Raw genomic sequence first — 115,343 nt, 5'->3', positions numbered from 1 at the left:
CTTGCCCCCAGCCGCTGTCACGCCGAGTGACAGGCCATCGCTATCGCCGAGAGTGTAGTCCTTGCCGGTGGCCTTGGCCTGGCGAACCGTTGCATCCGAGAGTGCCATGTACGAGCTCCTGAACATGAGTTCAGGGCTAAATGCTCGTTACGCTCGACGCTCCTCTCCAGCAACAAACCGGGACTAGGGATGCCCGGATTTCATGGACTAATTTCTGGACTAAAAAAGTCCGGATGCCCATGGATCCCAATGGATCTGACTGGAACGAAAAAAGACGCCGAAGCGTCTATTTTCAACGACTTACAGACTTCCTTGGAACTCTGTAGATCTATAATTGGAGCGGGAAACGAGACTCGAACTCGCGACCCCGACCTTGGCAAGGTCGTGCTCTACCAACTGAGCTATTCCCGCGTCGTGATGGGTGCCATTCTAGCGATATCTAAAACGGCGTCAACCCCTTGATTCAAAAAAGTTTTATTTTTGTTCCGAGCCTTCGCGCAAGTGCGGCCAGGCGGCCAGCAGGTAATGCGCCATCGACCACAGCGTCAGCCCTGCCGCTACCAGCAGCAGGCCGTAACCCAGAATCACCCACATCGTCACCGCAGGTGGGTTGCCCAACAGAATGACCAGCGCCAGCATCTGTGCCGCAGTCTTCCACTTGCCGAGGTTGGACACCGCCACGTGCGCCCTCGCCCCCAGTTCGGCCATCCACTCGCGCAGCGCCGAAACGACGATCTCGCGGCCGATGATCACCGCTGCGGGCAAGGTCAGCCAGAAGTTGGCATGTACCTGCACCAGCAGCACCAGCGCCACGGCGACCATCAGTTTGTCGGCCACTGGGTCCAGGAAGGCACCGAACGGCGTGCTCTGCTGCAGGCGACGCGCCAGGTAGCCGTCCAGCCAGTCGGTGGCGGCGGCAACGGCAAACACACTGCTGGCGGCCATATAGCTCCAGTGATAGGGCATATAGAACAGCAGGATGAAGATCGGGATGAGCAGGACGCGTAGAACGGTGAGCAGGTTTGGAATATTCATCGGTACGACTGGCTGCGGGTTGAGCCCGGCATTCTACTCGCTATGCAGGCTGGCATAAATCGACTCGGCAAGCTTTTTACTGATGCCGGGGGCTTTGGCGATCTCATCGATACTGGCGCGGTTGAGCTCTTGCAGGCCGCCGAAGTGCTTCAGCAGGTCGCGCCGGCGCTTGGGGCCGACCCCGGCCACGTCTTCCAGGCTGGACACGCGACGGGCCTTGCCGCGGCGGGCACGGTGGCCGGTGATGGCGAAGCGGTGGGCTTCGTCGCGGATCTGCTGGATAAGGTGCAGCGCCGGTGAGTCGCCCTTGAGGGTGAACTCGTGGTGCACGTCGTTGAGGTACAGGGTTTCGAAACCGGCCTTGCGGGTCACGCCTTTGGCCACGCCGAGCAGGGTCAGGTCGGTGAAGGCCAGCTCCTGCATCACGTCGCGGGCCATGTTCAACTGGCCTTTGCCGCCGTCCACCAGCAAGACGTCGGGCAACTTGCCCTCGCCGTCCTTGATGCGGCCGTAGCGGCGGGTCAGGGCCTGGTGCATGGCGGCGTAGTCGTCACCGGCGGTGACGCCTTCGATGTTGAAGCGGCGGTAGTCGGACTTGATCGGGCCTTCGGGGCCGAACACCACGCAGCTGGCCACGGTGGCTTCGCCGCTGGAGTGGCTGATGTCGTAGCACTCCAGGCGCTGCGGCACTTCGTCCAGGCCCAGCACCTGGGCCAGGGCCTCGAAGCGCGCGGCCATGTGCTGGCGATTGGCCAGGCGGGCGTTGAGGGCCTGTTCGGCGTTGGTCACGGCCAATTGCTGCCAGCGGGCCCGAGTGCCGCGCACCCGGTGGGTGATGGTCAGCTCGCGGCCGCGTAGGGTCTGCAGTGCTTCGCTGATGGCTTCGAAGTCTTCGTGCACCACGTTGACGATGAGTTCGCCAGGCAGCTCACGCTCAGCGTTGCCCACGTAGTACTGGGACAGGAACGCGGCCATGACTTCAGCCACCTCCTCCTCGATGCCCACCTGTGGGAAGAAGTTTTTGCTGCCCAGCACCCGCCCGCCACGCACGCTGATCAGGTGCACGCAGGCGCCACCGGGGTTGACGAAGGCCGCGATGACGTCGACGTCGCCGGTACCGCCTTCGATGTACTGCTGGTCCTGCACGCGGCGCAACAGGGCGATCTGGTCGCGCAGTTCGGCGGCCTTCTCGAAATTGAGGGCCATGGCGGCCTTCTCCATTTCGGCATTGAGCTCGTTGCCCAACTGTTGGCTGCGGCCTTCGAGGAACATCACCGAGTGGCGGATATCGTCGGCGTACTCGTCTTTATCCACCAGGCCGACACACGGCCCTTTGCAGCGTTTGATCTGGTACTGCAGGCACGGCCGGGTGCGGTTGGCGTAGTAGCTGTCTTCGCACTGGCGCACCGAAAAGGCCTTTTGCAACAGGCTAAGGCTTTCGCGAATGGCGCCGGCGCTGGGGTACGGGCCGAAGTAACGGCCCTTGGCTTTTTTTGCACCGCGGTGGATGCCCAGGCGCGGGAAGTCGCCGTCAGACAGGAAGACATAAGGGTAAGACTTGTCGTCGCGCAACAGGATGTTGTACGGCGGTCGCCATTCCTTGATCAGGTTCTGCTCCAGCAGCAGTGCCTCGGTCTCGTTGGCGGTGATGGTGGTCTCGACCTGGGCGATACGGCCCACCAGCGCGGCGGTCTTGGGGGCCAGTCCGGTTTTACGGAAATAGCTGGCCAGACGCTTCTTGAGGTTTTTGGCCTTGCCCACGTAGAGCAGCCGCGCCTCGGCGTCGAACATACGGTAGACGCCCGGGCGACCGCTGCAGGTCGCCAGGAACGCGCTGGCATCAAAAGCTTGGGACATGAGGTTTACAGGCTTGCGTCAACCATACCGTGGCGAACGGCCAGCAAGGTCAGTTCGACGTCGCTGGTGACCGAGAGTTTTTCAAAGATCCGATAACGGTAAGTATTGACGGTCTTGGGCGAGAGGCACAACTTGTCCGAGATGATCTGCACCTTCTGGCAGCCGACGATCATCAAGGCGATCTGGATTTCCCGCTCGGACAAAGCATCAAACGGCGAGCCTTGCGGCTGGAACGACTTCAGCGCCAATTGCTGGGCGATTTGCGGGCTGATGTAGCGCTGGCCGGCAAAGGCCAGGCGAATGGCCTGGACCATTTCGTCGAGCCCGGCGCCCTTGGTCAGGTAACCGGCTGCGCCGGCTTGCAGCAGGCGCGTGGGGAATGGGTCTTCCTCGCACACGGTGACCGCGACCACTTTGATGTCGGGGTGGCTGCGCAACAGTTTACGGGTAGCCTCCAGGCCACCGATGCCCGGCATTTTCACGTCCATCAGGACGACGTCCGGCTTCAGTTCCCGGGCCAGCTTCAGCGCCGCCTCCCCTGAATCCCCCTCACCCACCACCTGCAAGCCGTCGATGTCGGCCAGCATGCGTGTAATACCGGTTCGTACCAGATCGTGATCATCGACCACTAAGACCCTAATCAAGCACACACCTCGTCTACAGGGCGATTGGATCCCGCCACCTTAACAAAATTTTTCATGGCGGGCCTAACGCAAAACTTCTGTCAGATAGGCCTGACGGCCAAGTGTGAAAGGCCTCACTGTTTCGCGGCTTTTAACCTCACCTGACAAACGCCCCAGCAAGTGCCAGAGCGCTGCTTGATCGGCGAGCGGCAATTGCCGAAAGGCCCCCAGCAATTCGGCCTCATCCTGGGTCATGTTTTCCAGCGGCGCCGGGGTGCGCACACCGCTGAGCACGTAGAGGGCATCCACGCCATGGGCGGCCACTGCGGCCAGGTAATCGGCACGCGGCGTGCGTTCGCCACTTTCGTATTTACCCTGGGCATTGGGCTCGACTCCGCCAATGTCACCAAACACCCGCTGGGTCATCCCCAACCGCTCACGTTCCTCCCGCAGTCGCGGACCGAATCCATTCATAGGGTGCATCTCCTTAGTCCCTAGACATCATCCAACGCCGCTCACCTTCCTGTAAGCAGCTGTAAATTCCTGGGTCCACTATGCCCATGGTCACCGGCCACGACAAGCCATCACTGAGCTATCAGTCGATTGTGCGCTGCATGCGCACGAAGCACTCATCCTCGCCCATTTCGACAAAGCCCCTGCGCTGATACAACTGCCTGGCCGGGTTGCTGCGGAACACCATCAAACGCAGCAGTGGCAGGCGCCGCTGCTGCGCCCAACCGGCGAGCGCCTCCAACACCCCACTGCCGATACCGCGCCCGCGGTGCTCGGGCAGCAGGTGCAACTCGCGAATGAACAGTGCCTGGCGGTCTTGGCTGAGGCTGCAGTAGCCCAGCACCGTGTCACCGTCCATCACCAGCCATTGCTCACGCCAGCCCCAGGCCTGATCGAAGGCATCTTCGAGCCACAACAGGTCGAACTCTCGGTAGTACGGCAGCATGGCCCGGCGCGTAAGGTCGCGGGCAAAGCTGCGGTGGGCGTCGGTGGCAGGTACAAGGTTCATGGCCATTATTGTGCACTGCTCAGGTGGCGTAGCACACCGGCGAGCTGCCTGGGCCACGCCGTTCCAGCTCATCCTCCAGCCACTCGGCGAGCACCTGGGCATTGTTGTGCTCGGTGTTTTTGGCGGCATACAGCAAGGTCAGCGGCCCTTTGGCCGCCAGGTCCAGCAGTGGGTACCAGTGCTCGGGGTGGGCGGCCAGCTGTTGCTGATAGCGCTGGGTGAAACCGGCGAAATCCACCTCCCCCTGGTGAAACGCCCTCCGCAATTCGTCCGAAGGTGCCACCTCGCGCAACCATTGGCCCTGCAGGTCTTCCTTGCGTTTGTTGCGCGGCCACAGGCGGTCGACCAGCACGCGCCGGCCATCCTCGTCGGCGGCCGCTTCGTAGACACGTTTGCAGCGGATCATGGCTTTCTCCCGCATTTACCGTCTGTCTTGAGCCTAGTGAATTCATTGACCGAGGTCACGGACCGGTCACGAATTGCTCCTAAGCTCACAGCCTTCGGCACCTTCGCCCGACGCCAACCGGAGCCCCCATGGCAACCCCGTCCCTGGCCAGCCAGCCGCCACTGGCCCAACGCGATTCCCGCCCGCAGCTGTCCCACAAGCCCGGGCGTGCCACCCTGGTTTTGTTCTTCGGCCTGCTACTGGCAGGCATCGCCTACACAGCCTGGAGCCTGAAACAGGACGTCAGCGCCAGCGGCACGGTGATCACCACCGTTACCCCCTTCCTGTTGTTGGGCCTGGCGCTGCTGATTGCCCTGGGCTTCGAGTTCGTCAACGGCTTCCATGACACCGCCAACGCCGTCGCCACGGTTATTTACACCCACTCTTTGCCGGCACCGGTGGCCGTGGTTTGGTCGGGGTTGTGCAACTTCCTGGGGGTGCTGCTTTCCAGCGGCGCGGTGGCCTTTGGCATCATTGCCTTGTTGCCGGTAGAGCTGATTTTGCAGGTAGGTTCTTCGGCCGGTTTCGCCATGGTCTTCGCCCTGCTGCTGGCCGCGATCATCTGGAACCTGGGCACTTGGTGGCTGGGCTTGCCGGCGTCCTCCTCGCACACGCTGATTGGCTCGATCATCGGCGTAGGCGTGGCCAATGCGCTGATGCATGGGCGGGACGGCACCAGCGGCGTGGATTGGACCCAAGCCAGCAAGGTGGGGTATGCCCTGCTGTTTTCGCCACTGATCGGCTTTGCCTGCGCGGCCCTGTTGCTGCTGGCGCTGCGCGCGCTGGTCAAGCGCAAAGAGCTGTACCAGGCACCGGAAGGCCAGAAGCCGCCACCGTGGTGGATCCGTGGCGTACTGATCCTGACCTGCACCGGGGTATCGTTTGCCCATGGCTCCAACGATGGACAAAAAGGCATGGGGCTGATCATGCTGATTCTGGTCGGCACGCTGCCGATGGCGTATGCGCTGAACAAGACCATGCCCAGCGAGCAGGCCCTGCAGTTTTCGGCCGTGGCCGAAGTGACGCGCCAGGCCCTGGTGCGCCATGACCCGCAAGCGGCGCCCGCAGACCCGCGCCAAACCCTGACCGCGTTCATCGCCGAACCCAAGCCCAACCCGCAACTGGTACCAGCCCTGGCCGCCCTCACCGGCATGATCGGCGAAGAGGTGAAGGGTTACGGTTCGCTCAAGCGCGTGCCGGCCGAAGCCATGGCCAACGTGCGCAATGACATGTACCTGACCAGCGAAGCCATCCGCCTGCTCGACAAGCACCAGCTGACAAACTTCGATGCCGACACCCGCAGCCATGTGCAACTGTTCAAGACACAGCTGGACGACGCCACGCGCTACATTCCTCTGTGGGTCAAGGTAGCTGTGGCCATCGCGCTGGGGCTGGGGACCATGGTCGGCTGGCGGCGCATCGTAGTGACAGTGGGCGAGAAGATCGGCAAGACCCACCTGAGCTATGCCCAAGGCGCATCGGCGGAGGTAGTTGCGATGTGCACCATCGGGGCGGCCGACATGTTCGGGCTGCCGGTCTCGACTACCCACGTGCTGAGCTCGGGTGTGGCCGGGACCATGGTCGCCAATGGCTCGGGGATTCAGCAGCGTACGTTGATCAACTTACTGATGGCCTGGGTGCTGACCCTGCCCGCGGCAATGCTGCTGGCAGGTAGCCTGTACTGGCTTCTTAACCAGATTTTCTAGGCTGCAATAAAGAACCTGTGGGAGCGAGCTTGCCCGCGAATGTGATGATGGACCTACCACAGCATTCGCGGGCAAGCCCGCTCCCACAGGTTCAGGGATGCTCGATCATCCCGGGATTTTCAGGCCACGCTGAACCGCCGGCCGCTCCAAAAACGTCGCCAGCACCCGCTGCACTTCCTTGAACGCATCGAACCCGACCAGCTCACGGGCGTTGTAGCGCTCCACAAGGTTGCGTACCCAAGGGAAAATGGCGATGTCAGCGATGCTGTATTCGTCGACCATCCACTCGCGGCCTTGCAGGTGGCGGTCCAGCACACCCAGCAAGCGCTTCGATTCGTTGACGTAGCGATCCCGCGGGCGTTTGTCTTCGTATTCCTTGCCCGCAAAGAAATGGAAGAACCCGACCTGGCCGAACATCGGCCCGATGCCGCCCATCTGGAACATCAACCACTGCAGAGTCTGGTAACGGGTGGCGGGGTCCTGGCTGAGCAACTGCCCGCTCTTTTCCGCGAGGTACTGCAGGATCGCGCCCGACTCGAACAACGGAAGCGGCTGGCCGCCAGGGCCGTTCGGGTCGAGGATGGCGGGGATCTTGTTGTTGGCGCTGAGGGAGATGAACTCCGGGCTCAACTGGTCATCGTTGTCGAAGCTGACTTTGTGCGGCTCGTACGCCAGGCCGATCTCTTCGAGCATGATCGACACCTTGACCCCATTCGGCGTCGGCAACGAATACAGCTGCAAGCGCTCGGGGTGCTGGGCGGGCCATTTGCGGGTGATGGGGAATGCGCTCAGATCGGTCATGGTCAACCTTGACTGGGGAATGGAGCTGTTACTTTAGTGACATCCCGCGTGGCTGGCCATCACCGGCCATTCGCCAAGCCACTTTACATGTGCGCTTTCCAAGGTGGCTACCTCGCATATCTACGAGTAGTTCATACCCGGCCATCGCTCATATATTCGCCTGGCAGATCCAATCTCCACTACAACAGGCATAAACCATGATCGATATAAAAGAAATCGCTGCAAAATCATTGGCAAAAGAGACCCGCGACGGGCGCATCAAACTTGAAGTAGTAAACGTTGATACCGGCCGTACTCTCTGCTTTGAAAACTATTCTACCTTATGGCTGACCAGGTATTATTTTGGGGGCATCATCACGGACCCAGAAAACCAACTCGCCCATCAATTCTTTGTAGTACTGCAAGGCCAATACCTCGAAAAAGGCGAATTCATAATCGCACCGGGGACCTCGCACACTGCCGAGCACTTTGATGCCTCGATCCCCCTCTATGATCGAAACGGGACAGGCAAGCTAATTGTTACAGCACTGGAAAACTCGCCAAACCCGGAACGGCCACCCACCTACTTGAAAGCAACTACCGAATTGCTGTTGTCATCACAAACAGAACGCTTCAGGGCGTTTGCAGAAATCGAGTTTGGCACCCCCGCTCACCAATAACCATCGCCAACCTTCGCTTAAACCTGGCCGTGGGCCTTGCGCTTGAGCTTTTCGGTGTCGACCCGTACGAACACCGAGTCCGCCGTCACCGTGAGTACGTCGTCTGCCCAGACCTCGCAGATAACCCGGCTCTTGCGCCCGACCTCGCCTTCTACGCGTGCCTTGAGCAGCAACTCAACACCCATGGGGGTCGGTTTCAGGTAACTGAGGTTGAGTGTGCCCGTGACGCAGTCGATACGCGGCAGGCTGCCCGGTTCGCGGCCTTCGTTGCGGTAGTGGTAGGCCATGGCGGTCCAGTTGGAGTGGCAATCGACCAGCATGGCCAGTAAGCCGCCATAAACCAGGCCGGGCCAGCCGATGAAGGTGCTGTCCGGCGCGTGGCGGCACAGCAGGTGGATGCCGTCGGCGTCCCAATGGCTTTGCAGGTGCAGGCCGCTAGGGTGGGAGCAGCCGCAGCCGTAGCAGGTGCCTTCCGGTGCAGCCAACTGCTGGAGGGAAAGGGTGTGCTCGTTCATACGCTTCCTGTGCTTGTTGGAATGGGAAGTGAGGCAAGCGTCGATGGTAGCGCCGCGCTGGGCCAGCGCCAATGAGAAAGGGGCGCCAAGCGCCCCCTCTGGATCAAGCAGTCTGTGCGACCACCTTGCCGCGCCGCTGGGTCAGCGACACCAGCAGGATGAACAGCGTCACCCCGGCAGTCATCAGCGTCTCGTAGCGGTAGGCATCGCTGAACAGCATGTAGCCCAGGACCATGACGATGGTGCCGATCACCAGCCAGGTCAGATAAGGGAACAGCCACATCTTAAGCTCCAGCGGCGTGCCCTCACGGTCTGCACGGGCTCGCATGCGCAGCTGAGACACGGCGATCACCAGGTACACCAGCAAGGCAATGGCGCCGGTGGTGGACAGCAGGAAACCGAACACCTTGCCGGGGAACACGTAGTTGACGAAGCAACCGGCAAAGCCTGCCAGGGTCGAGAAGATGACCGCTACCGTTGGCACGCCAGCACCCGAAATGCGCTTGGTCATGCTCAGCGCCTGGCCACGGGCACCCAGGGAGTAGAGCATCCGCGAGGCCGTGTACAGGCCGGAGTTCATGCAACTGGTGACCGCCACCAGCACCACCAGGTCGACCAGCAGCTTGGCGCCCGGCACATTGAGCACTTCCAGCACCCGCTGGAACGAGCCCACGGCTTTCAGGGCCGGGTCGTTCCAGGCCACCAGCGACACCACCAGGAAGATCGAGGCCAGGTAGAAGATGGCGATGCGGTACACCACCAGGTTGGTGGCACGGCGGATCTTGTCTTTCGGGTTGGCTGTTTCGTCAGCGGCAATGGTGACGATCTCGGCGCCGAAGAACGAGAAGATGGTGATCAGCACGCCACCCAGCACAGTGCCAAAGCCATTGGGCATGAAGCCGCCATTGTCCCACAGCCGGCTCACGCCCGAGACCTCGGCCAACGGCCAGAAGCCGAACACGGCCAGGCTGCAGACGATGATGAAGGCAACGATGGCAACCACCTTGACCAGCGCGAACCAGTACTCGAAGGCACCGAAGTTCTTCACGCTGATCAGGTTGGTACCCGACAGCACGACCATGATCAGGAAGGCGAACAACCACGAGGGCACGCCGGGGAAGTAGGCATGCAGGATGTCTGCGCCAGCAATCGCCTCGACCGGGATGATCAGCACCCAGAACCACCAGTACAACCAACCGATGGTGAAGCCTGCCCAAGGGCCGATGGCCTCGGAGGCGTACGTGGAGAACGAGCCGCTGTTGGGGTTGGCGATGGCCATTTCGCCCAGCATACGCATCACCAGCAGCACCAGCAGGCCGGTCATGGCGTAGGAGATGAGGATGGCCGGGCCGGCGGTGGCAATGGCGTTGGAGGAACCGATGAACAGGCCGGCGCCGATGATGCCGGCGATGGAGATCATGGAAACCTGACGGGACGTCAGGCCGTGCTGCAAGGACCGCTGTTTCTTGTTTTCTAGCGAAGCCATGGAGAACCCTCGAATGGGTCGCCGTCGTGGGACGGCTAAAAAATGGAGCAGAATTCTTATTAATTTCTGGTGTGCGTTTTTTGTTGTTTTGTAGATGCCGGCGGTGGCTACTTCCCTCCTCTTCGCACGACCGGTTGTAATCGTTGATCCAGGTCAGTATTAATCTATAGGCCTGGGTCAACAAACGACCTTTTCGAAGCACATGATTCCAATTCGGAATGAACTTTTTCCTTTTTTGCTCGGTACGCGCCTGTCATGTCCAAACGCCTGATGCCCTCGACCACCGCCCTCCAGTGCTTCGAAGCGGCTGCCCGCCACCTGAGCTTCACCCGCGCGGCGCAAGAGCTGCACCTGACCCAGAGCGCGGTCAGCAAACAGGTCGCGCAACTGGAGGACATGCTGTCGCACTCGCTGTTCCAGCGCATTCGCCGGCGCCTGCACCTGACCCCGGCGGGTGCGCTGTACCTGACCGAGGTGAACAAGATCCTCACCCAGATCGACATCTCCAGCCGCTACATCCTCAGCTATGGCGATGAGACCGAAGTGCTGCGCATCGCCACCCAGCCGACCTTCGGCGCGCGCTGGCTGGTGCCCAGGCTAAAGGGGTTTGGTGATCGCTATCCGCGTATTCACCTGGATATCCGTAACGAGCTGGAACCCTTCGACCTGGTGCAGTCCAAGGCCGACATCGCCTTCTTCTTCGGCCAGGGCACCTGGCCTGGGGCGACGTGTATCGAGCTGTTCAGCGAAGAAGTGGTGCCGGTGTGCGCCCCAGAGCTGCTCGCCAACCACCGTTTCACCAGCGCCGAGGCGCTGACCGAGCACCGCCTGCTGCAGTGTGTATCGCGCCCGGAGGCCTGGCATGAATGGTTTTTGGGGCTGGGGTTGCACAGCCAGAACAGCTACCACGGGCCGCGCTTCGACACGTTCTACCTGTGCATCCGGGCTGCAATCGCCGGCTGTGGCATTGCCCTGATTCCGCGGTACCTGGTGGCGGAGGAGTTGAACGAAGGCAAGCTGGTGGTGGCCTGGGACCACCCGGTGCCGAGCAATGGAAGGCACTTCATCGCCCATGCCGAGCATGCGGCGGAGGTGCCGAAGGTCAGGGCCTTCGTGCAGTGGATTCGCGAGCGGGTGGCTGAAGGGGATTGAAGCCAGTGCAGGTAACACAAAATCTTACAAGATCACGAATCCAAGGAATGATCGCAATCAAATAATTCGTTTGCGCAATACAGCCCCGGCACGCTTCGATAGTGGGAAACTCGAACAAGGTCCGCGTGCACCATGAATCAGGAAAGTATCAGCCAGTCCATTGCCATCGTTCACCCAATTACACTTTCCCACGGCAAGAATGCGGAAGTCTGGGACACCGACGGCAAACGTTATATCGACTTCGTCGGCGGTATCGGCGTACTCAACCTGGGCCATTGCAACCCAGCCGTGGTCGAGGCAATTCAGGCCCAGGCCACCCGCCTCACCCACTATGCCTTCAACGCCGCCCCCCACGGCCCGTACCTTGCCCTGATGGAGCGCCTCAGCGAGTTTGTCCCGGTCAGCTACCCGCTGGCCGGCATGCTCACCAACAGTGGCGCGGAAGCGGCGGAAAACGCCCTGAAAGTGGCCCGTGGCGCCACCGGCAAGCGCGCGATGATTGCTTTCGACGGTGGCTTCCATGGCCGCACCCTGGCAACCCTGAACCTCAATGGCAAGGTCGCCCCGTACAAGCAACGCGTCGGCGACCTGCCAGGCCCGGTCTACCACCTGCCCTACCCCAGTGCCGACACCGGCGTCACCTGCGAACAGGCACTCAAGGCCATGGACCGGCTGTTCAGCGTCGAACTGGCGGTTGAAGACGTGGCGGCTTTCATCCTCGAACCGGTCCAGGGTGAAGGCGGCTTCCTCGCCCTCGACCCGGCATTCGCCCAGGCACTGCGCCGCTTCTGCGACGAGCACGGCATTTTGATCATCATCGACGAGATCCAGTCGGGCTTTGGCCGTACCGGCCAGCGCTTTGCCTTCCCGCGCCTGGGCATCGAGCCCGACCTGCTGCTGCTGGCCAAAAGCATCGCGGGCGGCATGCCACTGGGTGCGGTCGTGGGCCGTAAAGAATTGATGGCATCGCTGCCCAAGGGTGGCCTGGGCGGGACCTATTCGGGCAACCCGATTGCCTGCGCAGCGGCGCTGGCGAGCCTGGCGCAGATGACCGACGAGAACGTCGCCACCTGGGGCGAACGCCAGGAACAGGCGATTGTCAGCCGCGTCGAGCGCTGGAAAGCCCAGTACCCGTTCATCGGGCGGCTGACCGGTGTCGGCGCGATGCGCGGCATCGAGTTCGTCAACGCCGATGGCAGCCCGGCACCGGCCCAGCTGGCCAAGGTCATGGAAGCAGCGCGGGCCAAAGGCCTGTTGCTGATGCCCAGCGGAAAGGCGCGGCATATCATCCGCCTGCTCGCACCACTGACCATCGAAGCCGAGGTGCTCGAAGAAGGCTTGGATATCCTCGAGCAGTGCCTGGCAGAGTTGAACTGAGGCTTACAGGCCCAGCTCTTCAGGGGTGAGCATGTCGGACTCGAAGGCAATCCAGCCCCCTTCGAGTTCGGCGTGGCCGTTGACGATCGGGCCGTAGTAGGTCAGGCCGTTTTCCAGGGTAACGCAGATGTGCGTGGCCGGCTTTTCGGGAGCTGCGAGCGTACCGACGAAATGCACCTTCTTCAGGGTTTCGGTCACCGCTTCAAGGCCCACGCGCATGCTGGGGTTTTCCGAGGCCTCGATGTCGCCCCCGCGGTCTTCAGCGCTGATGGTCACGGTGGCGGTGTACGGGAACTTGCTGCTCAAGCGGGGTTACCTCAATTAGATGTGTAGGCGTTTTGGCGCGTAGAGTACGGCAGCCTTTGTCTATTGTCTCTACTGGCCTCTTCGCGGGTGAACCCGCTCCCACAGGTACAGCGTCATGCCTGGCACCTGGGTGGCCGCCATCAACAGATCAAAATGGCCTCCCCCGCCCCGATCTGTTAGGGTGCCCGCCGATGCACGCCACACCACACGAGGATCCCGAGTGAGCGCCGAAGAACCCCTGATCGCCGACCTGTTCGAGGTCGACAAACGCCTGTCCCTCAAGCCCGTCGTGGACTTCAACACCTACCTGCGCAACGCGTTCGCCGAAGGCCCGTGCCAGTGCCATCGCTGCCGTGACGGTGGCGACCAGAGCAGCTACAGCCACGCGCACAACTTCACCCTCGAAGGTCGCCCGCTCAACCGCCGCTTCGCCAACACCGCAGGCAGTGACGTGCTGCTGGTGCTGAAAAAAGCCTGGCTGTCGTACCACAAAGAAGACCTCAACCTGGTCGGCGCGCTGGACATGGCCAAGCTCAAGACCTTCACCGACGGCGCCCTGCACGAGCGCTTGCTGGCCCTGCTGCCTGCTAGCGGCCTGGCCCGTGAAGTGGACGGCCAATGGCTGCTGCAGGCTCAGGCCGACTGACGGCCCGGCGGTAAAGCAGGATTCTTCCGGTCTGCTAACGTGGGAGAATCCGCCCATCCGCAGGTAGTCCGCCATGGCCCGTACAACGCCCATCGAGCTGTATCGCAATATCGGCATCGTCGCCCACGTGGATGCCGGCAAGACCACCACCACCGAGCGCATCCTGTTTTACACCGGGGTCAATCACAAGATGGGCGAGGTGCACGATGGCGCCGCGACCATGGACTGGATGGCCCAAGAACAGGAGCGAGGCATCACCATCACCTCGGCAGCCACCACGGCCTTCTGGCAGGGCTCGACCAAGCAGTTCCCCGACAAGTACCGCTTCAACATCATCGATACCCCTGGCCACGTCGACTTCACCATCGAGGTAGAACGCTCGCTGCGTGTGCTCGACGGCGCGGTGGTGGTGTTCAGCGGCGCCGACGGGGTCGAACCGCAATCGGAAACCGTGTGGCGCCAGGCCAACAAGTACCACGTACCGCGCCTGGCCTACATCAACAAGATGGACCGCCAGGGTGCCGACTTCCTGCGCGTGGTCAAGCAGATCGACAAGCGCCTGGGGCATCACCCGGTGCCGATCCAGCTGGCCATCGGCAGCGAAGAGCACTTTATCGGCCAGATCGACCTGGTGAAGATGAAGGCCATCTACTGGAACGATGCCGACAACGGCACCACCTACCGCGAAGAAGCGATCCCCACCGAGCTCCAGGCGCTCGCCGACGAATGGCGCGCGCACATGATCGAAGCCGCGGCAGAGGCCAACGATGAGCTGACCACGAAGTTTCTCGAAGGCGAGGAACTCAGCATCGACGAGATCAAGGCCGCCCTGCGCCAGCGCACCATTGCTAACGAAATTGTGCCGACCATCCTTGGCTCGTCGTTCAAGAACAAGGGCGTGCCGCTGATGCTCGATGCGGTCATCGACTACCTGCCCGCACCGTCGGAAATCCCGGCAATCAAGGGCACCCACCCGGACGATGAAGAACAGCACCTTGAGCGCCACGCCGACGACAAAGAGCCCTTCTCGGCCCTGGCCTTCAAGATTGCCACTGATCCGTTTGTCGGCACCCTCACCTTTGCCCGAGTGTATTCCGGGGTGCTCAGCTCCGGTAATGCCGTGCTCAACTCGGTCAAGGGCAAGAAGGAACGCATCGGCCGCATGGTGCAGATGCACGCCAACCAACGCGCCGAAATCAAGGACGTGTGCGCCGGCGATATTGCTGCCTTGATCGGCATGAAGGACGTGACCACGGGCGATACCCTGTGCGACATCAACAACCCCATCATTCTCGAACGCATGGACTTCCCAGACCCGGTGATCTCCGTGGCCGTGGAGCCTAAGACCAAGGCCGACCAGGAAAAAATGGGCATAGCCCTGGGCAAGCTGGCCCAGGAGGACCCGTCGTTCCGCGTGCGCACCGATGAGGAAACCGGCCAGACCATCATCTCCGGCATGGGCGAGTTGCACCTGGACATCATCGTCGATCGCATGCGCCGCGAGTTCAACGTCGAGGCCAATATCGGCAAGCCGCAGGTGGCCTATCGCGAGAAGATCCGCAACACCTGCGAGATTGAAGGCCGCTTCGTTCGCCAATCCGGCGGGCGCGGCCAATACGGCCACTGCTGGATCCGCTTCGCCCCGGGCGACGAAGGCAAGGAAGGCCTGGAATTCATCAACGAGATCGTCGGTGGCGTGGTACCCCGCGAGTACATCCCGGCCATCCAGAAAGGTATCGAAGAACAGATGAAGAATGGCGTGCTCGCCGGCTACCCACTGATCAACTTGAAGGCTGCCGTGTTCGACGGCTCCTACCACGACGTCGACTCCAACGAAATGGCCTACAAGATAGCCGCGTCCATGGCCACCAAGCAGCTCTCGCAAAAAGGCGGGGCAGTGCTGCTAGAGCCGGTGATGAAGGTTGAGGTGGTGACCCCCGAGGAATACCAGGGCGACATCATGGGCGACCTGAGCCGGCGCCGCGGGATGATCCAGGATGGCGACGAGACGCCAGCCGGCAAGGTGATACGCGCCGAAGTGCCGCTGGGCGAAATGTTCGGCTATGCCACTTCCATGCGCTCGATGACCCAGGGCCGCGCCAGCTACACGATGGAGTTCATCCGCTATGCCGAGGCACCGGCCAGCATTGCTGAAGGGATCGTGAGGAAGAACCGCGGGGAATAATTCATTCACCTGTACCGGCCCCTTCGCGGGCAAGCCCGCTCCCACAGGAACTCCATTCGCCTTGAATCCGGTGGCATACCTGTGGGATCAGTGCAGGCAGTAACCCTTCTCAGAGCTCACAGGGCCTCCATCCGCCTTGAATCCGGCCCATACCTGTGGGAGCGGGCTTGCCCGCGAAGGGGCCGGTGCAGGCAATAACCCTTCTCAGAGCTGCTCGCCAGCCCGCTTCAACAGCTTCTTGCACCGCTCCGACAAGTGCACCACGCGTAGATGCTTGCCCGCCTTGGTATACCGCTCACGCAAGGTTTTTAGCGCCGCAACTGCCGAATAATCGACAAAGCTCAAATGCTGGCAGTCCAGCGTAACCTGCGCCGGATCCTTCGCCGTATCGAACTGGTTGAGGAACGAGGCGGTCGAGGCAAAGAACAACGTGCCATGTACCTGATAACGCTTGCCGCCGCCCGCTTCCTCATGGCTGTCGGCATACAGCTCCCGCGCATGCTGCCAGGCAAAGTTCACCGCCGCGATGACAATACCAAACAGTACCGCTACGGCCAGGTCGGTGAACACCGTGACGATGGTCACCGCAATAATCGCCAGCACATCGTTCACCGGCACCTTGTGCAACACGCGCAACGAAGCCCAGGCGAAGGTCTGCTGGGCAACCACGAACATCACCCCCACCAGGGCTGCCAGCGGAATACGCTCGATCAGCGGCGACAAGAACAACACGAACAGCAGGATCATCACCCCGGCAACCACGCCCGATAGCCGGCCGCGGCCATTGGAGCTGAGGTTGATCACCGTCTGCCCGATCATCGCGCAGCCGCCCATGCCACCGCACAGGCCCGAAACCATATTGGCGGCGCCCAGGGCCACGCACTCACGGTCTGGGAAGCCACGGCTTTCGGTGATTTCGTCGGTGAGGTTGAGCGTCAGCAGGGTCTCCAGCAGGCCGACCATGGCCATCAGCACCGCGTAGGGGGCGATGATTTTGAGCGTTTCAAGGTTCCACGGCACATCTGGCAGCGTCACTTGCGGCAGGCCACCGGCGATGTGCGCCATGTCGCCGAGGGTGCGGGTCGGCAAACCCAGCAGGTACACCAATAGGCCTACCCCCAGGATGGCCACCAGCGCGGGCGGTACGGCGCGGGTCAGCTTGGGCAGTATGTAGACCACCAGCATGGTCAGCGCCACCAGGCCGACCATCAGGTACAGCGGCGAACCGCTGAGCCACTGACCGCCCTGCTTGAAGTGCTCCAACTGAGCCAGGGCGATGACGATCGCCAGGCCGTTGACGAAGCCCAGCATCACTGGGTAAGGCACCAGGCGCACCAGCTTGCCCAGGCGCAGCAGGCCAAACAAGATCATCACCACCCCGCCAAGCAGCACCGTGGCCAGCAAGTACTGCACCCCGTGTTGCACCACCAACGCGATGATCACCACCGCCATCGATCCGGCAGCACCAGAAATCATGCCCGGACGGCCGCCAAACAGTGCAGTCAGGGTACAGATGATGAAAGCGCCATACAGGCCCATCAGCGGGTTGAGGTGCGCCACTAAGGCGAAGGCGATGCACTCAGGCACCAGGGCGAACGAAGTGGTCAGGCCGGCGAGCAGGTCGGCGCGCAGTCGTACGGGTTTCATGAAGTTCCTGTGAGGCGGTCCAGGCGGAGGGGCTGGCAATCGAGGGGCGCGATGTTACGGAATTTGTCTGACAGCGGCCACCGCTCAAAAGTGCAGGATGCCGCCCCTTGATGCATAACCTGCACAACCTGGGCAAATTTGCCATCATGTTGATACCCACTGCGGAGATCATGGACATGCCGCTACGCCCGCTTTTCACATCCTTGCTGCTGGCTGCCACCCTCAGCGCTCACGCCGCCACCGAAGTCCTCCCCTTGCAGTACCGCAGCAGCGCCGAACTGCTGCCCGCTGCACAATCGTTCATCGGCAAGGACGGCACCGTCAACGCCTTCGAGAACAAGCTGATCGTCAATGCCAGCCCGGAGCGCATCGACGACCTGCGCAGCCTGCTGCAACAGTTGGACACCGCGCCCAAGCGCCTGCTGATCAGCGTCGACAACAACGACAGCAACTTCCAGGACACCCGCGGCAACGCTCACGTCATCCGCTACGGCACCAGCAACCGCGAAGGCGGCATGCAGCAGGTTCAGGCCAGCGAAGGCCAGGCCGCGCTGATCCAGGTTGGCCAGAGCATCCCGGTCACCAGCACCAGTACCGACGGTTATGGGCGTATTCAAAGCAACACCGAATACCGCAATGTGACCCAAGGTTTCTACGTTACCCCCAGCCTGAGCGGCGAAACGGTTCGTCTGCAAATAAGCACCAATAATGACCGCATCAGCCAGGAACGAGCAGATGTAGTGAAAGTGCAAAGCACCGACACGACAGTCACCGGCAAGCTCGGGGAATGGATCACCTTGGCGGGGTTCAACCAGCAGAGCCAGTCCGATCGTAGCGCGTCAAGCCACACTTACAGTACCCAGCGCGGTGAAAACATGACTTTACGTGTAAAAGTCGACCTTCTGGACTGATCCCAGGCAATTCAAGGCCTCGACCAATGGCCTAGAAACTGACTGCCGAGTCGTATTAGACCAAAGATGTAGTAAGCGAAAAAAGTCACTACAAAACATTTGACAGGTACTTTTTCTCAAGGGCATGATGGCCTCGCTCCCGCTAATCAGGGGCCCTGGCAAGGGCCTTCGAGGCGTGCTCCTCCCACCCCTGGAGGCGCCTCGTGTCTATACGGCCCACAAGGCGGTTCGACGGGATTGCGACTGCAACGAAGAAGTTGTCCCGAGGGACGGAAGCGCATCACCGCAGTTCTGGCAATCGCGTAGCACCGCAGCAAGGCAACCACGAGCCGACCTGCAGCGCACACCTTCGCCTGGCCTGCACCCCCTTCCCCTTCGAGCCTTCGCGTTCGCCGCCGCACGCCCCCGAACAGGACAGCCGCCAGGCCTCTGATCTGCACCCGAGCATCAGCACAATTACCCCAAGATCGATGCGACGAGGTTTATTTCCATGGCACTGACACGCGAACAGCAAATTGCAGCCCTCGAGAAAGACTGGGCCGAAAACCCGCGCTGGAAAGGCGTGACCCGTACCTATACCGCCGCTGATGTCGTTCGCCTGCGTGGCTCCCTGCAGCCGGAGCACACCCTGGCCCGTCAGGGCGCAGAAAAACTGTGGAAGCTGGTCACCCAGGGTGCCCACCCGTCCTTCCGCCCAGAAAAAGATTTCGTCAACTGCATGGGCGCCCTGACCGGCGGCCAGGCAGTACAACAGGTCAAAGCCGGCATCCAGGCTATCTACCTGTCCGGCTGGCAAGTTGCCGCCGACAACAACTCGGCCGAGTCCATGTACCCCGACCAGTCGCTGTACCCAGTCGACTCGGTACCGACCGTGGTCAAGCGCATCAACAACTCGTTCCGCCGCGCCGACCAGATCCAGTGGAAAGCCGGCAAGAACCCGGGCGACGAAGGTTACATCGACTACTTCGCGCCAATCGTAGCTGACGCCGAAGCCGGTTTCGGCGGCGTACTGAACGCCTACGAGCTGATGAAGAACATGATCGAAGCAGGCGCCGCCGGCGTGCACTTCGAAGACCAGCTGGCCTCGGTGAAAAAATGCGGTCACATGGGTGGCAAGGTACTGGTACCCACCCAGGAAGCTGTACAGAAGCTGGTTGCCGCGCGCCTGGCAGCTGACGTTTCGGGCGTGCCGACCATCATTCTGGCCCGTACCGACGCCAACGCCGCCGACCTGCTGACCAGCGACTGCGACCCGTACGACCAACCGTTCGTGATCGGCGAGCGCACCCGTGAAGGCTTCTACAAAGTGCGTGCAGGCCTCGACCAGGCAATCTCCCGCGGCCTGGCCTACGCACCGTATGCCGACCTGATCTGGTGCGAAACTGCCAAGCCGGACCTGGACGAAGCCCGCCGCTTCGCCGAAGCGATCAAGAAGGAATACCCGGACCAGATCCTGTCGTACAACTGCTCGCCTTCCTTCAACTGGAAGAAAAACCTGGACGACGCGACCATCGCCAAGTTCCAGCGCGAGCTGTCGGCCATGGGCTACAAACACCAGTTCATCACCCTGGCTGGCATTCACAACATGTGGCACGGCATGTTCAACCTGGCGCACGACTACGCCCGCAACGACATGACTGCCTACGTGAAGCTGCAGGAGCAGGAATTCGCTGATGCCAGCAAAGGCTACACCTTCGTTGCACACCAGCAGGAAGTGGGCACTGGCTACTTCGATGACATGACCACCGTGATTCAAGGTGGGGCTTCGTCGGTGACTGCGCTGACCGGTTCGACTGAGGAAGAGCAGTTCCACTGATAACAGTGAACTGTTGAAGGAAGGCCCAGGGTTCGTGAGGACCCTGGGCTTTTTTTTTGAAGTGATAGTCACGAAAAATTCAGCGCGTATGAGATCGAGCGCCGCCCGCGCGGCGCTTCGCAGCACAAGGCTGCTCCTACATCTGTTTCGGGCCAATCAATCCTGTGGAATGCGCGCCCCCTCTTTGCGCATGGCACGATATTGTGTCGGGCAAACAAGGCGGTCGCGCGCAAATGCCACATGCCCACTGGCCCGAAACAAATGCAGGAGCAGCCTTGTGCTGCGAAGCGCCGCGCGGGCGGCGCTCGATTTGCGCATCACCAATAATCTCAAGACCTGCGCTTGGCAACCTCACTCACTTTCCGCTGGAGGCAAAGCAGGCCCCAGTATCCGGTCTATGCTTGTGGCAACCCAACAGCAACCCACCCTCCACAACCTGAGCGACATCCACCGCTTCATCGGCCCGCCACGGCTTAACCGATAAAGTATTGATCCAGAGCGGTGCGCAAGGCGCTGGAAGCTGTTAGAACGAGCCTTTTTCGCATTTGCAAGTAGCCAACCCGCCCGGGCAACTTTGCAAGGCTCACAAGAGGAGAATTTCACCGCACCAAGCTCAATGCGATTAATTATCATTACATAACTAGGAATTCGTTACATCGCGCAAGAAACATAATTAACAAAAACGCGCGCAATGCCCGAAATTCAAGGCTTTCAGCCAGTTACGAAAGATTTTTGTTCTTAATCCTACGAATAAATTGCCACAGAAATTTTACTTGCACCGGGTTTACCCATAAAATCAGCGCGATTGATTCAGCTGCGACATTTGGTCACTGCATGTGCGACACCAGGTCGCCGCTCTACTTATTTCAGACTGCAGAGCTGGGTCTCTGTATAAGGATCTCTAGCATGTCCGATTCGGCAGGACTCATCGCCCACAACTGGGGCTTTGCCATCTTCCTTTTGGGTGTCGTCGGCCTGTGTGCCTTCATGCTCGGCCTGTCCAGCCTGCTCGGTAGCAAGGCCTGGGGCCGCGCCAAGAACGAACCCTTCGAATCCGGCATGCTGCCCGTCGGCAGCGCCCGCCTGCGCCTGTCCGCCAAATTCTATCTGGTCGCGATGCTGTTCGTGATCTTCGATATCGAAGCCCTCTTCCTCTTTGCATGGTCTGTGTCCGTCCGCGAAAGCGGCTGGACCGGGTTCGTCGAAGCACTCGTTTTCATAGCAATTCTGTTGGCAGGTCTTGTCTACCTTTGGCGCGTCGGTGCTCTTGATTGGGCTCCCGAAGGTCGCCGCAAGCGGCAAGCGAAGCTGAAACAATGAGGCTTTGGCAATGCAATACAATCTCACCAGAATCGATCCGGATGCGCCCAACGAGCAGTACCCGGTAGGTGAACGGGAAACCGTCACCGACCAACTGCTCGAGGACCAGGTCCACAAGAACATCTACATGGGGAAACTCGAAGATGTGCTGCGTGGCGCGGTCAACTGGGGTCGCAAGAACTCCCTCTGGCCGTATAACTTCGGCCTGTCCTGCTGCTACGTGGAAATGACCACGGCCTTCACGGCGCCCCACGACATCGCCCGCTTCGGCGCCGAAGTCATCCGGGCCTCGCCGCGTCAGGCCGACTTCATGGTCATCGCCGGTACCTGCTTCATCAAGATGGCGCCGATCATTCAGCGCCTGTACGAGCAGATGCTCGAGCCGAAGTGGGTCATCTCCATGGGTTCGTGCGCCAACTCCGGTGGCATGTACGACATTTACTCGGTCGTTCAGGGGGTCGACAAGTTCCTCCCCGTGGATGTTTACGTGCCTGGCTGCCCGCCTCGCCCTGAAGCGTTCCTGCAAGGCTTGATGCTGCTGCAGGAGTCGATTGGCCAGGAGCGACGCCCGCTTTCCTGGGTTGTTGGTGATCAAGGCATTTACCGTGCCGAGATGCCTGCCCAGAAAGACCTGCGTCGTGAACAGCGTATCGCGGTAACCAACCTGCGCAGCCCCGACGAAGTCTGATCCAGCGACCTGCCGCCCGCTCCCCAAGGAGCCGGCGGCCTGGCTTCATTCTCTACGTTGACTCAAAGCGACCGAGACCATGACAGCGGACACCGCTATTTATATTCCGCCTTACAAGGCTGACGACCAGGATGTGGTCGTCGAATTGCACAACCGTTTTGGTGCCGACGCATTCGTCGCCCAGGAAACCCGCACCGGCATGCCGGTGCTGTGGGTAAAACGTGCACAGCTCAAAGAAGTACTCAGCTTCCTGCGCAACGTCGCCAAGCCGTACAGCATGCTGTACGACCTGCATGGCGTCGACGAGCGCCTGCGCACCCAGCGCCGCGGCCTGCCCGCCGCCGATTTCAGCGTGTTCTACCACCTGCTGTCGGTCGAGCGTAACAGCGACGTGATGATCAAGGTGTCGCTCAGCGAAGGCGACCTGAACCTGCCGACCGTGACTGGCATCTGGCCAAACGCCAACTGGTACGAGCGCGAAGTCTGGGACATGTTCGGCATCGACTTTGCCGGCCACCCGCACCTTAGCCGCATCATGATGCCGCCCACCTGGGAAGGCCACCCGCTGCGCAAGGACTACCCTGCCCGCGCCACCGAGTTCGACCCCTACAGCCTGACCCTGGCCAAGCAGCAGCTTGAAGAGGAATCGGCACGTTTCAACCCGGAAGCCTGGGGTATGAAGCGCCAGGGCGCCAACGAGGACTACATGTTCCTCAACCTCGGCCCCAACCACCCCTCTGCCCACGGTGCGTTCCGTATCGTCCTGCAGCTGGACGGTGAAGAGATCGTCGACTGCGTCCCGGACATCGGCTACCACCACCGTGGCGCCGAGAAGATGGCCGAGCGCCAGTCCTGGCACAGCTTCATCCCCTACACCGACCGTATCGACTACCTCGGCGGGGTGATGAACAACCTGCCGTACGTACTGGCGGTAGAGAAGCTGGCCGGCATCAAGGTGCCGCAGAAGGTCGACGTGATTCGCATCATGCTCGCCGAGTTCTTCCGCATCACCAGCCACCTGCTGTTCCTGGGTACCTACATCCAGGACGTCGGCGCCATGACCCCGGTGTTCTTCACCTTCACCGACCGCCAGCGCGCCTACACCGTGATCGAAGCAATCACCGGTTTCCGCCTGCACCCGGCCTGGTACCGCATCGGTGGCGTCGCCCACGACCTGCCGCGCGGCTGGGACAAGCTGGTCAAGGACTTCGTCGACTGGCTGCCTAAGCGCCTGGACGAATACACCAAGGCCGCCCTGCAGAACAGCATCCTCAAGGGCCGTACCGTCGGCGTCGCCGCGTACAACACCAAGGAAGCGCTGGAATGGGGCACCACCGGTGCCGGCCTGCGTTCCACTGGTTGCGACTTCGACCTGCGTAAAGCGCGCCCGTATTCTGGCTACGAAAACTTCGAGTTCGAAGTACCGCTGGCCCACAACGGCGATGCCTACGATCGCTGCATGGTCCGTGTCGAGGAGATGCGTCAGAGTATCCGCATCATCGACCAGTGCCTGCGCAACATGCCGGAAGGCCCGTACAAGGCGGATCACCCGCTGACCACGCCGCCGCCGAAAGAGCGCACCCTGCAGCACATCGAAACCTTGATCACGCACTTCCTGCAAGTCTCGTGGGGCCCGGTCATGCCGGCCAACGAGTCGTTCCAGATGATCGAAGCGACCAAGGGCATCAACAGTTACTACCTGACGAGCGATGGCGGCACCATGAGCTACCGCACCCGGATCCGTACCCCGAGCTACCCGCACCTGCAGCAGATCCCTTCGGTGATCAAAGGCAGCATGGTCGCCGACCTCATTGCGTACCTGGGCAGTATCGACTTCGTTATGGCTGACGTGGACCGCTAAGCATGAACAGCACGCTTATCCAGACAGACCGTTTCGCCCTGAGCGAAACCGAGCGCTCGGCCATCGAGCACGAGATGCATCACTACGAGGACCCGCGCGCGGCGTCCATCGAAGCCTTGAAGATCGTCCAGAAGGAACGTGGCTGGGTGCCGGACGGCGCCATTCACGCCATCGGCGAAGTGCTGGGCATCCCGGCCAGTGACGTCGAGGGCGTGGCTACGTTCTACAGCCAGATCTTCCGTCAGCCGGTCGGCCGCCACATCATCCGTGTGTGCGACAGCATGGTCTGCTACATCGGTGGCCACGAGTCGGTGGTCAGCCAGATCCAAAGCGAACTGGGCATCGGCCTCGGCCAGACCACCGCCGACGGGCGCTTCACCCTGCTGCCGGTCTGCTGCCTGGGCAACTGCGACAAGGCCCCGGCGCTGATGATCGACGATGACACCTTTGGCGACGTGCAGCCTGCTGGCGTTTCCAAACTGCTGGAGGGTTACGTATGACCATTACTTCCTTCGGCCCGGCCAACCGCATCGCGCGTTCGGCCGAAACCCACCCACTGACCTGGCGTCTGCGTGACGACGGCGAGCCGGTCTGGCTTGCCGAGTACCAGGCCAAGAACGGCTACGCTGCTGCCCGCAAGGCACTGAGCGAGATGTCGCAAGACGATATCGTGCAGAACGTCAAAGACTCCGGCCTCAAGGGCCGCGGCGGCGCAGGCTTCCCCACGGGTGTGAAGTGGGGCCTGATGCCTAAAGACGAATCCATGAACATCCGCTACCTGCTGTGCAACGCGGACGAAATGGAGCCGAACACCTGGAAGGACCGCATGCTGATGGAGCAACAGCCCCATCTGCTGGTCGAGGGCATGCTGATCAGCGCCCGCGCCCTGAAGGCCTACCGCGGCTACATCTTCCTGCGTGGCGAGTACACCACCGCAGCGAAAAACCTAAACCGCGCCATCGACGAAGCCAAGGCCGCTGGCCTCCTGGGCAAGAACATCCTGGGCTCGGGCTTTGACTTCGAGCTGTTCGTGCACACCGGTGCCGGCCGCTACATCTGCGGTGAAGAAACCGCACTGATCAACTCGCTGGAAGGCCGTCGCGCCAACCCACGCTCCAAGCCGCCCTTCCCTGCCGCCGTTGGCGTATGGGGCAAGCCGACCTGCGTGAACAACGTCGAGACCCTGTGCAACGTGCCGGCCATCGTCGCCAACGGCAACGACTGGTACAAGTCGCTGGCCCGCGAAGGCAGCGAAGACCACGGCACCAAGCTGATGGGCTTCTCCGGCAAGGTGAAAAACCCTGGCCTGTGGGAACTGCCATTCGGCGTCACCGCCCGTGAGCTGTTCGAAGACTACGCCGGCGGCATGCGCGATGGCTTCAAGCTCAAGTGCTGGCAGCCAGGTGGCGCCGGTACCGGCTTCCTGCTGCCCGAGCACCTCGACGCCCAGATGTACGCCGGCGGCATCGCCAAGGTTGGCACCCGGATGGGTACTGGCCTGGCCATGGCGGTCGACGACAGCATCAACATGGTCTCGCTGCTGCGCAACATGGAAGAGTTCTTCGCCCGCGAATCGTGCGGCTGGTGCACCCCATGCCGTGACGGCCTGCCGTGGAGCGTGAAAATGCTGCGCTCGCTGGAGCAAGGCCAAGGCCGCGCCGAAGACATCGAGACCCTGCTGGGCCTGGTCAACTTCCTCGGCCCAGGCCGTACCTTCTGTGCTCACGCACCGGGTGCCGTCGAGCCGTTGGGCAGTGCCATCAAATACTTCCGCTCCGAATTCGAGGCCGGTGTCGCCCCAGCCAGTGCTGCCGATGCCCTGCGCCCGAACCTGGCCAAGCCAGTACCGAGCGGGCCGATCGTGGTCGGCGCATAACAAGATGAGCTGCGGGTGGTCCGTGCCACCCGCCAGCCTGCAGGCCGGCCCGAACGATTCGCGGCGGGCCGCAGGCGTACAGATTTCCATTAGCCACGCCCGCTCACGCGGGCCAACGAAGAACTTTGAACAATGGCCACTATCCACGTAGACGGCAAAGCGCTCGAAGTCAACGGTGCAGACAACCTGTTACAGGCGTGTCTGTCGCTCGGCCTCGACATCCCTTATTTCTGCTGGCACCCCGCGCTTGGTAGCGTTGGCGCCTGCCGGCAGTGCGCGGTCAAGCAGTACACCGACGAAAACGACACCCGTGGTCGTATCGTCATGTCCTGCATGACCCCTGCCTCCGACGGCACCTGGATCTCCATCGAAGATGAAGAATCCAAGGCGTTTCGCGCCAGCGTCGTCGAATGGCTGATGACCAACCACCCGCACGACTGCCCAGTGTGCGAGGAAGGCGGTCACTGCCACCTGCAGGACATGACGGTAATGACCGGCCACAACGAGCGCCGCTACCGTTTCACCAAGCGTACCCACCAGAACCAGGACCTCGGCCCGTTCATCGCACACGAGATGAACCGCTGCATCGCCTGCTACCGCTGCGTGCGCTACTACAAGGACTACGCAGGGGGTACCGACCTGGGTGTCTATGGCGCCCACGACAACGTGTACTTCGGCCGCGTTGAAGACGGCGTGCTGGAAAGCGAGTTCTCCGGCAACCTGACCGAGGTCTGCCCGACCGGCGTGTTCACCGACAAGACCCACTCCGAGCGCTACAACCGTAAGTGGGACATGCAGTTCGCACCGAGCATCTGCCACGGCTGCTCCAGTGGCTGCAACATCAGCCCCGGCGAGCGCTACGGTGAACTGCGTCGCATCGAAAACCGCTTCAACGGCTCGGTCAACCAGTACTTCCTGTGCGACCGCGGCCGCTTCGGTTATGGCTACGTCAACCGCACCGACCGCCCACGCCAGCCACGCCTGGCCGATGGCACCAAGCTGAGCCTGGACGCCGCACTGGACAAAGCCGCCGACCTGCTGCGCGGCCGCACCATCGTCGGTATCGGCTCGCCGCGCGCCAGCCTCGAAAGCAACTACGGCCTGCGTGAGCTGGTCGGCGCCGACTACTTCTATTCGGGCATGGAAGCGGGCGAACTGGCCCGCGTGCGCTTGGCCCTGAACGTGCTGAACAACAGCCCGCTGCCGGTGCCGACCCTGCGCGACATCGAAGACCACGACGCTGTGTTCGTGCTTGGCGAAGACCTGACCCAGACCGCCGCCCGCGTTGCCCTGTCCGTACGCCAGGCCACCAAAGGCAAGGCCGAAGCCATGGCCGAGGCGATGAAAGTGCAGCCTTGGCTGGACGCCGCGGTGAAAAACATCGGCCAGCACGCGCTGTACCCGCTGTTCATCGCCAGCCTGGCTGAAACCAAGCTGGATGACGTCGCTGAAGAATGCGTACACGCAGCCCCGGCTGACCTGGCCCGCATCGGCTTCGCCGTGGCCCACGCCATCGACCCGAGCGCCCCGGCCGTTGCAGGCCTGGACGAAGAAGCCAAGGCCCTGGCCCAGCGCATCGCCGATGCCCTGGTCGCGGCCAAGCGCCCATTGGTGGTTGCCGGTACCTCGCTGGCCGACCCAGCGCTGATCGAAGCCGCCGCCAACATCGCCAAGGCCCTGAAGCTGCGCGAGAAAAACGGTTCGCTGAGCCTGGTCGTGCCTGAAGCCAACAGCTTCGGCCTGGCGATGCTGGGCGGTGAATCCGTCGATGCCGCGCTGGACGCGGTCATCAGCGGCAAAGCCGACGCCATCGTGGTCCTGGAAAACGACCTGTACACCCGCGTCTCGGCCGCCAAGGTCGATGCCGCCCTGGCTGCAGCCAAGGTCGTGATCGTTGCCGACCACTCCAACACCGCCACCCTGGAACGCGCTCACCTGGTACTGCCGGCAGCCTCGTTCGCCGAAGGCGACGGCACCCTGGTCAGCCAGGAAGGCCGCGCCCAGCGCTTCTTCCAGGTGTTCGACCCGCAATACCTGGACAGCAGCATCCTGGTCCACGAAGGCTGGCGCTGGATGCACGCCCTGCGTGCGACCCTGCTGAACAAGCCGGTCGACTGGACCCAACTGGACCACGTCACCAGCGCCTGCGCCGAGGCAGCCCCGCAACTGGCTGGCATCGTCAACGCAGCGCCTTCCGCCGCGTTCCGCATCAAGGGCATGAAACTGGCCCGTGAGCCGCTGCGCTATTCCGGCCGTACCGCCATGCGCGCCAACATCAGCGTGCACGAGCCGCGTACCCCGCAAGACAAGGACACCGCGTTCGCCTTCTCGATGGAAGGTTACTCGGGCTCCGTCGAACCGCGCCAACAAGTGCCGTTCGCCTGGTCGCCGGGCTGGAACTCGCCGCAAGCCTGGAACAAGTTCCAGGACGAGGTCGGTGGCCATCTGCGTGCCGGTGACCCGGGCGTGCGCCTGATCGAATCGCAAGGCGACCGCCTGAACTGGTTCAACGCCATTCCGGGCGCGTTCAACCCGGCCCGTGGCACCTGGACCGCCGTGCCGTTCTTCCACCTGTTCGGCAGCGAAGAGAACTCCTCGCGCGCCGCTCCGGTACAAGAGCGCATCCCTGCTGCCTACGTTGGCCTGGCCAAGTCCGAAGCGGACCGCCTGGGCGTCAACGAAGGTGCGCTGCTCAGCCTCAACGTGGCGGGCGTGGCACTGCGTCTGCCGCTGCGCATCAATGAAGAGCTGGGCGCTGGCCTGGTCGCGCTGCCGAAAGGCCTGGCCGGTATTCCGCCTGCCATCTTCGGTGCATCCGTCGAAGGCCTGCAGGAGGCAGCACAATGAGCTGGTTCACCCCCGAAGTGATCGATGTGATCATCCAGGTCGTCAAGGCTATCGTGGTGCTGCTGGCCGTAGTCGTCTGCGGTGCGCTGCTCAGCTTCGTCGAGCGCCGCCTGCTGGGCTGGTGGCAGGACCGCTACGGTCCGAACCGGGTCGGCCCGTTCGGCATGTTCCAGATCGCCGCCGACATGCTGAAGATGTTCTTCAAGGAAGACTGGAACCCGCCCTTCGTCGACAAGATGATCTTCACCCTGGCGCCGGTCGTGGCCATGAGCGCCCTGCTGATCGGCTTCTCGATCATCCCGATCACACCGGGCTGGGGCGTCGCCGACCTGAACATCGGCTTGCTGTTCTTCTTCGCCATGGCCGGCCTGTCGGTGTACGCCGTGCTGTTCGCCGGTTGGTCGTCGAACAACAAGTACGCGTTGCTGGGCAGCTTGCGGGCATCGGCACAGACCGTCTCGTACGAGGTGTTCCTGGGCCTGGCGCTGATGGGCGTGGTGGTGCAGGTGGGTTCGTTCAACATGCGCGACATCGTTGAATACCAGGCCCAGAACCTGTGGTTCATCATTCCGCAGTTCTTCGGCTTCTGCACCTTCTTCATCGCTGGCGTCGCCGTGACTCACCGTCACCCGTTCGACCAGCCGGAAGCGGAACAGGAACTGGCCGACGGCTACCACATCGAGTATGCCGGCATGAAATGGGGCATGTTCTTCGTCGGTGAGTACATCGGCATCATCCTCATCTCGGCGCTGCTGGTGACCCTGTTCTTCGGCGGCTGGCACGGTCCGTTCGACCTGCTGCCTCAGGTGCCGTTCCTGTGGTTCGCGCTGAAAACCGCGTTCTTCATCATGCTGTTCATCCTGCTGCGCGCCTCGATCCCGCGCCCACGCTATGACCAGGTGATGGACTTCAGCTGGAAGTTCTGCCTGCCGCTGACCCTGATCAATTTGCTGGTGACCGCTGCGATCGTGCTTTACAACACGCCAGCCGTCGCGGCCCAGTGAGGATTTGACCCATGTTCAAGTATATCGGCGACATCGTTAAGGGCACCGGCACTCAGCTGCGCAGCCTGGCCATGGTGTTCTCCCACGGGTTCCGCAAGCGCGACACCCTGCAGTACCCCGAAGAAGCGGTGTACCTGCCGCCGCGCTACCGCGGCCGCATCGTCCTCACCCGTGACCCCGATGGCGAGGAGCGCTGCGTAGCGTGCAACCTCTGCGCGGTGGCCTGCCCGGTCGGCTGCATTTCGCTGCAGAAGGCCGAGACCGAGGACGGTCGTTGGTACCCCGAGTTCTTCCGCATCAACTTCTCGCGCTGCATCTTCTGCGGCCTGTGCGAAGAGGCGTGCCCGACCACCGCGATCCAGCTGACTCCGGATTTCGAAATGGCCGAGTTCAAGCGTCAGGACCTGGTGTACGAGAAAGAAGATCTGCTGATCTCCGGCCCCGGCAAGAACCCTGACTACAACTTCTACCGTGTTGCGGGTATGGCGATCGCTGGCAAGCCGAAAGGCTCTGCACAGAACGAAGCCGAGCCGATCAACGTGAAGAGCTTGCTCCCATAAGGACAGAAAGATGGAATTCGCTTTCTACTTCGCATCCGGGATCGCCGTGGTCTCCACCCTTCGGGTGGTGACCGGCACCAACCCCGTGCACGCCCTGCTCTACCTGATCATTTCGCTGATTTCCGTGGCAATGATCTTCTTCGCCCTGGGTGCGCCGTTCGCCGGCGCCCTGGAAGTGATCGCCTACGCCGGCGCCATCATGGTGCTGTTCGTCTTCGTGGTGATGATGCTCAACCTGGGGCCGGCGTCGGTTGCCCAGGAGCGCGGCTGGCTCAAGCCTGGCATATGGGCCGGGCCGGTGATCCTCGCCGCCCTGCTGCTGCTCGAGCTGCTGTACGTGCTGTTCGTCACCCCAAGCGGCGCAGCCATCAGCGGTACCACCGTGGACGCCAAGGCCGTGGGCATCAGCCTGTTCGGCCCGTACCTGCTGGTGGTCGAACTGGCCTCGATGCTGCTGCTCGCCGCAGCCGTCACCGCCTTCCACCTGGGCCGCAACGAGGCGAAGGAGTAAATCATGGGTGCTATCCCTCTCGAGCATGGTCTGGCGGTCGCCGGCATCCTGTTCTGCTTAGGTCTGGTTGGCCTGATGGTCCGCCGCAACATCCTCTTCGTGCTCATGAGCCTGGAAGTCATGATGAACGCCTCTGCCCTGGCGTTCATCGTCGCCGGTGCCCGTTGGGTCCAACCCGACGGCCAGGTGATGTTCATTCTGGTGATCAGCCTGGCAGCCGCCGAGGCCAGTATTGGCCTGGCTATCCTGCTGCAGCTGTATCGCCGCTTCCACACTCTCGACATCGATGCTGCCAGTGAGATGCGCGGATGAACCTTATCTTCCTGACTTTCGTCTTCCCCCTGATCGGCTTCTTGCTGCTGTCGTTCTCGCGCGGGCGGTTCTCGGAGAACCTGTCCGCCCTGATCGGCGTCGGCTCGGTGGGCCTCTCGGCCGCGACAGCCGCCTACGTGATCTGGCAGTTCAACGTCGCCCCGCCTGAAGGCGGTGCGTACAGCCAGCTGCTGTGGCAGTGGATGTCGGTGGACGGCTTTGCGCCGAACTTCACCCTGTACGTGGACGGCCTGTCGGTCACCATGCTCGGCGTGGTAACCGGTGTAGGCTTCCTGATCCACCTGTTCGCGTCCTGGTACATGCGTGGCGAAGCCGGTTACTCGCGCTTCTTCTCGTACACCAACCTGTTCATCGCCAGCATGCTGTTCCTGGTGCTGGGCGATAACCTGCTGTTCATCTACTTCGGCTGGGAAGGCGTGGGCCTGTGCTCGTACCTGTTGATCGGTTTCTACTACAGCAACCGCAACAACGGTAACGCAGCACTCAAGGCCTTCATCGTCACCCGTATCGGCGACGTGTTCATGGCCATCGGCCTGTTCATCCTGTTCGCCCAGCTGGGTACCCTGAACGTGCAGGAACTGCTGGTGCTGGCACCGCAGAAGTTCCAGGCGGGTGACACCTGGATGGTCCTGGCTACCCTGATGCTGCTGGGTGGCGCGGTCGGTAAATCGGCCCAGCTGCCGCTGCAGACCTGGCTGGCCGACGCAATGGCGGGCCCGACCCCGGTTTCGGCACTGATCCACGCCGCAACCATGGTGACCGCGGGCGTATACCTGATCGCCCGTACCAACGGCCTGTTCCTGCTGGCGCCGGACGTCCTGCACCTGGTCGGCGTAGTCGGCGGTGTGACCCTGGTACTGGCCGGCTTCGCCGCGCTGGTTCAGACCGACATCAAGCGTATCCTCGCCTACTCGACCATGAGCCAGATCGGCTACATGTTCCTGGCCCTGGGCGTTGGCGCCTGGGACGCGGCGATCTTCCACCTGATGACCCACGCCTTCTTCAAGGCCCTGCTGTTCCTTGCCTCTGGTGCGGTGATCGTTGCCTGCCACCACGAGCAGAACATCTTCAAGATGGGCGGCCTGTGGAAGAAACTGCCGCTGGCCTACGCCAGCTTCGTGGTCGGTGGTGCTGCCTTGGCTGCCCTGCCAATCGTCACCGTGGGCTTCTATTCCAAGGACGAGATCCTCTGGGAAGCCTTCGCCAGCGGCAACACCGGTTTGCTGTACGCCGGCCTGGTCGGTGCGTTCATGACCTCGCTGTACACCTTCCGCCTGATCTTCATCGCCTTCCACGGCGAAGCCAAGACCGAAGCCCACGCGGGCCACGGCATCAGCCACTGGTTGCCGCTGGGCGTGCTGATCGTGCTGTCGACCTTCGTCGGCGCCTGGATCACCCCGCCACTGGCCGGTGTACTGCCTGAAAGCGCCGGCCATGCCGGTGGCGACGCCAAGCACTCGCTTGAGATCGCCTCGGGTGCCATCGCCATCGCCGGTATCCTGCTGTCGGCCCTGCTGTTCCTGGGCAAGCGTCGTTTCGTCAGCGCCGTCGCCAACAGCAGCATCGGCCGCGTCCTGTCGGCCTGGTGGTTCGCTGCCTGGGGCTTCGACTGGATCTACGACAAGCTCTTCGTCAAACCTTACCTGCTGATCAGCCACATCCTGCGCAAGGACCCGGTTGACCGCAGCATTGGCCTGATCCCTCGGATGGCCCGTGGCGGCCACGTCGCCATGAGCAAGACCGAGACCGGCCAGCTGCGTTGGTACACCGCCTCGATCGCCGTCGGCGCCGTGCTGGTACTCGGCGCTGTGGTAGTGGCCGCGGTATGACTATGAATCTTGCGACTTTGCCAAAGGAAACCAACCCGTCATGATTTTGCCTTGGCTGATCCTGATCCCCTTCATCGGCGGCTTCCTGTGCTGGCTGGGTGAGCGCTTCGGCGCCACCCTGCCGCGCTGGATAGCGCTGCTGACCATGTCCCTGCTGCTCGGCATCGGCCTGTACCTGTGGGGTACCGGCGACTACACCCTGGCCCCTGCTCCGGGCGCCGAACCTGCCTGGGCACTCGAATACAAAGTCGAGTGGATCAAGCGCTTCGGCATCAGCATCCACCTGGCCCTCGACGGCCTGTCGCTGCTGATGATCCTGCTGACCGGCCTGCTCGGTGTGCTGTCGGTACTGTGCTCCTGGAAAGAGATCCAGCGCCACGTCGGCTTCTTCCACCTCAACCTGATGTGGATTCTGGGCGGTGTGGTCGGTGTGTTCCTGGCCCTGGACCTGTTCCTGTTCTTCTTCTTCTGGGAAATGATGCTGGTGCCGATGTATTTCCTCATCGCGCTCTGGGGTCACAGCTCTGCAGACGGCAAGAAGACCCGGATCTACGCAGCAACCAAGTTCTTCATCTTCACCCAGGCCAGCGGCCTGATCATGTTGGTGGCGATCCTTGGCCTGGTGCTGGTCAACTACAACACCACCGGCGTACTGACCTTCAACTACAGCGACCTGCTCAAGGCCGAATTGCCGGCCGGTGTCGAGTACGTGCTGATGCTGGGCTTCTTCATCGCCTTCGCGGTCAAGCTGCCGGTGGTGCCGTTCCACTCCTGGCTGCCTGATGCGCACGCCCAGGCACCGACTGCAGGCTCCGTGGACCTGGCAGGTATCTTGCTGAAGACGGCGGCCTACGGCCTGCTGCGCTTCGCCCTGCCGCTGTTCCCGAACGCCTCGGCCGAGTTTGCACCGATCGCCATGACCCTGGGCCTGATCGGTATCTTCTACGGTGCCTTCCTGGCCTTCGCGCAAACCGACATCAAGCGCCTGATCGCTTTCTCCAGCGTTTCGCACATGGGCTTCGTACTGATCGGTATCTACTCCGGCAGCCAGCAAGCCCTGCAAGGCGCGGTGATCCAGATGCTGGCCCACGGCCTGTCGGCTGCTGCGCTGTTCATCCTGTCCGGCCAGCTGTACGAGCGCCTGCACACCCGTGACATGCGTCAAATGGGTGGCCTGTGGCACCGCATCGCCTACCTGCCTGCAATCAGCTTGTTCTTCGCCGCCGCATCGCTGGGCCTGCCAGGCACCGGCAACTTCGTCGGCGAGTTCCTGATCCTGATCGGCAGCTTCGCCAGCGTGCCGTGGATCACCGTGATCGCCACCACCGGCCTGGTCTTCGGCTCGGTCTACTCGCTGATCATGATCCACCGCGCCTACTTCGGCCCAAGCAAAAGCGACACCGTGCTGGCCGGCATGGACGGCCGCGAGCTGATCATGGTGCTGGGCCTGGCAGTGCTGCTGATCGTGCTTGGTGTGTACCCGCAGCCGTTCCTCGACACTTCTGCCGCCACCATGAGCGGTGTGCAGCAGTGGCTTGGTTCCGCTTTCACTCAACTCGCTTCGGCCCGGTAAGAGCGCTATGGAATTCACCACTCAACACTTCATCGCATTGGCGCCGATGCTGATCACCACCATCACCACGGTGGTGGTGATGCTGGCGATCGCCTGGAAGCGCAACCACTCGCAGACCTTCCTGCTGTCCACCGTGGGCCTGAACCTGGCCTTGCTGTCGATCTTGCCAGCACTGAAGGTCGCGCCCCTGGCGGTCACCTCGCTGATCACCATCGACAAGTTCGCCTGCCTGTACATGGCGATCATCCTGGTGGCCACGCTGGCCTGCGTCACGCTGGCCCACGCTTACCTGGGCGAAGGCGCCAAAGGCTTCCCGGGCAACCGTGAAGAACTCTACCTGCTGCTGCTGATGTCGGCACTGGGTGGCCTGGTGCTGGTCAGTGCCAACCACTTGGCCGGCCTGTTCATCGGCCTGGAGCTGCTGTCGGTGCCGGTTTATGGCCTGGTGGCGTATGCCTTCTTCAACAAGCGTTCGCTGGAAGCCGGTATCAAGTACATGGTGCTGTCGGCTGCAGGTTCTGCCTTCCTGCTGTTCGGCATGGCATTGCTTTACGCTGATGCCGGTAGCCTGAGCTTCGACCAGATCGGTAAAGCCCTGGCAGCCACCAACATGCCAAGCCTGGTCGCACAACTGGGCCTGGGCATGATGCTGGTCGGCCTGGCCTTCAAGTTGTCGCTGGTGCCGTTCCACCTGTGGACCCCGGACGTGTACGAAGGTGCTCCGGCGCCGGTCGCTGCGTTCCTGGCCACCGCCAGCAAGGTTGCGGTATTCGCCGTGGTCGTGCGCCTGTTCATGCTCTCCCCTGCTGCCAGCAGCGGCGTGCTGAGCACCGTTCTGGCGGTGATCGCGGTGGCCTCGATCCTGGTCGGGAACCTGTTGGCACTGACCCAGAGCAACCTCAAGCGTCTGCTGGGTTACTCGTCGATCGCCCACTTCGGTTACCTGGTCATCGCCCTGGTCGCCAGCAAGGGTCTGGCCCTGGAAGCCATGGGCGTGTACCTGGTCACCTACGTGATCACCAGCCTGGGTGCCTTCGGCGTCATCACGTTGATGTCCTCGCCTTACGGCGGCCGTGATGCGGATGCCCTGTACGAGTACCGTGGCCTGTTCTGGCGCCGTCCGTACCTGACTGCCGTGCTGACCGTGATGATGCTGTCGCTGGCCGGCATCCCGCTGACTGCAGGCTTCATCGGCAAGTTCTACATCATCGCCACCGGCGTCGAGTCGCACCTGTGGTGGCTGGTCGGCGCCTTGGTGATCGGTAGCGCCATCGGCGTTTACTACTACCTGCGCGTCATGGTCACCCTGTACCTGGTCGAGCCAAACCTGCGTCGTCACGATGCCCCGCTGAAGTGGGAACAGCGCACCGGCGGCGTCATGCTGCTGGCCATCGCTATCCTGGCCTTCGTGCTCGGTGTCTACCCGCAACCGCTGCTGGAAATGGTTCAGCAGGCCGGCCTGCAACTGATCGGCTGATCAGCCCTGCAATACAAAACACCCCGCTCATGCGGGGTGTTTTTTTTTCTGCGCCAATGGGCTGCCTACTCGACCGCTTCAGGCAATGCGGCCCTGCGCAGGTCGCCATTGGCCGATGGCAAGTGGACTTCAGGGTTGGGCATCCCGCTGGGAGAAAGTTCATGGGTCATTTCAAACTCGGCTCGCACTGACCAGCCACAGGCCTCGGTGGTGCATTGCAGGTAGGCGACCCGAAGAAATATATGGCGCCCCTCACTGGTACGTATGCGCATACGGCTGTTGCAATGCGGGCAGACCAGCTTATACGTACTCACGGTAGGCACCTGCTGGCATTACACACGCTGTTGATCTGTGAGAATGATCGTTTAGTTTTGTCAGTATTTACTGCATAAGTGACTGTATTCTTCGGCTTGATGCTTCTCATTGCAGAAATGCTCCTTAAAAACGCAGGGCTGTATTCATAGCGATTAGTTTAAGCCCATGGAATATCATTAAACCAGACATGGATATTTGTTATGAGTACTAACTTGCTCTCGCCTGTACTTACGCGCCTGAAGCTTTTGATGGGGTGCGAGACCGATGCTGAGCTATCCAGAGCGCTGGCCATCAGCCCACAGACGTTGAGCAGCTGGAAGGTACGCGACAGCATTCCATACTCAATATGCATAGCAATCGCCAGGCAGCATGCGTGCTCCCTCGACTGGCTGCTGCTGGGTGAACCCGTACAACATCGCAACGCTGACAAGGATGACTGGGAGCGGGACATGCTCGAGCGGCTACGCACGCTTTCTGCAGACGACCGCCAGGCGGTGCTGCTGCTCATCCAGGACAAACAACGTATCCAACAACTGGAACAGCAACTGAGCGCGCTTGCCAAACACCTGCCTGACACCATCAGCCGTTAACCTCTGCGTCGCCAACGCTGGATGATTTCCTTCGGGTCCAGCGCATCCAGCGAAACCATGACCTTTAGGCTGATCGGGATTACCACCACTGCTGCCACGAAGGCAGCCATGCCACGGGTAAGCATGGGTGCCAGGGACGTCACCAAGGGCTCGAACAGGTGGCCCACACCTACGGTCACGAACACCAGCAGCCCTTTCTTGCAGATCGTCAGGCGCGTGGATGTATTGGTGATCAAGCGGTCTCGGGCCGCGCTGACCAACAGGGCCCCCAGCAACGCGCTGAACAGGACCGTGCCATCCATGCCCACGAGCTCCAGAGCAGCCACGAACAGGCCCTCGAACACTGTGCATTCACGCATAAGCACCTCCCCTGCGCGACGCCTTCCGCTGGGGAACTGCGCGCAGATCTCGCAGGATCGAGGCCTCTACAAAGCGCGTGTAACAAACCAGCAGTGCCCGCCCATGATCGTGCCCGGACACATCCTCCAGACGCTTATAGCCCCGCTCACGCAGTGCCGCGCGCCAACGTGCGAACTCTCGCGCTGCATCGATAGCGGCGCATTGTGCTGCAACCTCGAAATGCGCCTGGCTGGTATCGGGCCGAAGCTGCAAGCGCTCACGCAATGCCGCCAGCTCCAGGCGCGGCCAGAACGGGTCATGGCAGTCCGGGAACCGGGGCCCTACGGCAGCAGCTTCAAGATGAGTTGCTGTACGTTGATTCATGTTCATCCCCCCTCACTGCTCGGCCAGCATGCCGTAGCGAATTGCCCTGATGACGGCCGCCACACGTGTAGGCACATCGAACTTGCGCAAGATATTGGCAACGTGAAAGTTCACCGTTGACTCCTTGCACTCCAGTATCTGGCCAATTTCCCACGAGCTCTTGCCGTAGGCACACCACAGCAATACCTGCCGCTCACGCGGCGTCAGGTGGATGGGTGAATCCGAGAGGGATTCGGACGAGTGTCGTGCGTTGTCATTCATCGTTGAACTCCACGAGTGTTTGAGAGAGGCATCACTGCCGATCTACAAACACCTTACGAAGCCCCCCGCACCCTCTCCAGCCAAGCAACTTGTAAAGAACTTGCCTACAAAACCGTCTGACGAAGGTTGCGCAAGATTTACTGCAGTTCTTCGTGCTCCAAGCGCCGTTTCGCTCGTCTCAACGCCGTTGTCCATTCGCCTTTCGCCTGGAGTCGTACGATGCGTTCCGTTTTACCCCTCTCGTCTTGCCTTGGCCTGCTGGCTGCCATCACCGCCACGCCACCGGCCCTGGCCGCACAATCGGTCGAGTTGGGCCAGGTGCTGATCACCGACGAGGAGCAAAGCGAACTGACGGCCGCCAGCGAGCGTTTGCGCGAAATCCCAGGCGCCAGCAACCTGGTGGACATGCAGCGTGTGGGGCAAGGCCGGGTCGCCAGTAACCAGGATGTACTCGCCTACCAGCCTGGCGTGTTCGCCCAGTCGGCGGGCAATGACGGTATCAAGCTGTCGATCCGTGGGTCGGGCATCAACCGGGCACCCGGGGCGCACGGTTCCGGTGTCTACACGATGTTCGACGGTTTGCCGCTCACCGGCCCAGGCGGTACCCCATACGAGCTGTTCGAGCCGCTGTGGCTGAGCCGTGCCGAGGTTTTGCGCGGGGCCAATGGCTTCGATCAAGGCGCCTTGGCCCTGGGGGGCGCCATCAACTACGTCACCCATACCGGCTACGATGCCGCGCCCTTGCAGGTGCGATACGAGGTCGGCAGCCGCGGCTATCAGCATCGGCACATCAGCTCTGGGCAGGTGCTGGGGAACCTCGATTACTACGTGGCGCTGACCGACTCGGAATACGACGGCTATCAGGCGCACAGCAGTGGCAGTGCCAAAGGTATTGCCGCGAACGTCGGCTACCGTTTCAACCCGAACCTGGAAACGCGTTTCTACCTGCGTTACCGGGAAACCGAGAACGACCTGGCCGGGCGCCTGACCAAGGACCAGATCAAGCATGACCCGCGTGCCGCCAACGCGGCCTACCTGGCGCGCGACGACAGCCGCCCGCAACCGGGCAGCACCTGGGTGGCCAACAAGACCACCTTCTACCTCGAGGACGATGCCCGGGTGGAAGCCGGGCTGGTCTATCACGACTTCCCAATGGACCTGCGCGAAGGCCCGATGCGCCTGAAGGTCGCTTACACCGATGTCAGCGGCACCCTGAACTACTTCCGCCGCGACACCCTGCTGGGTCGCGAGAGCAAAACCACCCTAGGCTGGCGAACCACCAAACACCTGCCCAACAGTGGTGCTTCGCAATTTGCCCGCACCAGCGGCGATAACTTCGGCGAACGCAGCCGCGACTTCAGCTACCAGGGCTCGGACACCGTGTTACATGCAGGCAACGATCTGGAGCTGATCCCGGACCTGTGGCTGACCACCGGCCTGGCGATGATCTATACCCGCCGCGAAAGCGACGTCAGCTACCCGCTCACGGGTGGCAAGGTCAGCCAGCATGACTGGGACTACGCGCCGCGCCTGGGCCTGCGCTACGACATCAGCCCGCAACTGCAGGTTTACGGCAACCTGAGCCGCTCGGTCGAGCCGCCACACCCCTGGTCGCTGATCTGGAGCTCACCGGTAGCGACGCAGCCGATCGACCTGCAAAATCAGACAGCCACCACGCTGGAGCTCGGCGCGCGCGGCGACTCGGCGTTGGGGCGCTGGGACCTGGCCTGGTATTACTCGCAAGTGCGCCACGAACTGTTGGCCGTGGAAATCGTGCCAGGCCTGCCGGCCAAAGAGATCAATGCCAGCGACACCGTGCACCAGGGTGTCGAGGCAGGCCTGGACACTACGCTGTGGGAGCAAGCAGGCACAGGCAAGCTGAGCCTGCGCCAGGCCTACACCTTCAGTGACTTCCACTACCGTGACGACGAGCAGTTCGGTGACAACCGCCTGCCAGGCATCCCCATGCACTACTACCAGGGTGAGCTGCGTTATGACTGGCCCAGCGGCTTCTATGCCGGGGTCAACACGCAGATGGCGTCGAAGGTGCAGGTGGATTATGCCAACAGCTATCACGCCGACGCCTATGCCTTGCTCGGCGCGCGCCTGGGCTGGGACTCACCGAAACAGGACTGGCAGACCTGGCTGGACCTGCGCAACCTGACCAACAAACGCTACGCCGCGACAGTAACGCCAGGCTACAACGACGCCGGGCAGGACACTGCCCGCTCGACGCCGGGTGAAGGGTTTGGGGTTTATGCGGGGGTTTCCTACAGCTTCCGATAAACGCCGGGGCCGCCATGCGCCCCCGCACCTGAACAGGGCTTCAGACCGCCCTGTTCAACTTCACCCACGCCGCGAACTTGTCGACAAACCCCTGCAGAAACGGCCGCGTCTTATCATTGAGTTTGCCGGATTCCTCGAACAGGTTCGCCGCGCCCCCCAGGTACGCCTCAGGCATCTGCATGCAAGGCATATCGAGAAACACCAGCGACTGGCGCACGGCATGGTTGGCACCAAAGCCGCCAATGGCCCCCGGCGACACACTCACCACTGCCGTCGGCTTGCCGCTCCAAGCGCTTTCGCCATAAGGCCGTGAGCCAACATCGATTGCGTTCTTCAGGCAACCCGGCACCGAACGGTTGTACTCCGGCGTGACGAACAGCACTGCGTCACTGCGGCTAATCTCGTCACGAAAGCGCTTCCAGGACGCTGGCGCGGTGGCCTCGACGTCTTCGTTATACAGGGGCAGATCGCCAATCTCGACAATCTTCAAGGCAAGGCTGGACGGCGCCAGCTCTGAAAGTGCGCGGGCTACCTTGCGGTTGTAGGAATCCTTGCGCAAGCTGCCGACGACGACCGCTACCGAATACACCTGGCTCATGGCGATTTCCAACCTTTGCTGGCTAAGAGGACGTTGTAGTTATAGATGACCGTTTCTCGGCGCTTTGGTTTTTTTTCCACCCGGCGAAAACTTCCGGGTATCTTGTACGGTCTATGTTTCCAGACATTTCTTACGTAATTCAGAGGTTTTCACCCAAATGGCAGCAGTAATGGTCGGCCAATTCCACGCCCGTGACGCCGAAGGCCGCATCTACCCCGTCCACGAGTTCCAAGAGTCGACCCTCCAAGTCGACGGCAGCACATTGGGCGCGCCAATCACCACCTATCGCCTGGCCATCGGCGATCGGGTCAACCACCTGGGCGAAAACCGTTTCGAGCTGGCACAGACCGGCGTCGAGATCATTCGTATTCCTTGATGCAATCCACGGTGTAGCGACCGTTTTCGTTCTGCAGGCCATGCACGTCGGCGACGAATCCGGGGAAGCCATCGTTGAACGCCCGGGCAAATGCCAGGTAGTCGAGTATCGAGCGGGTCGCTTCGGTGAACCGCTCTCCCGGCATGATCAACGGAATGCCCGGCGGATACGGCACCAGCATCACCGCCGCTACCCGTCCCAGCAGGGCCTCGATCGGGACGGCCTCCACTTCGCCGCGCACCATCTGGTCATACGCCCGGGCCGGGCTGACAGCCACCTCCGGCAAACGCGTGAACAGCCGCTTGAGCTGCTTGGCCGTGGCATTGGCGCGGTAGCATTCGTGCAACTGGTCACACAGGTCGCGCAGCCCTATCCCCTGATAACGTGAGGCATCGGCTGCCACCACACTGGGCAGGCAGGCGCTCAACCGCGTGTTGCCATCGTAGTGGCGCTTGAACTCCAGCAACTCGGTCAGCAAGGTGCTCCATTTGCCCTTGGTGATGCCCATGGAGAACAGCACCAGGAAGCTGTACAGGCCGGTCTTTTCTACCACCAGCCCACGCTCCCAGAGAAACTTGCTGACCACCGCTGCCGGAATACCCTGCTCGCCCAGCACACCGCCTGCGCTCAAACCGGGCATGACCAAGGTCACCTTCAGCGGGTCGAGCAGCACGTAGTTGCCCGCCACCTCCCCAAAACCATGCCACTCTGCCCCTGGCTGCAGCAGCCAGTCCTGCGCGGCCAGGTGCTGGATGCCTTCTGCCGTCGGTGGCTGCCAGATGCTGAACCACCAGTCGGCGGCAGCGATGTGCGTGCGCAAATTGGCCAGCGCGCGGCGAAAGCTCAGCGCCTCGTCGAACATTTCTTGCAACAGCGAGCGCCCGGCCGGCCCTTCCATCATGGTCGAGGCTACGTCCAGCGACGCCAGGATGCTGTACTGCGGCGAGGTCGAGATGTGCATCATGAACGCTTCATTGAAGCGGTCCCGGTCCAGCTGGCGCCTGGCGCCGTCCTGCACATGAATCATCGACGCCTGGCTGAACGCCGCCAGCAACTTGTGCGTGGAATGGGTGCTGAACACCAGCGGGCTGTCGGCCGCGCAAGCCGTGCCCATGGCGTAGCGCCCCTCGAAGAACTCATGAAACGCCGCATAAGCGAACCAGGCCTCGTCAAAGTGCAGCACCTCGACGCTGGCACCGAGCGTCTGCTTGATCAGCCCGGCGTGATAGCACAGGCCGTCGTAGGTGGAATTGGTCACCACCGCCAGCTTGATGCGCTGCCCGCGGTCACGGGCCAGGGGGTTGGCCTGGATCTTTGCCTGGATCGAAGCTGGGCTGAATTCACTGAGCGGGATCGGGCCGATGATGCCCAACTCATTGCGTTCCGGGCAAAGATAGATCGGGATGGCCCCGGTCATGATGATCGCGTGGACCACCGACTTGTGGCAGTTGCGGTCCACCAGCACCAGGTCATCACGGCCGACCATGGCGTGCCAGACGATCTTGTTGGCGGTGGAGGTGCCGTTGATCACGAAGAAGGTGTGGTCGGCACCAAAATTACGCGCGGCCCTGGCTTCTGCCTGGGCCAGCGGGCCGGTGTGATCAAGCAACGAACCCAGCTCTGGCACCGAGACTGACAAGTCCGAGCGCAGGGTGTTTTCCCCAAAAAACTGATGGAAGGCTTGGCCAACAGGGCTCTTGTGATAGGCCACGCCGCCGCCGTGGCCCGGTGTATGCCAGGAGTAATTGGATTGCGCGGTGTGCTGCACCAGGGCTTTGAAAAAGGGCGGCAGCAGGCCGTCGAGGTAGCTGTGGGCAGCGCGGGCCACCTGGCGTGCGAGAAACGGCACGGTGTCTTCGAACAGATACAGAATGCCGCGCAACTGGTTCAGCTCGCTCATGACCTCGGCGGGGGCGTTTTCCAGGGTGACCTGTTCGCCCAAGGCGAAAATCGGCAGGTCTGGCGCGCGCAAGCGGGCCAGGCGAATCAGCTCGGCCATGTTCTGCAGCAGGTGGGTATTTTCGCCCACGCCTTCGGCTGCGATCAGCATGCAGGCAAGGCCGTGGTGGGTGGCGGCGACCAGTCGCGCTTCGGCGTGGTCCGCTGCGGCCAAAATGGCGAAGCCATCTTGGCTCAACTCTTCGGCAATCCCGCGTATGCGGTCACCGGCGACGCTGTCGGCCTTGATCGCACGGTGGACGATGAGGATGGGGAACTTGAGGTCCTTGTACATCAGGCAACTACCTCTGAAGGACGGGCTGTCCTTTTCAGGGTAGTTGCAGGTGCGGCCTTGTGTGCTGGGGTTTAGCCCGCAGAGGCCTCGGTCAACGCCTGCCACATCGAAGGCGCCCCGGCCGACTTGGCAATTGCCGCCAACCGCTCGGCATGCGCCTCGAGCTCTTCGGCACTGGCCATGATCACCCGCCCGGGCGCACGGCCGGTAATGCGGCGAATCTCGCTGCCGCCACTGCCCTGCCCTTCGTTATCACCTTCAGCGCCATTGCCAGCCAGCGACAGGCTGGTCTGGCCACCGGTCATCGCCAGGTAGACGTCGGCCAGCAGTTCCGAGTCGAGCAAAGCGCCGTGCAGCTCACGGCCCGAGTTGTCGATGTCGTAGCGTTTGCACAGGGCGTCGAGGCTGTTGCGCTGCCCCGGGTGCCGGGAACGCGCCAGCAGCAGGGTATCGAGGATGGTGCAATGCTGCGAAAGGTCGGCGCGGTCGTGCTGGCCCAGCAGGGCGAACTCGTTGTTGATGAAGCCGACGTCGAACGCCGCGTTGTGGATGACCAGCGTGGCGCCCTGGATGAATTCGAAGAACTCCTCGGCGACCTCGGCGAACCGCGGCTTGCCGATCAGGAAGGTGTCGGTGATGCCGTGAACACCAATGGCGCCTTCGTCACTCTCGCGATCGGGTTGCAGGTAGACGTGGAAATGGCGCCCGGTCAGGCGACGGCCAATGACCTCGACACAACCGATCTCGATGATGCGATGGCCTTCACTGACCGGCATACCGGTGGTTTCGGTATCGAGAATGACCAGGCGTTTATCTTGCTGCTGCTCCACGCGGGGGCTCCCACTTGCTTCAGTGACAAAAGTGACAAAGCCGGGGATTGTACCCCAGCTCAGCGCGCGGCGCGCACCTCATCCACCCCACGGTTGGCCAGCTGGTCGGCGCGTTCGTTGCCCGGGTGGCCGATGTGGCCGCGCACCCACTTCCAGCTCACCTTGTGCCGGTTGACCTGTTCGTCGAGCAGTTGCCAAAGGTCGGCGTTTTTCACCGGCTCCTTGGCGGCGGTCTTCCAGCCGCGCTTCTTCCAGTTGACCATCCATTCGTTGATGCCCTTCATCACGTACTGCGAGTCGGTGGTCAGCACCACCTCGCATTCACGCTTGAGCGACATCAGGCCCTGGATCGCGGCCATCAGCTCCATGCGGTTGTTGGTGGTCTCGCGTTCGCCGCCCCACAGTTCCTTCTCGACGCCCTTGTAGATCATCAGCACGCCCCAGCCGCCAGGGCCCGGGTTGCCCTTGCAGGCGCCATCGGTAAACATTTCGACGCTATCGCTCATGTACCACTCTTGTTCAGTGCTTTTCAGAATCAGGATTGGCCGCCGTACGGTTGACCTTGGCCAGCGGCAGCGGCAGCAGTTTGCCCATGGGTTCGCGGCGCTCCAGGCGCAACGGCCGCAGGCCGACCACCATCTTGCGCGCCACCAGCAGGTAGACGCCGCCGCCCGAGGTTTGCCAGTTGCCTGCCGCGCGTTCCCAGCCCGCCAGGCGTTGCTGCCAGGCCGGCGAGGCAAGCGGCGGACGATAGCACCCGAAGCGGCGTTTCTCCAGCGCGAAGCCCAGCAGGTTGAGCCAGTCGCCCACCCGCGAAGCCGAGATACAGCGCGCCTTGCGCAGGGCGCCATGGCTGAACAGGTGGCGCATGCCCCAACCGCTCCAAGGGTTGATACCGACGATCAGCAGATGCCCACCCGGGCGAACGGCGCTGGCGGCCTCGCGCAACAGGCCATGGGGTGACAGGCTGAAGTCCAGGCCATGCTGCAGCACCACCACGTCGGCGGCGTGCTCGCTCAACGGCCAGGCTTGCTCCTCACAGACGATCTCCACCCCCGGCAGCGGTGCCCCAAGGCGTACGTTGCGTTGCACCTGAGGGGCGCTGGGCGGTGCTTCGGCGCAGGGCCCATAGTGCACAAGGTAACCGCCGAAGAAGCGCCCGAGCTCTTCTTCCAGCAGTTTTTCTTCTTCCTTGAGCATCAGTTGCCCGAGCGGGCCGTTGAACCACTCACGGGCCAGGCTGATCAGCTCGACCCAGTCGGGGTCGGCCTGGGCAAAGGCTTGGTCGGTCATTGCGTTCTCCCTCGAAGGTTCTCGCGCCACGCCATCGCGGCTAAGATGCCCTCATGTCCCACGCTTGGCGATACGGATCCGCACCATGATACAGATCGATGCTCTCCCCGCTTTCTCCGACAACTACATCTGGTTGTTACAGGATACTGCCAAACGCCGCTGTGCGGTGGTCGACCCTGGCGATGCCGGCCCAGTGGAAGGATGGCTGGCGGCCCACCCCGACTGGGTGTTGACCGATATTCTGGTCACCCACCACCACAACGACCATGTCGGCGGTGTCGAACGGCTCAAGCAACTGACCGATGCCAAGGTCTACGGCCCGGCCAACGAGCGCATCCCCGCCCGCGATGTAGCGCTGGCGGACGGCGATGAAATCACGGTACTGGGCCTGCCCTTCCAGGTCATCGGCGTGCCCGGGCACACCCTTGGCCATATCGCCTTCTATTCGGCGCAACCGGCAACGCCCCTGCTGTTCAGTGGCGACACCCTGTTCGCGGCCGGCTGTGGGCGCATGTTCGAGGGCACCGCCGAACAGATGCACCCGTCGCTGCAGCGCCTGGCCGCCCTGCCCGAGCACACCGAGGTGTATTGCGCCCACGAATACACGCTGAGCAACCTGCGTTTTGCCAAAGCCGTCGAACCACAAAACCTGCACGTTCTGCAACGCTTCGACGAGGTTACCCAGCTGCGCGCCGAAAATCGCATCACATTGCCATCAACCATCGGCTTGGAACGCCTGACGAACCCCTTTATTCGCACGACTGAAACATCCGTTAAACAAAAAGCAGACGAATGGAAGGGACATTCAAACACCACGCATGTCGCTGTTTTTGCTGCCTTGAGGTCTTGGAAGGACACCTTCTGATAACCTCAAGATATATCGCATGTGCGGCACAACGGTTGACCCGGCGGGTAGCGGTTTCTAGAATCGCCGAAATTTTTCGCCCGGAAACCTGTCCCAGCCGATGCCTTCCCGTAGCCGCAGAACCTCTCATTCCGTCGCCCTGACGCGCCTGGCCCAGATCAGTGCGCTGGCCCTGGCCGCCACCTTGGTGGGCTGCCAGAGCACCCGTCAGCTCGACGAATCCGATAGCGTTCGCGCGCACAACTACCAAGCGCGGATCAAGCACAAACCGGCACCGCTGCTGGTCAAACCGGCCGAGCAGGCGCCGCAGGACGTGTGGGAACGCATGCGCCAAGGCTTCGCCCTGCAGGACAGCATCGACGTCAACCCGCGCATCGAACAGCAGCGCCTGTGGTTTGCCAGCAACCCACGCTTCATCGAAAGCGCGGGCGAGCGTGGCAGCCTCTACCTGCATTACATCGTTGAACGCCTCGAAGAGCGCGACATGCCGCTGGAACTGGCCCTGCTGCCAGCCATCGAAAGCGCCTACAACCCGATGGCTTACTCGCGTGCCCATGCAGCGGGCATGTGGCAGTTCATCCCGTCCACCGGGCGCCACTTCAACCTGCGCCAGACCAATTTCTACGACGGCCGCCGCGACGTGACCGCGTCGACCAACGCCGCACTGGACTACCTGAGCCGCCTGCACGACATGTTCAACGGTGACTGGCTGCTGGCCCTGGCGGCCTACAATGCCGGTGAAGGCACCGTCAGCCGTGCAATCGAACGCAACGAACGGCTCGGCCTGCCGACCGACTACTGGAACCTGCCACTGCCGCAGGAAACCCGCGACTACGTGCCCAAGCTTTTGGCCCTGTCGCAGGTGGTGTCCACGCCTGACGCCTATGGCGTCAACCTGAACCCGATCGCCAACGAACCCTACTTCGAGGCGGTGGCCATCAATGATCGCCTCGACCTGTCGCGCGTTGCCGCCTTTGCCGACATCGACGAAGACGAGCTGATCCAGCTCAACCCGGCCTTCAAGAAGCGCATGACCGTGGACGGCCCCCAGCAGCTGCTGGTACCGACTGCCAAGGCGCAATTGCTGTCCGCCAGCCTGTCCAACCTCAAGCCTGAGCAATTGGTCAGCCTGCAACCGAACAAGGCCGTGTTCGCCCGCGCCGTGGCCGAAGCCAAGGCACCCGCGACGGCCGCGCGCAGCTACCGGGTAAAACGGGGCGACAACCTGGGCAGCATCGCCAAGGCCAACCGCGTGTCGGTCCGGGACATCAAGCGCTGGAACCGCATGTCGGGCAACAGCCTGAAGGCAGGCCAGGTATTGGCACTGCGCGGTGGTAATGCGCCGAGCGCCGCTGGCAACCGGGTAGCGGCGTCTTCGCAGCGTTCAACCCAATACAAGGTGCGCAAGGGCGACTCGCTGTACCTCGTGGCCAAGCGCTTCAATGTCGAGATGAAGCACCTCAAGCGCTGGAACCCGCGCAGCGGGCATGCGCTCAAACCCGGTCAGACGCTGACTGTTTACCTGTCGCATTGATGTAACGCCAGGGGCCGCGCTGCGGCCCTTATACGACGCAAGGCCGCTCCTACAGGTACAGCGTTACCTGCACTGGGCTTTCCCGCCAATACCGCCTTCAAAACCTCTCTTTTTCCAACCCCACCAAGCTGTTACTGTACTCGATCAAAGCCCAACGCCTCTGGATCGGATGCCGACTTGATACGTCCCCTCCTGCTGTCAATCAGCCTGGCCTTGAGCTTTCCCGCCGTCGCGATGGTGAGCGAAAGCCACGGATACGCGCAGTTCGGCACGCTCAAGTACCCAGCCACATTCACCCACTTCGACTGGGTCAACCCGCAAGCGCCTAAAGGCGGCACCTTGCGGGCCATGGCATTCGGTACCTTCGACACGCTCAACCCTTACACTTTCAAGGGATCGAGCCCGATTACCACGCCAAACTTCCAGCAATATGGCATCAGCGAGCTGAACGAGCCGTTGATGATCGGCACCGGGCAATACGACCCCTCGGGCGACGAACCGACCTCAAGCTACGGCCTGATCGCGCGCTCGGTGGAGTACAGCGAGGACCGCAGCTGGGTCGTGTTCAACCTGCGCCCGCAGGCACGGTTCCATGACGGCCACCCGATCACCTCGGCGGACGTCGCGTTCTCCTATCGCACGCTGCTCAAGGATGGCCACCCCCTCTACCGCACCAACCTGCAGGAAGTGCAGCGGGTAGACATACTTGGCCCCTTGCGCATCCGCTTCGTCTTCAAGCGCGCCGGCAACCCGCTGCTGATCCTGCGCCTGGGCGAAATGCCGGTGCTGCCCAAGCACTACTGGCAGGGCCGCGATTTCAAGGCCACCACCTTCGAGCCGCCGCTGGGCAGTGGCCCCTACCGCATTACCCAGGTTGAGCCTGGCCGGCGGCTGGTGTTCGAGCGGGTGAAGAACTACTGGGGCAAGGACCTCGCCGTCAACCGTGGCAAGTACAACTTCAAGCGGGTCGAATACGAGTTCTACCGTGACGCCACCGTGGCGTTCGAAGCGTTCAAGGCCGGCGAATTCGATATCTATATCGAACACCAGGCCAAAAACTGGGCCAATGGCTACAACTTCCCGGCGGTGCGCCGCGGCGATGTGATCAAGGCACAGATCCCGCACCGTATTCCGACCCAGACCCAAGGCCTGTTCATGAACAGCCGCAGGGCCACGTTCAGCGACCCGCGCGTGCGCCAGGCACTGGGCCTGATGCTCGACTTCGAGTGGACCAACCGCGCCCTGTTCAGCAGCGCCTACCGCCGTTCGACCAGCTACTACCCCAACAGCGAATTCGCCGCCAGCGGCCTGCCCACCGGCAAGGAATGGCTGCTGCTGGCACCGTTCCGCGACCAACTGCCCGAAAAGCTCTTCAGCGAGCCCTACAAGGTCAGCCAGACCGATGGCCGCGGCATCAACCGCCAAACCCTGCGCCAAGCCCTGGCCCTGCTCGGCGAAGCGGGCTGGAAGCTCAGCGGCCAGCGCCTGGTGGACAGCAAAGGCCAGCAGTTGCGCCTGGAGCTGCTGCTGGTAAACCCGAACCTCGAACGTATCCTGCAACCTTATGTCGAAAATCTGTCCAGCATCGGTATCGACGCACGCTTGCGCACCGTGGACCGCGCCCAGTACAAACAACGCCTGGACCAGTTCGATTTCGACATGATTCTGATGACCCTGAACCAGACCTTGAGCCCAGGCCTAGAACAGTGGCTGTACTTTCACTCAAGCCAAGCCGCGACCAAGGGCAGCAAGAACTATGCTGGGGTCAAGGACCCGGTGGTCGACCACTTGCTCGACACCTTGCTCGCCGCGCGCACCCGCGACGACCAGGTCGCCGCCGCCCGCGCCTTGGACCGCGTGCTTTCATGGCAGTACTACATGATCCCCAACTGGTATCTCGACAATCACCGCCTGGCCTACCGCAACCGGTTCGCCTTTGTCACCACGCCGCCCTACACCCTCGGGCTGAACAGCTGGTGGATCAAGCCTTCGGAGAAAGCCAAATGATGCCAACGCACCGCCTGCGCCAGCTGGCCGGCAGCCTGCTGCTCGCGTGCCTAAGCCTGCCCACGCTGGCCGCCCCCCAACACGCACTGACGCTCTACGACGAGGCGCCGAAATACCCCGCCGACTTCAAGCATTTCGACTACGTGAACCCCGATGCGCCCAAGGGCGGCACGTTCCGCCAGTCCAGCTTCGGTGGCTTCGACAGCCTCAACCCCTTCATCAACAAGGGTGTGGCCGCCGAAAACATCAGCGTCATCTACGACACCCTGATGCGCCAGAGCCAGGACGAGCCGTTCACCGAATACGGCCTGGTTGCCGGCAAAATCGAAAAAGCCCCGGACAACAGCTGGGTACGCTTCTACCTGCGCCCCGAAGCCCGCTTCCATGACGGCCACCCGATGCGTGCCGACGACGTGGTCTTCACCTTCAATGCCCTGATCAAGGACGGCGCGCCGCTGTACCGCCAGTACTACGCCGACGTTGCCGAAGTGGTCGCCGAAGACCCGCTGCGCGTACTGTTCAAGTTCAAGCACCAGAACAACCGCGAGCTGCCGCTGATTCTCGGCCAGCTGCCTGTGCTACCCAAACACTGGTACGAAAACCGCGACTTCAACCGCGGCAACCTGGAAATCCCCCTGGGCAGCGGCCCGTACAAGGTCGCCGAGGTCAAGGCCGGGCGTACCATCCGCTACGAGCGGGTCAAGGACTACTGGGCCAAGGACCTGCCGATCAACCGTGGTCAGTTCAACTTCGATGCCATGACCTTCGACGCTTACCGCGACACGGCCGTAGCGCTGGAGGCATTGAAGGCTGGGGCGTTCGACTACGCGCTCGAGGTAAGCGCAAAAAACTGGGCCACCGCCTACAACGTCCCGGCGGTCCGCGATGGCCGCTTGATCAAGGAAGAGCTGCCCAACGGCAACCCCACCGGCATGCAGGGTTTCATCTTCAACCTGCGCAAACCGGTCTTCCAGGACATCCGCGTGCGCCAGGCGCTGAGCCTGCTGCTGGACTTCGAGTGGACCAACAAGCAGCTGTTCAACGGTGCCTACACCCGCACCGGCAGCTACTTCGAAAACTCCGACATGGCCGCCAGGGGCGTGCCCTCCCCTGACGAGCTGAAAATACTCGAACCGCTGCGCGGCAAGGTGCCCGAGCAGGTCTATAGCGAGGCGTTCCACAACCCGGTCACCGACGCCAGCGGCATGATCCGTGAACAGCAGCGCCAGGCCTACAAGCTTCTGCAGGATGCCGGCTGGAAAATCGTCGACGACAAGATGGTCGATAAGGACGGCAAGCCGGTGTCCATCGAGTTTCTGCTGGCCCAGACCGAATTCGAGCGCATTCTGCTGCCGTTCAAACGCAACCTTGCCGACTTGGGCATTGACCTGAACATCCGCCGGGTCGACGTTTCGCAATACATCAACCGCCTGCGCTCACGCGACTACGACATGATCGTCGGCGGTTACCCGCAATCCAATTCGCCGGGCAACGAACAGCGCGAGTTCTGGTCCAGCGCCGCCGCCGACAACCCCGGCAGCCGCAACTTCATCGGCCTGCGTGACCCGGCCATCGACCAACTGGTGGAACAGTTGATCAACGCCGACTCACGCCAGAGCCTGATCAACCACGCACGGGCGCTGGACCGCGTACTGCTGTGGGGCTACTACGTGATCCCCAACTGGCACATCAAGACCTGGCGCGTGGCCTACTGGAACCACATCGGCCACCCGAGCGTCTCGCCCAAGTACGACATCGGCATCGACACCTGGTGGATCAAGCCTGGCGTGACCCCAGCCGTCACCGATGCCTCCGCGGGCGAGGCCAACTGAGATGCTGGCCTATATCCTGCGCCGCCTGCTGCTGATCATCCCGACCCTGTTCGGCATCCTGATCATCAACTTCATCATCGTCCAGGCCGCGCCCGGCGGCCCGGTCGAGCAAATGATCGCCAAGCTCGAAGGCTTCGAAGGCGCTACCAGCCGCATCGCCGGGGGCGGCGCCGAAGTCTCGGTGGCCGGTTCCAGCTACCGCGGCGCGCAGGGCCTGGACCCGGCGCTGATTGCCGAGATCGAGCGTATGTACGGCTTCGACAAGTCACCGCCCGAACGCCTCTGGATCATGATCAAGAACTACGCCCAGCTGGATTTTGGCGACAGCTTCTTCCGCGATGCCAAGGTCATCGACCTGATCATCGAGAAGATGCCGGTGTCGATCTCGCTAGGGTTATGGAGCACCCTGATCATGTACCTGGTGTCCATCCCCCTGGGCATCGCCAAGGCCGTGCGCCACGGCAGCCACTTCGACGTCTGGACCAGTTCGGCGATCATCGTCGGCTACGCCATCCCGGCGTTCCTGTTCGCCATCCTGCTGATTGTATTGTTCGCCGGTGGCAGCTACTTCGACTGGTTCCCGCTGCGGGGGCTGACCTCGAACAACTTCGATGAACTGTCCACCACCGGCAAGGTGCTCGACTACTTCTGGCACCTGGTGCTGCCGATCACCGCACTGGTCATCGGCAACTTCGCCACCATGACCCTGCTGACCAAAAACAGCTTCCTCGACGAGATCAACAAGCAGTACGTGGTCACCGCCAAGGCCAAAGGCCTGAGCCGCTCGCGGGTGCTGTACGGGCATGTGTTCCGTAACGCCATGCTGCTGGTGATCGCCGGCTTCCCCTCGGCCTTCATCGGCATCTTCTTTACAGGCTCGCTGCTGATCGAGGTGATTTTCTCGCTCGACGGCCTGGGCCTGATGAGCTTCGAGGCGGCCATCAACCGCGACTACCCGGTGGTCTTCGGCACCCTGTTCATCTTCACCCTGCTGGGGCTGGTGGTGAAACTGATCGGCGACCTGACCTACACCCTGGTCGATCCACGCATCGACTTCGCCAGCCGGGAGCACTGACATGGCACTGTCCCCTCTCAACCGCCGGCGCTTCGAGCGCTTCAAGGCCAACCGCCGCGGCTGGTGGTCGTTGTGGCTGTTCCTCATCCTGTTCGGCCTGAGCCTGGGCGCCGAGCTGATCGCCAACGACAAACCGATTGCCGTGCGTTACGACGGCGAGTGGTACTTCCCTGCGTTCAAGCGCTACCCGGAGACCACCTTTGGCGGCGAGTTCCCGCTGGAGGCCAACTACAAGAGCCCGTACATCCGCGAACTGCTGGCCAAGAAAGACAGCTTCGTGCTGTGGGCGCCAATCCCCTTCAGTTACCAAAGCATCAACTACGACCTCAAGGTCCCGGCCCCCGCCCCGCCTTCGGCGGACAACTGGCTGGGCACCGATGACCAGGGCCGTGATGTGATGGCGCGGGTGATCTACGGCTTCCGCGTGTCGGTGCTGTTCGCCCTGACCCTGACCATCCTCAGTTCCATCGTCGGCGTCATCGCCGGGGCCTTGCAGGGCTTTTATGGCGGCTGGGTCGACCTGGCCGGTCAGCGCTTTCTGGAGATTTGGTCGGGCTTGCCGGTGCTGTACCTGCTGATCATCCTCGCAAGCTTCGTGCAGCCCAACTTCTGGTGGCTGCTGGGGATCATGCTGCTGTTCTCGTGGATGAGCCTGGTGGACGTGGTGCGCGCCGAGTTCCTGCGTGGCCGCAACCTTGAATACGTGCGCGCCGCCCGCGCCCTGGGCATGCGCAATGGCGCGATCATGTACCGGCACATTCTGCCCAACGCGATGATCTCGACCATGACCTTCATGCCGTTCATCCTCACCGGCGCCATCGGCACGCTGACCGCCCTGGACTTCCTCGGCTTCGGCCTGCCCGCTGGCTCGCCGTCGCTGGGCGAACTGGTCGCCCAAGGCAAATCCAACCTGCAGGCGCCATGGCTGGGCATCAGCGCCTTCGCCGTGCTGGCGGTGATGCTGAGCTTGCTGGTGTTCATCGGCGAATCCGCCCGCGATGCCTTCGACCCAAGGAAATGACATGAGCGAACATAACCTGATCGAAGTGCGTGATCTCGCGGTGGAGTTCGTCACCGGCGAGCAGGTCAACCGGGTGGTCGACGGCATCAGTTTCGACATCCGCAAGGGCGAGACCCTGGCCCTGGTCGGCGAGAGCGGCTCGGGCAAATCGGTGACCGCCCACTCGATCCTGCGCCTGCTGCCCTACCCCCTCGCCCGCCACCCCAGCGGCAGCATCCGCTACGAGGGCAAAGACTTGCTGCAGCAGAGCGAGAAGGCCTTGCGGCATATCCGTGGCAACCGCATTGCCATGATCTTCCAGGAGCCGATGACCTCGCTGAACCCGCTGCACTGCATCGAGAAGCAGATCAACGAAATCCTGCTGCTGCACAAAGGCCTGACCGGCAAGGAAGCCACCGCACGCACGCTGGAGCTGTTGGAACTGGTCGGGATTCCCGAACCGCGCAAGCGCCTCAAGGCCCTGCCCCACGAGCTGTCGGGTGGGCAGCGGCAGCGGGTAATGATCGCCATGGCGCTGGCCAACGAGCCAGAACTGCTCATTGCCGACGAACCCACCACCGCGCTGGACGTGACCGTGCAGTTGAAGATTCTCGACCTGCTCAAGGAGCTGCAGGCGCGGTTGGGCATGGCGCTGCTGTTGATCAGCCATGACCTGAACCTGGTGCGGCGCATTGCCCACCGCGTGTGCGTGATGCAGCGCGGGCAGATTGTCGAGCAGGCGGATTGCGCGACGCTGTTCAGTGCACCGCAGCATCACTACACGCAGATGCTGATCAATGCCGAACCCAGCGGCCAGCCTGCCCACAACCCAGTCGGCGCGCCGTTGCTGGAGGTGGATGACCTCAAGGTCTGGTTCCCCATCAAAAAGGGCTTCTTGCGGCGCACCGTGGACCATGTGAAGGCGGTAGACGGCATCAACTTCAGCTTGCCCCAAGGGCAGACGCTGGGGATTGTCGGCGAGAGTGGCTCGGGTAAGTCGACGCTCGGGCTGGCCATCTTGCGCTTGATTTCAAGCCAGGGCGGCATTCGCTTTCACGGCCAGGACCTCGCAGGGTTGAACCAGAAGGCAGTACGCCCGCTGCGGCGAGAAATGCAGGTGGTGTTCCAAGACCCGTTTGGCAGCCTCAGCCCACGCATGTGCGTGGCAGACATCGTGGGTGAAGGGTTGCGAATTCACCGCATCGGCACCGCTGAAGAGCAGGAAGCGGCGATCATTGCTGCGCTGGAAGAAGTGGGGCTCGACCCGCGGACACGCCACCGCTACCCGCATGAGTTCTCGGGCGGGCAGCGCCAGCGCATTGCAATTGCCCGGGCGCTGGTGTTGAAACCGGCGTTGATCCTGCTGGATGAACCCACCTCGGCGCTGGACCGCACGGTGCAGCGCCAGGTGGTGGAGTTGCTGCGCAGCTTGCAGCAGAAGTACAACCTGACCTACCTGTTCATCAGCCATGACCTGGCAGTGGTCAAGGCGCTGAGCCATCAGTTGATGGTGATCAAGCAGGGGCAGGTGGTGGAGCAAGGGGATGCGCAGGCGATCTTCCACGCGCCGCAGCATGCGTATACGCGGCAGTTGTTGGAGGCGGCGTTTTTGGAAGTTGAGACGGCGGGCTAGGGTGCGTAGCGTTGCTTGATCCTCAAGGCATACGCCTTCCACTGTAGGAGCAGCCTTGTGCTGCGAAGAGGCCCGTGACCCCACCGGGAATCTTCAGCGCTGCCACCGGCCTCTTCGCAGCACAAGGCTGCTCCTACACAGATCGCGCATGACCGGAGGGGCACCATTGCGACCTCCCTCCCTACCGATCTCGGCACACGCTATATATTTTTGTATACATCGTTGTAACCCCCCGTAAACAACGCTAGGATTCCCCGCGGTTGGCCATCTGCCATCTTGCTATCCCTTTTCGCGATCGCTGACTGATCACGCCCTGGGGAGGTCGTGGTCAGTTAGATTCGCCTATCGCTATATACAATAATATATAACGTCGCCAGGCCCGCCACTGCCATGGCCGACCCAGGAGCAGTAATGAAGCCGCTAACACCGCGCACCGTGATGGTTGCCGTCGCAGCCCTCGGTGCTCAACCCGCTGTCGCCGAACAGAACAACACCTTCAACCTCGGCGAAATCCAAATCTCCGCACCACGGGACGAAACGCTGTCCACGGGTGGTAGCGTCATCGACTTGAAAGACATTCGGCTGCACGACCGCGAGACCGTCGGCAGCGCGCTCACATTAGCCCCTGGGGTCAACCTCGGTTACATCGGCGGTCGCGCCGAGCAGGTGGTATTCGTGCGCGGTTTCGATCGCTTGCAGGTGCCGGTGTTCATCGACGGCATTCCCACCTACGTGCCTTACGACGGCAACATCGACCTGGGGCGTTTCACCACCTACGACCTGTCACGCATCCAGGTGGACAAGGGCTTCGCCTCGCTGCTGTACGGCCCCAACACCCTGGGCGGGGCGATCAACCTGGTGACCCGCCGCCCCACGCAAGCGTTCGAGGGCGAAGTGGGTGGGGGGCTGGAGCTGACCGATCACGGTAACGTGAATGCCTACCGCAGTTACGCCAACGTGGGTTCCAACCAGGGCCTGTGGTGGGTTCAGGGCGGCGTGTCGTATGTCGATTACGACTACACCCTGCTGCCCGATGACTTCAAGCCGACCAACAACCAGCAGGGCACGGGGCGGCGCGAGAACAGCAACCACCGTGACAGCAAATTCAGCTTCAAAGTCGGCTTCACCCCCAGTGAAACCGATGAGTACGTGCTCGGCTACGTTCAGCAGGAAGGCAGCAAGGGCCAACCGCCGTATGCCGGCGACCTGCCGACCACCGGCCAACGTGCGCGCTGGTGGGAGTGGCCGCGGTCGGACAATACCAGTGTCTTCATCGCCACCAAGACCGGCTTTGGCGAGCACGCCCTTAAAACGCGCGTGTACCACGACACCTTCAAAAACTCGCTGGAAAGCTTCACCTATCGCAATGGCGTGGTCGGCGCTTTGCAGCCGGGCTTCCCCAGCAAATACGATGACGAGAGCAGCGGCTTTTCGGTGGAAGGCGACTTGGCCTTGAGCGAGGCCAACCGCCTGGGCATTGCCTATCACTTCAAAGACGATGTGCATCGCTCGCGTGATGGCGCCAACCCCCAGACCCACTTCCGCGACCAGACTCAATCGATTGCCCTGGAAGACACCCTGCGCCTGAACGACATCTTCAGCGTGGTGGGCGGCGTCTCGTACAACTACCGCAAGAGCCTGGACGCACAGAACTACGGCACCAATGCCAGCTCGCCATCGCAGGCCACGCTCTACGACGAACCCACCGGCAGCAACGACGCCGTCAACGCGCAACTGGGCCTGTTCGCCAATACCAACCCGCTGCTGGGCACCCACGACGACGGCCAACTGCGCCTGACCGTGGCACGCAAAAGCCGCTTCGCGACCATCAAGGACCGCTACTCGACGCGCTTCGGCACGGTGATCCCCAGCCCCGACTTGAAGTCTGAGCGGGCGACACACTATGAGTTCGGCTACAGCGGCCAGATCGCCCCGCAATGGAAGCTGGACGCCGCGCTGTTCGTGGCCAACATCGAGGACTCCATTCAAAACGTCACGGTACCGGCGCAGCCTAACTGCGCCGCGCCCTGTGGCCAGTACCAGAACATTGCCAAAGCGCGAAACCAGGGTGTGGAGCTGGGTATCAACGGCGACCTGGGCAACTGGGAGTTGGCGGCAAACTACACCTGGCTCGACCGCGAGAACCTCAGCGACCACGACCTGCACCCTACCGACACCCCACGCCACAGCGCGTTCGGCTCGGCCTCGTGGCATCTGGGCGACTGGCAACACACCGCCAGCGTGGAGGCCGCATCGCGTCGCTACAACACCTCGGACGGCAACCAGATGGCGCCCGGCTACGCGGTGTACAACCTCAAGAGCGGCTACCGCTTCAGCAACGATGTGCTGATCGAGGGCGGCATTCGCAACCTGTTCGACCGGCTGTATGAATACAGCGAGGGCTACCCTGAAATGGGCCGTCAATACTTCGTGCAATTCAATGTGCCGCTGTAACCGCTGGCTGGCGAGCCTGCTGCTGACGGTCAGCACGCTGCTGAACGCCGCCCCGCAAACCGTGGTGGTCATGACCAGCTACCCCGAGGAGGTGATGACGCGGATCGAGGATGGCTTTGCTCAAGCCCACCCGGGCTATCGCCTGCACATCCTCTGGCGCCAGGGCTTCGATGCCCTGCCCTATCTGCTGCAAGCACAACAGGGCGGTGTCGATGTCTATTGGGCACCGTCGCCGGGCAACTTCGCCCGGCTGGCGAAAGCCGGTAGCTGGCAACCCCTGGGGATCAGCCTGAAGGGCCTGCCGGCACAGATCGGTGGTTTGTCATTGCGTGACCAAGGCCCGCTGTACCAGGCAACCGAGCTCGCGGGCTATGGCTTTGCCATCAACGCCACGTCACTGGGCGAACTGGGGGTTCCGGTACCAAGGGATTGGCCAGACTTGCTCGACCCACGACTGCGCGGGCGCATTGCGCTGCCAGACCCAGGCCGGGTCGGCTTTGCACCGGTCCTGCTGGATATCGTCTTGCGCGCCTATGGCTGGGAACGTGGCTGGGCCCTCTGGAGTGAACTGGCCGGCCAGGCGCGCCTGGTAACGCGGGGTGGCACCCTGGTCAGTGATGAAGTGACCAGCGGGCGTGCAGCAGTCGGGTTGTCGATCGATTTCTTTGTCGCCTCGGCCAAAGCCAATGGCGAGCCGGTGGATTTCATCTATCCGGCCCATGGCGGCCTTAACCCCGCATTCATCGCCATTACAGCCCACAGCCAGGCATTGGCGGGTGCCCGAGCGTTTGCGCAGTTCGTGCTGTCGGAAGCAGGCCAAGGGCTGCTGGCCGATGCCGATATCCGCAAACTGCCCGTTCGTCCCAGTGTTTATCGGCAGTTGCCAGCGGACTACCATGACCCGTTCGTAGCTGCGGGCCTGGGTGCCTATGACTACGGCAACGGCAGCTCACGCGAACGCCTGGCCTTGATCAGCTCATTGTTCACCCACTGGCTCGGCATGCCCCATGAAGCCTTGGGCGAGCTCTGGGCTCGGCTGCACGCGGCCGAAGACGCTGGGCTGGACGTCACCGCCATACGCCAACAGTTGACCGCACCGCCCCTGGATGCCGAACACGCCGAGGCGAAGCCCTTACTGGCACTGTTCGCGGCGCGCCAGGACCAGGGCATGACGCAAGCGCCGGCCAGCGACGCGGACGAACTCGGCCGCCGGGAAATCAACTGGCAGTTCCAGGCCGCGCTTCACCGGGCAGAGGCCGCCCGTTTGCTCGATGGTTTGGGGCAGTGACTGCCGTGCGCGCCGCTTGGTTAACGATGGGTGTGCTGACGAGCCTGCTCGCCAGCGCCGCGACCACGCACACCGCGGCCAACCGTGAAGCCTACTCCCAGCCGTTCACCGGGCTGGACGAAGGCCAACTGGAACGTTTCTTCCGCGGGCGCAGCCTGTTCCGCCAGGCCTGGGTGGTTGCACCGTCCCGAGACGAGGCGGTGGATGGCCTTGGGCCGCTGTACAACCGGGTGTCGTGCATCGCCTGCCACCCCAAGAACGGCCGCGGCCAGGCGCCTGAACACGGGCAGCCGATGCGCAGCATGTTGCTGCGCTTGGCCCTGCCAGGGCACGACGGCCATGGCGGGCCAAAGCCGCACCCCATATACGGCGATCAGCTGAACGACCAGGGTGTGCCTGGCGTGCCGGGTGAAGGGCGCGCCCATGTGCACTGGGAGGAGCAGGCGGTGTCGCTGGGCGATGGCGAAACCGTCATGCTGCGCAAGCCGCGTGTCGAGCTGCGTGAGCTGGCTTATGGGCCATTGGACGCGGAGTTAACGTCGGCACGCGTGGGTTCGCCGGTCATTGGCCTTGGTTTGCTGGAGGCTATCGATGAGCGCACCCTGCACGCCATGGCCTCTGAAGCCAAACCAGATGGCGTGACGGGGCAGGTCAATCAGGTGTGGAGTGTCGAGCGACAACGCACCGAGGCAGGCCGCTTTGGCCTCAAGGCCAACCAGCCGGACCTGCGCCAACAAATCGCCCACGCCATGCTAGGTGATCTTGGCATCACCTCCCCGCTCGCCCCGGTGCGGAACTGCACGCCCAGTCAACAGGCCTGTGCCCACGCGGCGCACGGCGGCGAGCCGGAGCTGGACGCCCTGCAACTCGGCGACCTGCATTTCTACCTCGCTCACCTGGCCGCACCGGCCCGTCGACAACAGGCCGAACCTGCGGTCATTGAGGGCGAAAAACTGTTCGCTGCCAGTGGCTGCACCGCCTGTCACCGCCCCGAGCTGATCACCGGCACACACCCGCTTTATCCCGCCCTGACACAGCAACGCATCGCGCCGTATACCGACCTGTTACTGCACGACATGGGCCCCGGCCTGGCCGATGGCCGTGAAGACTATCTCGCTAACGGCCGGCAGTGGCGCACGGCGGCGCTGTGGGGGCTTGGCCTGAGCGAACGGATTACCCCCGGCAGCGGCTATCTGCACGACGGCCGAGCGCGCACCCTGGAAGAAGCGATTGTCTGGCATGGCGGTGAAGCAGAAGTGGCCCGGCAACGCTATGCGGCGCTGAGCAAGGGCGAGCGGCAGGCGATACGTGCGTTTCTTGAATCTTTGTAGCGCTTGCAAAAAAACCACAGCCCGCACGACAATAAGATTCATTACCACTCGCGAACCATTCCATCACCATGCCCGCCAACGATCTATCCCTGCGTAGCGCCGTCAATGATCTGTACTGCGAACATCACGGCTGGCTCAATGGCTGGCTGCGCAAACGCCTGGGCAATGCGTTCGATGCCGCCGACCTGACGCAGGACACCTTCGTGCGGGTGATAAAGGCACGCAGTGCGCTGGATATTCGCGAGCCACGCCCCTATCTGTCGCGAATTGCCAAGGGCCTGCTGATCGACCTGATTCGTCGACGCTCACTGGAGCAGGCCTACCTGGAGGCCTTGGCTAGCCTGCCGGAGGCGTTGCAGCCTTCACTGGAGGAACAGGCGATCCTGTTGCAGGCACTGGTAGAAATCGACCGCCTGCTGCAAGGGCTTGGCCCGAAGGTGAAGCAGGTGTTCATGCTGTCGCAGTTCGACGGCCTGACCTACCCGCAGATTGCCGAGCACATGAACATCAGCGTGCGCAGCGTCAACAACTACATGGCCAAAGCCATGGAACATTGCTGTTTGATGCAGTTGCAACTGGCATGAGCCTGTCGCCCGCCGAGTTGAACGCCATCAGTGTCGCCGCCCGCTGGTACGCGCGGCTGCACTCCGGCATCGCCACCGACGCCGACCGCAGCGCCTGGAACGACTGGCTGGTTGCCGACCCGGCCCACCGTCAGGCCTGGCAACGCATGGCCGCCGTGGGCGAGCAGATGACCCGCGTGCCCGGCGCCCTGGCGGCCCCTGCCTTGCGCGGCGCCGAGCGCTCTCGGCGCCAGCTGTTGCGCAGTGTCGTGATACTGGTGCCGGCCACTTCGCTGGGCTGGCTGGGTTGGCGCAGCGACACCTCGCAGCAGCTGCTGGCCGACTACCGCACCGCTGTGGGTGAACGCCGCGCGTTTCGCTTGCCCGATGGCGGCTCGCTGCTGCTGAACACCGACACGTCGGTGAACCTCAAGTACGACGGCCAGCAACGGGTGCTGGAACTGTTGCGCGGCGAAATTCTGGTCACCACGGCGGCCGACCCCGCGCACCGGCCGTTCAGTGTGCGCACCCGGCATGGCCAGGTACGGGCGCTGGGCACGCGATTTCTGGTTCGCTCCCAAGCCTTGGAGGGTGACGTGGCCGTGCTCGAGAAGGCGGTGGAAGTGAGGGCGTCCAGCGGTGCGTTGGCAGTGCGTGTGGAAGCTGGGCAATCCATCGCGTTCTCTGACCGTTCGGTGGGGGCAATACGGCGCAATGACGCCTCTGTAGGGGCCTGGCAACAAGGCAGCATCATCGCCCTGGACCGTCCCTTGGGCGAACTGCTGGCGGACCTCTCGCGCTATCGCACCGGGGTGCTGCGCTGTGATCCCCGCATTGCCCAGTTGAAGGTTTCTGGCGCGTTCCCCATCGATGACACCGACCGGGCATTGGCGGCACTGGAGACCGGGTTTGCGCTGCGCGTCACGCGCTACAGCCGTTTTTGGGTCACCGTATCGCCGCCCCCTTCCCCAGCGGGCTGAAAAAACTTTCGCGGGTTTTGCACTTTTCTTACACGACGTTCGGCTCATCCCCCAAAGGGTTCTATTGATCGTTTTCAGGGGGAGGATTGGTATGTCTGCTGTGTTCAAGCGTGGTCGTCTGGCGACTGCAATAAATGTCGGGCTGTTGGCGGCAACCACCGCCGGCGCCTGGCCCATGACGACGTATGCAGCGCCGCAGCCGACGCAGCAAAATGCCGTACGGTCGTACACTATTGCGGGGGGCAGCCTGACTGAAGTCCTCAGCCGCTTCGCCAGTGCGGCGGGCGCCGCGATTTCGTTCGATGCCCGGCAAACAGACGGTTTGCAGAGCCCCGGCCTCAAAGGTGCGTTCGGTGTCAGCGAGGGCTTTACCCAGATTCTGGCAGGCAGCGGCCTGCAGGCCGAGCCGCGGTCAAACGGCACTTATGTGCTGCAGGCGGTGCCGTCGTCGGGCTCGGCACTGGAGCTGGGGGCCACCAACATCACCAGCCAGGTGCTGGGCGCAACCACTGAGAACAGCGGCTCGTACACCACGGGCGCGGTGACCATCGGCAAGGGCGAGCACTCGCTCAAGGAGACGCCGCAGTCGGTCACGGTGATGACGCGCAAAATGATGGACGACCAGAACCTGTACACCATCGATCAGGTCATGGAAAAGACGCCCGGCATCACCGTGTACGACTCGACCATGGGCGGCAAATACTTCTATTCGCGCGGGTTCCGCATGTCGGGCCAGTACCAGTACGACGGCGTGCCGCTGGACATGGGCAACCTCTATGTTCAAGCCGACAGCTTCAGCAGTGACATGGCCTACTACGACCGGGTCGAGGTGCTGCGCGGCGCAGCCGGCATGATGAAAGGGTCGGGCGGGACCGCTGGCGGGGTGAACTTCGTGCGCAAGCGTGGCCTGGCGGCGGCGCATACCGACATCACCCTGTCCGGAGGCAGTTGGGACAACTATCGCGGGCAGCTCGACACCGGTGGGCCGCTGAACGCAGCCGGCACCTTGCGTGGCCGGGCGGTCGTGGCGGAGCAGAGCCGGCATTACTCGGTCGACGACGCCAACCGCAAGGACCAGGTGTACTACGGCGCCCTCGACGTCGATGTCAGCCCCGACACGACGTTGGGCCTAGGCGTTGCCTACGAGGACGTGGATGCCAACCCCTGCTGGGGCGGCCTGCCACGCTACCGGGACCGCAGCGACCTGAACCTCAGCCGCTCGACCTGCCTCGACCCTTCGTGGAATACCTGGCGCAGCCAGCGCACCACGGTGTTCACCGACCTCACCCACCAGCTCGACGAAGACTGGAGGCTCAAGGTGGCGAGCGTTTATACAAAGAACACCCAAGACATCAAGTACGCCTTCGCGTCCGGTGCGGTGACGCCTGGCATTGATACCACTGGCATGCTGGGCAGTATGTATGACTATGACCAGGTCGATTACGGCCTGGATGCCTATGTGGATGGCAAGTTCGCTGCCTTCGGCCAGCAACATGAACTGGTGCTGGGCATGAACGCCAGCCGCTCGAAGAAAGATGACTTCTACTCGGTGGCGTTCCTTGCGCAACGGCAGAACGTGTTCAACCCCGACAAGTTCATCCCTGAGCCAGATGACAGCTACTTCATCGAGCACTCGTCGCGCGGTGGCCCGGTCAAGTCCGTGACCACACAAAAAGGCCTCTACTCGACCCTGCGCCTGAAACTGGCCGACCCGTTGACCCTGGTGATGGGGGGCCGGGTGAGTTGGTATAACGCCGAGACCGATACCGTCTTCATCGACACCGCCACGCCGCCGCAGCACTCCAACGCCCGCGAGACCGGGCAGGTCACACCCTTTGCCGGCGTGCTGCTGGACCTGAACGAAAACCTGACGGCCTACGCCAGCTACTCGGACATCTTCACCCCGCAAGGCAGCTACCGGGACGAACAAGGTTCGGCGCTCAAACCGTTGGTGGGCCAGAGCTATGAACTGGGGATCAAGGGGGCCTGGTTCGACGGGCGTTTGAACGGCGCCTTCAACCTGTTCCGCACCATTCAGAAGGACCAGGCGCAGACCGACTACAACTCGTCGTGCCCCTCCTCGGATGGCTATTGCTACGTGAACGCCGGCAAGGTCCGCGCCCAGGGTTTCGAGGCCGAGATCAGTGGTGAAGTCATCGAGCGCCTGCAATTGCTGGCGGGCTACACCTACACCCAGACCAAGACCCTCGACGATATCGACACCAGCCTGAACGGCGCGGCGTTCAACAGCTATGTGCCTCGGCACGTGCTGCGCCTGTGGGGCGAGTACGCGCTCGATGGCGCTTTTGAGCGGTTCAGCCTGGGTGCCGGGGTGAACGCGCAGAGCGATAACTTCCGGGTTTCGCCTGCCAGTGGCGAGAAGATCAGCCAGGCGGGGTACGCGGTTTGGAATGGCCGGATCGGTTACCGGATCGACGATACCTGGTCGGTGGCGGTTAACGGCAACAACCTGTTCGACAAGCGTTATTACGCCAGTATCGGGACAGAGACGTTTGGTAATTATTATGGGGAGCCGCGTAATTTCATGGTGTCGGTCAAGGCCAGTTTTTGATGTGAGGGGTGGGGTGAGCCGGCGGTAGATTGAGGGAGGGCCGCCAGGTGCATGGCGATGGATTTGCAGCGCCTATGAGATCGAGCGCCGCCCGCGCGGCGCATCGCGAGCAACGCTCGCTCCTACGTTTGTTTCGGGCCAGTGAGGCCTGTGAAGTCTGCGCGCGACCGCCTTGTTTGTCCGACTGGATATCAAGGTGGGCACCAAGGGGCCGCGCGCCCATGCCTCAGGAATAACTGGCCCGAAACAGATGTGGGAGCAGCCTTGTGCTGCGAAGCGCCGCGCGGGCGGCGCTCGATCTCATAGGCGCCGCAAAACTCAAGACATGCACCCACACCCAATCATCAAAAATTCTGACAACAATCGTCTTCCATCATCAGCCAAAACGGGCATAAATTCTCTACCGTCAACCCCCAGCACCAACGGTAGAGCCCAATGCCCAGCCACCACCAAACGCCCGCCTCCCCTGCCCTGGACATCCTGATCCAGCGCTCCGCCCTGCCCAGCCCTGCGCTCAGCGAGGCCCAGGCACACGCCTTGCTGCAGGCGCACTACGGCTTCGCGGGCAGCCTGTCATCGCTGGGCAGCCAGCAAGACTTGAACTTCCGCGTGGATGCCGCCCAGGGCCGTTTCGTGCTCAAGGCCTGCCACGGCAGCTATGCCCAGGTCGAACTGGAGGCGCAGCATGCCGCGCTGGCGTACCTGCGCGAACAGGGTTTGCCGGTACCCGCAGTGCGCCCGGCGCAAAACGGGCAGGCATTGCTGGCCCTGGACATCGATGGGCAACCGCTGCGGGTGCGCCTGCTCGACTACATCGACGGCCAACCGCTGACCCGCCTCAAACACATGGCACCGCGCCTGATAGCCGAGCTGGGCGGGCTTTGCGCGAAAGTGGACCAAGCCTTGGCCGAGTTTGACCACCCCGGCTTGAACCGCACCCTGCAATGGGACCCGCAGCACGCGCAGGCGTTGATCCAGCACCTGCTGCCGGTGTTGCAAGACGCCGGGCAACGCGCCCGTGTCGAGCAAACCACTCAACTGGCTGCCGAGCGCCTGGCGCCGCTGGTGGAGCAGCTGCCAAGCCAAGCCGTGCACCTGGACATCACCGATGACAACGCCGTGTGGGCCCGCGATGACGAGCGCCAGTGGCAGGTGCAGGGCGTCATCGATTTTGGCGACCTGCTGCGTACCTGGCGCATTGCCGACCTCTCGGTGACCTGCGCAGCACTGCTGCACCATGCCGAAGGCGACCCACTGCGCATTCTGCCGGCGGTGCGGGCCTACCAGGCCCTCAACCCGCTGAGCGAAGCCGAACTGCGTGCCCTGTGGCCGCTGGTGCTCAACCGCGCCGCGGTATTGGTGCTGAGCAGCGAGCAACAGCTGGCTGTAGACCCGGGCAATCAGTACATCCGCAACAACATCGCGCACGAATGGGAGATTTTCGACACCGCGGCTGCCGTGCCATTCGCACTGATGGAGGCGGCTATTCTGCTGGCGGCCGGTGTTCAACCCAGCCGGCCCGACCTGGCCAGTTGCGCGCCCCTGCTGCCTGAACGGGTCGGCCAGCCGGTGGCTCGCCTCGACCTGGGCGTGCTCAGCCCGCACTGCGAAGCGGGCAACTGGGAACAACCAGGCTTCGACCAACGCCTGCTGGCTGCACAACCGGCCCCGGCGTGCACGCTGCATGGCCAATATCGCCTGTCACAAACCCATATCGACCGCGCTGAAGAACCTGCCACCTGCGCGCTGGGTGTCGAATTGCATGTGCCCAACGCCAGCACCGTGCAGGCGCCGCAGGCCGGTACCTGGCAGCGCCATGGCGATGGCCGCGGTTGCCTGCGCACACCCCACTGGAGCTTGTGGCTAGGTGGCCTGGAGGATGCTCCGGCAGATGGGCAGGCCCTGGCAAAAGGTCAAAAATTGGGCAGCAGCGGTGGCTTGCTCAGCATTCAGCTGTGCCTGGATAACGGCGCCCGCCCGCCGTTTTTCGCCACCCCCTCCCAGGCCGCTGCCTGGCTAGCGCTGTGCCCGTCGCCTGCCGCGCTGCTGGGCTTTGATTGCGACGCCGAACCGCTGCCCGATGCACAGGCGCTGCTGGCACGTCGTGATGCCAGCTTCGCCCGTTCGCAAAAGCACTACTACGCGCAACCGCCCCATATCGAACGCGGCTGGCGCAATTATTTGATCGACATGCAGGGCCGGTCTTACCTGGACATGCTCAACAACGTGGCCGTGCTTGGCCACGGGCACCCACGCATGGTGGCGGAATCGGCGCGGCAATGGTCGCTGCTGAACACCAACTCGCGCTTCCACTACGCGGCCATCGCCGAGTTCTCCGAACGCCTGCTGAAGCTGGCGCCAGCAGGCTTCGACCGGGTGTTCCTGGTCAACAGCGGCACCGAGGCCAACGACTTGGCCATCCGCCTGGCCTGGGCCTACAGCGGCGGGCGCGACCTGCTCAGCGTGCTGGAGGCCTACCACGGCTGGTCGGTGGCTACAGACGCCATTTCCACCTCTATCGCCGACAACCCGCAAGCCCTGGAAACCCGGCCAGACTGGGTGCACCCGGTCGAGGCACCGAACACCTTCCGTGGGCGCTTCCGTGGTGCCGACAGTGCCGCCGACTACCTGCGCGACGTCGACGCCAAGCTGGCCGACCTCGATGCCCGTGGCCGCCAACTGGCCGGCTTCATCTGCGAGCCGGTGTACGGCAACGCCGGGGGCATCTCGCTGCCAGCGGGCTACCTGCAGGACGCCTACGCCAAGGTGCGCGCCCGCGGTGGCGTGTGCATCGCCGACGAGGTGCAGGTGGGTTATGGCCGACTGGGCGAGTACTTCTGGGGCTTCGAGGAGCAAGGGGTGGTGCCCGACATCATCACCATGGCCAAGGGCATGGGCAACGGCCAGCCGCTGGGGGTAGTGATCACCCGGCGCGAAATCGCCGAGGCGCTGGAGGCGCAGGGTTATTTCTTCTCATCGGCGGGGGGCAGCCCGGTCAGTTGCCGCATCGGCATGGCGGTGCTGGACGTGATGCAAGAGGAAGGGCTGTGGGACAACGCCCGCGACACCGGCCGCTACTTCAAGGCGCGCTTGCAGGCGCTGGTCGACAAGCACCCGCTCGCAGGTGCGGCGCATGGCTCGGGCTTCTACCTGGGGCTTGAGTTGGTACGCGACCGGCAGACGCTGGAGCCGGCGACCGAGGAGACCTTGCTGCTGTGCGACCGCTTGCGTGACCTGGGCATCTTCATGCAGCCGACCGGCGACTACCTCAACATCCTCAAGATCAAACCACCGATGTGCACCACACGGGCGAGCGTGGACTACTTTGTCGACAGCGTGGACCGTATCCTGTCGGAAGATCTGTAAGAGATTGTTATAGGCCTGCTTGAAAACTCATACTTTTCTGCAGCAACACACCGTCATAACGGGGGCCGCTGCGCAGCCCATCACAGCCTACGCGGCTCAACCGATCAATCAGGTTTTCTGACAATGGCCTTCACCAGCGACTCACTTGCAGTTTTTCTGGCCGTACTGGAGGCAGGGTCGTTTTCCGCAGCAGCGCGCAAGCTGGGCCGCGTGCCTTCGGCCGTGAGCATGGCCATCGCCCAGCTGGAAGCCGAGCTGGACCTGGCCCTGTTCGACCGGGCCACGCGCAAAGCCTTGCCAACCAGCGCCGCCTTGGCCCTCGAACCCCAGGCCCGGCAGGTGATCTGCCAGCTCAACCTGCTCGACGCCCAGGCCCTGCAGCTGCACAAGGGGCTGGAAAAGCGCTTGACCATCGCCATGGCCCCCGAGCTGCAAACCGGCCGCTGGAGCCAGCCGCTGGAAACCCTCGCGCAAGAATTCCCAAGCCTTGAGATCGAAGTGCGTTCGGCCACGCAAGCCGAAGCGATTCGTTTGCTGCATGACGGCAGCGTGCAGCTGGCGCTGGTTTTCGAACGGCCCGGCATCGATGAACGTGAGTCGTTTCTTGAAGCCGGCAGCCAGTTGCTGGTCGCCGTCGCGTCCCCCCGCCACCCCGCCGGGCGCAACAGCGGCACGCCACTGCCCGAAGAAGCTTTCGCCGAGCAACGGCAAATCATCGTGGCCTCCGGCAAAGCCACCGGCTCCGACCCGCGCATGGTGTTGTCACGGCGCATCTGGCTGACCGACAGTTATCTGGCTACGCTGGATCTGGTGCAATCCGGCCTGGGGTGGGCCTACCTGCCGCAGCCGCTGGTCGAACCGTTGATTGCCTCGGGCGCCTTGGCCGAGGTGCGCTTCGACAACATGGCCAGCCGCTTACGGCTGTGGGTCGACATCATCTGGGTCAAACCGCGGCCCCTGGGCCTGGGCGCGCGGCGCTACCTGGAAGTTGTACGGCAACTGTTCGAAAAGGAGCCGCCAAGGGCCTGACCACGCGCAATGGCCGTCCGGCCGACAACCCGCGGGCACGCCCGCAAGCGAGGCAAACATGCGTCCTTTGATTAGAGCGTTCTACCTGCTGTCGCTGTTCACCTTCGCCAGCCTCGCCCAGGCGGCCGAAACCCCCAGGCAGATCGTCGACGCCTACATGGCAGCCTGGAACGCCCATGACGCCGAAAAGGCCGCCAGCTACCTGGCCAAGGACGCCGAATACTTCGACGTCACCGTCGGCACCCCGCAAAAGGGCCGCGAAGCCGCACGCGACAACGTGATCAAGGTGTTCGTGGGCGCCGTGCCAGACCTCAAATGGAAGATCAACGGCACGCCGATCGTCGACCAGGACGGCATCGCCTTCCAGTGGACCTTCAGCGGCACCAACACTGGCGCCTGGGACGCGCAAACGCCCGCCACCCACAAAGCGCTGTCGTTCGATGGGGTGAGCTATGTGAAGGTCAAAGACGGCAAGATCATCTACCAAGGGGACTACTACGACGCCCTGGGCTTGCACAAGCAGTTAGGGTGGTAACAGCGGCCGGCATCATCAGGCGGGCGCGACCAACCGGTAACCGACGCCCGCCTCGGTGATGATGAAACGCGGCGCCATGGGGTCATCCCCGAGTTTTTGCCGCAGGTGCCCGACCACGATCCGCAGGTAGTGGGTATCGTCCACATGGGTCGGCCCCCAAATGTCCTTGAGCAACTGCTGCTGGGTAATCACCCGGCCCGGGTGCCCGGCCAGCTGGGCCAGCAACGCATACTCCTTGCGGGTCAGCGCCACCTCGACGCCCTCCAGGGTCACACGGCGGAAGGCAAAGTCCACGGTCAACGGCCCGAAACTGGCCGCCACCTCGCCCCCGCCGGCCTGCGGCACCTGGCGCAGCAAGGCGCGCACCCGCGCCAGAAACTCCTGAATACCAAACGGCTTGGTCACGTAGTCATTCGCGCCGCCGTCCAGCGCATCGACCTTCTGCACCTCACTGGCACGCACCGACAGCACCAGCACCGGCACTGCGCTCCACTCACGCAGTTCGCGCAGCACTTGCTGGCCGTCCATGTCCGGCAGGCCGAGGTCGAGCACCACCAGGTCGGGCTTGCCCAAGGCGGCCTGCGCCAGGCCCTCGCTGCCGGTGGCGGCCTCGATCACCTTGTAGCCCTGGGACGTCAGGCTGATGCGCAAAAACTTGCGGATCTGCGGTTCATCGTCGATGACCAGGAGGGTGGCGGACTGGCTCATGGGGCTTCGCTTTCGGCTTCAGGTTGAGGGGGCAGCGGCAAGCATAAAGTGATGCCGGTGCCCTGGCCATCGATCCCTTCACCCACCAGGATCTGCCCGCCATGGGCGCCGATCATGCCCTGGCAGATCGCCAGGCCCAGGCCAGTGCCCTGCCCGCCCCGGTCACCGCGGGCGGCGGTGTAGAACATGTCGAAAATCTTCTCCCGCTCGGCCACAGGAATGCCTGGGCCCTGGTCGCTGACGGCAATGCGCAGTTGTTCGCCCTGCACCGACACCTGCAGTTCCAGCCGACCCTGGGCCGGCGAGAAGCGTGCAGCGTTCTCCAGCACGTTGACCAAGGCCTGCTCGATCAGCGCCGCATGCACGAACAGCAACGGCAGCTCGGCCGGCACATCGGTGTGCACGCGCAGGGGCGCAAGCACCACCCGCAGGCGGTTCAGCGCACTGCCGACGATGTCTGCGGGGGCCACCCAGTCGCGGGCCAGCTTGAGGCCGCCATGGCCCAACCGGGTCATGTCGAGCAGGTTCTGGATGTAGCGGTCCAGGCGCTCGGCCTCGTTGCGGGTGCCTTCCAGCAACTCGCGGCGGTCGTCCTCGGGGATCGCCTCACCCAGCGCCAGCAAGCTGTCAATGCTGCCGCGCATGGCGGTCAAGGGCGTGCGCAGGTCGTGGGAGACCGAGGCTAACAAGGCACTGCGCAGTTGCTCGGTTTCGCCATGCAGGCGCGCCGCTTCCAGTTGTTCGGCCAGGCGGGCGCGGGCCAGGGCTTGGGCCAGGGGTTGGCCGAGGGCCATGAGCAGGCGCCGGCGCTGGGCGCTGAGCGGGTCGCCAGAGCGCGGGCGCACGCCGAGCAAGGCCAGCGGGTGGTCATCGACCGCCAGCGGCCACCACCACCAGCGGCCATTGGGCAAGGTATCGCTGCCATGGCCAGCCGCCTGCCCGTGCTGCCAGGCCCACTCGGCGGCGGCGCGCTCGTTGTCACTGAGGCCCTGGGCCTCGCCACTGGCCAGGTGCAGCTGGCCTTCGGGGTTACGTTCGAGCAGGCAGACTTGCACATCCTGCCAGCCGTCAAGGTGTTGGCCGGCGGCGTTGAACACCGCTTGGCGGTCGGCGGCAACGGTCAGGCGGCGGGATAAATCAAGCAACTGGCTGGTCTGCGCCTGCGTCTCGCGCAGCGCCTGCAACTGGCGGCGCTGGCGGGCCGCAAGGTTTCCGGTGAGGGCCGCCATCAGCAGGAAGAACACCAAGGTCAGCACGTCTTCCTCGCGCTGGATGCTGAACGAGAAATTGGGCGGGATGAACAGGAAGTCGTAGGTCAGAAACGACAGCGCGGCGCAGGCCAAGGCCGGCCCAAGGCTGCTGCGCACCGCTACCAGCAGCACGGCGGCAAGGAATACCAGGGAGATATTGGGCAGCGCCAGCACGCTGGACACGGCCCACGACAAACCGGCCGCCAGCAGTGTGGCAAGCAGGGCCAGCAGGTAGTGCCGCCACACCCATACCCGTTGCACCGCCGCACTGGCCGGGGCCGGCTGGGCATCGCGGTCGAGCACGTTGATCTCCAGGCCGTGGCTTTCGCGCAGCAGCCGCGCCGCTACACCGGCGCCGAAGAAGCGACGGCGCAGGCGATCACGCGACTGCCCCACCAGCACCAGGCTGGCCCGCCGCTCGCTGGCATGCTGGATCAGCGTGCGCGCCACTTCACCGGCGCGCAGCAGCACCACTTCGCCGCCCAGGCGCTCAGCCAGTTGCTGCGCGGCCTGCAGGCGTTGGCGTGCGGCTTCGTCGCGCAGCTTACCGTTGTCGACGTGCACCAGGCTCCAGGGCAAGTGCCGGCGTTGCGCTACGCGGCTGGCGTGGCGCACCAGGCGTTCGGCCTGGTCGTCGCCATCGATGCCCACCAGCAGGCGCCCGCGCAGGGCCGGAGCCTCCTGCCCGCGCTGGCGGTAGCCGTGGGCCAGGTCGGCGTCGACCTGGGCGGCGGCGGTCTGCATGGCCAGCTCGCGCAATGCGGTGAGGTTGGTCTGGGAAAAATAGGCATCGATCGCAGCCCGCGCCTGCTCGGGCACGTACACCTTGCCTTCGCGCAAGCGCTCCAGCAATTCGCGCGGTGGCAGGTCGATCAAGACCAATTCGAACGCTTCCTGCAGCACCCAGTCCGGCAGGGTTTCGCGCACCTGCACGCCGGTGATATCGCGGACCTTGTCGTTGAGGCTTTCCAGGTGCTGAACGTTGACCGTGGTGTACACGTCGATGCCGGCGGCGAGCAGTTCCTGAACGTCCTGCCAGCGCTTGGCGTGGCGGCTGCCGGGGGCGTTGGTGTGGGCCAGTTCGTCGACCAGGGCCAACGCAGGTGCGGCCTTGAGCAGGCCGTCGAGGTCCATTTCCTCAAGGGTGACGCCACGGTACTCGCTGCGCAGCAGGGGCTGCTGGGGCAAGCCGCCAAGCAGCGATTCGGTTTCGGCGCGGCCATGGGTTTCGACGACCCCGGCCAGCAGGTGTACGCCCTGGCGTTGCTGGCTGTGGGCGGCTTGCAGCATGGCGTAGGTCTTGCCCACACCCGGTGCGGCGCCGAGGAATACCTTGAGCCTGCCGCGGCCTTCGCGCGGGAGGTTGGCCAACAGCGCGTCTGCGCGGGCGGAATCACTCATGTTTCATCCTTCGATTGTGCGGCGATCGGTGCATCTGGGCCTGCTCTGCAGGCCTTCGCGGGCAAGCCCGCTCCTACAGGGACCGCGCCACATTCTGCAGCTGCGCTATTACTGTGGGAGCGGGTTTACCCGCGAAGGGCCGCAACGCGGCCCAACTGTCAGCGGCCCAATATCTCCAGGGCCTGGTTCAGCGCCAGTACATTGACCACAGGCGGCCCGATCAATGGATGGAGGGTGGCCTCTTCCACCAGGGCTTGCAAGCGCTCAACGGGCACCTTGCGGGCCGCTGCCACACGCGCTACCTGATAAGCCACCGCCTCCGGCGGCAAATGCGGGTCCAGGCCACTGCCTGAAGTGGTCAGCAAGGCTTGCGGCACAGGCCCTTGCTCAGCCCGGTACAGCCTCGCGGCCTCGCTGCCTACCCGCTCGGCCAGCGCCGGGTTGCTCGGCGACAGGTTGCTGGCACTGCTGGCAACCGTGGCATAAGCCCCAGCCGAGGGCCGCGAATGGAACCAGCCATCGCCTTGGAAATCCTGGGCGATCAGCGCCGAGCCGCGCACCTCGCCGCGCGCGTCACGCACCAGGCTGCCATTGGCCTGTTCAGGGAAGGCGACCTGGGCAATTCCGGTCACCGCCAGCGGGTACAACGCGCCGGTGATCAGCGTCATCAGCAAGGCCAGGCTCAAGGCCGGGCGTATATAAGTGTTCATGGCGGCCTCCTCAGACCAGGTGCAAGGCATTGAGCAGCATGTCGATCAGCTTGATCCCGGCGAACGGCACGATGATCCCGCCCAGCCCGTAGATCAGCAGGTTGCGCCGCAGCAGGTGTGCCGCGCTCGCCGCGTGCACCCGCACACCGCGCAGCGCCAGCGGGATCAACACGATGATGATCAGCGCGTTGAACACGATCGCCGACAAGATCGCGCTCTGCGGGCTGGCCAGGTGCATCAGGTTGAGCACGCCCAGCTGCGGGTAGATGGCCGCGAACAACGCCGGCAGGATGGCGAAGTACTTGGCCACGTCGTTGGCAATCGAGAAGGTGGTCAAGGCGCCACGGGTCACCAGCAGTTCCTTGCCCACCTGGACCACGTCGAGCAGCTTGGTCGGGTCGCTGTCCAGGTCGACCATGTTGGCCGCCTCACGGGCTGCCTGGGTGCCGTCGTTCATGGCCATGCCCACATCAGCCTGGGCCAGCGCCGGGGCGTCGTTGGCGCCGTCGCCGCACATGGCGACCAGGCGGCCGTCGTTTTGCTCCTGACGGATGCGCGCCAGCTTCTTCTCTGGGGTGGCCTCGGCCAGCACGTCATCGACCCCGGCCTCGGCGGCAATGGCAGCGGCCGTCAGCGGGTTGTCACCGGTCACCATCACGGTGCGGATGCCCAGCTTGCGCAGCTCGGCAAAGCGCTCGCGAATACCGGGCTTGACCACGTCCTTGAGGTGGATCACCCCAAGCAAGCGCTGGTCGACACACACCAGCAGCGGCGTGCCGCCACTCTGGGCAATGCGCTCGACCTCGCGGGCCAATGCCGGCGGCATTTCCAGCCGTTGCAGGCCAACGAATGCCAGCACCGCATCGACAGCACCCTTGCGGTAGCGGTGCTGCTGGAAGTCGACACCCGACAACCGCGTCTCGGCGCTGAAGGCGATCGGTACGAGCTGCTGCCCGGAGGGTTCGACGAAGTCGTGCAACTGGCGCAGGTACTCGACGATCGATTTGCCCTCGGCCGTGTCATCGGCCAGCGAGGCGAACAAGGCGCCCTCCCCCAGCTCCTTGGCGGTGACGCCCGGCGCGGCATGCAGCGCGCTGCAGCGGCGGTTGCCGAAGGTGATGGTGCCGGTCTTGTCGAGCATCAGGGTGTGCACGTCGCCCGCAGCTTCCACCGCGCGGCCGGAACGGGCAATGACGTTGAGCCGGACCAGGCGGTCCATGCCGGCAATGCCAATGGCCGACAGCAAGCCGCCGATGGTGGTGGGGATCAACGTCACCAGCAGTGCGGCCAGGAAGATCAACGGCAGGCTACCGCCGGCAAAGTGGGCGAACGGCTGCAGGGTCACGACCACGATCAGGAAGATCAGGGTCAGGCCAATCAGCAGGATATCCAGGGCAATCTCATTGGGCGTTTTCTGCCGTTTGGCCCCTTCGACCAAGGCGATCATTCGGTCCAGGGTCGATTCGCCAGGGTTGCTGGTGATGCGGATCAGCAACCAGTCAGACACCAGCCGCGTGTTGCCGGTGACCGCCGAACGGTCGCCGCCGGACTCGCGGATCACCGGGGCCGACTCACCGGTGATGGCCGCCTCGTTGACCGCCGCGATGCCTTCGATTACCTCACCATCACCCGGGATCAGTTCACCCGCGATCACCTTGACCACATCGCCCTTGCGCAGCGCGGTCGCGGCAACCGTTTCGAATGCGCCAGCGCTGTCGCGACGTTGGACGTTCAGCCCCTGGCTCCCGGCCTTGAGGCTGTCAGCGCGGGCCTTGCCACGGCCTTCGGCGAGGGCTTCGGCAAAGTTGGCGAACAGCACGGTAAACCACAGCCACAGGGCGATTTGCACCGCCACTGTTGTGCTCACGCCACTGCCAGGGGCAAAACACAACACAGTGGTCAGCGCGGCAGTCAACGCCACCACCAGCATCACCGGCGAGCGCTTGAGCTGCCGAGGGTCCAGTTTAACGAAGGCCTGGATCAGGGCCGGGCGCCAGAGCGCGGCGAAGCGGGTCTGGTCCTTGGCGCTGTGGGGGGCTTTTACTTCAGGAATGGGCATGTTCATGGTGGTTCCTCAGAAGCCCAGGCTCAGGTGTTCGGCAATTGGCCCGAGGGCCAAGGTCGGCAGGAAGGTCAGGCCACCCACCAGCAGGATGGTTACCAACAACAGGCCGGTGAACAGCGGGCCGTGGGTGGGGAAGCTGTTCAGCCCCTGGGGTGCGCTCTTTTTCGCCGCCAGGCTGCCGGCCAAGGCCAATATCGGCAGGATGTAGCCGAAGCGGCCGACCAGCATGGCCAGGCCGATCATCAGGTTGTGGTACACCGTGTTGGCGCCAAAACCGGCAAAGGCCGAACCGTTGTTGGCGGTGCCGGAGGTGTAGGCGTACAGCAGTTGGCTAAAGCCATGGGCACCGGGGTTGCTCACCGCCGCCGCCGGGCCCGGCAGGCTGGCGGCGATGGCGCCCAGCACCAGCACGCCGACCGGCATCACCAGCAAGGTCGCCACCAACAGTTGCACCTCACGCGCCTGCAGCTTCTTGCCCAGGTACTCCGGGGTACGGCCAATCATCAGGCCGGCCAGGAACACGGCGATCAGCACGAACAACAGCATGCCGTAGAGCCCCGCACCGACGCCGCCGAAGATCACCTCGCCGACCATCATGTTGACCATCGCAACCATGCCGGTCAGCGGGTTGAGGCTGTCGTGCATGGCATTGACCGAGCCGTTGGAGGCTGCCGTGGTGGTCACTGTCCACAGCACTGAACCGGTGGTGCCGAAGCGGCTTTCCTTGCCTTCGAGCGGCGCGCTTTGCTGCACCTGCGCGCTCTGCAAGGCCGGGTTGGGCTGGTATTCGGACCACAGCGCTGTAGCCCCACCGATAAGGAACAGGCTCAGCATGCAGGCAAGAATCGCCCGGCTCTGGCGCAGGTCTTTCACGTAATGGCCGAAGGTAAACACCAGCGCCGCCGGGATGAGAATGATCGACGCCACCTCGAACAGGTTGCTCCAGGCCGTGGGGTTTTCGAACGGGTGTGCCGCGTTGACGCCGAAGAAGCCGCCGCCGTTGGTGCCCAGCTGCTTGATGGCGATCTGGCTAGCCGCCGGGCCGAGCGGGATGGTCTGGTCAGTGCCTTGCAGGGTCAGTGCGTGCGCATAGTCGGCAAAGGTCTGCGGCACGCCCTGCCACACCAGCAGCAGCGCCAGCACCAGGCACAGGGGCAACAGCCCATAGAGCGTGGCCCGGGTCATGTCGACCCAGAAGTTGCCCAGGGTGGCGGCCGAACGGCGGGCAATGCCGCGGCACAGGGCCACAAGTACTGCCAGGCCAGTGGCAGCACTGACGAAGTTCTGCACTGTCAGGCCCAGCATCTGGCTCAGGTAGCTGACCGATGACTCGCCGCTGTAAGCCTGCCAGTTGGTGTTGGTGACGAAGCTTACGGCGGTGTTGAACGCCAGCGACCATTCCTGCCCGGGCAGTTGCTGTGGGTTGAGCGGCAAGTAGCCCTGCAACAGCAGCACGGCAAACAACAGCAGGAAGCCGGCCAGGTTGAAGGCCAGCAACGCCAGGGTGTATTGCTTCCAGTTCTGCTCCTGGTCGGCGCGTACGCCTGCCAGTCGATAACAGGCCTGCTCAACCGGGCCCACCACCGGTGACAGCCAGGTGCGCTGGCCTTCCATCACCTTGTAGTAGAACCGCCCAAGCCAGGGTGCCGGTAGCAGCACGATGGCAAAAAACGCCAGTAACAAGGCAAAGTCGTAACTGTGCATGGCCACTCCCTAGCTGCGATCGGCGCGCAGCAGCGCCATCAGCAGGTAAATCGCCAATGCCACTGCCAGCAGCAGTGACAGCCCGTCGAGCATGTTCATGTGTGGAGCTCCCCGTGGTGCGGCGCTTGGGCCGCTTTGGGGAGATTGTCCGAGGGGGGGGCGTAAAGGGGCGAGATCGAGGGATGGATCAACGCATAAAGAATGTGTAAAAACGCGCCCCGTTCGAAGGCGCTACGGTGTTTGCTGCCCGGCGTTGCGGCTCAAGTCAAGCAGCAGGCTATACCCCACCGCCAGCAACGTCGGCCCGATGAACAGGCCAATGAAACCAAAGGCGATCAACCCGCCGAACACACCCAGCAGCACGATGACCAGCGGCAGGTTGCCGCCACGGCTGATCAGGTAGGGCTTGAGCACGTTGTCCACGCCGCTGATGACGAAGGTGCCCCAGATACCCAGGAACACCGCCATGCCGTACTCCCCTTTCCACGCCAACCAGGCCGTCGCGGGGATCCACGCCAGGGGTGGCCCCATGGGGATCAGGCTGAGCATGAAGGTCACCAGGCCCAGCACGATGGCCCCGGGGACGCCGGCGATCAGGAAGCCGATCAGCGCAAGCAAGGCCTGGGCCGCTGCCGTGCCGATGACACCGTTGACCACACGTTGCACGGTGCCCGCCACCAGGTCCAGGTAGTACTCGGCGCGGTCACCGGTCAAGCGCTGCAACAGGCGCAGCACGAACGCCGACAGGCGCGGGCCGTCACGGTAGAAGAAGAACACGAAGACCAGGCTCAAGCTCAGTTCGAGCATGCCGCTGCCGATCTGCGCACTGCGCGCCAGCAACCAGTTGCCGACCTGGCCCAGGTAAGGCTTGATCGAAGCAATCAAAGCCGCACCTTGCTGGTCGAGCGATTGCCACCAATTGACCATGCGCTCACCCACCAGGGGAATGCTGCCCAGCCAGGCCGGCGCCTCGGGCAGCCCATCCACCTGCACATCACGGACAAACGCCGTGGCATCGCGGATATGATCCGCCAGGTTGAAACCCAGCCATACCAGCGGCAACGCCACGATAAGGATCCAGGCTGCGGTCAGCAGGCTGGCGGCCAACGTTTCGCGCCCGCCCAGCGCACGCGTCAGCAAGCGCATCAGCGGCCAGCTGGCAAAGGCCAGAATGGCGCCCCACAGCAGCGCCGAAATGAACGGTGCCATGACCCACAAGGCAGCGCCGAGCAACGTCAACAGGACGATCTGGATCAGCAGGCGGTCATTATTGGCCATGGCGGTGCTCGTTCAACGGATCAGTTCCAGGTGCAGGCCATCGGTAGGGGCGTTGCCGACCTCGAGCCGGTTGCTGCGCACGCCCGCCTTGACCAGTTGCTCACGCCACGCTTCGGCCTCTTTGCCGCTGAGGCTGGCGCGCAAGGTGCTGTCCAGGTTGAGGCTACGCCCCAACAACGCCACCCAGGCAGGTTGCGGCGTGCTCAGGTCAGGGTAGTCGAGCTTGCCGGTGTCGCGCATTTCGCGCAGCACCGTGGCGGCCGTGGGCAGCAGCTCACCCAGCGGGCTGGCAGCAACGAACTCTTCCACGTGCAGGTAGGCGCGGCGGTTGCCGCGGGTGACGCTGTACAACGCCACCAGTGTGTCGGCCTCTTCTGCAGAACGGCGCAGGAGGATGAACGCCTGCTGCTCGTCACCGCCATTGAGCCGTGCATTGGCGAATACATCATTGGCCCAAAGGCTGGCTTCGCCGCAGTCGCGGCCCTGGCACCAGAACAATGGGTAACCACCGTCGTGTTGCAGTGCTTCGCGGGCGCTGGTGAACGCTTCGCGGGCCGTGCGCTCCACCGGCAGTTCATAGGTGACCGAGCTGACCTGGCCACGGCTCTCGACCTTGTCGTCGACCCGCAGGCGGCCGCTGATCTTGCGCAAAGGCCCCATGGGGTACACGCGCTCCTGCTCCACTGCAGGGCGTTGGTCGACCACTTTGGCATCCACGGGAACGGGCAGGCTACCTGCCCACAGCAAGGGGCTGGCGAGCACGAAGCAGGCAGCGAGGGTAGTACGGAGGGTTACGGGCGCGCTCATCGGCAGCCCAGTCGGCGCGGGGCGCCGAAGCTAAGGTCCAGCGTGTCTGGCATGTGCATGGTTGTCTCCCTGTTCAACCCGCCAAGCCTCGGCACTTGTCCGGTGCAAGTCAAGCAAAGCCAAAGAAGCGATTGAAACAGTCTGCGACAAGGGCCGCGCCCTGCTCATCGTTCAGGTGCAGGTGATGCCCCCCAGGCAGCGTCACCTGTTCAAAGGGTAGCTGCTCCAGCAACTCGGTGTGGCGCGCTAGCATGCCGTCGGCGGCCACCACCAGGCAGGCCGGGCAACTCACCCGCCTGACAAAGGCCATGGCTTGCGCGTGGCTCAGGCGAACAGGGGACGGCAAGGTCAGGCGGCTGTCGCTTCGCCAGCTGTACCCCCCCGCTACTGGCATCAGCCCACGCTGGGCCAACAGTTCGGCTGCCTCGCGGCTGACGGCGACCATACCCTTCATGCGCGCCTGCACGCCCTGCTCCAACGCCGGGTAGACGGATTTACGTTTGCCATCCAGGCGCAGCTGCGCCTGCAATGCCATGCCCAGGCGTTCACCGGCGTCCTGTTCGGCCCCGGTGGGCGGAATGACGCCATCGATCAGCGCCAGGTGGCTGACCCGCTCCGGCAAGGCGCCCGCCAGTTGCACCGAGATGATCGCCCCCAGTGAGTGGCCCAGCAAGGCAAAGCGCTGCCAACCCAACTGCTCGGCCACCCGCAACACATCGTGGGCGTAGTCGGCCAGGGCATAACTGGCGCCAGGCGGGCGATGCTCCGAGTAGCCATGGCCCGCCAGGTCCAGGGCGACGATGCGCAGGCCCTGCAGCCGGGGCGCCAGCCGGGCGAAGCTGTTGGCGTTGTCCAGCCAGCCGTGCAGGGCAATCACCGGCAGCCCATCCTCAGGGCCGAACAGGTGCGCAGCCAGCTCGATATGGCCCAGGCTCAGGCGGATTTCCTCCATGTGCGCGCTCATTCGTGGCTCCAACGGTCGAACAGGCCCTTGATCAGGCTGGCGGTGTCGGTCGGGCGTTCCAGGGGGAACATGTGCCCGCCCGGCACGCTGTGGTATTCGCCCTTGGCCATGCCGCGCACGGCCAGCGTGTGGTGCCGGCGGATCACGTTGCTGCGCTCGCCGCGCACCATCGCCAGTGGTACCTGCAGTTGCCGGGCAGGCGCTGGGCTGGCATGGGGGATGCTGCGGTAGATACTGATCTCGGTAGCCGGGTCGAAACGCAGGCGCAGCCCTTCTTGCGCGGGCTCCAAGCCATGCTCCAGGTAGGCTTCCAGACAGTCGGGGTCAAAGTGGCGGAACAAGCGTTTGCTGGCGAAATAGTCCCGTGCGCTGTCGCGATCGGCAAACGCCTCGCGCCGCCCCAAAGTGCGGCCGGCCGGGGTGATGCGGTCGATAAAGCCAAAACGCTTGGCAGTGCGCAGCAGCCACTGATCGGCGCGGGTCAGCACCGGCGAGTCGAGCATCACCACCCCGCGGTAATACTCGGGGCAACGCAAGGCGGCATGCAAGTGCAGTACCCCGCCCAACGAATGGCCAACCCCCCAGACCGGCGCGTCCTGCTGCGCCAGGTGGTGCAGCAATTCATCGACCAGGTTCTGCCAGTTTTCATTCACCGGGAAGCGCGGGTCGTGGGCATGCTGGGGCAGGTGGCGAACGTCGTAGTCCGGCGCCAGGGCAGCGAACAGCTTGCCGTAGGTGGCAGACGGGAAACCATTGGCGTGGGCGAAGAAGATGTGCTGCGACATGGCGCCTGGTCCGGACGGTGGGATGATGGCCCATTGTCGGCATCGCGGGGCCGCTCGGCAATGTCCGGAAAGGTCATCGGCGAGGGCTATCAGGTCATCGGGTACGCACAAAACTGGCCAGCGAACGCTGCAGGCAGGCCTGCATATAGGCCAGCTGGCTCTCGAGCACTTCATGCGCCAGGCACTGGTCCTCATAATCGAGCTGCAATCTACGCAGCGCCAGGCAACTGGTCTGCAGCAAGTGGGACACCCGCAGGCAGGCTTCCTGCAGCTCGACCAGGTCGTCTTTAACACCGCCCACCTTGCCCATCAGGTGGTAAAGCTTGGCGTCGGCCGAGTCGCGAAACACGCTGTACTGGGCAAAGTCCAGCACTACGCCTTCCTGCACCTTGTCCATGGTGGGTCGCAAGTCCAGCGAGCGCAACAGCGCTTGCATTTCCCCCTTCATCAACTGCTCCCTGCCTGGCCACTCATCTGATGTGGCGCCACGCTAGCAAGCGGTCGAGTGAAGCGGCAACTGGCAGAAATGCCAGTTGCCAAGAGGCATCAGGCTGGCGAACTGATTGCGCGCAAGGTCATCAGGCCTGCCAACGGCCACTCCCCTTCCAGCTCCGCCAGGCTGGCGGTGCTCATGGGCGCCGGTTGCTGTACATGGCCATGCTCCAGGGCACAGACCAAGGCCCCCACCAGTGGTTGGTGGCTAACCAACAGCACGTGCTCCAGGCCGAGCTTTTCGATTTCACCGATCACCTGCTGCACATTGCTGTCCGGCGTCAGCCAGGCCACGGTGCGCACTGGCGCGGGGAAATCCAAGGTGTCATGCACCAGCGCTGCCGTTTGCTGGGCACGGACATAAGGGCTGGCGATGATGGCCTGCAACGGCTGCCCAAGCAGGCGCGCGGCACTGTGCAGCACCTGCTCGCGGCCATGGCTGGTCAGGCGGCGTTCGGCGTCGCTGTTGGCCCGAGGCTCTGCCTCACCGTGGCGCAGCACCCACAGCTTCACAGCTTGGGCTCTTCGTCACGCACCGGGTGCGGCGCGGGTGCCACAGCATGGGGCGCCTCACCTTCCGGGGCGCGCGGGGCTGGCCAGTCGGCGAATGGCCAAGGCTTCTGGTCGCTGTGGAAGCTGCCGAAGCGGCCGATCTGCGCCAGGTACTGGCTGAGGCTATCGCCGAAGTTCATCAGGCTGGCGCTGGGGGCGCCGTAGATCAGGCGGTAGATCAGCTGTACCAGCACCAGGCCGCCCAACAGCAGCTCGGCCAATTGCCAGACCACCAGGAACACCAACATCCACAGCACCCGCAGGATGATCGACTCGCGCTGGGCGCGTTCGGGCGTATCGTTCATGTGTCGCTCCTTGTTCCGGTCGAAGCCGCTGACGGCTTAATTAAAACCACTGATGGAAATGAAATCGACGTCGGTCTTGGGTTCGGCGCGCATCAGGTGCTCGATCACCTGGTTCAAGGTACGGCCCTCGAACAGGATGGCGTGCAGGCCCGCCACCAGCGGCATGTACACCTGAACTTCCTGCGCCTTGGCCTTGAGCACCTTGAGCGTGTTCACCCCTTCGGCCACTTCGCCCAGCCGATTGACGGCCTGCTCCAGGCTCAGGCCTTGGCCCAGGGCGTGGCCGACCTGATAGTTGCGGCTCTTGGGCGAGGAGCACGTAACGATCAGGTCACCGACACCGGCCAGGCCGAGGAAGGTCATGGGGTTGGCACCCTGGCTCACGGCGAAGCGAGTCATCTCGGCCAGGGCACGGGTGATCAGCATGCTCTTGGTGTTCTCGCCCATGCCCAGGGCCACGGCCATGCCGGCAATAATGGCGTAGACGTTTTTCAGTGCCCCGCCCAGTTCGACCCCGAAGCGGTCGGCACTTGCGTAGACGCGGAAGGTACGCCCGTGCAATACGGCCTGCACCTGTTGGCAGAGTTGTTCGTCTTCGCTGGCGACCACGGTGGCGGTCAGCGCATGTTCGGCGATTTCACGGGCCAGGTTTGGCCCCGACAGGACGCCGATGCGGGCTTGAGGTGCGATTTCTTCGATGATCTGGCTCATCAGCTTGAAGCTCTGCGCCTCAATGCCCTTGGTCAGGCTGACCAGGCCCTTGCCGCGCAACAACTCGGCATGGGGCGCCAGCACGCTGCGCAAGGCGCTCGACGGCAAGGCGACAAACACCAGGTCGCAGGCCTGCAAGGTGGCCAGCAGGTCGTTGACCGGCTCTACGCCGTCGTGCAGGCGAATGCCTTTGAGGTAGCGTGGGTTCTCGCGGTTGACACGCATGGCCTCGGCCTGCTCGGGGTCGCGCATCCATTGGCGCACCGGCACACCGTTTTCCGCCAGCAGGTTCGCCACGGCGGTGCCGAAGCTGCCGCCTCCCAGAACTGCAACAGGCTGCTGTTCAGTCATATCTAATCCGTTAAAGCCAAAAGTTAAGTGGCGACGCTGCATTATACGGTGCGTATTCGACAGGGCCAGTGCCAGCGCCTACGAAAGGGCCGGCAAGGAAACCCAGATCACTGGCAAAAGCCCTGCGGTCGGTTAACATGCCTGTTTCATCCCTGAAACAAGGTCGTACCGTGTTCCCAGGCACGCCTCCTTACCCGCGTCTTCTGCTTCTGACTGCCCTGCTCGGCGGCCCGGCCATGGCCGACGATCTGTTCATCGACAACACCGACCTGCCGCAGGTTCTGACCGCCACCCGGCTCAAACAATCCCCGGCGGCGGTCCCTGGCAGCATGACCGTGCTCGACAGTGAGCTGATCCGCGCCAGCGGCGCCCGCGATATCCCCGAACTGCTGCGCCTGGTGCCGGGCATGATGATCGGCTACGGCGCCGGCAACCAGCCGACGGTCAACTACCATGGCAGCAACGTCAACGACGCGCGGCGCATGCAGGTGCTGATCGATGGCCGCTCGGTGTACCGCGCGGGCCTGGCGACGGTGGACTGGAGCGACATCCCCCTGGCCATGGAAGACATCGAGCGCATCGAGGTGTTCCGCGGCCCCAACACGGTCAGCTATGGCGCCAACGCCTTGATGGCCGTGGTCAACATCCTCACCCGCAACCCGGCCGACAGCCATGGCACGCGCCTCAAGGTCACCCGCGGCGAGGATGGCATCAACGATTTCTACGCCAGCCATGGTTTTGGCTGGGACGGCGGCGACATGCGCCTGTCGGTGTCCGGCCAGCAAGACGATGGCTTCGATCAGGACCAGTACGGCCAGGACTACCGTGACAGCCGCCGCCTCACCCGCTTCAACCTCAGCGCCAGCCACACCTTGGTCCCCGACCAGACCCTGGAATGGCAACTGGCGGCCAAGGAAGGCAGCAACCAGCGCCCCTATACCTACCAGCCGGTGTTCCCCTACGTCACCGAGCGCGGCGACAACACCGACGCCAACGCCAAGGATTACGCGGGTTCGGTACGCTGGAACATCGACTTCAACCCCGAGCACAGCCTGTACGTCCAGGGTTCGGCCCAGCACTTCGACCGCCAGCAAGTCTGGCGCGCCTGCGATGCGGCGCTGTCGTTCAGCCCAGAGCTGACCCGCCTGTGGCAGTTGAACCCGAATTTTGCCGAGCTGGTGGCGCGCGGCGCAAACGCTCCACCGCGCAGCAGCAACCCCGAAGAACAGGCGCTGGTCGATGCCATCAAGGACCAGTGGAACAACCAAGGTGGCCGCGATGTGGTCTGCGGCGATGTCGACCAGAGCACCCGCGAAACCCGCTACGACCTGGAAATCCAGGACACCCTGAGCCTGACCGACAGCCTGCGCCTGCTCAGCGGCATGAACTACCGCTATGATCGTGCCGACTCGCAGACGTACTTCAATGGCAGCCTCGTCGACCAGACCTGGCGCCTGTTCGGCCAGCTGGAATGGCGGGCCGACGAACACTGGATCATCCAGGGCGGGGCGATGTTCGAAGACGCGCGCCTGTCTGGCAGTTCGCTGACCCCACGGGTGGCGGTCAACTACCTGATCACCCCGCGCCATGGCCTGCGTGCGGTCTATTCCGAAGCGGTTCGCTCCCCCGACATGTTCGAGAACAACGTCAACTGGAGCTACACGGTCAAAAACCTCAACCCCAGTGCGTTTGGCCAGCCGCACGGTGAGTATTTCGTCAAGACCCGCGGCCCGGGCGACCTCGAGCAAGAGCGCATGCGCTCGCGCGAGCTGGGCTACAACGGCTATTTCAGCGACATCGACCTGAGCATGGATGTGAAGCTGTTCTACGACGAGATCACCGGAATGATCAGCGAGCCTTTGAAGAACAACCAGTACATCGCCAGCAACAGCAACAAGGCGCGCTTCACCGGCAGCGAGGCGCAACTGGACTGGCGCCCCACCCTGCGTGACCGCCTGCGCGTGACCTACGCCTACGTCGACGCCTGGGCAAGCAACCCCGACGACCGCCGCCTCAGCGCCCGCAACAGCGGCTCGGCGGGCTGGATGCGCGAGTGGGGCGACGGCTGGTCGAGTGCGCTGTTCTATTACGGTGACGATGCCCTCAACCAGTACCGCTACGAGCGACTGGACCTGCGCCTGGCCAAGCGCTTCCGGGTACAGGGCAGCAACCTTGAGCTGGCGGCGCTGTGGCAACAACGCCTGGACGATGAGCCCACGACTGCGCTGCAAAACCGCTACGACAGCCGCCACCGCCTGAGTGTCAGCGCGGAGCTGGAGTTCTGATGGCCCGCCTGCTGCGCGTGCTGCTGCTTTGCCTATGGCCCCTGGGGCCGCTGTCCGCCGGTGAAATCTTGCTGGTCGGTGGCGAGGATCAGCCCGGCATTCGCAGCTTCGTCGCCGCATTCGAAAGCCATCGCCCGCATGACCGGGTGCGTTTCCAAACCACTGCCGACTTGCCCCGCCCAAGCCAGCTCAAGGGCGATCAACGCCTGGTGCTGCTTGACAGCGCCGCGCTGGATTGGCGCCTGAGTGAAAACGCCGGGCCACCAGCATTGGCCATGCGGGTCAGCCGAGTACAGGCTGAACAGCGCCTGGGAAAGTCGCGCCCCCCCTTCCTTACACTGCTGTGGAGCGACCCGCCCCTGGCCCGGCAACTGCGCCTGGCGCGCTACCTGCTGCCACAGGCGCAACGCATCGGTGTGCTTTACGGTAGGCAAAGTGCCTTTTTGCTTGATGAACTGCGCCATGCCGCCCGCCCGCTGGGCCTGGAGATCATTGCCCAGGACTGGCCCGACCAACGTGACAGCCGGCCCCTGCAACAGCTGTTAGGCAACAGCGATGTGCTGCTGGGCCTCGACGACCCCGCCCTGTACAACCCCAAGACGGCGAAAAACCTGCTGCTCAGCAGCTACGGCCGGCAAATGGCGTTGATTGGCCCAAATGCCGGCTTCGTTCGCGCAGGCGCCCTGGCCAGCACCTACAGCGACCAGGACGACTGGCTGGCCGTGCTCGACCATTTGCTCGACCAGCCACCCGCGCGCTGGCCGCGAAGCCTTTACCCGGCGCGCTACGGCGTCAGTGGCAACCAGCAGGTGGCACGCGCCCTGGGCCTTGAACCGATCGACCCGAACGCCGCTGCCAAGGCCCTGGCCGAAGGAGAATCCACCCCATGAGCAGACGCCTGAGCTGGGACATCCACACCCGCACCCAGATCATCAGCCTTGGCCCGGCCCTGCTGCTGACCTTGCTGCTGATCAGCTTCTTTACCTTCGTGCGTATCCAGGACTTGCGCCAGGAACTCAACCACACCGGCCAGCTGATCGCCAACCAGCTGGCGCCCGCCTCCGAATACGGGGTTATCTCGGGCAACAACGAGGTGCTCGAAGGGCTGATGCGCGCCACCCTGAGCATTCCGCACGTGCGCTTTCTCGAGGTGCAGGACAGCCGCAACCACATCCTGGTCTACGTCGAGCAGTCCGACGAAAGCGCCAACCGGGCGCAGCAAGTGGAAGTGTTCCAGGCGCCAATCCGCCTTCAGCAAATCCGCCTGGACACCGACTTCCTGCAGCCCGGCAACACCTCCACGCCGGCCATTGGCGACGACTACCTGGGGCGGGTGATCGTCGGCATGTCCGATGACGCCTTCAGCCAGCGCCAGCAGGAAATCGTCATCAAGGCGGGCATCCTGGCCTTGTTCGCCCTGCTGTTCACCTTCCTGCTGGCCCGCCGCCTGGCCATGAGCCTGGCCAAGCCGATCAGCGACATGGGTCACGCGGTCAAGGCCATTCAGCAAGGCGAGTACAACACGCCCCTGCCCGTGGTGGATGACAGTGAACTGGGCCATCTGGCGCACCACATCAACAACCTGGCCAACGCCCTGGAGCAAGCCAGTGACGAGCAGAAGCGCGCTATCGCCCAGTTGACCCAGGCGCGCGAGGAAGCCGAACAGGCCAACCGGGCCAAGTCGGACTTCCTGGCGATGATGAGCCATGAGCTGCGCACCCCCATGAATGGCGTGCTGGGCATGCTGCAATTGCTCGAAACCACACCGCTGACCAGCGAGCAGGCTGAGTACACCGCCGTTGCCAGCGAGTCCACCGGGCACCTGCTCAAGGTCATCAACGACATTCTCGATTTCTCGCGCATCGAACGCACCGCACTGGAGCTGGAGCGCATCGACTTCAACCTCGGCGAGCTGATCGCCAGCAGTGTCCAGTCGTTCCAGCACAGTGCCCAGCAACGTGGCCTTGGCTTGCACCTGAACATGCCGACGGGCATCGAGCACCTGAACGTGAACGGTGACCCCACGCGTATTCGGCAGATTCTGCTGAACCTTGTCGGCAATGCCCTGAAATTTACCGAGCAGGGCCAGGTGCAGGTCGAAGCGCGCTGCCAGGTGCTGGACCGCCAACTGCTGTGGTTCACCTGCAGCGTGCGCGACACCGGTATCGGCATCGACAGCGACCGCCTGGAAATGATGTTCGTCGCCTTCCAGCAGGCCGACAGCTCGATTTCCCGGCGCTATGGCGGCACGGGCCTGGGCCTGTCGATCGCACGTACGCTGGCCGAACGCATGGGCGGCAAACTGCGCGGTGAGAGCCGCGAAGGCCTGGGCTCAACCTTTACCCTGGAAATGCCCTTGGCCCTGGCCGCACCGGCCCAGGCGCCACTGCCCGGGGCGGTGCGTGAACAGCGCCCACTTACCGGCAGCGAGCGGGTGCTGCTGGTGGAGGACAACCCGGTCAACCAGAACGTCATCGAAGCCATGCTGCGCAGCCTGGGGCTTGAGGTGAGCGTGGCGGCAGACGGTATCCAGGCGGTCGAACAGGTCAGCCAGCAACCGTTCGCCGCCATTCTGATGGACTGCCGGTTGCCGAACCTGGATGGCTATGAAGCCACCCAGCGCATCCGCCTGCTGCCAAACGGCATCCACGTGCCGATCATCGCCTTGACCGCTAACGCCTTGCAGGGCGACCGTGAGCGTTGCATGGCCGCGGGCATGGACGACTACCTGAGCAAACCCTTGCGCCGCACCGAGCTGCAGCGGGCGCTGCAACGCTGGTTACCCGGTCAGACAACCGCGACTGGCGATAAATGCTAAAGTGCGGCAGTCTTAAGGACTGGACAGGACGTTCTTCGGACCTGAAAATAGACGTTTCAGTGAACACCTGTACTTCTTTCGCCAGGTGCACTGTGACTTTCACCACAACGCAATAGTCTACCTGTAGGCTGCCGCCCCGGAGTCATCGCTTTTCGGGCCGGCCGGGAAGATTCATCCCCTGCCGCAGGGGGTTATTGAGGAGCTCGCATGACCAAACAACACGCCTTTACTCGGGAAGACCTGCTGCGCTGCAGTCGCGGTGAGCTGTTCGGCCCAGGTAATGCGCAACTGCCCGCGCCGAACATGCTGATGGTCGATCGCATCACCCATATCAGCGAAGAAGGCGGCAAGTACGGCAAAGGTGAATTGGTCGCCGAGCTGGATATCAATCCGGACCTGTGGTTCTTCGCCTGCCACTTCGAAGGCGACCCGGTGATGCCGGGCTGCCTGGGCCTTGACGCCATGTGGCAGCTGGTCGGTTTCTTCCTCGGCTGGCAAGGCCTGCCGGGCCGCGGCCGTGCGCTGGGTTCGGGTGAAGTGAAGTTCTTCGGCCAGGTATTGCCTACCGCCAAGAAAGTCACTTACAACATTCATATCAAGCGCGTCCTGAAGGGCAAGCTGAACATGGCCATCGCCGATGGCTCGGTCAGCGTCGACGGCCGCGAGATCTACACCGCCGAAGCCCTGCGGGTCGGCGTGTTCACCTCCACTGACAATTTCTAAGGGTTATTCGCATGCGCCGCGTCGTTATCACTGGTCTGGGCATCGTATCGTGCCTGGGCAATGACAAAGAGACCGTCACCGAAAACCTGCGTAACAGCCGTCCGGGTATCCGTTTTAACCCGGAATACAAGGAAATGGGGCTGCGCAGCCAGGTTTCCGGGTCGATCGACCTCAACCTCGAAGAACTGATCGACCGCAAGGTCTACCGCTTCGTCGGCCACGCCGCGGCCTACGCCTACCTGGCGATGCAGGACGCGATCAAGGACGCCGGCCTGACTGAAGAGCAGGTTTCCAACCCGCGTACCGGCCTGGTTGCCGGCTCCGGCGGCGCCTCGACCCTGAACCAGATGGAAGCGCTGGACACCCTGCGCGAGAAAGGCGTCAAGCGCGTCGGCCCATACCGTGTTACCCGCACCATGGGCAGCACCGTTTCGGCTTGCCTGGCCACGCCGTTCAAGATCAAGGGCCTGAACTACTCGATCTCCTCCGCCTGCGCTACCAGTGCACACTGCATCGGCACCGCGCTGGAGCAAATCCAGTGGGGCAAGCAAGACATCGTCTTCGCCGGCGGTGGTGAAGAAGAGCATTGGAGCCAGTCGTTCCTGTTCGATGCCATGGGCGCCCTGTCGACCAAGCGCAACGAAACCCCGGAACTGGCCTCGCGCGCCTACGACAACGACCGTGATGGCTTCGTCATCGCAGGCGGTGGCGGCATGGTGGTAGTCGAGGAGCTGGAGCATGCTCTGGCCCGTGGCGCCAAGATCTACGCCGAAATCGTTGGCTACGGCGCGACCTCCGACGGCTACGACATGGTTGCCCCAAGCGGCGAAGGCGCCATCCGCTGCATGCAGCAGGCACTGTCCACCGTCGACACCCCGATCGACTACCTGAACACCCACGGCACCTCGACCCCGGTCGGTGACGTTGCCGAGATCAAAGGTGTTCGCGCCGTGTTCGGCGACAAGGCACCGAAGATCAGCTCGACCAAGAGCCTGTCGGGCCACTCGCTGGGCGCCGCTGGCGTGCACGAGGCGATCTACTGCCTGCTGATGATGGAAAACAACTTCATCGCCGGCTCCGCCAACATTGACGAGCTGGACCCGGAAGTCGCCGACCTGCCGATCCTGCGTCAAACCGAAGAAAACGCCAAGATCGATACGGTCATGAGCAACAGCTTCGGCTTCGGCGGCACCAACGCTACCCTGGTGCTCAAGCGCTGGGAAGGCAAGTAAGGCCTTGAAGCAGTAATGAAAACGCCCCGACTGGTTCGGGGCGTTTTCTTTTGTGTTACCTAGCCTTGGGCAACACAGCCAGAAAATTATCCTTGGCCACCTTGTGCGCCACCGCCTCCGGCAACGCATCCAGAAACGGCTTGAACCCGTGCATCTGCTCGCCAAGGCTCCCAAACTTGCCCACCACATCCGACCCGAGCATGAACCGCTCCGGGTAACGTTCTACCAACGCCACCCAAACCTTGCGCGGCACACCCTTGTCATCCAGCAGATAAGGCTCGAGCACGCTCCACGACAGGTCGACATACAGGTTCGGGTAATCCTCCAGCAACCGCGTCAGCACCGGCAGCAGAAAGTCCATCTGCGTCTGATGCCGATGAATTTCCATGCTGCTGCCAGCATGCGCCCAGATGAAACGCGTGTGCGGGTGATTGCGCAGCGGCTCTTCGATTTCGGCCAGGTACAGTGGGTTGCGCTCACGCTTGGAGGTGATGTTGGAGTGCAGCAGCACTGGCAAGTCCCGCTCGGCCGCCAGGTGATAGATGCGGGTCATGGCCTCGTTGTTGGCGCGCGGAGTGTCACCGCTGGTCAACGCCGTCAGGTCGTCGTGGCGGGTGAACACCTCGCCAATGCCCTGCCAGAGCCCAGGGTAGAGATCAAGCATGCGCTCGATATGGCTGACCGCGTTCTTGTCCACCGGGTTGAAGCCGGTCAGAAACGGATGAAAGCGCTTGCGCTGCGCTGCGGGCAGTTCTTGCACCGCTGCCGCCACGTAGGTATCGGTCGCGCTGTACCAATAGGCATCGGCGTCGTCCCCGGCGTAGTAGCGCGGGCGCTTGGGTTCGTCCTCATGCCATTTCTTGGCCACCGGAATACCAGAAATCATCGACTGCTCGATGCCGGCTTCATCCATGGCCTTGATCAACGCCGGCATGCCTTCCGTCTCCTGGAAAAAGTCGACGTAGTGCAGATGGGCATCACTGTAGCGGTAATCACGCGCCTGCGCCGACAGGCACACCCCTGCGCACAACAACGCGCCAGCCAGCATTCTGGCGATCATGGGCAGCTTCCTTCTCCTGGTTCGAACAGGGTAGACCGACCGCCAAGCGCAGCAGTTCAGCCATACCCGGCAAACCGCTATGCTTGGAGCACTTGCAACCTGCCTGGAGCCCCTCATGAGCAGCCCCCTGGTCATCCGCCCACGTGCCGAGTCGGTCGAGGGCCAGCCGATTTTGCGCCCGCTGCCCTCGGCCCAATGCCGCAGCGTCGGCCCGTTCGTGTTCTTCGACCATATGCTCGAAACCGACTACGCCCCAGGCCATGGCATGGACATACGCCAGCACCCGCATATCGGCTTGTCGACGCTGACGTACCTGTTCGAAGGCGAGATCCTGCATAAGGACAGCCTCGGCTCCGAACAGCACGTGAAGCCGGGCGATGTCAGCTGGATGACGGCAGGCAGTGGCGTGGCGCATGTCGAGCGCACCCCTGCCAGTGCGCTTGCCCGAGGCTCGCGCCTGCATGGCCTGCAGGTGTGGCTGGCGTCACCCCGCGCGCTCGAACAAGGCACGCCCCATTACAGCCACCACCCGGCGGCTAGCCTGCCGGTGAGCGATAGCCTTGGTGTGCGCATCTGCATGATTGCGGGCAGTGGCTTCTGCCTCGAATCGCCGGTGCCCGTGCTCTCCCCTACCCTTTACGCGCATGTGCAGATGCAGCCCGCCACTGCATTGCGGGTACCTGATGAGCCAGTGCAACGGGCGCTCTACCTGCTGGATGGCGAGTTGATGCTCAATGATGAGGAGGTTGAGCCATGCAGCCTGGTGGTACTGCCCGAGGGTGAGCAGATGACATTGTATGCAGAGGGTGAATGCCAGCTGGTGTTGATCGGCGGCGAGCCACTGGATGGGCCGCGGCGGATGAACTGGAATTTCGTGGCGAGCGATCCGGCCTTGATCGAGCAGGCCAGGGTGAGGTGGGCTGCGGGGGATTGGCCTACGGTACCGGGGGAGACCTCGCGTATCGCGTTACCAAGATAAATGGGGGGCCGCTTTGCTGCCCAATCGCTGGCAAGCCAGCTCCCACAGGGTCCTCACAGGGTCTGAGCCTGCGCAGATACCTGTGTGCGGGCTTGCCCGCGAAGAGGCCGGGACAAGCACCACAAGACAGTTGCTCCCACAGGTGCGGCGCTAGACTTGGAGGCTACACAGTTCGGGTGGGAGCCGGCTTGCCGGCGAGAGGGCCGCGCAGCGGCCCTTATGCACTGTCAGCGTTGGAACACTTCAGTCAGCAGATTGTGCATCGAGCGGAACGCCCGCTCCGATGTCTTGCGGTCGTACTGCATCTTGCCCGGTACATTGGCATTCGGGTCAGTGAACGAGTGCACCGCACCACCATAGCTAAGCAGCTGCCAATCGACCTTGGCCGCGCTCATCTCCTCCTCGAACGCCGGCAGTTGCTCCTTCGGCACCAGCGGGTCCGCTGCGCCATGCAACACCAGCACCGAGCCCTTGATACGCTTGGCATCTTCAGGATTCGGGGTGTCCAGCGTGCCATGGAACGACACCGCCGCCTTCAGGTCGGCGCCCGTACGCGCCAGCTCCAACGCACAGCAACCGCCGAAGCAGAAGCCGAAGGTGGCCACCTTGCCAGGGTCCAGCAGTGCCTTCGACTGCGCCAGCAACTGCGACAGCGCTTCATTCATGCGCTTGCGCAGCTCGGCGCGGTCGTTCTTCAGGGGCATCATCGCCGCACCTGCCTCGTCGGCATTGGACGGCCGCACCGACTGCCCATAGAGGTCGGCAATCAGCACCACATAGCCCTTCTCGGCCACTTCCTTGGCAATGCGCTCGGCACCTTCGCCAATACCCATCCAGTTCGGCGCCATCACCAGGCCAGGCTTAGGTAGCGCACCGGGCTCATGGACCAGACGGCTTTCATACGTTTTGCCGGACAGGTGATAAACCAGCGATTCGACGATTACCTTGCTCATCAAGCACTCCTTAAGGCTTCACCATGAAAAAAGCCCGCCGAAGCGGGCTTTCCTTTGCATCAACTCAAGCAGATAGCTCGACCAGCAGCTTGTTCAGGCGACGAACGTAGGCCGCCGGGTCTTTCAAGCTGTCACCGGCCGCCAGGGCCGCCTGATCGAACAGGATGTGCGACAACTCGGCGAAGCGGTCTTCGCTCTGCTCGTTATCCAGCTTCTCGATCAGCGGGTGGGTCGGGTTGAATTCGAAGATCGGCTTCGAATCCGGCACCTTCTGCCCGCTGGCTTCGAGGATCTGACGCATCTGCAGGCCCAGGTCCTGTTCGCCGATGGCGAGGATAGCCGGCGAGTCGGTCAGGCGGTGGGAAACACGCACCTCGGCAACGCTTTCACCCAGCGCGCCTTTCAGGCGCTCGACCAGGCCCTCCTTGTCTTTAGCGACTTCTTCCTGAGCCTTCTTGTCTTCCTCGGAGTCCAGCTTGCCCAGGTCCAGGTCGCCGCGGGCAACGTCGACGAAGCTCTTGCCGTCGAACTCGTTGAGGTAGCTCATCAGCCACTCATCGATACGGTCGGTCAGCAGCAGGACCTCGATGCCTTTCTTGCGGAAGACTTCCAGGTGCGGGCTGTTCTTGACCTGCGCGTAGGTCTCGCCGGTGAGGAAGTAGATCTTGTCCTGGCCTTCCTTGGCGCGACCCAGGTAGTCGGCCAGGGCGACGCTCTGCTCACCGCTGTCGTCATGGGTGGAAGCGAAGCGCAGCAGGCCTGCGATCTTCTCTTTGTTGGCGAAGTCCTCGGCCGGGCCTTCCTTCAGCACCTGGCCGAAGTTTTTCCAGAAGCCCTTGTACTGCTCAGGCTCGTTCTTCGCCAGCTTCTCCAGCATGTCCAGCACGCGCTTGGTCAGCGCAGTCTTCATCGAATCGATGATTGGGTCTTTCTGCAGGATCTCGCGCGACACGTTCAGCGACAGGTCGTTGGAGTCGACCACGCCTTTGATGAAGCGCAGGTACAGCGGCAGGAACGACTCAGCCTGGTCCATGATGAACACGCGCTGCACATACAGCTTCAGGCCACGCGGTGCTTCACGCTGGTACAGGTCGAACGGCGCGCGGGCCGGCACGTACAGCAGCGAGTTGTATTCGAGCTTGCCTTCGACCTTGTTGTGGCTCCAGGCCAGCGGGTTTTCGAAGTCATGGCCGATATGCTTGTAGAACTCCTGGTACTCCTCGTCCTTGATTTCGGTACGCGGACGGGTCCACAGGGCGCTGGCGCGGTTGACGGTTTCCCATTCCTCGGCGGGCTGTTCTTCGCCTTCGGCAGCGGCTTGCTCCTTTGGCAACTGGATCGGCAGGGCAATGTGGTCGGAGTACTTCTTGACCAGGTTGCGCAGGCGCCAGCCATCAGCAAACTCCTGCTCGTCCTTCTTCAGGTGCAGGACGATGCGGGTACCGCGCTCTGGCTTGTCGACGGTTGCGACTTCGAACTCGCCCTCGCCTTTCGACGACCAGTGCACACCCTCGGAGGCTGGCTGGCCAGCACGACGGCTATAGACGTCGACCTTGTCAGCCACGATGAAGGCCGAATAGAAGCCCACACCGAACTGACCGATCAGGTGCGAGTCCTTCTTCTGGTCACCGGTGAGGTTCTTCATGAAGTCGGCGGTGCCGGACTTGGCGATGGTACCCAGGTGGGTGATGACGTCTTCGCGGCTCATGCCGATGCCGTTGTCGTCGAGCGTGATCGTACCGGCGTCCTTGTCGAAGCTCAGCCGAATGCGCAGATCCGCGCCGCCCTCGAGCAGTTCCGGCTTGGCCAAGGCCTCGAAGCGCAGCTTGTCAGCGGCGTCGGAGGCATTGGAAACCAGCTCACGCAGGAAGATTTCCTTGTTGGAATACAGCGAGTGAATCATGAGGTGCAGCAGCTGCTTTACCTCGGTCTGGAAGCCCAGGGTTTCCTTTTGTGTTTCCACACTCATGGTCTTCAAAACTCCGATCAGATGACAGTGGGCGCCTGGCAGCCGGTTCGGCCTGCGTTAATGGCGGATGTCATGCAGATGGGGGCTGCCCAGACGATTTCAAGGGCTTTTCCGGTTCGATCTTGAAATGCGCCCGCGCAGTGGCAATTGGCGACTGCCGATCACCCTGCCAGGCGGTGATGGCGACATTGGTCACCCGCCGCCCCTGGCGCCACAGCTGGCACTGGGCATACGTGTCGCGAAAATGCCCGGCGCGCAGGTAGTCGATGGAGAAGTCGATGACCTTCGGAATGCTCGCACTCTCGCTGAAGATCAGCAGATACAGCGCTGCGGAAAGCTCCATGAAGCCTGCGATCACCCCGCCGTGGATCGCGGGCAGTAAAGGGTTACCAATGTTGTCTGCACTGGCGGGCAGGCGAAACAACAGGTCCTCGCCCTCGCGCTCGCATTCGATGCCGATCAAGCCAGCATAGGGAATCAACGCCAGCAGGGGCCGGTAGTCACCGACCGCATGGGCCGCATTGAGCTGCTGACGGATTTCGAGCGGGATCATGCGTCACCTTCCTTGAGCCGGTTGCCAAAGCCGAGGCCGCCCTTGACTTGCGGCCCCAGGCGCATGAACGTGCCTACCACCTGGCAGATCGGCCGGTCGGGGTCGTCCTGGTAGGCGCTGCCACGGGTGAAGATCACATCCCGGGTAACCCGATAACACTGGGCGTGGCCAAAGATGTCCTTGCCGGCTTCGGCCGCGTGCATGTAGTCGATGCGCAGGTCCAAGGTCGGGCACACCTCGAATCGCGGCAGTGCACACAGGGTGGCCATGCCGCAGGTGGTGTCCAGCAACGTGGTCAGCGCCCCGCCGTGCACCGCGCCGGTTTGCGGGTTGCCGACGATCACAGGCGACCACGGCAGGATCAACGTCATGCCGTCGGCGTCGGCATGTGCCACGCGCATGTGCAACAACTGACAATGCTTCAAGGCCGACAGAAAACGTTCGGCCATGGCCATCAAGCTTGAATCGCTCATCGCAAGTTCCCGGGCCGCTGATGCAACGGCATAAAAACGTTAAAAAGTCTATATAGAACGGGGGGTTATATATCTGTAACCTTCGCGGAACTTCTTCCGCGTAGTTGCACTCGAAGGAACAAGTCACTTATTCCACCAAGGAGAAACACCCCCATGCGTAAACCTTTTGCTTTTGCTCTCATGCTGGCTGCTACCATGGGCCTGGCCGCTTGCGATAAAGCGAGCGAAGATAAAGCCCAGGACGCGCAGCAACACGCTGAGCAAGCCCAGGAAAAGATGGGCGAAGCTCAGGATAAGATGAACGAAGCCGCCAAGGAAAACGCCGAAGCCGCCAAAGATCAGGCCGAAGCGCAGCAGAAGGCAGCTGAAGAAGCCGCTCCGTCGACGGAAGCAGCACCTGCTACTCCGGCCGAACCTGCCAAGCAGTAATCGGCGCGTACAAAAAAACCCGACAATGTCGGGTTTTTTTGTACCTGCAGTTTAAAGATTAAACGTTTCAGGCACCGGAAACGGAACTTTCTTTAGCGGTATCAATCGGCGCACTTTCCGTGGGCGTGTACACCATCACATCCAGCACATCGGAATGGAACTCGCGGCGGTACAGAATCAGCACTACGCCGACACTCATGCCCATAAATAACCAGGGGCTGATAAACCAGCTCAACATGGCCATGCCAAAGTAATAAGCGCGCAACCCGAAGTTGAACTGGTTGGCCGCCAGCGACAGCACCCTCGCCGCCCGTGAGGCAAATGCCTTGCGCTCCAGTTCATTGACCAGGCGCTCACCAATCATTGGCGCAGAGCCGACCAGCACGGCTGCAAAGTTGTACTGGCGCATGCACCAGCTGAAGGTGAAAAAGGCATAGACGAACACGGTCGCCAGGCACAGCAGCTTGATTTCCGACATGCCCTGGGACGCCTGCTGCACCAAGGGCAGGTCAGCCAGCAGCGACAACGCCCGGTCCGAAGCGCCGAGCACAGTCAGAATACCAGCAAGAATGATCAGGGTGCTGGAGGCAAAAAACGAGGCATTGCGCTCCAGGTTGCCGATCACGCTGGCGTCAGCAATGCGGTTGTCGCGCAGCAACATGCGGCGCATCCAGTCTTCACGGTACAAGTGCAGCACGCTGGCCAGGCAGGCGGTGTCGCGGCCTTTCCAGATGGCATAGCGGGTATAGCCGCCCCAGCAGGCGACAAACCAGGCGATTGCCAGCAGGTTGTTGAGATTGCTTTGAATGAAGTTCATGCAGGTTTCCCGAAAGCCAGGTGCACAAGAGTAGAGACCGCATTTCGACGCCCGCAAGCCCGGAAAGACACACCGCTGTCACAAATTGTTTTTGCCTGCCCAGCCCATCGCCGGTGCACACAAACAAAAACCCCGCGCCCTTTCGGACGCGGGGTTTTCAAGTTTGAACCGCTGGCAGGCACCCTACGGCTTGTGGCCGGTGCCGCCCTCAGGCTTCAACCTATCAAGCCAGCGCTTCGCGCGGCTTGCCCAGCATGCGGTCGCAGACCACAGCAGCGGCCAGGGTGACCACCGACGGCACCAGCCAGGCCAGGCCTTGATCGCTCAGCGGCAGGTGTGCAGCGGCGTCCGGCAGGACATGCGCCAGGCTGCTGCCTTTGATCGCGTCGACAATACCGAACACCAGCGACACCAGCATGACCGGCGCAAGAATGCGCGTTGGCGAGTTCCACAGGTCCTTCACGAAGCTCAGGCCCACCACCACGATGCACGGCGGGTAGATTGCCGTCAGCACCGGGATCGAGAACATGATCAGCTTGGTCAGGCCCAGGTTGGAAATCAGCAGCGAGAAGCCCGCCAGGATCACCACCAGTGCGCGGTACGACAGCGGCAGAATCTGGCTGAAGTACTCGGCGCACGCGCAGGTCAGGCCAACCGCGGTCACCAGGCACGCCAGGGCGATCAGCACGGCCAGGAAGCCGCTGCCCAGCGAACCGAAGGTGTGCTGCACGTAGGCATGCAGTACGGCTGCGCCGTTGGTAGCGTCAGCCGCGATTTCGTGGCTTCCAGCACCCAGGCGGAACAGGCTGATGTACACCAGTGCCAGGCCCACACCCGCGATCAGGCCGGCGATGATGGCATAGCGGGTGATCAGCTTCGGCGATTCGACACCGCGCGAGCGGATCGCATTGACGATGACGATACCGAAGACCAGCGCGCCCAGGGTGTCCATGGTCAGGTAACCATCGGAGAAGCCCTTGGAAAACGCCGCGGCGGCATAGGCCGGTTGCGCTTCACCAATGGTGCCGGCAGGCAGCGCGAACGCGGCGATGCCCAGCACGGCCAAGGCGATGATCTTCAGCGGTGCAAGGAAACGCCCCACGGTATCGAGCAGTTTGCCCGGATACATGGACACCGCCAGCACCACGATGAAATACACCAGGCTGTAGATGAACAACGCCAACGGGCTTTCACCGGTCAACGGCGCCACACCGACCTCGAACGACACGGTCGCGGTACGCGGCGTCGCGAACAGCGGGCCAACCGACAGGTAGCACACGGCGGCCAGCAGGCCACCGAAGAACTTGCCGATCGGGCTGCTCAGGGCATCCATGCCGCCACCGACCTTGGCCAGCGCGACCACGGTGATGACGGGTAGGCCCACGGCGGTCACCAGGAAGCCAAGGGCCGCCATCCACACGTGCGGGCCAGACTGCAGACCGACGATAGGCGGGAAGATGATATTGCCGGCGCCCACGAAAAGCGCAAACGTCATAAAGCCAAGCGCCAGGATATCCTGGCCTTTTAGAACTTTCATTTAAGGTAGTACCACACTGCTGAAATCGGGATTCGAGAGGGGATTTCCCTATGGATGAGGGAAATGCTGCCCGGCTTGGTGAGCCAGACCCGTTTAGCGTGTCGTTCCCTTTTGGGGGACGGGCACAGAGTGAACGCGTAGATTAACTGTTTTAGCAGTTAAACGCACTGGCACAGTGCTGCTTGTCCGATGTGCGTATGTGTTTGTCGTCTGTGCGGCCGGGGACGGGGTAATTATCGCAGCGCGGCGGAAAGTGTCTGTGTGAAAATCCCTATCAAACCCATCGAAAAACCCACTGTATGCCTCTCCCCTTGTAGGAGCAGCCTTGTGCTGCGAAGAGGCCAGTGTGGGCAATAGAGATTAAGGGTGGCTGCACCGGCCTCTTCGCAGCACAAGGCTGCTCCTACAGAATCGGCTAGCTGTGGATTGCCACAACCCGTAAACGACAAAGGCCACCCGAAGGTGGCCTCTGTGCGCGTGGGGGGTGAAGCGTATTACTTCTTGGCTTCCCAGCCAGTCAGCTCGGCCAGGGCCTTGCCGATGTCGGCCAGCGAACGCACGGTTTTAACACCGGCGTCCTGCAGCGCAGCGAACTTCTCGTCCGCAGTGCCTTTGCCGCCAGAGATGATGGCGCCAGCGTGGCCCATGCGCTTGCCCGCAGGTGCGGTAACACCCGCGATGTAGGAAACGACAGGCTTGGTGACGTGGGCCTTGATGTAGGCCGCGGCTTCTTCTTCAGCCGAACCACCGATCTCACCGATCATGACGATCGCTTCGGTCTTCGGGTCTTCCTGGAACAGCTTCAGGATGTCGATGAAGTTGGAGCCTGGGATCGGGTCACCGCCGATGCCGACGCAGGTCGACTGGCCGAAGCCGGCGTCGGTGGTCTGCTTAACGGCTTCATAGGTCAGGGTGCCGGAACGCGAAACGATACCGACCTTGCCTGGCAAGTGAATGTGACCTGGCATGATGCCGATCTTGCACTCGCCTGGGGTGATGACGCCTGGGCAGTTAGGGCCGATCAGGGTAACGCCCAGCTCGTCGCACTTGACCTTGGCATCCAGCATGTCCAGGGTAGGAATGCCTTCGGTGATGCAGACGATCAGCTTGATGCCGCCGAAGGCCGCTTCCAGGATCGAGTCTTTGCAGAACGGAGCCGGAACGTAGATGACCGAAGCATCAGCGCCGGTCGCTTCCACAGCTTCCTTGACGGTGTTGAACACCGGCAGGCCCAGGTGGGTGGTGCCACCCTTGCCTGGGGTAACGCCGCCGACCATCTTGGTGCCGTAGGCGATGGCTTGTTCGGAGTGGAAAGTACCCTGCGAGCCGGTGAAGCCCTGGCAGATGACTTTGGTGTCTTTATTGATCAGGACGCTCATTACTTGCCCTCCGCAGCTTTGACAACTTGTTGAGCAGCGTCGGTCAGGCTGGTTGCCGCAATGATGTTCAAACCGCTTTCTGCCAGTACTTTAGCGCCCAGTTCAGCGTTGTTGCCTTCGAGGCGAACGACGACCGGAACTTTAACGCCGACTTCTTTCACTGCACCGATGATGCCTTCGGCAATCATGTCGCAGCGAACGATGCCGCCGAAGATGTTGACCAGAACGGCCGCGACATTGCTGTCGGACAGAATGATCTTGAAGGCTTCGGTAACGCGCTCTTTGGTAGCACCACCACCTACGTCGAGGAAGTTGGCTGGCTTGCCGCCGTGCAGGTTGACGATGTCCATGGTACCCATGGCCAGGCCGGCACCGTTGACCATGCAGCCGATGTTGCCTTCCAGGGCCACGTAGTTCAGCTCGAAGCTGGCAGCGTGGGCTTCACGAGGATCGTCCTGCGACGGGTCGTGGAAGGTTTTCAGCTTAGGCTGACGGTACATGGCGTTTGCGTCGATGTTGATCTTCGCATCCAGGCAGTGCAGGTCGCCGTCGGCCTTGATGACCAGCGGGTTGACTTCCAGCAGGGCCAGGTCGTGTTCTTTGAACAGCTTGGCCAGGCCTACGAAAATCTTGGCGAACTGAGCAACTTGCTTGCCTTCCAGCCCCAGCTGGAATGCCAGTTCACGACCCTGGAACGGCTGAGCGCCGACCAGCGGATCGATAGTAGCCTTGATGATCTTCTCAGGAGTTTCGTGAGCGACTTTCTCGATGTCCACGCCACCTTCGGTGGAGGCCATGAACACGATGCGGCGGCTCGAGCGATCGACTACAGCGCCCAGGTACAGCTCTTTGGCGATGTCAGTGCAGGATTCGACCAGGATCTTGGTCACTGGCTGACCGTTGGCGTCGGTCTGGTAGGTTACCAGGCGCTTGCCCAACCATTGCGCAGCGAACGCCTTGGCGTCTTCCTTGCTGCGAACCAGCTTGACGCCGCCCGCTTTACCGCGACCACCTGCGTGAACCTGGGCTTTAACAACCCACTCGGAACCGCCGATCTTGTCGCAAGCTTCTGCTGCAGCTTCAGGGGTATCGACAGCGAAACCCTTGGAAACTGGCAGGCCGTATTCAGCGAACAGCTGCTTACCCTGATACTCGTGAAGATTCATGCTTTTTACCGTCTTCGTTAGGTACTGCGCTTCGGCGCTGCGCCATTGCTGGCGCCGCACCACCTGTGACCGTTAACCCCGGGTTATCCCGTGTAGTCCGATCCGGCGGACTTTCCGCGGTGAGTCATGCACGCAAGACTCACGACGGGCAGCCCGCCGTGGTTTCTTATAATTAACGCTTCTTACGGTTGGCCACGTGAATGGCGCCGCCATTCACTGCCAGCGCTGCTTCATGCAACGCTTCGGACAGGGTTGGATGGCTGAAGACCATCATGCCCAGATCCTCGGCACTGGTGCCGAATTCCATTGCGATTGCGCCCTGCTGTACCAGTTCGGCAGCCGATGGGCCAATCACGTGCACACCCAGTACGCGGTCGGTCTTGGCGTCAGCGATAACCTTGACGAAACCACCGGTGTCGTTGGCTGCCATCGCACGGCCGCTGGCCGCGAACGGGAAGGTGCCTACGTTAACCTCAACACCCTCGGCCTTCAAGGACTGTTCGGTCTTGCCGACCCACGCGATTTCCGGGTGGGTGTAGATAACCGATGGGATCAGGTCGTAGTTCATCTGGGCCTTGTGGCCTTTGATGCGCTCGACAACCATGATGCCCTCTTCCGAGGCCTTGTGCGCCAGCATCATGCCACGTACCACGTCACCGATGGCGAACACGCCCGGCACGCTGGTAGCGCAGTGATCGTCGACGAAGATGTAGCCACGTTCGTCGATGGTGACGCCGCTGTCGGAAGCCAGCAGATCAGTGGTCACTGGACGACGGCCGACCGCAACGATCAGCTTGTCGAAGGTGATCTTCTGTTCGCCTTCGGCATTGGTGTAAGTCACTTCGACTTCGTTGCCGTTGACTTTCGAGCCGGTGACGCGAGCGCCCAGCTTGATGTCCAGGCCTTGCTTGGTCAGGGTCTTCTGGGCTTCTTTCGACACGGCGGTGTCGGCAGCCATCAGGAAGGTGTCCAGGGCTTCCAGGACGGTGACTTCAGCACCCAGGCGAGCCCATACAGAGCCCAGCTCCAGGCCGATCACGCCCGCACCGATCACACCCAGACGCTTTGGAACCGACTGGAATTCCAGGGCGCCGGTGGAGTCGACGATGACGTTCTGGTCGACAGGAGCCGGCGGAATGTCGATCGGACGCGAGCCGGAGGCCAGGATCACGTTGTCGGCTTCGATGATTTCGGTGGTGCCGTCAGCTTTGGTGACTTCGACTTTCTTGCCGGCCAGCAGTTTGCCGTGGCCCTGGATCGAAGTAACGCCGTTAGCCTTGAACAGGGTAGCAACGCCACCGGTCAGGTTCTTGACGATGCCAGCCTTGCGGCCAACCATCGCGGCGACGTCCATCTTCACTTCGCCAGTGGAGATACCGTGGACGTTGAAGCTCTCTTTGGCTTCCTTGTACTTCCAGGAGCTGTCCAGCAGCGCCTTGGACGGAATGCAACCTACGTTCAGGCAGGTGCCGCCCAGGGCCAGTTTGCCCTCGGCGTCGGTGTATTTCTCGATACAGGCAGTCTTCAGACCAAGTTGGGCAGCCTTGATGGCAGCCACATAGCCGCCAGGACCTGCACCAATCACCACTACGTCGAATTTCTGGGTCATAAAAGATTCCTTATCAGCTACAAGCTACAAGCCGCGAACCGCACGGCCCCGCCTCTTTCGAAGCCAGGGGCCGAACGGTACGCAGCCAGAGGGTTAGATGTCCAGCAGCAGGCGAGACGGATCTTCCAGCAGGTTCTTGATGGTGACCAGGAAGGTTACCGCTTCCTTGCCGTCGATCAGGCGGTGATCGTACGACAGCGCCAGGTACATCATCGGGCGGATGACCACTTGACCATTGATGGCCATCGGGCGCTGGATGATGTTGTGCATGCCGAGAATGGCAGCCTGCGGCGGGTTGACGATCGGGGTCGACATCATCGAACCGAAGGTACCACCGTTGGTGATGGTGAAGGTGCCGCCGGTCATTTCTTCGATCGACAGTTTGCCATCACGGGCCTTCTTGCCGAAGGTGGCGATGCCGTTCTCGATTTCAGCCAGGCTCATCGACTCGGCGTTACGCAGCACCGGTACTACCAGGCCACGGTCGCTGGAGACGGCAACGCCGACGTCGGCGAAACCGTGGTAGACGATGTCGTTGCCGTCGATCGAGGCGTTGACAGCCGGGAAGCGCTTCAGGGCTTCGGTGGCAGCCTTGACGAAGAACGACATGAAGCCCAGGCGTACGCCGTTGTGGGTCTTCTCGAACAGGTCTTTGTACTTCGAACGCAGGGCCATGACTTCGGTCATGTCGACTTCGTTGAAGGTGGTCAGCATCGCCATGTTGGACTGGGCTTCGACCAGACGCTCGGCGATCTTGGCACGCAGACGGGTCATCGGCACGCGCTTCTCGGTGCGATCGCCAGCGGCGGTCACAACCGGGGCAGCAGCGGCAGCGGCAGGCTTGGCAGCCGGCGCAGCAGCAGGTGCAGACTTCTTGTTGGCGACTGCAGCGACAACGTCTTCCTTGGTGACGCGACCGCCTTTGCCGGTGCCGGCAACGGTAGCCAGGTCGATGCCGTTCTCTTCAGCCAGCTTGCGTGCGGCAGGCGCGGCAACCGGGTCGTCTTCGCCAGCATCGGCGGCAGCGGCAGCCGGGGCAGCAGCGGCCGGAGCAGCAGCAGGCGCAGCGGCAGCGCCACCTTCAACGATCGAACCCAGCAGCTCGTCGGACAGGACGGTATCGCCCTCGCCCTTGACGATGTCACCCAGCACGCCATCGGCGGTGGCCAGGACTTCCAGGACGACTTTGTCAGTCTCGATGTCGACGATCAGCTCGTCACGCTTGACGGCGTCGCCCGGCTTCTTGTGCCAGGTGGCAACGGTGCCGTCGGCGACCGATTCCGGGAAGGTTGGGGCTTTGATCTCGATAGCCATTATCAGTGTTTCCTTAAATTCGGTTTCAGGTGCGCGAAGGCGTTAAACAGTGAAGGCGTCTTGCAGCAGTTTTTCCTGCTGTTCGGCGTGCTTCGAAGCGTAACCACAGGCTGGCGCGGCAGACGCGTCGCGGCCGGCGTATTCCAGGACCAGTGCCTTGTTGTGGCGGCCCAGGATACGGCGCATGTGGTGCTGGCTGCTGTACCAGGCGCCCTGGTTCATCGGCTCTTCCTGACACCAGACTGCATGCTTGAGGTTGGTGTACGGCGCCAGGATTTCGACCAGGTCGTCTTCCGGGAACGGGTACAGCTGCTCGATACGCACGATGGCGATGTCTTCGCGGCCTTCGGCACGGCGTTTTTCCAGCAGGTCGTAGTAGACCTTGCCGCCACACAGCACCAGGCGCTCGACCTTGGCTGGATCCTGGGTGTCGATTTCCGGGATCACGGTCTGGAACGAGCCTTCTGCCAGGTCTTCCAAGGTCGAGACGGCCAACTTGTGGCGCAGCAGCGACTTCGGCGTCAGGACGATCAGCGGCTTGCGCAGCGGACGGATGACCTGGCGACGCAGCAGGTGGTAGATCTGAGCTGGGGTGGTCGGTACGCAGACCTGAATGTTGTGCTCGGCGCACAGCTGCAGGTAACGCTCCAGACGCGCGGAGGAGTGCTCCGGGCCCTGCCCTTCATAGCCGTGCGGCAGCAGCATGGTCAGACCGCACAGACGGCCCCACTTGTGCTCGCCGCTGGTGATGAACTGGTCGATCACCACTTGCGCGCCGTTGGCGAAGTCGCCGAACTGGGCTTCCCAGATCACCAGCGCGTTCGGCGTGGTGGTCGAGTAGCCGTATTCGAACGCCAGTACCGCTTCTTCCGACAGGAAGGAGTCGTACAGGTCGAAGCGCGGCTGGCCTGGGAACAGGTTCTGCAGCGGCACGTAGGTGCTGGCGTCCTTCTGGTTGTGCAACACCGCGTGGCGGTGCGAGAAGGTGCCACGGCCGATGTCCTGGCCGGTCATGCGGATCGGGTGACCTTCGAACTGCAGGGTGGCGTATGCCATGGTCTCTGCATAACCCCAGTTGATCGGCAAGCCACCGGCCTGCATCTTCTGGCGATCTTCGTAGATCTTCGAGACCTGACGCTGAACCACGAAACCTTCTGGCAGCTCGAGCAGCTTGGCCGACAGGTCTTGCAGGGTCTTGAGGTCGAAGCGGGTGTCGTGACGCGCAGTCCAGGCATGGCCCAGGTACGGACGCCAGTCGACGAACAGTTCGCGGTTCGGCTCCTTGACCAGGCTCTTGACCACGTGCAGGCCGTTGTCCAGGGCGTTACGGTACTCGTCGATCTTGGCCTGAGCACGCTCGGCATCGATGCGACCAGCCTGGATCAGCGCTTCGGCATACAGCTCACGGGTGGTGCGCTGCTTGCTGATCTGCTGATACATCAGCGGCTGGGTACCGTTCGGCTCGTCGGCCTCGTTGTGGCCGCGACGGCGGTAGCAAACCAGGTCGATGACCACGTCACGCTTGAACTGCATGCGGTAATCGATGGCCAGCTGGGTCACGAACAGCACGGCTTCCGGGTCATCACCGTTGACGTGCAGGATCGGCGCCTGAATCATCTTGGCAACGTCGGTGGCGTACTCGGTGGAACGCGAGTCCAGCGGGTTGCTGATGGTGAAACCAACCTGGTTGTTGATCACGATGTGCACGGTACCGCCGGTCTTGAAACCGCGGGTCTGCGACATCTGGAAGGTTTCCATCACCACGCCCTGGCCTGCGAACGCAGCATCGCCGTGGATCGAGATCGGCAGCACTTTGTCGCCAACGGTGTCGTTGCGGCGGTCCTGACGGGCGCGCACCGAACCCTCGACCACTGGCGAAACGATCTCCAGGTGGGACGGGTTGAACGCCATGGCCAGGTGAACTTCGCCACCGGTGGTCATCACGTTGGAGGAGAAGCCCTGGTGATATTTCACGTCACCGGAGCCCAACTCGTTCATCTTCTTGCCTTCGAACTCGTCGAACAGCTCGCGCGGGTTCTTGCCGAAGGTGTTGACCAGCACGTTCAGACGGCCACGGTGGGCCATGCCGATCACGACTTCCTTGGTACCGTAGGAGCCGGAGCGCTGGATCATCTCGTCCAGCATCGGAATCAGGCTTTCGCCGCCTTCCAGGCCGAAACGCTTGGTGCCTGGGTATTTGGTGCCCAGGTACTTCTCAAGGCCCTCACCGGCCGTGACGCGCTCGAGCAGGTGAGCCTGCACGTCAGCGGAAAATTCCGGACGGCCGCGCACGCTTTCAAGGCGCTGCTGGAACCAGCTGCGCTGCTCGGAATCGACGATGTGGGTGAACTCGGCGCCAATGGTGCGACAATATGTCTTCTGGAGCGCCTCGGAGATCTCGCGTAGGCTCGCTTCCTCTTTGCCGATGAACAGGTCGCCGGCACGGAAGGTCGTATCAAGATCGGCATTGGTCAAGCCGTAGTGATTGATCGACAGGTCTACGGGCGCAGGGCGCTGCCACAACCCCAACGGGTCGAGCTTGGCAGCCTGATGGCCGCGCATACGATAGGCCTGGATCAGTCGCAGAACTTCAACCTGCTTCTTCTCGTGTTCACTGCTCACGCTCCCGGCGGATACCGGTTGGGCGCGGCGCTGGTTCTTTGCCAGCAGTACGAAATGGTCGCGGATTGTCGAGTGCGATACATCGGTAGCGGTGCTGCCGTCGGCTGGCAACTTCTGGAAGTAAGTGCGCCACTCTTCTGGCACAGCGTTAGGGTCGTGCAGGTAAAGCTCGTAGAGCTCTTCCACATATGCAGCGTTACCACCTGAAAGGTGGGCGCTTTCCCACATGCGCTGCATCACGCTTTCTTGCATGCTTGGTCACCCTCGGTTAGGGGACGATCGGCGAGAGCCACAGCAAACCTGGAAAAGTCCGAACACAGCGACTGAACCACGCCACTTGGATCTTGCTGATTTTCCGGGTACCAGCCCGGAAAGCCCCTGCTGGTCTCATATCTTCATAGGTAATGAGCGCGGGCTTTGTGGGCCCTTGCTCGAGTTTTACCTCAGTGCGGGCTCACCACCCGCACCTCGGCTTACTGCAGGTACAACGCTTTGAATCAGGTACCGCTTTGCAGCAGCATGTTACGTACGTGACCGATTGCCTTGGTTGGGTTCAGACCCTTAGGGCAAACGTTTACGCAGTTCATGATCCCACGGCAGCGGAAGACGCTGAACGGGTCATCCAGGGACGCCAGGCGCTCCTGGGTCTTGGTGTCACGGCTGTCGGCCAGGAAGCGATAGGCCTGCAGCAAAGCAGCGGGGCCCAGGAACTTGTCTGGGTTCCACCAGAACGACGGGCAAGAGGTCGAGCAGCAAGCGCACAGGATGCACTCGTACAGACCGTCCAGCTTGTCACGCTCTTCTGGCGACTGCAGACGCTCGATGGCCGGAGCCGGGGTGTCGTTCTGCAGGAACGGCTTCACCTTCTCGTACTGCTTGTAGAAGATGCTCATGTCGACGACCAGGTCACGAATGACCGGCAGGCCCGGCAGCGGGCGCAGCACCAGCTTGTTGCCCTTGACCACGCCCGACAGCGGGGTGATGCAGGCCAGGCCGTTCTTGCCGTTCATGTTCATGCCATCGGAACCGCACACGCCTTCACGGCAGGAGCGACGGTACGAGAAGCCCTCGTCCTTTTCCTTGATCAGTGCCAGTACGTCCAGGACCATCAGGTCCTTGCCGCCGGTATCGACGTCGAACGACTCCATCTTGGGCGCCGAGTCGGTGTCGGGGTTGTAACGATAAACTTCGACTTTCAACATAGCAGCCACCCTTAGTAAGTCCGGATTTTAGGCTCGAAGGCCGGCACGGTCTTCGGCGCAAAGTTGACGCCGCGCTTGGCAACGCGCTTCTCACCCGGGTAGTACAGGGTGTGGCACAGCCAGTTTTCGTCGTCACGGTCTTCGAAGTCTTCACGGGCGTGAGCACCGCGCGACTCTTTACGGGCTTCGGCCGCAATGGCGGTAGCTTCGGCGACTTCCAGCAGGTTCTGCAGCTCCAGCGCTTCGATACGCGCGGTGTTGAAGGCCTGGGACTTGTCGTTGATCTTCACGTTGGCGATGCGGTCACGCAGGCCAGCCAGCTGCTCGATACCCTTCTGCATGTATTCGCCAGTACGGAATACACCGAAGTAGTTCTGCATGCAGCTTTGCAGCTCGCGCTTCAGGCTTGCCACGTCTTCGCCAGTGGTACGCTCGTTGAGCTTGTTCAGGCGGTTCAGGGCAACATCGACGTCGGTGTCGCTGGCATCGCGGTACTCGACGCCTTCGGTCAGCGCCTTTTCCAGGTGCAGGCCGGCAGCACGGCCGAACACGACCAGGTCGAGCAGCGAGTTACCGCCCAGGCGGTTGGCGCCGTGGACCGATACGCATGCCACTTCACCTACGGCGAACAGGCCCGGAATGATGTGGTCCTTGCCTTCGGCGTCCATGGTGATGGCCTGGCCATGAATGTTGGTGGCAACACCACCCATCATGTAGTGGCAGGTCGGCACGACCGGCACCGGCGCGACCACTGGGTCGACGTGGGCGAAGGTCTTGGACAGTTCGCAGATACCTGGCAGGCGGCTGTGCAGCACTTCCTCGCCCAGGTGGTCCAGCTTCAGCAGTACGTGGTCCTTGTTCGGGCCCACGCCGTTGCCGGCGATGATTTCTTTGACCATGGAACGGGCAACGACGTCGCGGCCGGCCAGGTCTTTCGCGTTCGGCGCGTAACGCTCCATGAAGCGCTCGCCGTGGGCGTTGATCAGGTAGCCACCCTCACCGCGGCAACCCTCGGTGACCAGTACACCGGCGCCGGCGATGCCGGTTGGGTGGAACTGCCACATTTCGATGTCCTGCACCGGCACACCGGCACGCAGGGCCATGCCGACACCGTCACCGGTGTTGATCAGGGCGTTGGTGGTCGAGGCGTAGATACGGCCCGCACCGCCAGTAGCCAGAACGGTGGCCTTGGACTTGATGTACAGGGTTTCGCCGGTTTCGATGCAGATGGCGATCACACCAACGAACGCACCGTCCTGGTTCTTCACCAGGTCAACGGCGTAGTACTCGTTGAGGAAGGTGGTGCCGGCTTTCAGGTTGCCCTGGTACAGGGTGTGCAGCAGCGCGTGACCGGTACGGTCGGAAGCGGCGCAGGTACGGGCAGCCTGGCCACCCTTGCCGAAGTCCTTGGACTGGCCACCGAACGGACGCTGGTAGATACGGCCGGTTTCGGTACGCGAGAACGGCAGGCCCATGTGGTCCAGCTCGAAGACCGCAGCCGGGCCTTCCTGACACATGTATTCGATAGCGTCCTGGTCACCGATGTAGTCGGAACCTTTGACGGTATCGTACATGTGCCAGCGCCAGTCATCGTTCGGGTCGGCCGAAGCGATGGCGCAGGTGATGCCGCCCTGGGCGGATACAGTGTGCGAACGGGTCGGGAAGACCTTGGTCACTACGGCAGTCTTGTGACCACCTTGAGCCAGCTGCAGCGCTGCGCGCATGCCGGCGCCGCCGCCACCAATAATGATGGCGTCGAAGGAAATAGTTGGAATGCTAGCCATGGATCAGATACCCCAGAGAATCTGCACACCCCAGACGAAGTAAGCGAACATCGCAACGCCGCATACCGCCTGGAACAGGAAACGAATCGCAGTTGCCGACTTGCCGAACGCCATTGGCGTCAGGTAGTCGGTGGCAATGGTCCACATGCCGACCCAGGCGTGAGCGCCCAGGGCAACGAGGGCCAGCAGACTGAAGATCCGCATCGCGTTGTTGGAGAACAGACCGTGCCACTGGGCATAGTCGATACCTGGGTGGGCTACGACGTAACCGATCAGGAAGAGGAAGTAAGCCGCGAGAACGACCGCAGAGACGCGCTGTGCCATCCAGTCATAGAGGCCCGAACGCGACAGGTTCGTGACATTGGTTACCATACCCAAACTCCCACCAGAACGATCACCACCACGGAGATGACAATCACGATTTTCGAGCCCAGTTTGCCGCCTTCCAGCGTCTCACCGATGCCCATGTCCATGATCAGGTGGCGAACACCTGCCACCAGGTGATACAGCAGGGCGGACAGCAGGGCCCAGGTCACCAGTTTGGCCAGCGGACTGGTCAGACACGCCTTCACCTCACCGAAGCCTTCCTCGGAACCCAGGGACTTGCCCAATGCATAAAGCATGATGGCCAGGCCGAGGAACAGGATGACGCCGGAGATACGGTGCAGAATGGACGTGTACGCGGTGATCGGGAGCTTGATGGTCCTTAGGTCTAGGTTTACAGGTCGTTGGCTTTTCACGGCTTTTTTCACACTGAAGAGCCCCTAGCGAACAGGGCAAAGTTGTTGGTAAGTGTACTGGTCAGGTACCCACCACCCAGGGAACGGCGACCCCCAGCAGTTCGGGCTTGCAAGCCCCTGGCGGTCGGGTGCCGAGTATAGACAGTTAGGCTGCTTATGACAACGTGATGGGGTAGCCCAAATAGCGCATTGCCTTTAGCGAGCAAAAGGCGTAAATGGGCGACAATTTCGAGAAAAATCAGGCCTCAGGCCCCGTTTCAACCAGCCTTTAGGCAAATTGACATCTGAATTTATCCCTCTATAGTGGTGCGGGCCCTGCGTGGGGGGTCTGTCTGATGATTTCAAGCATTAATAGGAGGCCACATGGCTGACAAAAAAGCGCAGTTGGTCATCGAGGGCGCTGCCCCCGTCGAGCTGCCCATTTTAACCGGCACCGTTGGTCCTGATGTAATCGACGTCCGCGGGTTGGGGGCCACTGGTCACTTCACCTTCGACCCTGGTTTCATGGCGACTGCCTCGTGCGAGTCGAAGATCACCTACATCGACGGCGACAAGGGTATTCTGCTGCACCGCGGCTACCCGATCGAACAGCTCGCCGAACAATCGGACTACCTCGAAACCTGCTACCTGCTGCTCAACGGCGAACTGCCGAATGCCGAGCAGAAGGCCCAGTTCGTCAGCACCGTGAAAAACCACACCATGGTTCACGAGCAGCTGAAGTCCTTCTTCAACGGTTTCCGCCGCGACGCTCACCCAATGGCGGTGATGTGCGGTGTGGTCGGCGCCCTGTCGGCGTTCTACCACGACTCCCTGGACATCAATAACCCGCAACACCGCGAAATTTCCGCGGTGCGCCTGGTCGCCAAGATGCCGACCCTGGCCGCGATGGTTTACAAGTACTCCATGGGTCAGCCGATGATGTACCCGCGCAACGACCTGTCGTACGCGGAAAACTTCCTGCACATGATGTTCAACACCCCGTGCGAGATCAAACCGATCAGCCCGGTGCTGGCCAAGGCAATGGACCGGATCTTCATCCTCCACGCCGACCACGAGCAGAACGCCTCCACCTCCACCGTACGCCTGGCAGGCTCCTCGGGTGCCAACCCGTTCGCCTGTATCGCCGCCGGTATCGCCGCACTGTGGGGCCCTGCCCACGGCGGTGCGAACGAAGCCGTATTGACCATGCTCGATGAAATCGGCGATGTCTCGAACATCGACACCTTCATCGCCAAGGCCAAGGACAAGAACGACCCGTTCAAGCTCATGGGCTTCGGTCACCGCGTTTATAAAAACCGCGACCCACGCGCTACCGTGATGAAGCAGACCTGCGACGAAGTCCTGCGCGAGCTGGGCATCAAGAACGACCCGCAGCTGGAACTGGCCATGCGCCTGGAAGAGATCGCCCTCACCGATCCTTACTTCATCGAGCGCTCGCTGTACCCGAACGTCGACTTCTACTCGGGGATCATCCTCAAGGCGATCGGCATTCCGACCAGCATGTTCACCGTGATCTTCGCCCTGGCGCGTACCGTCGGCTGGATCTCGCACTGGAAAGAAATGCTCTCCAGCCCGTACAAGATTGGCCGCCCGCGCCAGCTGTACACCGGCGAGCAGAAGCGCGACATCGTCGCCCTGACCGACCGCAAGTAAGCTCCTCGAGCCGAACGCAAAAAGGCTGCCCTCGGGCAGCCTTTTTTATTGCCTTTGTCTTGTACCAGAACAGGCAGCGCGAACCCTCAGTTTTTCTCAGCCCGCTCACGCAACCCTTTCAGGGTATTGAACGGCGCATCGACCACGAACTTGTTAGCCACCATCGCCGGCACACTGCCGCCCGGCTCGGTGTGCACCTGGTAGGTCACTTCTGTCGTGTCACCCTTGGGCACCAACTTCCAGAAGCCCTCGACTTTCGCCACCCGCACGAACCCCTTCTCCTCCGGGAGATAGGTCGGCTCTTCCTTCAGGTTACGCGTCAGGCTACCGTCCGCCTCCTTGACCGTGGTGATGTGCAGCACCGAGTCCCGCGGGGTGACCGGCCATGGCGTGTTGAACTGGGTGTAGGTCCAGCTCTGGTCACCTTCATGCTTGAGCAGCTTCTGCGACTTGCACTCATGAATCCAGGCACACGCCCCGGCTACGTCCTCTTGCAGCGCCTCGACCTTGGCCAGCGGCGCCTTGATCACGGTAACGCCGCGGTAGGCCTTGTACTTGGAGCCCGCCACTTCACTGGTGGAAACCTTGATCCCCTCCTCGTCCTTGGCCACCTGCCAGTTCTCGGCCCAGGCAGCGGGCGCCAGCAACACACCCATGCCACACAGCAGTGCAATACGCTTGAACGATCTCATCATCTTTATCCTTATTGTCGAAGATCCAGCCTGTCACGCCGCCGTCATCTGCTCCCACCAACCGAGAATCCTGATTGCCTCATCGCGATCACTGCCGCACACCTCGATGTCTGCCTTGAACCCACCGCACACCGCCGGCCGCTCGGGCTTGCCGAACAGGTCGCAGAGGTTGTCGACGGTCAGGTGCAGGCAGCGCTCGCCGGCCGGCTTGCCTTGGGGCATGCGCGGCATTGCAGAGCTGATGGACGGGGCGATGCAGCAGGCACCGCAACCCTCACGGCAATTCATGGTTATTCACCAAAATCAGGTCTCCCTGGAGCAAAACGGGACGAACGTCCCCGGATAGTAACCGCTCAAACATGCGTTTGAAATTGCTGGCCCGATGAAATATGCCGTGACCCAGCAGTCAGTTGCCTGGCTATTGGCGGTACTCGAACTCGATTGCCGCCCCTTCTACCTCGCGGCGGCTTTCATTGCGCAGTTGCAGCTGCATTTCGTTGCTGATCAAGCGGCCATTGAGCTGGAACGGGCTTTCATCGCTCTGTGGCTTTTCAGTGAACATGGCCGGCAGCAAAGGTTTGCGTCGCGTGGCCGAACTGCCCACATTCGGCTCAAGGTCGTTGACCATGTCGACAGGCAAACTCAGATCCAGCGCGGGCTTGGGCAACGGTGTAGCCACCGCCTTGCTGACCGGTTTATGCGGCGTACGCTTTTTGGCAGGCTTGGCAGCTTTGTTAGCGGCCTGCTTCGACGCAGGCTTGGCCACGGGCTTTTGCACGGGCTTGGCTTGGGAGGCCTGCGCCTGGCCGGCAGGCTGCGCAGCCTGGGCGACACCGCTGAAACAGCAGATCGGCACCAGGCAAAAACTCAGAGCGATACAGCGCAACAGTTTCATGGACATCGGCAGTCAGGCTGGAAAATGCATATGCTCCCTGTTCCGCCTGCGCCTGACAAGCCTACAAAAGTGAACCTGTAGTCTCTCTGCACAATTGCTGGGCCAAAAGCCCCAGGGTAATCACCGCCCGCTCGGCCTCTTTGTTCCACGGGATACCGCAGTTAAGCCGAATGCAGTGGTTGAATTGCTCGGTGTTACTGAAGATCAACCCCGGCGCGATACTGATGCCCTGCTCCAGCGCCCGCACATGCAGGTCCTGGGTATTGACCCGCCCCGGCAGGCTCACCCAGAGAATGAAACCGCCGGTAGGCCGGGTCATCTGCGTGCCTTCTGGGAAGTGCTGCTGCACCGCCAACTGGTAAGCACTGAGGTTCTTGCGGTACTCCTGGCGGATGTAGCGCAGGTGCCGGTCATAGCCGCCGTTTTCCAGGTAAGCGGCCACCCCCATCTGCGTCACGCTGCAGGCCGAATGGGTGGTGAAGGTCTGCAGGCGCTGGATTTCGTCCTGGTACCGCCCCGCCACCATCCAGCCGACACGCACCCCTGGCGACAAGGTCTTGGAAAAGCTCGAGCAATAGATCACCCGGTCCAGCCGGTCGAACGCCTTAAGCGCCTTGGTCTTGCCTTGTTCGAACATCAATTCGCCATAGATGTCGTCTTCGACGATCTGGATATCGAAGTCCGAAGCCAGGCGCAGCAACTGTTTTTGCCGTTCTTCAGGGATGGTGCCGCCCAGCGGG

102 protein-coding genes, 1 tRNA gene and 1 pseudogene (2 of these 104 running past the window's edge) are annotated in these 115,343 nt (G+C 62.6%); 48 read left to right on the top strand and 56 right to left on the bottom strand.

Features of this window, described 5'->3' with window-relative positions; genetic code table 11:
• The 8 genes and pseudogenes from QOS90_RS06915 to QOS90_RS06880 all read right to left on the bottom strand — a co-directional run.
• Positions 1-108, bottom strand: a pseudogene (locus tag QOS90_RS06915) (Arm DNA-binding domain-containing protein) (its annotated part extends 261 nt beyond the left edge of the window); the annotation flags it as partial.
• A 227-nt stretch (positions 109-335) separates the two neighbouring features.
• Positions 336-411 (bottom strand) — tRNA-Gly (locus QOS90_RS06910).
• 63 nt (positions 412-474) lie between these two features.
• On the bottom strand, positions 475-1,035 hold the full coding sequence (pgsA, locus tag QOS90_RS06905) for a CDP-diacylglycerol--glycerol-3-phosphate 3-phosphatidyltransferase (RefSeq protein WP_027592792.1): 561 nt from the start codon (positions 1,033-1,035) through the stop codon (positions 475-477).
• 33 nt (positions 1,036-1,068) lie between these two features.
• Entirely contained in the window at positions 1,069-2,892 is a 1,824-nt protein-coding gene (gene uvrC / locus QOS90_RS06900; RefSeq protein WP_085272601.1) for an excinuclease ABC subunit UvrC, read from the bottom strand.
• Between the two features lie 5 nt (positions 2,893-2,897).
• Positions 2,898-3,536, bottom strand: a complete 639-nt coding sequence (gacA, locus tag QOS90_RS06895; protein ID WP_027592794.1) for a response regulator transcription factor GacA — start codon at positions 3,534-3,536, stop codon at positions 2,898-2,900.
• 63 nt (positions 3,537-3,599) lie between these two features.
• Positions 3,600-3,989 (bottom strand): helix-turn-helix domain-containing protein, encoded by a 390-nt coding sequence (locus QOS90_RS06890; protein WP_027592795.1) that lies wholly within the window; start codon positions 3,987-3,989, stop codon positions 3,600-3,602.
• 121 nt (positions 3,990-4,110) lie between these two features.
• Positions 4,111-4,542 (bottom strand): GNAT family N-acetyltransferase, encoded by a 432-nt coding sequence (locus QOS90_RS06885; protein ID WP_085272600.1) that lies wholly within the window; start codon positions 4,540-4,542, stop codon positions 4,111-4,113.
• Positions 4,543-4,555: 13 nt separating this feature from the next.
• On the bottom strand, positions 4,556-4,942 hold the full coding sequence (locus QOS90_RS06880; protein WP_085272599.1) for a DUF488 domain-containing protein: 387 nt from the start codon (positions 4,940-4,942) through the stop codon (positions 4,556-4,558).
• A gap of 128 nt (positions 4,943-5,070) precedes the next feature.
• Here QOS90_RS06880 and QOS90_RS06875 point away from each other — a divergent pair, with 128 nt between their 5' ends.
• Entirely contained in the window at positions 5,071-6,687 is a 1,617-nt protein-coding gene (locus QOS90_RS06875) for an inorganic phosphate transporter (RefSeq protein ID WP_085272598.1), read from the top strand.
• A 105-nt stretch (positions 6,688-6,792) separates the two neighbouring features.
• Here the strand turns inward: QOS90_RS06875 and QOS90_RS06870 are convergent, their stop codons facing one another.
• A complete protein-coding gene (locus QOS90_RS06870) occupies positions 6,793-7,488 on the bottom strand; it encodes a glutathione S-transferase N-terminal domain-containing protein (RefSeq protein ID WP_027592799.1) in 696 nt (231 codons plus the stop codon).
• Positions 7,489-7,685: 197 nt separating this feature from the next.
• Between QOS90_RS06870 and QOS90_RS06865 the strand changes: the two genes are divergently transcribed.
• Positions 7,686-8,147, top strand: a complete 462-nt coding sequence (locus QOS90_RS06865) for a hypothetical protein (protein ID WP_085272597.1) — start codon at positions 7,686-7,688, stop codon at positions 8,145-8,147.
• 17 nt (positions 8,148-8,164) lie between these two features.
• On the opposite strand, the gene QOS90_RS06860 is transcribed toward QOS90_RS06865, so the two are convergent.
• Complete coding sequence (locus QOS90_RS06860; RefSeq protein WP_085272596.1) at positions 8,165-8,662, bottom strand: PaaI family thioesterase; 498 nt, start codon at positions 8,660-8,662, stop codon at positions 8,165-8,167.
• A 103-nt stretch (positions 8,663-8,765) separates the two neighbouring features.
• Entirely contained in the window at positions 8,766-10,148 is a 1,383-nt protein-coding gene (locus QOS90_RS06855) for an amino acid permease (RefSeq protein ID WP_027592801.1), read from the bottom strand.
• A 255-nt stretch (positions 10,149-10,403) separates the two neighbouring features.
• Here QOS90_RS06855 and gcvA point away from each other — a divergent pair, with 255 nt between their 5' ends.
• A complete protein-coding gene (gene gcvA / locus QOS90_RS06850) occupies positions 10,404-11,300 on the top strand; it encodes a transcriptional regulator GcvA (RefSeq protein WP_027592802.1) in 897 nt (298 codons plus the stop codon).
• Between the two features lie 132 nt (positions 11,301-11,432).
• Entirely contained in the window at positions 11,433-12,677 is a 1,245-nt protein-coding gene (locus tag QOS90_RS06845) for a 2-aminoadipate transaminase (RefSeq protein ID WP_027592803.1), read from the top strand.
• Positions 12,678-12,680: 3 nt separating this feature from the next.
• Here the strand turns inward: QOS90_RS06845 and QOS90_RS06840 are convergent, their stop codons facing one another.
• Positions 12,681-12,983: a hypothetical protein gene (locus QOS90_RS06840; protein WP_027592804.1), complete on the bottom strand. Its 303-nt coding sequence runs from the start codon at positions 12,981-12,983 to the stop codon at positions 12,681-12,683.
• A gap of 220 nt (positions 12,984-13,203) precedes the next feature.
• On the opposite strand from QOS90_RS06840, the gene QOS90_RS06835 reads away from it, so the two are divergent.
• A complete protein-coding gene (locus QOS90_RS06835) occupies positions 13,204-13,629 on the top strand; it encodes a hypothetical protein (protein ID WP_027592805.1) in 426 nt (141 codons plus the stop codon).
• A gap of 73 nt (positions 13,630-13,702) precedes the next feature.
• A complete protein-coding gene (gene fusA / locus QOS90_RS06830) occupies positions 13,703-15,814 on the top strand; it encodes an elongation factor G (protein WP_085272595.1) in 2,112 nt (703 codons plus the stop codon).
• 204 nt (positions 15,815-16,018) lie between these two features.
• Here the strand turns inward: fusA and QOS90_RS06825 are convergent, their stop codons facing one another.
• Positions 16,019-17,461 (bottom strand): SulP family inorganic anion transporter, encoded by a 1,443-nt coding sequence (locus tag QOS90_RS06825; protein ID WP_027592807.1) that lies wholly within the window; start codon positions 17,459-17,461, stop codon positions 16,019-16,021.
• A 176-nt stretch (positions 17,462-17,637) separates the two neighbouring features.
• On the opposite strand from QOS90_RS06825, the gene QOS90_RS06820 reads away from it, so the two are divergent.
• The 15 genes from QOS90_RS06820 to nuoN all read left to right on the top strand — a co-directional run bounded on the left by QOS90_RS06820 (position 17,638) and on the right by nuoN (position 36,067).
• Complete coding sequence (locus QOS90_RS06820; RefSeq protein ID WP_027592808.1) at positions 17,638-18,372, top strand: secretin N-terminal domain-containing protein; 735 nt, start codon at positions 17,638-17,640, stop codon at positions 18,370-18,372.
• Positions 18,373-18,862: 490 nt separating this feature from the next.
• The gene (gene aceA, locus QOS90_RS06815) at positions 18,863-20,188 is read left to right on the top strand and encodes an isocitrate lyase (protein WP_012273289.1); all 1,326 of its coding nucleotides are present in this window, start codon (positions 18,863-18,865) and stop codon (positions 20,186-20,188) included.
• A gap of 906 nt (positions 20,189-21,094) precedes the next feature.
• Positions 21,095-21,508, top strand: a complete 414-nt coding sequence (locus QOS90_RS06810; RefSeq protein WP_003251427.1) for an NADH-quinone oxidoreductase subunit A — start codon at positions 21,095-21,097, stop codon at positions 21,506-21,508.
• Positions 21,509-21,518: 10 nt separating this feature from the next.
• A complete protein-coding gene (locus QOS90_RS06805) occupies positions 21,519-22,196 on the top strand; it encodes a NuoB/complex I 20 kDa subunit family protein (RefSeq protein ID WP_012313769.1) in 678 nt (225 codons plus the stop codon).
• Positions 22,197-22,275: 79 nt separating this feature from the next.
• Complete coding sequence (nuoC, locus tag QOS90_RS06800; RefSeq protein WP_027592809.1) at positions 22,276-24,057, top strand: NADH-quinone oxidoreductase subunit C/D; 1,782 nt, start codon at positions 22,276-22,278, stop codon at positions 24,055-24,057.
• Positions 24,058-24,059: 2 nt separating this feature from the next.
• Entirely contained in the window at positions 24,060-24,557 is a 498-nt protein-coding gene (gene nuoE, locus QOS90_RS06795; protein ID WP_003251433.1) for an NADH-quinone oxidoreductase subunit NuoE, read from the top strand.
• Positions 24,554-25,933, top strand: coding sequence for an NADH-quinone oxidoreductase subunit NuoF (gene nuoF, locus QOS90_RS06790; RefSeq protein ID WP_027592811.1), 1,380 nt, complete (start codon positions 24,554-24,556; stop codon positions 25,931-25,933). Before nuoE ends, nuoF begins: the two co-directional genes overlap by 4 nt.
• 132 nt (positions 25,934-26,065) lie before the next feature.
• Positions 26,066-28,780 (top strand): NADH-quinone oxidoreductase subunit NuoG, encoded by a 2,715-nt coding sequence (gene nuoG / locus QOS90_RS06785; RefSeq protein WP_027592812.1) that lies wholly within the window; start codon positions 26,066-26,068, stop codon positions 28,778-28,780.
• A complete protein-coding gene (nuoH, locus tag QOS90_RS06780) occupies positions 28,777-29,784 on the top strand; it encodes an NADH-quinone oxidoreductase subunit NuoH (protein ID WP_027592813.1) in 1,008 nt (335 codons plus the stop codon). Before nuoG ends, nuoH begins: the two co-directional genes overlap by 4 nt.
• 11 nt (positions 29,785-29,795) lie before the next feature.
• Positions 29,796-30,344 carry an NADH-quinone oxidoreductase subunit NuoI gene (gene nuoI / locus QOS90_RS06775; RefSeq protein WP_027592814.1) on the top strand — a complete coding sequence of 183 codons (549 nt, stop codon included), beginning with the start codon at positions 29,796-29,798 and terminating at the stop codon, positions 30,342-30,344.
• A 10-nt stretch (positions 30,345-30,354) separates the two neighbouring features.
• Positions 30,355-30,855, top strand: a complete 501-nt coding sequence (gene nuoJ, locus QOS90_RS06770) for an NADH-quinone oxidoreductase subunit J (RefSeq protein ID WP_027592815.1) — start codon at positions 30,355-30,357, stop codon at positions 30,853-30,855.
• A gap of 3 nt (positions 30,856-30,858) precedes the next feature.
• On the top strand, positions 30,859-31,167 hold the full coding sequence (gene nuoK, locus QOS90_RS06765; RefSeq protein ID WP_008096201.1) for an NADH-quinone oxidoreductase subunit NuoK: 309 nt from the start codon (positions 30,859-30,861) through the stop codon (positions 31,165-31,167).
• Entirely contained in the window at positions 31,164-33,017 is a 1,854-nt protein-coding gene (nuoL, locus tag QOS90_RS06760) for an NADH-quinone oxidoreductase subunit L (protein WP_027592816.1), read from the top strand. The genes nuoK and nuoL overlap by 4 nt, the downstream gene beginning before the upstream one ends.
• A gap of 40 nt (positions 33,018-33,057) precedes the next feature.
• The gene (gene nuoM, locus QOS90_RS06755) at positions 33,058-34,590 is read left to right on the top strand and encodes an NADH-quinone oxidoreductase subunit M (protein WP_085272594.1); all 1,533 of its coding nucleotides are present in this window, start codon (positions 33,058-33,060) and stop codon (positions 34,588-34,590) included.
• Between the two features lie 7 nt (positions 34,591-34,597).
• A complete protein-coding gene (gene nuoN, locus QOS90_RS06750; RefSeq protein WP_085272593.1) occupies positions 34,598-36,067 on the top strand; it encodes an NADH-quinone oxidoreductase subunit NuoN in 1,470 nt (489 codons plus the stop codon).
• A 65-nt stretch (positions 36,068-36,132) separates the two neighbouring features.
• Here the strand turns inward: nuoN and QOS90_RS06745 are convergent, their stop codons facing one another.
• Positions 36,133-36,381: an Ogr/Delta-like zinc finger protein gene (locus QOS90_RS06745; RefSeq protein WP_081717454.1), complete on the bottom strand. Its 249-nt coding sequence runs from the start codon at positions 36,379-36,381 to the stop codon at positions 36,133-36,135.
• 201 nt (positions 36,382-36,582) lie between these two features.
• Here QOS90_RS06745 and QOS90_RS06740 point away from each other — a divergent pair, with 201 nt between their 5' ends.
• Complete coding sequence (locus tag QOS90_RS06740; RefSeq protein ID WP_027592819.1) at positions 36,583-36,972, top strand: helix-turn-helix domain-containing protein; 390 nt, start codon at positions 36,583-36,585, stop codon at positions 36,970-36,972.
• Here QOS90_RS06740 and QOS90_RS06735 read toward each other — a convergent pair.
• From QOS90_RS06735 to QOS90_RS06725, 3 genes are read right to left on the bottom strand one after another with little or no spacing between them, the layout of a single operon-like run.
• Positions 36,969-37,331 (bottom strand): hypothetical protein, encoded by a 363-nt coding sequence (locus tag QOS90_RS06735; RefSeq protein ID WP_027592820.1) that lies wholly within the window; start codon positions 37,329-37,331, stop codon positions 36,969-36,971. The genes QOS90_RS06740 and QOS90_RS06735 overlap by 4 nt on opposite strands.
• A complete protein-coding gene (locus tag QOS90_RS06730) occupies positions 37,324-37,695 on the bottom strand; it encodes a head completion/stabilization protein (RefSeq protein ID WP_085272623.1) in 372 nt (123 codons plus the stop codon). Before QOS90_RS06730 ends, QOS90_RS06735 begins: the two co-directional genes overlap by 8 nt.
• A 12-nt stretch (positions 37,696-37,707) precedes the next feature.
• On the bottom strand, positions 37,708-37,956 hold the full coding sequence (locus tag QOS90_RS06725; protein WP_085272592.1) for a response regulator transcription factor: 249 nt from the start codon (positions 37,954-37,956) through the stop codon (positions 37,708-37,710).
• Between the two features lie 219 nt (positions 37,957-38,175).
• On the opposite strand from QOS90_RS06725, the gene QOS90_RS06720 reads away from it, so the two are divergent.
• Positions 38,176-40,242, top strand: a complete 2,067-nt coding sequence (locus QOS90_RS06720) for a TonB-dependent receptor family protein (protein WP_085272591.1) — start codon at positions 38,176-38,178, stop codon at positions 40,240-40,242.
• 40 nt (positions 40,243-40,282) lie between these two features.
• Here QOS90_RS06720 and QOS90_RS06715 read toward each other — a convergent pair whose 3' ends face one another.
• The gene (locus QOS90_RS06715) at positions 40,283-40,840 is read right to left on the bottom strand and encodes an NADPH-dependent FMN reductase (protein WP_027592823.1); all 558 of its coding nucleotides are present in this window, start codon (positions 40,838-40,840) and stop codon (positions 40,283-40,285) included.
• 157 nt (positions 40,841-40,997) lie between these two features.
• Here QOS90_RS06715 and QOS90_RS06710 point away from each other — a divergent pair, with 157 nt between their 5' ends.
• Complete coding sequence (locus tag QOS90_RS06710; protein WP_027592824.1) at positions 40,998-41,216, top strand: hypothetical protein; 219 nt, start codon at positions 40,998-41,000, stop codon at positions 41,214-41,216.
• Here the strand turns inward: QOS90_RS06710 and QOS90_RS06705 are convergent.
• From QOS90_RS06705 to QOS90_RS06690, 4 genes are all read right to left on the bottom strand, one after another.
• Positions 41,200-43,449, bottom strand: coding sequence for an Orn/Lys/Arg family decarboxylase (locus QOS90_RS06705; RefSeq protein ID WP_027592825.1), 2,250 nt, complete (start codon positions 43,447-43,449; stop codon positions 41,200-41,202). The genes QOS90_RS06710 and QOS90_RS06705 overlap by 17 nt on opposite strands.
• A 71-nt stretch (positions 43,450-43,520) precedes the next feature.
• Entirely contained in the window at positions 43,521-44,279 is a 759-nt protein-coding gene (dnaQ, locus tag QOS90_RS06700; RefSeq protein ID WP_085272590.1) for a DNA polymerase III subunit epsilon, read from the bottom strand.
• Between the two features lie 59 nt (positions 44,280-44,338).
• The gene (gene rnhA, locus QOS90_RS06695) at positions 44,339-44,785 is read right to left on the bottom strand and encodes a ribonuclease HI (RefSeq protein ID WP_027592827.1); all 447 of its coding nucleotides are present in this window, start codon (positions 44,783-44,785) and stop codon (positions 44,339-44,341) included.
• Positions 44,786-44,798: 13 nt separating this feature from the next.
• Positions 44,799-45,572 (bottom strand): class I SAM-dependent methyltransferase, encoded by a 774-nt coding sequence (locus tag QOS90_RS06690; protein ID WP_027592828.1) that lies wholly within the window; start codon positions 45,570-45,572, stop codon positions 44,799-44,801.
• Positions 45,573-45,657: 85 nt separating this feature from the next.
• Here QOS90_RS06690 and gloB point away from each other — a divergent pair, with 85 nt between their 5' ends.
• From gloB to QOS90_RS06610, 16 genes are all read left to right on the top strand, one after another.
• Positions 45,658-46,437, top strand: a complete 780-nt coding sequence (gene gloB, locus QOS90_RS06685) for a hydroxyacylglutathione hydrolase (RefSeq protein WP_085272589.1) — start codon at positions 45,658-45,660, stop codon at positions 46,435-46,437.
• A 100-nt stretch (positions 46,438-46,537) separates the two neighbouring features.
• The gene (locus QOS90_RS06680) at positions 46,538-47,971 is read left to right on the top strand and encodes a lytic transglycosylase domain-containing protein (protein ID WP_027592830.1); all 1,434 of its coding nucleotides are present in this window, start codon (positions 46,538-46,540) and stop codon (positions 47,969-47,971) included.
• A gap of 177 nt (positions 47,972-48,148) precedes the next feature.
• Complete coding sequence (locus QOS90_RS06675) at positions 48,149-49,978, top strand: extracellular solute-binding protein (protein WP_218186926.1); 1,830 nt, start codon at positions 48,149-48,151, stop codon at positions 49,976-49,978.
• Positions 49,975-51,810: an extracellular solute-binding protein gene (locus tag QOS90_RS06670; protein ID WP_085272588.1), complete on the top strand. Its 1,836-nt coding sequence runs from the start codon at positions 49,975-49,977 to the stop codon at positions 51,808-51,810. Before QOS90_RS06675 ends, QOS90_RS06670 begins: the two co-directional genes overlap by 4 nt.
• Before the next feature lies 1 nt (position 51,811).
• Positions 51,812-52,885 carry a microcin C ABC transporter permease YejB gene (locus QOS90_RS06665; protein WP_027592833.1) on the top strand — a complete coding sequence of 358 codons (1,074 nt, stop codon included), beginning with the start codon at positions 51,812-51,814 and terminating at the stop codon, positions 52,883-52,885.
• 1 nt (position 52,886) lies between these two features.
• On the top strand, positions 52,887-53,906 hold the full coding sequence (locus QOS90_RS06660) for an ABC transporter permease (protein ID WP_027592834.1): 1,020 nt from the start codon (positions 52,887-52,889) through the stop codon (positions 53,904-53,906).
• A gap of 1 nt (position 53,907) precedes the next feature.
• Positions 53,908-55,518 (top strand): ABC transporter ATP-binding protein, encoded by a 1,611-nt coding sequence (locus QOS90_RS06655; protein WP_027592835.1) that lies wholly within the window; start codon positions 53,908-53,910, stop codon positions 55,516-55,518.
• A 411-nt stretch (positions 55,519-55,929) separates the two neighbouring features.
• A complete protein-coding gene (locus QOS90_RS06650) occupies positions 55,930-57,972 on the top strand; it encodes a TonB-dependent receptor plug domain-containing protein (RefSeq protein ID WP_085272587.1) in 2,043 nt (680 codons plus the stop codon).
• Positions 57,959-59,260: an ABC transporter substrate-binding protein gene (locus QOS90_RS06645; RefSeq protein WP_085272586.1), complete on the top strand. Its 1,302-nt coding sequence runs from the start codon at positions 57,959-57,961 to the stop codon at positions 59,258-59,260. Before QOS90_RS06650 ends, QOS90_RS06645 begins: the two co-directional genes overlap by 14 nt.
• Positions 59,257-60,591 (top strand): di-heme oxidoreductase family protein, encoded by a 1,335-nt coding sequence (locus QOS90_RS06640; protein WP_283600543.1) that lies wholly within the window; start codon positions 59,257-59,259, stop codon positions 60,589-60,591. Before QOS90_RS06645 ends, QOS90_RS06640 begins: the two co-directional genes overlap by 4 nt.
• 68 nt (positions 60,592-60,659) lie before the next feature.
• Positions 60,660-61,175, top strand: coding sequence for a sigma-70 family RNA polymerase sigma factor (locus QOS90_RS06635; protein ID WP_085272584.1), 516 nt, complete (start codon positions 60,660-60,662; stop codon positions 61,173-61,175).
• Positions 61,172-62,134: a FecR domain-containing protein gene (locus QOS90_RS06630; RefSeq protein WP_085272583.1), complete on the top strand. Its 963-nt coding sequence runs from the start codon at positions 61,172-61,174 to the stop codon at positions 62,132-62,134. Before QOS90_RS06635 ends, QOS90_RS06630 begins: the two co-directional genes overlap by 4 nt.
• Before the next feature lie 91 nt (positions 62,135-62,225).
• Positions 62,226-64,706 carry a TonB-dependent siderophore receptor gene (locus QOS90_RS06625; protein WP_085272582.1) on the top strand — a complete coding sequence of 827 codons (2,481 nt, stop codon included), beginning with the start codon at positions 62,226-62,228 and terminating at the stop codon, positions 64,704-64,706.
• Positions 64,707-65,141: 435 nt separating this feature from the next.
• Positions 65,142-68,072, top strand: coding sequence for an aminotransferase (locus QOS90_RS06620; RefSeq protein ID WP_085272581.1), 2,931 nt, complete (start codon positions 65,142-65,144; stop codon positions 68,070-68,072).
• Between the two features lie 123 nt (positions 68,073-68,195).
• A complete protein-coding gene (locus QOS90_RS06615) occupies positions 68,196-69,101 on the top strand; it encodes a LysR family transcriptional regulator (RefSeq protein ID WP_027592843.1) in 906 nt (301 codons plus the stop codon).
• Positions 69,102-69,159: 58 nt separating this feature from the next.
• The gene (locus tag QOS90_RS06610; protein ID WP_085272580.1) at positions 69,160-69,636 is read left to right on the top strand and encodes an ester cyclase; all 477 of its coding nucleotides are present in this window, start codon (positions 69,160-69,162) and stop codon (positions 69,634-69,636) included.
• A gap of 15 nt (positions 69,637-69,651) precedes the next feature.
• Here QOS90_RS06610 and QOS90_RS06605 read toward each other — a convergent pair whose 3' ends face one another.
• From QOS90_RS06605 to QOS90_RS06540, 14 genes are all read right to left on the bottom strand, one after another.
• A complete protein-coding gene (locus QOS90_RS06605; protein WP_027592845.1) occupies positions 69,652-70,344 on the bottom strand; it encodes a response regulator in 693 nt (230 codons plus the stop codon).
• A complete protein-coding gene (locus tag QOS90_RS06600) occupies positions 70,341-72,995 on the bottom strand; it encodes a DUF4118 domain-containing protein (RefSeq protein ID WP_085272579.1) in 2,655 nt (884 codons plus the stop codon). The genes QOS90_RS06605 and QOS90_RS06600 overlap by 4 nt, the downstream gene beginning before the upstream one ends.
• A 158-nt stretch (positions 72,996-73,153) precedes the next feature.
• Positions 73,154-73,705, bottom strand: coding sequence for a potassium-transporting ATPase subunit KdpC (gene kdpC / locus QOS90_RS06595; protein WP_085272578.1), 552 nt, complete (start codon positions 73,703-73,705; stop codon positions 73,154-73,156).
• 10 nt (positions 73,706-73,715) lie between these two features.
• Positions 73,716-75,770 (bottom strand): potassium-transporting ATPase subunit KdpB, encoded by a 2,055-nt coding sequence (gene kdpB, locus QOS90_RS06590; protein ID WP_085272577.1) that lies wholly within the window; start codon positions 75,768-75,770, stop codon positions 73,716-73,718.
• A 9-nt stretch (positions 75,771-75,779) separates the two neighbouring features.
• Positions 75,780-77,474 (bottom strand): potassium-transporting ATPase subunit KdpA, encoded by a 1,695-nt coding sequence (kdpA, locus tag QOS90_RS06585; protein ID WP_085272576.1) that lies wholly within the window; start codon positions 77,472-77,474, stop codon positions 75,780-75,782.
• 9 nt (positions 77,475-77,483) lie between these two features.
• On the bottom strand, positions 77,484-77,573 hold the full coding sequence (gene kdpF, locus QOS90_RS06580) for a K(+)-transporting ATPase subunit F (RefSeq protein WP_033693985.1): 90 nt from the start codon (positions 77,571-77,573) through the stop codon (positions 77,484-77,486).
• Between the two features lie 132 nt (positions 77,574-77,705).
• On the bottom strand, positions 77,706-78,752 hold the full coding sequence (locus tag QOS90_RS06575) for an AI-2E family transporter (RefSeq protein ID WP_085272575.1): 1,047 nt from the start codon (positions 78,750-78,752) through the stop codon (positions 77,706-77,708).
• A 12-nt stretch (positions 78,753-78,764) separates the two neighbouring features.
• Entirely contained in the window at positions 78,765-79,559 is a 795-nt protein-coding gene (locus QOS90_RS06570) for a DUF4892 domain-containing protein (RefSeq protein WP_027592851.1), read from the bottom strand.
• 109 nt (positions 79,560-79,668) lie between these two features.
• Positions 79,669-80,523: an alpha/beta hydrolase gene (locus QOS90_RS06565; protein WP_085272574.1), complete on the bottom strand. Its 855-nt coding sequence runs from the start codon at positions 80,521-80,523 to the stop codon at positions 79,669-79,671.
• Positions 80,520-81,308, bottom strand: coding sequence for an alpha/beta fold hydrolase (locus tag QOS90_RS06560; RefSeq protein WP_085272573.1), 789 nt, complete (start codon positions 81,306-81,308; stop codon positions 80,520-80,522). The genes QOS90_RS06565 and QOS90_RS06560 overlap by 4 nt, the downstream gene beginning before the upstream one ends.
• A 94-nt stretch (positions 81,309-81,402) precedes the next feature.
• Positions 81,403-81,756 carry a hypothetical protein gene (locus QOS90_RS06555; RefSeq protein WP_256577354.1) on the bottom strand — a complete coding sequence of 118 codons (354 nt, stop codon included), beginning with the start codon at positions 81,754-81,756 and terminating at the stop codon, positions 81,403-81,405.
• Between the two features lie 98 nt (positions 81,757-81,854).
• A complete protein-coding gene (sixA, locus tag QOS90_RS06550; protein ID WP_085272572.1) occupies positions 81,855-82,313 on the bottom strand; it encodes a phosphohistidine phosphatase SixA in 459 nt (152 codons plus the stop codon).
• Positions 82,310-82,657 carry a DUF4389 domain-containing protein gene (locus tag QOS90_RS06545; RefSeq protein WP_085272571.1) on the bottom strand — a complete coding sequence of 116 codons (348 nt, stop codon included), beginning with the start codon at positions 82,655-82,657 and terminating at the stop codon, positions 82,310-82,312. The genes sixA and QOS90_RS06545 overlap by 4 nt, the downstream gene beginning before the upstream one ends.
• A gap of 36 nt (positions 82,658-82,693) precedes the next feature.
• A complete protein-coding gene (locus QOS90_RS06540) occupies positions 82,694-83,719 on the bottom strand; it encodes an NAD(P)H-dependent glycerol-3-phosphate dehydrogenase (RefSeq protein WP_027592857.1) in 1,026 nt (341 codons plus the stop codon).
• A gap of 137 nt (positions 83,720-83,856) precedes the next feature.
• On the opposite strand from QOS90_RS06540, the gene QOS90_RS06535 reads away from it, so the two are divergent.
• The 5 genes from QOS90_RS06535 (at position 83,857) to fabB (ending at position 90,777) form a co-directional block, all read left to right on the top strand.
• Positions 83,857-86,004: a TonB-dependent receptor plug domain-containing protein gene (locus tag QOS90_RS06535; RefSeq protein ID WP_177408588.1), complete on the top strand. Its 2,148-nt coding sequence runs from the start codon at positions 83,857-83,859 to the stop codon at positions 86,002-86,004.
• Positions 86,004-86,894 (top strand): ABC transporter substrate-binding protein, encoded by an 891-nt coding sequence (locus QOS90_RS06530; protein WP_085272569.1) that lies wholly within the window; start codon positions 86,004-86,006, stop codon positions 86,892-86,894. Before QOS90_RS06535 ends, QOS90_RS06530 begins: the two co-directional genes overlap by 1 nt.
• Positions 86,891-88,822, top strand: coding sequence for an ATP-binding protein (locus tag QOS90_RS06525; protein ID WP_027592860.1), 1,932 nt, complete (start codon positions 86,891-86,893; stop codon positions 88,820-88,822). The genes QOS90_RS06530 and QOS90_RS06525 overlap by 4 nt, the downstream gene beginning before the upstream one ends.
• Positions 88,823-89,029: 207 nt before the next feature.
• A complete protein-coding gene (fabA, locus tag QOS90_RS06520; protein ID WP_027592861.1) occupies positions 89,030-89,545 on the top strand; it encodes a 3-hydroxyacyl-[acyl-carrier-protein] dehydratase FabA in 516 nt (171 codons plus the stop codon).
• Between the two features lie 11 nt (positions 89,546-89,556).
• Positions 89,557-90,777: a beta-ketoacyl-ACP synthase I gene (gene fabB, locus QOS90_RS06515; protein ID WP_027592862.1), complete on the top strand. Its 1,221-nt coding sequence runs from the start codon at positions 89,557-89,559 to the stop codon at positions 90,775-90,777.
• Between the two features lie 55 nt (positions 90,778-90,832).
• Here the strand turns inward: fabB and QOS90_RS06510 are convergent, their stop codons facing one another.
• Positions 90,833-91,837, bottom strand: a complete 1,005-nt coding sequence (locus QOS90_RS06510) for an amidohydrolase family protein (protein WP_085272568.1) — start codon at positions 91,835-91,837, stop codon at positions 90,833-90,835.
• A 115-nt stretch (positions 91,838-91,952) separates the two neighbouring features.
• On the opposite strand from QOS90_RS06510, the gene QOS90_RS06505 reads away from it, so the two are divergent.
• Positions 91,953-92,816, top strand: a complete 864-nt coding sequence (locus tag QOS90_RS06505) for a pirin family protein (RefSeq protein WP_085272567.1) — start codon at positions 91,953-91,955, stop codon at positions 92,814-92,816.
• 227 nt (positions 92,817-93,043) lie between these two features.
• Here QOS90_RS06505 and QOS90_RS06500 read toward each other — a convergent pair whose 3' ends face one another.
• From QOS90_RS06500 to QOS90_RS06485, 4 genes are all read right to left on the bottom strand, one after another.
• Positions 93,044-93,769 carry a dienelactone hydrolase family protein gene (locus QOS90_RS06500; RefSeq protein ID WP_027592865.1) on the bottom strand — a complete coding sequence of 242 codons (726 nt, stop codon included), beginning with the start codon at positions 93,767-93,769 and terminating at the stop codon, positions 93,044-93,046.
• Between the two features lie 64 nt (positions 93,770-93,833).
• On the bottom strand, positions 93,834-95,738 hold the full coding sequence (gene htpG, locus QOS90_RS06495; RefSeq protein ID WP_085272566.1) for a molecular chaperone HtpG: 1,905 nt from the start codon (positions 95,736-95,738) through the stop codon (positions 93,834-93,836).
• 70 nt (positions 95,739-95,808) lie between these two features.
• On the bottom strand, positions 95,809-96,291 hold the full coding sequence (locus QOS90_RS06490; protein WP_027592867.1) for a PaaI family thioesterase: 483 nt from the start codon (positions 96,289-96,291) through the stop codon (positions 95,809-95,811).
• Entirely contained in the window at positions 96,288-96,764 is a 477-nt protein-coding gene (locus tag QOS90_RS06485) for a PaaI family thioesterase (RefSeq protein ID WP_085272565.1), read from the bottom strand. The genes QOS90_RS06490 and QOS90_RS06485 overlap by 4 nt, the downstream gene beginning before the upstream one ends.
• 153 nt (positions 96,765-96,917) lie before the next feature.
• Between QOS90_RS06485 and QOS90_RS06480 the strand changes: the two genes are divergently transcribed.
• Positions 96,918-97,193, top strand: a complete 276-nt coding sequence (locus QOS90_RS06480) for a hypothetical protein (protein ID WP_027592869.1) — start codon at positions 96,918-96,920, stop codon at positions 97,191-97,193.
• Positions 97,194-97,260: 67 nt separating this feature from the next.
• Here QOS90_RS06480 and QOS90_RS06475 read toward each other — a convergent pair whose 3' ends face one another.
• The 11 genes from QOS90_RS06475 to sdhC all read right to left on the bottom strand — a co-directional run bounded on the left by QOS90_RS06475 (position 97,261) and on the right by sdhC (position 111,375).
• On the bottom strand, positions 97,261-98,010 hold the full coding sequence (locus QOS90_RS06475) for a DUF599 domain-containing protein (protein ID WP_027592870.1): 750 nt from the start codon (positions 98,008-98,010) through the stop codon (positions 97,261-97,263).
• A gap of 223 nt (positions 98,011-98,233) precedes the next feature.
• Positions 98,234-99,547, bottom strand: coding sequence for a branched-chain amino acid transport system II carrier protein (brnQ, locus tag QOS90_RS06470; RefSeq protein ID WP_027592871.1), 1,314 nt, complete (start codon positions 99,545-99,547; stop codon positions 98,234-98,236).
• Positions 99,548-100,041: 494 nt separating this feature from the next.
• Positions 100,042-100,926, bottom strand: a complete 885-nt coding sequence (sucD, locus tag QOS90_RS06465; RefSeq protein WP_003254203.1) for a succinate--CoA ligase subunit alpha — start codon at positions 100,924-100,926, stop codon at positions 100,042-100,044.
• Positions 100,926-102,092 carry an ADP-forming succinate--CoA ligase subunit beta gene (gene sucC / locus QOS90_RS06460; protein WP_008091914.1) on the bottom strand — a complete coding sequence of 389 codons (1,167 nt, stop codon included), beginning with the start codon at positions 102,090-102,092 and terminating at the stop codon, positions 100,926-100,928. The genes sucD and sucC overlap by 1 nt, the downstream gene beginning before the upstream one ends.
• Before the next feature lie 172 nt (positions 102,093-102,264).
• Entirely contained in the window at positions 102,265-103,701 is a 1,437-nt protein-coding gene (gene lpdA / locus QOS90_RS06455) for a dihydrolipoyl dehydrogenase (protein ID WP_027592872.1), read from the bottom strand.
• A 93-nt stretch (positions 103,702-103,794) separates the two neighbouring features.
• A complete protein-coding gene (gene odhB / locus QOS90_RS06450; protein WP_027592873.1) occupies positions 103,795-105,015 on the bottom strand; it encodes a 2-oxoglutarate dehydrogenase complex dihydrolipoyllysine-residue succinyltransferase in 1,221 nt (406 codons plus the stop codon).
• Positions 105,016-105,057: 42 nt separating this feature from the next.
• Complete coding sequence (locus tag QOS90_RS06445) at positions 105,058-107,889, bottom strand: 2-oxoglutarate dehydrogenase E1 component (RefSeq protein ID WP_027592874.1); 2,832 nt, start codon at positions 107,887-107,889, stop codon at positions 105,058-105,060.
• Positions 107,890-108,134: 245 nt separating this feature from the next.
• On the bottom strand, positions 108,135-108,839 hold the full coding sequence (locus QOS90_RS06440) for a succinate dehydrogenase iron-sulfur subunit (RefSeq protein ID WP_008091906.1): 705 nt from the start codon (positions 108,837-108,839) through the stop codon (positions 108,135-108,137).
• 11 nt (positions 108,840-108,850) lie between these two features.
• Positions 108,851-110,623, bottom strand: a complete 1,773-nt coding sequence (gene sdhA, locus QOS90_RS06435; protein ID WP_027592875.1) for a succinate dehydrogenase flavoprotein subunit — start codon at positions 110,621-110,623, stop codon at positions 108,851-108,853.
• A 3-nt stretch (positions 110,624-110,626) separates the two neighbouring features.
• On the bottom strand, positions 110,627-110,995 hold the full coding sequence (gene sdhD, locus QOS90_RS06430) for a succinate dehydrogenase, hydrophobic membrane anchor protein (RefSeq protein ID WP_027592876.1): 369 nt from the start codon (positions 110,993-110,995) through the stop codon (positions 110,627-110,629).
• Complete coding sequence (sdhC, locus tag QOS90_RS06425) at positions 110,989-111,375, bottom strand: succinate dehydrogenase, cytochrome b556 subunit (protein ID WP_077068487.1); 387 nt, start codon at positions 111,373-111,375, stop codon at positions 110,989-110,991. Before sdhC ends, sdhD begins: the two co-directional genes overlap by 7 nt.
• Before the next feature lie 351 nt (positions 111,376-111,726).
• Between sdhC and gltA the strand changes: the two genes are divergently transcribed.
• The gene (gene gltA / locus QOS90_RS06420) at positions 111,727-113,016 is read left to right on the top strand and encodes a citrate synthase (protein WP_027592878.1); all 1,290 of its coding nucleotides are present in this window, start codon (positions 111,727-111,729) and stop codon (positions 113,014-113,016) included.
• Positions 113,017-113,102: 86 nt separating this feature from the next.
• Here the strand turns inward: gltA and QOS90_RS06415 are convergent, their stop codons facing one another.
• The 4 genes from QOS90_RS06415 to QOS90_RS06400 all read right to left on the bottom strand — a co-directional run.
• Positions 113,103-113,708, bottom strand: a complete 606-nt coding sequence (locus QOS90_RS06415; RefSeq protein ID WP_027592879.1) for an START domain-containing protein — start codon at positions 113,706-113,708, stop codon at positions 113,103-113,105.
• A 33-nt stretch (positions 113,709-113,741) separates the two neighbouring features.
• On the bottom strand, positions 113,742-113,996 hold the full coding sequence (locus QOS90_RS06410; protein ID WP_027592880.1) for a YkgJ family cysteine cluster protein: 255 nt from the start codon (positions 113,994-113,996) through the stop codon (positions 113,742-113,744).
• Between the two features lie 130 nt (positions 113,997-114,126).
• Positions 114,127-114,603, bottom strand: coding sequence for a hypothetical protein (locus tag QOS90_RS06405; protein ID WP_085272564.1), 477 nt, complete (start codon positions 114,601-114,603; stop codon positions 114,127-114,129).
• A 61-nt stretch (positions 114,604-114,664) separates the two neighbouring features.
• Positions 114,665-115,343, bottom strand: partial view of an aminotransferase-like domain-containing protein gene (locus QOS90_RS06400; RefSeq protein ID WP_027592882.1) — the end only. It continues 764 nt past the right edge of the window; 679 of the gene's 1,443 nt are visible here — the last part of the coding sequence; the start codon falls outside the window, past its right edge — the gene reads right to left on this strand; it ends in the stop codon at positions 114,665-114,667.

The sequence above is a fragment of the Pseudomonas sp. LAIL14HWK12:I10 genome (genome assembly GCF_900184205.1).
GTDB classification, from domain to species: Bacteria; Pseudomonadota; Gammaproteobacteria; order Pseudomonadales; family Pseudomonadaceae; genus Aquipseudomonas; species Aquipseudomonas kermanshahensis.
This window is presented reverse-complemented; position numbering and strand designations above follow the sequence as displayed.

Excerpts from the sequence above, each read along its gene's own strand:
- pgsA (WP_027592792.1), bottom strand. The coding sequence starts at position 1,035 with ATGAATATTCCAAACCTGCTCACCGTTCTACGCGTCCTGCTCATCCCG.
- uvrC (WP_085272601.1), bottom strand. The coding sequence starts at position 2,892 with ATGTCCCAAGCTTTTGATGCCAGCGCGTTCCTGGCGACCTGCAGCGGT.
- QOS90_RS06890 (WP_027592795.1), bottom strand. The coding sequence starts at position 3,989 with ATGAATGGATTCGGTCCGCGACTGCGGGAGGAACGTGAGCGGTTGGGG.
- QOS90_RS06885 (WP_085272600.1), bottom strand. The coding sequence starts at position 4,542 with ATGGCCATGAACCTTGTACCTGCCACCGACGCCCACCGCAGCTTTGCC.
- QOS90_RS06880 (WP_085272599.1), bottom strand. The coding sequence starts at position 4,942 with ATGATCCGCTGCAAACGTGTCTACGAAGCGGCCGCCGACGAGGATGGC.
- QOS90_RS06875 (WP_085272598.1), top strand. The coding sequence starts at position 5,071 with ATGGCAACCCCGTCCCTGGCCAGCCAGCCGCCACTGGCCCAACGCGAT.
- QOS90_RS06870 (WP_027592799.1), bottom strand. The coding sequence starts at position 7,488 with ATGACCGATCTGAGCGCATTCCCCATCACCCGCAAATGGCCCGCCCAG.
- QOS90_RS06865 (WP_085272597.1), top strand. The coding sequence starts at position 7,686 with ATGATCGATATAAAAGAAATCGCTGCAAAATCATTGGCAAAAGAGACC.
- QOS90_RS06860 (WP_085272596.1), bottom strand. The coding sequence starts at position 8,662 with ATGAACGAGCACACCCTTTCCCTCCAGCAGTTGGCTGCACCGGAAGGC.
- QOS90_RS06855 (WP_027592801.1), bottom strand. The coding sequence starts at position 10,148 with ATGGCTTCGCTAGAAAACAAGAAACAGCGGTCCTTGCAGCACGGCCTG.
- gcvA (WP_027592802.1), top strand. The coding sequence starts at position 10,404 with ATGTCCAAACGCCTGATGCCCTCGACCACCGCCCTCCAGTGCTTCGAA.
- QOS90_RS06845 (WP_027592803.1), top strand. The coding sequence starts at position 11,433 with ATGAATCAGGAAAGTATCAGCCAGTCCATTGCCATCGTTCACCCAATT.
- fusA (WP_085272595.1), top strand. The coding sequence starts at position 13,703 with ATGGCCCGTACAACGCCCATCGAGCTGTATCGCAATATCGGCATCGTC.
- QOS90_RS06825 (WP_027592807.1), bottom strand. The coding sequence starts at position 17,461 with ATGAAACCCGTACGACTGCGCGCCGACCTGCTCGCCGGCCTGACCACT.
- QOS90_RS06820 (WP_027592808.1), top strand. The coding sequence starts at position 17,638 with ATGCCGCTACGCCCGCTTTTCACATCCTTGCTGCTGGCTGCCACCCTC.
- aceA (WP_012273289.1), top strand. The coding sequence starts at position 18,863 with ATGGCACTGACACGCGAACAGCAAATTGCAGCCCTCGAGAAAGACTGG.
- QOS90_RS06810 (WP_003251427.1), top strand. The coding sequence starts at position 21,095 with ATGTCCGATTCGGCAGGACTCATCGCCCACAACTGGGGCTTTGCCATC.
- QOS90_RS06805 (WP_012313769.1), top strand. The coding sequence starts at position 21,519 with ATGCAATACAATCTCACCAGAATCGATCCGGATGCGCCCAACGAGCAG.
- nuoC (WP_027592809.1), top strand. The coding sequence starts at position 22,276 with ATGACAGCGGACACCGCTATTTATATTCCGCCTTACAAGGCTGACGAC.
- nuoE (WP_003251433.1), top strand. The coding sequence starts at position 24,060 with ATGAACAGCACGCTTATCCAGACAGACCGTTTCGCCCTGAGCGAAACC.
- nuoF (WP_027592811.1), top strand. The coding sequence starts at position 24,554 with ATGACCATTACTTCCTTCGGCCCGGCCAACCGCATCGCGCGTTCGGCC.
- nuoG (WP_027592812.1), top strand. The coding sequence starts at position 26,066 with ATGGCCACTATCCACGTAGACGGCAAAGCGCTCGAAGTCAACGGTGCA.
- nuoH (WP_027592813.1), top strand. The coding sequence starts at position 28,777 with ATGAGCTGGTTCACCCCCGAAGTGATCGATGTGATCATCCAGGTCGTC.
- nuoI (WP_027592814.1), top strand. The coding sequence starts at position 29,796 with ATGTTCAAGTATATCGGCGACATCGTTAAGGGCACCGGCACTCAGCTG.
- nuoJ (WP_027592815.1), top strand. The coding sequence starts at position 30,355 with ATGGAATTCGCTTTCTACTTCGCATCCGGGATCGCCGTGGTCTCCACC.
- nuoK (WP_008096201.1), top strand. The coding sequence starts at position 30,859 with ATGGGTGCTATCCCTCTCGAGCATGGTCTGGCGGTCGCCGGCATCCTG.
- nuoL (WP_027592816.1), top strand. The coding sequence starts at position 31,164 with ATGAACCTTATCTTCCTGACTTTCGTCTTCCCCCTGATCGGCTTCTTG.
- nuoM (WP_085272594.1), top strand. The coding sequence starts at position 33,058 with ATGATTTTGCCTTGGCTGATCCTGATCCCCTTCATCGGCGGCTTCCTG.
- nuoN (WP_085272593.1), top strand. The coding sequence starts at position 34,598 with ATGGAATTCACCACTCAACACTTCATCGCATTGGCGCCGATGCTGATC.
- QOS90_RS06740 (WP_027592819.1), top strand. The coding sequence starts at position 36,583 with ATGAGTACTAACTTGCTCTCGCCTGTACTTACGCGCCTGAAGCTTTTG.
- QOS90_RS06735 (WP_027592820.1), bottom strand. The coding sequence starts at position 37,331 with ATGCGTGAATGCACAGTGTTCGAGGGCCTGTTCGTGGCTGCTCTGGAG.
- QOS90_RS06730 (WP_085272623.1), bottom strand. The coding sequence starts at position 37,695 with ATGAATCAACGTACAGCAACTCATCTTGAAGCTGCTGCCGTAGGGCCC.
- QOS90_RS06725 (WP_085272592.1), bottom strand. The coding sequence starts at position 37,956 with ATGAATGACAACGCACGACACTCGTCCGAATCCCTCTCGGATTCACCC.
- QOS90_RS06720 (WP_085272591.1), top strand. The coding sequence starts at position 38,176 with ATGCGTTCCGTTTTACCCCTCTCGTCTTGCCTTGGCCTGCTGGCTGCC.
- QOS90_RS06715 (WP_027592823.1), bottom strand. The coding sequence starts at position 40,840 with ATGAGCCAGGTGTATTCGGTAGCGGTCGTCGTCGGCAGCTTGCGCAAG.
- QOS90_RS06710 (WP_027592824.1), top strand. The coding sequence starts at position 40,998 with ATGGCAGCAGTAATGGTCGGCCAATTCCACGCCCGTGACGCCGAAGGC.
- QOS90_RS06705 (WP_027592825.1), bottom strand. The coding sequence starts at position 43,449 with ATGTACAAGGACCTCAAGTTCCCCATCCTCATCGTCCACCGTGCGATC.
- rnhA (WP_027592827.1), bottom strand. The coding sequence starts at position 44,785 with ATGAGCGATAGCGTCGAAATGTTTACCGATGGCGCCTGCAAGGGCAAC.
- QOS90_RS06690 (WP_027592828.1), bottom strand. The coding sequence starts at position 45,572 with ATGACCGACCAAGCCTTTGCCCAGGCCGACCCCGACTGGGTCGAGCTG.
- gloB (WP_085272589.1), top strand. The coding sequence starts at position 45,658 with ATGATACAGATCGATGCTCTCCCCGCTTTCTCCGACAACTACATCTGG.
- QOS90_RS06680 (WP_027592830.1), top strand. The coding sequence starts at position 46,538 with ATGCCTTCCCGTAGCCGCAGAACCTCTCATTCCGTCGCCCTGACGCGC.
- QOS90_RS06670 (WP_085272588.1), top strand. The coding sequence starts at position 49,975 with ATGATGCCAACGCACCGCCTGCGCCAGCTGGCCGGCAGCCTGCTGCTC.
- QOS90_RS06665 (WP_027592833.1), top strand. The coding sequence starts at position 51,812 with ATGCTGGCCTATATCCTGCGCCGCCTGCTGCTGATCATCCCGACCCTG.
- QOS90_RS06660 (WP_027592834.1), top strand. The coding sequence starts at position 52,887 with ATGGCACTGTCCCCTCTCAACCGCCGGCGCTTCGAGCGCTTCAAGGCC.
- QOS90_RS06655 (WP_027592835.1), top strand. The coding sequence starts at position 53,908 with ATGAGCGAACATAACCTGATCGAAGTGCGTGATCTCGCGGTGGAGTTC.
- QOS90_RS06650 (WP_085272587.1), top strand. The coding sequence starts at position 55,930 with ATGAAGCCGCTAACACCGCGCACCGTGATGGTTGCCGTCGCAGCCCTC.
- QOS90_RS06645 (WP_085272586.1), top strand. The coding sequence starts at position 57,959 with ATGTGCCGCTGTAACCGCTGGCTGGCGAGCCTGCTGCTGACGGTCAGC.
- QOS90_RS06635 (WP_085272584.1), top strand. The coding sequence starts at position 60,660 with ATGCCCGCCAACGATCTATCCCTGCGTAGCGCCGTCAATGATCTGTAC.
- QOS90_RS06630 (WP_085272583.1), top strand. The coding sequence starts at position 61,172 with ATGAGCCTGTCGCCCGCCGAGTTGAACGCCATCAGTGTCGCCGCCCGC.
- QOS90_RS06625 (WP_085272582.1), top strand. The coding sequence starts at position 62,226 with ATGTCTGCTGTGTTCAAGCGTGGTCGTCTGGCGACTGCAATAAATGTC.
- QOS90_RS06620 (WP_085272581.1), top strand. The coding sequence starts at position 65,142 with ATGCCCAGCCACCACCAAACGCCCGCCTCCCCTGCCCTGGACATCCTG.
- QOS90_RS06615 (WP_027592843.1), top strand. The coding sequence starts at position 68,196 with ATGGCCTTCACCAGCGACTCACTTGCAGTTTTTCTGGCCGTACTGGAG.
- QOS90_RS06610 (WP_085272580.1), top strand. The coding sequence starts at position 69,160 with ATGCGTCCTTTGATTAGAGCGTTCTACCTGCTGTCGCTGTTCACCTTC.
- QOS90_RS06605 (WP_027592845.1), bottom strand. The coding sequence starts at position 70,344 with ATGAGCCAGTCCGCCACCCTCCTGGTCATCGACGATGAACCGCAGATC.
- QOS90_RS06600 (WP_085272579.1), bottom strand. The coding sequence starts at position 72,995 with ATGAGTGATTCCGCCCGCGCAGACGCGCTGTTGGCCAACCTCCCGCGC.
- kdpC (WP_085272578.1), bottom strand. The coding sequence starts at position 73,705 with ATGAACACTTATATACGCCCGGCCTTGAGCCTGGCCTTGCTGATGACG.
- kdpB (WP_085272577.1), bottom strand. The coding sequence starts at position 75,770 with ATGAACATGCCCATTCCTGAAGTAAAAGCCCCCCACAGCGCCAAGGAC.
- kdpA (WP_085272576.1), bottom strand. The coding sequence starts at position 77,474 with ATGCACAGTTACGACTTTGCCTTGTTACTGGCGTTTTTTGCCATCGTG.
- kdpF (WP_033693985.1), bottom strand. The coding sequence starts at position 77,573 with ATGAACATGCTCGACGGGCTGTCACTGCTGCTGGCAGTGGCATTGGCG.
- QOS90_RS06575 (WP_085272575.1), bottom strand. The coding sequence starts at position 78,752 with ATGGCCAATAATGACCGCCTGCTGATCCAGATCGTCCTGTTGACGTTG.
- QOS90_RS06570 (WP_027592851.1), bottom strand. The coding sequence starts at position 79,559 with ATGAGCGCGCCCGTAACCCTCCGTACTACCCTCGCTGCCTGCTTCGTG.
- QOS90_RS06565 (WP_085272574.1), bottom strand. The coding sequence starts at position 80,523 with ATGAGCGCGCACATGGAGGAAATCCGCCTGAGCCTGGGCCATATCGAG.
- QOS90_RS06560 (WP_085272573.1), bottom strand. The coding sequence starts at position 81,308 with ATGTCGCAGCACATCTTCTTCGCCCACGCCAATGGTTTCCCGTCTGCC.
- QOS90_RS06555 (WP_256577354.1), bottom strand. The coding sequence starts at position 81,756 with ATGAAGGGGGAAATGCAAGCGCTGTTGCGCTCGCTGGACTTGCGACCC.
- QOS90_RS06545 (WP_085272571.1), bottom strand. The coding sequence starts at position 82,657 with ATGAACGATACGCCCGAACGCGCCCAGCGCGAGTCGATCATCCTGCGG.
- QOS90_RS06540 (WP_027592857.1), bottom strand. The coding sequence starts at position 83,719 with ATGACTGAACAGCAGCCTGTTGCAGTTCTGGGAGGCGGCAGCTTCGGC.
- QOS90_RS06535 (WP_177408588.1), top strand. The coding sequence starts at position 83,857 with ATGCCTGTTTCATCCCTGAAACAAGGTCGTACCGTGTTCCCAGGCACG.
- QOS90_RS06530 (WP_085272569.1), top strand. The coding sequence starts at position 86,004 with ATGGCCCGCCTGCTGCGCGTGCTGCTGCTTTGCCTATGGCCCCTGGGG.
- QOS90_RS06525 (WP_027592860.1), top strand. The coding sequence starts at position 86,891 with ATGAGCAGACGCCTGAGCTGGGACATCCACACCCGCACCCAGATCATC.
- fabA (WP_027592861.1), top strand. The coding sequence starts at position 89,030 with ATGACCAAACAACACGCCTTTACTCGGGAAGACCTGCTGCGCTGCAGT.
- fabB (WP_027592862.1), top strand. The coding sequence starts at position 89,557 with ATGCGCCGCGTCGTTATCACTGGTCTGGGCATCGTATCGTGCCTGGGC.
- QOS90_RS06510 (WP_085272568.1), bottom strand. The coding sequence starts at position 91,837 with ATGATCGCCAGAATGCTGGCTGGCGCGTTGTTGTGCGCAGGGGTGTGC.
- QOS90_RS06505 (WP_085272567.1), top strand. The coding sequence starts at position 91,953 with ATGAGCAGCCCCCTGGTCATCCGCCCACGTGCCGAGTCGGTCGAGGGC.
- QOS90_RS06500 (WP_027592865.1), bottom strand. The coding sequence starts at position 93,769 with ATGAGCAAGGTAATCGTCGAATCGCTGGTTTATCACCTGTCCGGCAAA.
- htpG (WP_085272566.1), bottom strand. The coding sequence starts at position 95,738 with ATGAGTGTGGAAACACAAAAGGAAACCCTGGGCTTCCAGACCGAGGTA.
- QOS90_RS06490 (WP_027592867.1), bottom strand. The coding sequence starts at position 96,291 with ATGATCCCGCTCGAAATCCGTCAGCAGCTCAATGCGGCCCATGCGGTC.
- QOS90_RS06485 (WP_085272565.1), bottom strand. The coding sequence starts at position 96,764 with ATGAGCGATTCAAGCTTGATGGCCATGGCCGAACGTTTTCTGTCGGCC.
- QOS90_RS06480 (WP_027592869.1), top strand. The coding sequence starts at position 96,918 with ATGCGTAAACCTTTTGCTTTTGCTCTCATGCTGGCTGCTACCATGGGC.
- QOS90_RS06475 (WP_027592870.1), bottom strand. The coding sequence starts at position 98,010 with ATGAACTTCATTCAAAGCAATCTCAACAACCTGCTGGCAATCGCCTGG.
- brnQ (WP_027592871.1), bottom strand. The coding sequence starts at position 99,547 with ATGAAAGTTCTAAAAGGCCAGGATATCCTGGCGCTTGGCTTTATGACG.
- sucD (WP_003254203.1), bottom strand. The coding sequence starts at position 100,926 with ATGAGCGTCCTGATCAATAAAGACACCAAAGTCATCTGCCAGGGCTTC.
- sucC (WP_008091914.1), bottom strand. The coding sequence starts at position 102,092 with ATGAATCTTCACGAGTATCAGGGTAAGCAGCTGTTCGCTGAATACGGC.
- lpdA (WP_027592872.1), bottom strand. The coding sequence starts at position 103,701 with ATGACCCAGAAATTCGACGTAGTGGTGATTGGTGCAGGTCCTGGCGGC.
- odhB (WP_027592873.1), bottom strand. The coding sequence starts at position 105,015 with ATGGCTATCGAGATCAAAGCCCCAACCTTCCCGGAATCGGTCGCCGAC.
- QOS90_RS06445 (WP_027592874.1), bottom strand. The coding sequence starts at position 107,889 with ATGCAAGAAAGCGTGATGCAGCGCATGTGGGAAAGCGCCCACCTTTCA.
- QOS90_RS06440 (WP_008091906.1), bottom strand. The coding sequence starts at position 108,839 with ATGTTGAAAGTCGAAGTTTATCGTTACAACCCCGACACCGACTCGGCG.
- sdhA (WP_027592875.1), bottom strand. The coding sequence starts at position 110,623 with ATGGCTAGCATTCCAACTATTTCCTTCGACGCCATCATTATTGGTGGC.
- sdhD (WP_027592876.1), bottom strand. The coding sequence starts at position 110,995 with ATGGTAACCAATGTCACGAACCTGTCGCGTTCGGGCCTCTATGACTGG.
- gltA (WP_027592878.1), top strand. The coding sequence starts at position 111,727 with ATGGCTGACAAAAAAGCGCAGTTGGTCATCGAGGGCGCTGCCCCCGTC.
- QOS90_RS06415 (WP_027592879.1), bottom strand. The coding sequence starts at position 113,708 with ATGAGATCGTTCAAGCGTATTGCACTGCTGTGTGGCATGGGTGTGTTG.
- QOS90_RS06410 (WP_027592880.1), bottom strand. The coding sequence starts at position 113,996 with ATGAATTGCCGTGAGGGTTGCGGTGCCTGCTGCATCGCCCCGTCCATC.
- QOS90_RS06405 (WP_085272564.1), bottom strand. The coding sequence starts at position 114,603 with ATGAAACTGTTGCGCTGTATCGCTCTGAGTTTTTGCCTGGTGCCGATC.